General features: G+C 64.4%; 111 protein-coding genes and 1 pseudogene (2 of these 112 only partly in view). 51 read left to right on the top strand and 61 right to left on the bottom strand.

Annotated features, from left to right (window positions below):
• The 12 genes from FZI91_RS17545 to glf form a co-directional block, all read right to left on the bottom strand.
• Positions 1 to 623: the 5' end (the start) of an acyl-CoA carboxylase subunit beta gene (locus FZI91_RS17545; RefSeq protein ID WP_162526165.1), read on the bottom strand. The gene continues 928 nt to the left of window position 1, outside the view; 623 of the gene's 1,551 nt are visible here — the first part of the coding sequence; its start codon is at positions 621 to 623; its stop codon lies off the left edge, out of view.
• 5 nt (positions 624 to 628) lie between these two features.
• Complete coding sequence (gene pks13 / locus FZI91_RS17540) at positions 629 to 5,869, bottom strand: polyketide synthase Pks13 (protein ID WP_375234369.1); 5,241 nt, start codon at positions 5,867 to 5,869, stop codon at positions 629 to 631.
• Between the two features lie 218 nt (positions 5,870 to 6,087).
• Positions 6,088 to 7,992 (bottom strand): long-chain-fatty-acid--AMP ligase FadD32, encoded by a 1,905-nt coding sequence (gene fadD32 / locus FZI91_RS17535; protein WP_155940343.1) that lies wholly within the window; start codon positions 7,990 to 7,992, stop codon positions 6,088 to 6,090.
• Between the two features lie 374 nt (positions 7,993 to 8,366).
• Entirely contained in the window at positions 8,367 to 9,374 is a 1,008-nt protein-coding gene (locus FZI91_RS17530; RefSeq protein WP_155940342.1) for a cutinase family protein, read from the bottom strand.
• A gap of 235 nt (positions 9,375 to 9,609) precedes the next feature.
• Positions 9,610 to 10,590: an alpha/beta hydrolase family protein gene (locus FZI91_RS17525; RefSeq protein ID WP_155940341.1), complete on the bottom strand. Its 981-nt coding sequence runs from the start codon at positions 10,588 to 10,590 to the stop codon at positions 9,610 to 9,612.
• A 236-nt stretch (positions 10,591 to 10,826) separates the two neighbouring features.
• Entirely contained in the window at positions 10,827 to 11,816 is a 990-nt protein-coding gene (locus FZI91_RS17520) for an esterase family protein (protein WP_155940340.1), read from the bottom strand.
• Positions 11,817 to 11,972: 156 nt separating this feature from the next.
• Complete coding sequence (locus tag FZI91_RS17515) at positions 11,973 to 12,950, bottom strand: alpha/beta hydrolase family protein (protein WP_155940339.1); 978 nt, start codon at positions 12,948 to 12,950, stop codon at positions 11,973 to 11,975.
• Positions 12,951 to 13,152: 202 nt separating this feature from the next.
• The gene (gene zomB, locus FZI91_RS23750) at positions 13,153 to 15,174 is read right to left on the bottom strand and encodes a flagellar motor control protein ZomB (RefSeq protein WP_309224137.1); all 2,022 of its coding nucleotides are present in this window, start codon (positions 15,172 to 15,174) and stop codon (positions 13,153 to 13,155) included.
• Positions 15,152 to 16,099 carry a decaprenyl-phosphate phosphoribosyltransferase gene (locus FZI91_RS17505; protein WP_155940338.1) on the bottom strand — a complete coding sequence of 316 codons (948 nt, stop codon included), beginning with the start codon at positions 16,097 to 16,099 and terminating at the stop codon, positions 15,152 to 15,154. The genes zomB and FZI91_RS17505 overlap by 23 nt, the downstream gene beginning before the upstream one ends.
• Complete coding sequence (locus tag FZI91_RS17500) at positions 16,096 to 16,659, bottom strand: phosphatase PAP2 family protein (protein WP_155940495.1); 564 nt, start codon at positions 16,657 to 16,659, stop codon at positions 16,096 to 16,098. The genes FZI91_RS17505 and FZI91_RS17500 overlap by 4 nt, the downstream gene beginning before the upstream one ends.
• A gap of 23 nt (positions 16,660 to 16,682) precedes the next feature.
• Positions 16,683 to 18,626, bottom strand: a complete 1,944-nt coding sequence (locus FZI91_RS17495) for a glycosyltransferase (RefSeq protein ID WP_155940337.1) — start codon at positions 18,624 to 18,626, stop codon at positions 16,683 to 16,685.
• Complete coding sequence (glf, locus tag FZI91_RS17490) at positions 18,623 to 19,825, bottom strand: UDP-galactopyranose mutase (protein ID WP_309224138.1); 1,203 nt, start codon at positions 19,823 to 19,825, stop codon at positions 18,623 to 18,625. Before glf ends, FZI91_RS17495 begins: the two co-directional genes overlap by 4 nt.
• Positions 19,826 to 20,169: 344 nt before the next feature.
• Between glf and FZI91_RS17485 the strand changes: the two genes are divergently transcribed.
• Both FZI91_RS17485 and FZI91_RS17480 read left to right on the top strand, forming a co-directional pair.
• Positions 20,170 to 20,961 carry a hypothetical protein gene (locus FZI91_RS17485; protein WP_162526166.1) on the top strand — a complete coding sequence of 264 codons (792 nt, stop codon included), beginning with the start codon at positions 20,170 to 20,172 and terminating at the stop codon, positions 20,959 to 20,961.
• A 194-nt stretch (positions 20,962 to 21,155) separates the two neighbouring features.
• The gene (locus FZI91_RS17480) at positions 21,156 to 22,895 is read left to right on the top strand and encodes an N-acetylmuramoyl-L-alanine amidase (RefSeq protein ID WP_162526167.1); all 1,740 of its coding nucleotides are present in this window, start codon (positions 21,156 to 21,158) and stop codon (positions 22,893 to 22,895) included.
• Between the two features lie 158 nt (positions 22,896 to 23,053).
• Here the strand turns inward: FZI91_RS17480 and FZI91_RS17475 are convergent, their stop codons facing one another.
• From FZI91_RS17475 to FZI91_RS17460, 4 genes are read right to left on the bottom strand one after another with little or no spacing between them, the layout of a single operon-like run.
• A complete protein-coding gene (locus FZI91_RS17475) occupies positions 23,054 to 23,872 on the bottom strand; it encodes an HAD family hydrolase (RefSeq protein ID WP_162526168.1) in 819 nt (272 codons plus the stop codon).
• Positions 23,869 to 24,627, bottom strand: coding sequence for a 1-acyl-sn-glycerol-3-phosphate acyltransferase (locus FZI91_RS17470; protein ID WP_155940335.1), 759 nt, complete (start codon positions 24,625 to 24,627; stop codon positions 23,869 to 23,871). Before FZI91_RS17470 ends, FZI91_RS17475 begins: the two co-directional genes overlap by 4 nt.
• Before the next feature lies 1 nt (position 24,628).
• Positions 24,629 to 25,414: a 1-acyl-sn-glycerol-3-phosphate acyltransferase gene (locus tag FZI91_RS17465; RefSeq protein ID WP_162526169.1), complete on the bottom strand. Its 786-nt coding sequence runs from the start codon at positions 25,412 to 25,414 to the stop codon at positions 24,629 to 24,631.
• Between the two features lie 47 nt (positions 25,415 to 25,461).
• On the bottom strand, positions 25,462 to 26,235 hold the full coding sequence (locus FZI91_RS17460) for an SDR family oxidoreductase (protein ID WP_162526170.1): 774 nt from the start codon (positions 26,233 to 26,235) through the stop codon (positions 25,462 to 25,464).
• A 43-nt stretch (positions 26,236 to 26,278) separates the two neighbouring features.
• Here FZI91_RS17460 and FZI91_RS17455 point away from each other — a divergent pair, with 43 nt between their 5' ends.
• The 5 genes from FZI91_RS17455 to FZI91_RS17435 all read left to right on the top strand — a co-directional run bounded on the left by FZI91_RS17455 (position 26,279) and on the right by FZI91_RS17435 (position 30,093).
• A complete protein-coding gene (locus FZI91_RS17455; RefSeq protein WP_162526171.1) occupies positions 26,279 to 27,001 on the top strand; it encodes an aminoglycoside 3'-phosphotransferase in 723 nt (240 codons plus the stop codon).
• A 37-nt stretch (positions 27,002 to 27,038) separates the two neighbouring features.
• A complete protein-coding gene (locus FZI91_RS17450) occupies positions 27,039 to 27,602 on the top strand; it encodes a CHAP domain-containing protein (RefSeq protein ID WP_155940334.1) in 564 nt (187 codons plus the stop codon).
• A complete protein-coding gene (locus FZI91_RS17445; RefSeq protein WP_162526172.1) occupies positions 27,599 to 28,312 on the top strand; it encodes an AAA family ATPase in 714 nt (237 codons plus the stop codon). Before FZI91_RS17450 ends, FZI91_RS17445 begins: the two co-directional genes overlap by 4 nt.
• An 11-nt stretch (positions 28,313 to 28,323) precedes the next feature.
• Positions 28,324 to 28,653 (top strand): hypothetical protein, encoded by a 330-nt coding sequence (locus tag FZI91_RS17440; RefSeq protein WP_155940333.1) that lies wholly within the window; start codon positions 28,324 to 28,326, stop codon positions 28,651 to 28,653.
• A 105-nt stretch (positions 28,654 to 28,758) separates the two neighbouring features.
• The gene (locus FZI91_RS17435) at positions 28,759 to 30,093 is read left to right on the top strand and encodes a 2-polyprenyl-6-methoxyphenol hydroxylase-like oxidoreductase (protein WP_155940332.1); all 1,335 of its coding nucleotides are present in this window, start codon (positions 28,759 to 28,761) and stop codon (positions 30,091 to 30,093) included.
• Here FZI91_RS17435 and FZI91_RS17430 read toward each other — a convergent pair.
• Positions 30,074 to 30,523, bottom strand: coding sequence for a MarR family winged helix-turn-helix transcriptional regulator (locus FZI91_RS17430; RefSeq protein ID WP_162526173.1), 450 nt, complete (start codon positions 30,521 to 30,523; stop codon positions 30,074 to 30,076). The two genes, FZI91_RS17435 and FZI91_RS17430, sit on opposite strands and share 20 nt — an antisense overlap.
• Before the next feature lie 99 nt (positions 30,524 to 30,622).
• On the opposite strand from FZI91_RS17430, the gene FZI91_RS17425 reads away from it, so the two are divergent.
• Positions 30,623 to 32,176 carry an MBL fold metallo-hydrolase gene (locus FZI91_RS17425; RefSeq protein ID WP_155940330.1) on the top strand — a complete coding sequence of 518 codons (1,554 nt, stop codon included), beginning with the start codon at positions 30,623 to 30,625 and terminating at the stop codon, positions 32,174 to 32,176.
• Here FZI91_RS17425 and FZI91_RS17420 read toward each other — a convergent pair.
• From FZI91_RS17420 to FZI91_RS17405, 4 genes are read right to left on the bottom strand one after another with little or no spacing between them, the layout of a single operon-like run.
• A complete protein-coding gene (locus FZI91_RS17420; protein ID WP_155940329.1) occupies positions 32,173 to 32,631 on the bottom strand; it encodes a nitroreductase/quinone reductase family protein in 459 nt (152 codons plus the stop codon). The two genes, FZI91_RS17425 and FZI91_RS17420, sit on opposite strands and share 4 nt — an antisense overlap.
• A 47-nt stretch (positions 32,632 to 32,678) precedes the next feature.
• A complete protein-coding gene (locus FZI91_RS17415) occupies positions 32,679 to 33,488 on the bottom strand; it encodes a DUF5718 family protein (protein ID WP_155940487.1) in 810 nt (269 codons plus the stop codon).
• Between the two features lie 5 nt (positions 33,489 to 33,493).
• The gene (serS, locus tag FZI91_RS17410; RefSeq protein ID WP_162526174.1) at positions 33,494 to 34,750 is read right to left on the bottom strand and encodes a serine--tRNA ligase; all 1,257 of its coding nucleotides are present in this window, start codon (positions 34,748 to 34,750) and stop codon (positions 33,494 to 33,496) included.
• A gap of 51 nt (positions 34,751 to 34,801) precedes the next feature.
• On the bottom strand, positions 34,802 to 35,251 hold the full coding sequence (locus FZI91_RS17405) for an ankyrin repeat domain-containing protein (protein WP_155940486.1): 450 nt from the start codon (positions 35,249 to 35,251) through the stop codon (positions 34,802 to 34,804).
• An 85-nt stretch (positions 35,252 to 35,336) separates the two neighbouring features.
• On the opposite strand from FZI91_RS17405, the gene FZI91_RS17400 reads away from it, so the two are divergent.
• The 11 genes and pseudogenes from FZI91_RS17400 (at position 35,337) to FZI91_RS24050 (ending at position 44,974) form a co-directional block, all read left to right on the top strand.
• Positions 35,337 to 36,923, top strand: coding sequence for a septum formation family protein (locus FZI91_RS17400; RefSeq protein ID WP_155940327.1), 1,587 nt, complete (start codon positions 35,337 to 35,339; stop codon positions 36,921 to 36,923).
• A 28-nt stretch (positions 36,924 to 36,951) separates the two neighbouring features.
• Entirely contained in the window at positions 36,952 to 37,302 is a 351-nt protein-coding gene (locus tag FZI91_RS17395) for a metallopeptidase family protein (RefSeq protein WP_155940326.1), read from the top strand.
• A 145-nt stretch (positions 37,303 to 37,447) separates the two neighbouring features.
• On the top strand, positions 37,448 to 37,819 hold the full coding sequence (locus FZI91_RS17390; protein ID WP_155940325.1) for a PE family protein: 372 nt from the start codon (positions 37,448 to 37,450) through the stop codon (positions 37,817 to 37,819).
• A 3-nt stretch (positions 37,820 to 37,822) separates the two neighbouring features.
• Positions 37,823 to 38,860, top strand: a complete 1,038-nt coding sequence (locus FZI91_RS17385; protein WP_155940324.1) for a PPE domain-containing protein — start codon at positions 37,823 to 37,825, stop codon at positions 38,858 to 38,860.
• Positions 38,857 to 39,600, top strand: coding sequence for an ESX secretion-associated protein EspG (locus FZI91_RS17380; protein ID WP_162526175.1), 744 nt, complete (start codon positions 38,857 to 38,859; stop codon positions 39,598 to 39,600). The genes FZI91_RS17385 and FZI91_RS17380 overlap by 4 nt, the downstream gene beginning before the upstream one ends.
• Positions 39,601 to 39,720: 120 nt before the next feature.
• Positions 39,721 to 39,789 (top strand): annotated as a pseudogene (locus tag FZI91_RS24355) (TetR/AcrR family transcriptional regulator); the annotation flags it as partial.
• 29 nt (positions 39,790 to 39,818) lie between these two features.
• Positions 39,819 to 40,853: an alpha/beta hydrolase gene (locus FZI91_RS17370; RefSeq protein ID WP_155940322.1), complete on the top strand. Its 1,035-nt coding sequence runs from the start codon at positions 39,819 to 39,821 to the stop codon at positions 40,851 to 40,853.
• Positions 40,854 to 41,415: 562 nt separating this feature from the next.
• Positions 41,416 to 43,014 carry an amidophosphoribosyltransferase gene (locus FZI91_RS17365; RefSeq protein WP_155940321.1) on the top strand — a complete coding sequence of 533 codons (1,599 nt, stop codon included), beginning with the start codon at positions 41,416 to 41,418 and terminating at the stop codon, positions 43,012 to 43,014.
• Positions 43,015 to 43,018: 4 nt separating this feature from the next.
• Positions 43,019 to 43,675 carry an HAD family hydrolase gene (locus tag FZI91_RS17360; protein WP_155940320.1) on the top strand — a complete coding sequence of 219 codons (657 nt, stop codon included), beginning with the start codon at positions 43,019 to 43,021 and terminating at the stop codon, positions 43,673 to 43,675.
• The gene (locus tag FZI91_RS17355) at positions 43,672 to 44,592 is read left to right on the top strand and encodes an NAD(P)-dependent oxidoreductase (protein ID WP_155940319.1); all 921 of its coding nucleotides are present in this window, start codon (positions 43,672 to 43,674) and stop codon (positions 44,590 to 44,592) included. The genes FZI91_RS17360 and FZI91_RS17355 overlap by 4 nt, the downstream gene beginning before the upstream one ends.
• 154 nt (positions 44,593 to 44,746) lie before the next feature.
• On the top strand, positions 44,747 to 44,974 hold the full coding sequence (locus tag FZI91_RS24050; protein ID WP_166548261.1) for a hypothetical protein: 228 nt from the start codon (positions 44,747 to 44,749) through the stop codon (positions 44,972 to 44,974).
• Here FZI91_RS24050 and FZI91_RS17350 read toward each other — a convergent pair.
• Positions 44,971 to 45,657: a histidine phosphatase family protein gene (locus FZI91_RS17350; protein WP_155940318.1), complete on the bottom strand. Its 687-nt coding sequence runs from the start codon at positions 45,655 to 45,657 to the stop codon at positions 44,971 to 44,973. The genes FZI91_RS24050 and FZI91_RS17350 overlap by 4 nt on opposite strands.
• The gene (pheA, locus tag FZI91_RS17345) at positions 45,654 to 46,580 is read right to left on the bottom strand and encodes a prephenate dehydratase (protein WP_162526176.1); all 927 of its coding nucleotides are present in this window, start codon (positions 46,578 to 46,580) and stop codon (positions 45,654 to 45,656) included. The genes FZI91_RS17350 and pheA overlap by 4 nt, the downstream gene beginning before the upstream one ends.
• 133 nt (positions 46,581 to 46,713) lie before the next feature.
• On the opposite strand from pheA, the gene FZI91_RS17340 reads away from it, so the two are divergent.
• Entirely contained in the window at positions 46,714 to 47,499 is a 786-nt protein-coding gene (locus FZI91_RS17340; RefSeq protein ID WP_155940317.1) for a DUF2470 domain-containing protein, read from the top strand.
• On the opposite strand, the gene FZI91_RS17335 is transcribed toward FZI91_RS17340, so the two are convergent.
• The gene (locus FZI91_RS17335; RefSeq protein ID WP_162526177.1) at positions 47,496 to 48,185 is read right to left on the bottom strand and encodes an alpha/beta fold hydrolase; all 690 of its coding nucleotides are present in this window, start codon (positions 48,183 to 48,185) and stop codon (positions 47,496 to 47,498) included. The two genes, FZI91_RS17340 and FZI91_RS17335, sit on opposite strands and share 4 nt — an antisense overlap.
• 42 nt (positions 48,186 to 48,227) lie before the next feature.
• Here FZI91_RS17335 and FZI91_RS17330 point away from each other — a divergent pair, with 42 nt between their 5' ends.
• The 5 genes from FZI91_RS17330 to FZI91_RS17310 all read left to right on the top strand — a co-directional run bounded on the left by FZI91_RS17330 (position 48,228) and on the right by FZI91_RS17310 (position 52,606).
• Positions 48,228 to 48,980, top strand: a complete 753-nt coding sequence (locus tag FZI91_RS17330) for a CPBP family intramembrane glutamic endopeptidase (protein ID WP_155940316.1) — start codon at positions 48,228 to 48,230, stop codon at positions 48,978 to 48,980.
• Between the two features lie 323 nt (positions 48,981 to 49,303).
• Positions 49,304 to 50,245 (top strand): LCP family protein, encoded by a 942-nt coding sequence (locus tag FZI91_RS17325; RefSeq protein WP_155940315.1) that lies wholly within the window; start codon positions 49,304 to 49,306, stop codon positions 50,243 to 50,245.
• An 18-nt stretch (positions 50,246 to 50,263) separates the two neighbouring features.
• Positions 50,264 to 50,821, top strand: coding sequence for a ferritin (locus FZI91_RS17320; RefSeq protein WP_162526178.1), 558 nt, complete (start codon positions 50,264 to 50,266; stop codon positions 50,819 to 50,821).
• A 172-nt stretch (positions 50,822 to 50,993) separates the two neighbouring features.
• Positions 50,994 to 51,539 carry a ferritin gene (locus FZI91_RS17315; protein WP_155940314.1) on the top strand — a complete coding sequence of 182 codons (546 nt, stop codon included), beginning with the start codon at positions 50,994 to 50,996 and terminating at the stop codon, positions 51,537 to 51,539.
• Between the two features lie 176 nt (positions 51,540 to 51,715).
• Positions 51,716 to 52,606 (top strand): SAM-dependent methyltransferase, encoded by an 891-nt coding sequence (locus tag FZI91_RS17310; protein ID WP_155940313.1) that lies wholly within the window; start codon positions 51,716 to 51,718, stop codon positions 52,604 to 52,606.
• Here the strand turns inward: FZI91_RS17310 and FZI91_RS24350 are convergent.
• The 5 genes from FZI91_RS24350 to msrA form a co-directional block, all read right to left on the bottom strand.
• The gene (locus FZI91_RS24350; RefSeq protein ID WP_155940312.1) at positions 52,572 to 52,811 is read right to left on the bottom strand and encodes a diguanylate cyclase domain-containing protein; all 240 of its coding nucleotides are present in this window, start codon (positions 52,809 to 52,811) and stop codon (positions 52,572 to 52,574) included. The genes FZI91_RS17310 and FZI91_RS24350 overlap by 35 nt on opposite strands.
• Positions 52,812 to 52,845: 34 nt before the next feature.
• Positions 52,846 to 53,721: a glycerophosphodiester phosphodiesterase gene (locus tag FZI91_RS17300; RefSeq protein ID WP_162526179.1), complete on the bottom strand. Its 876-nt coding sequence runs from the start codon at positions 53,719 to 53,721 to the stop codon at positions 52,846 to 52,848.
• Positions 53,696 to 54,730 carry a DUF4328 domain-containing protein gene (locus FZI91_RS23850; protein WP_239001789.1) on the bottom strand — a complete coding sequence of 345 codons (1,035 nt, stop codon included), beginning with the start codon at positions 54,728 to 54,730 and terminating at the stop codon, positions 53,696 to 53,698. The genes FZI91_RS17300 and FZI91_RS23850 overlap by 26 nt, the downstream gene beginning before the upstream one ends.
• A gap of 210 nt (positions 54,731 to 54,940) precedes the next feature.
• Positions 54,941 to 55,267: a rhodanese-like domain-containing protein gene (locus FZI91_RS17290; protein ID WP_155940481.1), complete on the bottom strand. Its 327-nt coding sequence runs from the start codon at positions 55,265 to 55,267 to the stop codon at positions 54,941 to 54,943.
• Between the two features lie 244 nt (positions 55,268 to 55,511).
• Positions 55,512 to 56,246: a peptide-methionine (S)-S-oxide reductase MsrA gene (gene msrA, locus FZI91_RS17285; protein ID WP_162526202.1), complete on the bottom strand. Its 735-nt coding sequence runs from the start codon at positions 56,244 to 56,246 to the stop codon at positions 55,512 to 55,514.
• 190 nt (positions 56,247 to 56,436) lie between these two features.
• Here msrA and FZI91_RS17280 point away from each other — a divergent pair, with 190 nt between their 5' ends.
• The 5 genes from FZI91_RS17280 to FZI91_RS17255 all read left to right on the top strand — a co-directional run bounded on the left by FZI91_RS17280 (position 56,437) and on the right by FZI91_RS17255 (position 59,967).
• Positions 56,437 to 56,592 (top strand): hypothetical protein, encoded by a 156-nt coding sequence (locus FZI91_RS17280; protein ID WP_155940308.1) that lies wholly within the window; start codon positions 56,437 to 56,439, stop codon positions 56,590 to 56,592.
• Positions 56,593 to 56,785: 193 nt separating this feature from the next.
• Positions 56,786 to 57,409 (top strand): superoxide dismutase, encoded by a 624-nt coding sequence (locus FZI91_RS17275; protein WP_162526180.1) that lies wholly within the window; start codon positions 56,786 to 56,788, stop codon positions 57,407 to 57,409.
• Between the two features lie 208 nt (positions 57,410 to 57,617).
• A complete protein-coding gene (locus FZI91_RS17270; protein ID WP_155940306.1) occupies positions 57,618 to 58,151 on the top strand; it encodes a peptidase in 534 nt (177 codons plus the stop codon).
• A gap of 624 nt (positions 58,152 to 58,775) precedes the next feature.
• Complete coding sequence (locus FZI91_RS24345; protein WP_155940304.1) at positions 58,776 to 58,961, top strand: TMEM165/GDT1 family protein; 186 nt, start codon at positions 58,776 to 58,778, stop codon at positions 58,959 to 58,961.
• 607 nt (positions 58,962 to 59,568) lie between these two features.
• Positions 59,569 to 59,967 carry a transcriptional regulator gene (locus FZI91_RS17255; protein WP_155940303.1) on the top strand — a complete coding sequence of 133 codons (399 nt, stop codon included), beginning with the start codon at positions 59,569 to 59,571 and terminating at the stop codon, positions 59,965 to 59,967.
• Positions 59,968 to 60,072: 105 nt separating this feature from the next.
• Here the strand turns inward: FZI91_RS17255 and FZI91_RS17250 are convergent, their stop codons facing one another.
• From FZI91_RS17250 to FZI91_RS17240, 3 genes are all read right to left on the bottom strand, one after another.
• Positions 60,073 to 61,188: a hypothetical protein gene (locus tag FZI91_RS17250; RefSeq protein ID WP_162526181.1), complete on the bottom strand. Its 1,116-nt coding sequence runs from the start codon at positions 61,186 to 61,188 to the stop codon at positions 60,073 to 60,075.
• On the bottom strand, positions 61,185 to 61,676 hold the full coding sequence (locus tag FZI91_RS17245) for an ImmA/IrrE family metallo-endopeptidase (RefSeq protein WP_155940302.1): 492 nt from the start codon (positions 61,674 to 61,676) through the stop codon (positions 61,185 to 61,187). The genes FZI91_RS17250 and FZI91_RS17245 overlap by 4 nt, the downstream gene beginning before the upstream one ends.
• Before the next feature lie 63 nt (positions 61,677 to 61,739).
• Positions 61,740 to 63,146, bottom strand: coding sequence for a hypothetical protein (locus FZI91_RS17240; protein ID WP_162526203.1), 1,407 nt, complete (start codon positions 63,144 to 63,146; stop codon positions 61,740 to 61,742).
• Positions 63,147 to 63,461: 315 nt separating this feature from the next.
• Between FZI91_RS17240 and FZI91_RS17235 the strand changes: the two genes are divergently transcribed.
• The 4 genes from FZI91_RS17235 (at position 63,462) to FZI91_RS17220 (ending at position 66,149) form a co-directional block, all read left to right on the top strand.
• Complete coding sequence (locus tag FZI91_RS17235; RefSeq protein ID WP_155940300.1) at positions 63,462 to 64,118, top strand: DUF6474 family protein; 657 nt, start codon at positions 63,462 to 63,464, stop codon at positions 64,116 to 64,118.
• Between the two features lie 3 nt (positions 64,119 to 64,121).
• Positions 64,122 to 64,787 (top strand): YcnI family protein, encoded by a 666-nt coding sequence (locus FZI91_RS17230; protein WP_155940299.1) that lies wholly within the window; start codon positions 64,122 to 64,124, stop codon positions 64,785 to 64,787.
• Positions 64,787 to 65,344, top strand: a complete 558-nt coding sequence (locus FZI91_RS17225; RefSeq protein ID WP_155940298.1) for a copper resistance CopC family protein — start codon at positions 64,787 to 64,789, stop codon at positions 65,342 to 65,344. The genes FZI91_RS17230 and FZI91_RS17225 overlap by 1 nt, the downstream gene beginning before the upstream one ends.
• Positions 65,345 to 65,513: 169 nt before the next feature.
• The gene (locus FZI91_RS17220; protein ID WP_155940297.1) at positions 65,514 to 66,149 is read left to right on the top strand and encodes a hypothetical protein; all 636 of its coding nucleotides are present in this window, start codon (positions 65,514 to 65,516) and stop codon (positions 66,147 to 66,149) included.
• A gap of 774 nt (positions 66,150 to 66,923) precedes the next feature.
• Here FZI91_RS17220 and FZI91_RS17215 read toward each other — a convergent pair.
• The 3 genes from FZI91_RS17215 to FZI91_RS17205 all read right to left on the bottom strand — a co-directional run bounded on the left by FZI91_RS17215 (position 66,924) and on the right by FZI91_RS17205 (position 68,647).
• Complete coding sequence (locus FZI91_RS17215; protein WP_162526182.1) at positions 66,924 to 67,472, bottom strand: hypothetical protein; 549 nt, start codon at positions 67,470 to 67,472, stop codon at positions 66,924 to 66,926.
• A 234-nt stretch (positions 67,473 to 67,706) separates the two neighbouring features.
• Positions 67,707 to 68,108: a hypothetical protein gene (locus FZI91_RS17210; RefSeq protein ID WP_155940295.1), complete on the bottom strand. Its 402-nt coding sequence runs from the start codon at positions 68,106 to 68,108 to the stop codon at positions 67,707 to 67,709.
• A gap of 263 nt (positions 68,109 to 68,371) precedes the next feature.
• Positions 68,372 to 68,647 (bottom strand): hypothetical protein, encoded by a 276-nt coding sequence (locus FZI91_RS17205; protein ID WP_155940294.1) that lies wholly within the window; start codon positions 68,645 to 68,647, stop codon positions 68,372 to 68,374.
• 19 nt (positions 68,648 to 68,666) lie between these two features.
• Between FZI91_RS17205 and FZI91_RS17200 the strand changes: the two genes are divergently transcribed.
• The 4 genes from FZI91_RS17200 to FZI91_RS17185 are packed head-to-tail and all read left to right on the top strand — an operon-like array spanning position 68,667 to position 71,996.
• Positions 68,667 to 69,014: a TipAS antibiotic-recognition domain-containing protein gene (locus tag FZI91_RS17200; RefSeq protein WP_239001790.1), complete on the top strand. Its 348-nt coding sequence runs from the start codon at positions 68,667 to 68,669 to the stop codon at positions 69,012 to 69,014.
• 23 nt (positions 69,015 to 69,037) lie between these two features.
• Positions 69,038 to 69,526 carry a ribonuclease E activity regulator RraA gene (gene rraA, locus FZI91_RS17195; protein WP_155940292.1) on the top strand — a complete coding sequence of 163 codons (489 nt, stop codon included), beginning with the start codon at positions 69,038 to 69,040 and terminating at the stop codon, positions 69,524 to 69,526.
• Positions 69,526 to 70,713, top strand: a complete 1,188-nt coding sequence (locus tag FZI91_RS17190) for an amino acid deaminase/aldolase (RefSeq protein ID WP_155940291.1) — start codon at positions 69,526 to 69,528, stop codon at positions 70,711 to 70,713. Before rraA ends, FZI91_RS17190 begins: the two co-directional genes overlap by 1 nt.
• The gene (locus tag FZI91_RS17185; RefSeq protein WP_162526184.1) at positions 70,710 to 71,996 is read left to right on the top strand and encodes a D-arabinono-1,4-lactone oxidase; all 1,287 of its coding nucleotides are present in this window, start codon (positions 70,710 to 70,712) and stop codon (positions 71,994 to 71,996) included. Before FZI91_RS17190 ends, FZI91_RS17185 begins: the two co-directional genes overlap by 4 nt.
• Here FZI91_RS17185 and FZI91_RS17180 read toward each other — a convergent pair.
• The 11 genes from FZI91_RS17180 to FZI91_RS17130 form a co-directional block, all read right to left on the bottom strand.
• Positions 71,986 to 72,183, bottom strand: coding sequence for a hypothetical protein (locus FZI91_RS17180; RefSeq protein ID WP_155940289.1), 198 nt, complete (start codon positions 72,181 to 72,183; stop codon positions 71,986 to 71,988). The two genes, FZI91_RS17185 and FZI91_RS17180, sit on opposite strands and share 11 nt — an antisense overlap.
• Before the next feature lie 99 nt (positions 72,184 to 72,282).
• The gene (locus FZI91_RS17175) at positions 72,283 to 73,074 is read right to left on the bottom strand and encodes an enoyl-CoA hydratase/isomerase family protein (protein ID WP_162526185.1); all 792 of its coding nucleotides are present in this window, start codon (positions 73,072 to 73,074) and stop codon (positions 72,283 to 72,285) included.
• A complete protein-coding gene (locus tag FZI91_RS17170; RefSeq protein ID WP_155940288.1) occupies positions 73,075 to 74,565 on the bottom strand; it encodes an NAD(P)/FAD-dependent oxidoreductase in 1,491 nt (496 codons plus the stop codon).
• 86 nt (positions 74,566 to 74,651) lie between these two features.
• Entirely contained in the window at positions 74,652 to 76,589 is a 1,938-nt protein-coding gene (locus FZI91_RS17165; protein ID WP_162526186.1) for an NAD(P)/FAD-dependent oxidoreductase, read from the bottom strand.
• A gap of 4 nt (positions 76,590 to 76,593) precedes the next feature.
• Positions 76,594 to 77,829: a cytochrome P450 gene (locus FZI91_RS17160; RefSeq protein ID WP_155940287.1), complete on the bottom strand. Its 1,236-nt coding sequence runs from the start codon at positions 77,827 to 77,829 to the stop codon at positions 76,594 to 76,596.
• Positions 77,826 to 78,665, bottom strand: coding sequence for a mycofactocin-coupled SDR family oxidoreductase (locus tag FZI91_RS17155; protein WP_162526204.1), 840 nt, complete (start codon positions 78,663 to 78,665; stop codon positions 77,826 to 77,828). The genes FZI91_RS17160 and FZI91_RS17155 overlap by 4 nt, the downstream gene beginning before the upstream one ends.
• The gene (locus FZI91_RS17150) at positions 78,665 to 80,206 is read right to left on the bottom strand and encodes an NAD(P)/FAD-dependent oxidoreductase (RefSeq protein WP_155940285.1); all 1,542 of its coding nucleotides are present in this window, start codon (positions 80,204 to 80,206) and stop codon (positions 78,665 to 78,667) included. The genes FZI91_RS17155 and FZI91_RS17150 overlap by 1 nt, the downstream gene beginning before the upstream one ends.
• Positions 80,203 to 80,796, bottom strand: a complete 594-nt coding sequence (locus FZI91_RS17145) for a TetR/AcrR family transcriptional regulator (protein ID WP_162526187.1) — start codon at positions 80,794 to 80,796, stop codon at positions 80,203 to 80,205. The genes FZI91_RS17150 and FZI91_RS17145 overlap by 4 nt, the downstream gene beginning before the upstream one ends.
• 44 nt (positions 80,797 to 80,840) lie before the next feature.
• Positions 80,841 to 81,851 carry a PHP domain-containing protein gene (locus tag FZI91_RS17140; protein WP_155940284.1) on the bottom strand — a complete coding sequence of 337 codons (1,011 nt, stop codon included), beginning with the start codon at positions 81,849 to 81,851 and terminating at the stop codon, positions 80,841 to 80,843.
• Positions 81,852 to 81,861: 10 nt separating this feature from the next.
• Positions 81,862 to 83,196 (bottom strand): glycosyltransferase family 87 protein, encoded by a 1,335-nt coding sequence (locus tag FZI91_RS17135; RefSeq protein WP_155940283.1) that lies wholly within the window; start codon positions 83,194 to 83,196, stop codon positions 81,862 to 81,864.
• A 27-nt stretch (positions 83,197 to 83,223) separates the two neighbouring features.
• Positions 83,224 to 83,490, bottom strand: a complete 267-nt coding sequence (locus tag FZI91_RS17130; protein ID WP_155940282.1) for a helix-turn-helix transcriptional regulator — start codon at positions 83,488 to 83,490, stop codon at positions 83,224 to 83,226.
• A gap of 75 nt (positions 83,491 to 83,565) precedes the next feature.
• On the opposite strand from FZI91_RS17130, the gene map reads away from it, so the two are divergent.
• Positions 83,566 to 84,333, top strand: coding sequence for a type I methionyl aminopeptidase (map, locus tag FZI91_RS17125; protein ID WP_162526188.1), 768 nt, complete (start codon positions 83,566 to 83,568; stop codon positions 84,331 to 84,333).
• A gap of 19 nt (positions 84,334 to 84,352) precedes the next feature.
• On the opposite strand, the gene FZI91_RS17120 is transcribed toward map, so the two are convergent.
• The 4 genes from FZI91_RS17120 to gltB all read right to left on the bottom strand — a co-directional run bounded on the left by FZI91_RS17120 (position 84,353) and on the right by gltB (position 92,412).
• Positions 84,353 to 85,072 carry a hypothetical protein gene (locus tag FZI91_RS17120; protein ID WP_239001791.1) on the bottom strand — a complete coding sequence of 240 codons (720 nt, stop codon included), beginning with the start codon at positions 85,070 to 85,072 and terminating at the stop codon, positions 84,353 to 84,355.
• A gap of 656 nt (positions 85,073 to 85,728) precedes the next feature.
• Complete coding sequence (locus FZI91_RS17115; RefSeq protein ID WP_155940280.1) at positions 85,729 to 85,923, bottom strand: hypothetical protein; 195 nt, start codon at positions 85,921 to 85,923, stop codon at positions 85,729 to 85,731.
• Positions 85,924 to 86,348: 425 nt separating this feature from the next.
• Positions 86,349 to 87,815, bottom strand: a complete 1,467-nt coding sequence (locus FZI91_RS17105; protein ID WP_162526189.1) for a glutamate synthase subunit beta — start codon at positions 87,813 to 87,815, stop codon at positions 86,349 to 86,351.
• Positions 87,808 to 92,412 carry a glutamate synthase large subunit gene (gltB, locus tag FZI91_RS17100; protein ID WP_155940277.1) on the bottom strand — a complete coding sequence of 1,535 codons (4,605 nt, stop codon included), beginning with the start codon at positions 92,410 to 92,412 and terminating at the stop codon, positions 87,808 to 87,810. The genes FZI91_RS17105 and gltB overlap by 8 nt, the downstream gene beginning before the upstream one ends.
• Positions 92,413 to 92,859: 447 nt before the next feature.
• Between gltB and FZI91_RS17095 the strand changes: the two genes are divergently transcribed.
• From FZI91_RS17095 to phoA, 5 genes are all read left to right on the top strand, one after another.
• Complete coding sequence (locus FZI91_RS17095) at positions 92,860 to 93,696, top strand: SDR family NAD(P)-dependent oxidoreductase (protein ID WP_155940276.1); 837 nt, start codon at positions 92,860 to 92,862, stop codon at positions 93,694 to 93,696.
• Between the two features lie 9 nt (positions 93,697 to 93,705).
• On the top strand, positions 93,706 to 94,623 hold the full coding sequence (locus FZI91_RS17090; protein WP_155940275.1) for a metal-dependent hydrolase: 918 nt from the start codon (positions 93,706 to 93,708) through the stop codon (positions 94,621 to 94,623).
• 31 nt (positions 94,624 to 94,654) lie between these two features.
• On the top strand, positions 94,655 to 95,791 hold the full coding sequence (locus FZI91_RS17085) for a PDR/VanB family oxidoreductase (RefSeq protein WP_162526190.1): 1,137 nt from the start codon (positions 94,655 to 94,657) through the stop codon (positions 95,789 to 95,791).
• Between the two features lie 71 nt (positions 95,792 to 95,862).
• On the top strand, positions 95,863 to 96,237 hold the full coding sequence (locus FZI91_RS17080; protein WP_155940274.1) for a DUF4345 family protein: 375 nt from the start codon (positions 95,863 to 95,865) through the stop codon (positions 96,235 to 96,237).
• Positions 96,238 to 96,286: 49 nt separating this feature from the next.
• Complete coding sequence (phoA, locus tag FZI91_RS17075; RefSeq protein WP_155940273.1) at positions 96,287 to 97,846, top strand: alkaline phosphatase; 1,560 nt, start codon at positions 96,287 to 96,289, stop codon at positions 97,844 to 97,846.
• Here the strand turns inward: phoA and FZI91_RS17070 are convergent.
• From FZI91_RS17070 to FZI91_RS17055, 4 genes are all read right to left on the bottom strand, one after another.
• Entirely contained in the window at positions 97,843 to 98,445 is a 603-nt protein-coding gene (locus FZI91_RS17070; protein ID WP_162526191.1) for a TetR/AcrR family transcriptional regulator, read from the bottom strand. The two genes, phoA and FZI91_RS17070, sit on opposite strands and share 4 nt — an antisense overlap.
• An 8-nt stretch (positions 98,446 to 98,453) precedes the next feature.
• Positions 98,454 to 99,911, bottom strand: a complete 1,458-nt coding sequence (locus FZI91_RS17065) for an FAD-dependent monooxygenase (RefSeq protein WP_162526192.1) — start codon at positions 99,909 to 99,911, stop codon at positions 98,454 to 98,456.
• A 76-nt stretch (positions 99,912 to 99,987) separates the two neighbouring features.
• A complete protein-coding gene (locus FZI91_RS17060) occupies positions 99,988 to 100,791 on the bottom strand; it encodes an SDR family oxidoreductase (RefSeq protein ID WP_155940271.1) in 804 nt (267 codons plus the stop codon).
• A gap of 99 nt (positions 100,792 to 100,890) precedes the next feature.
• Positions 100,891 to 101,823 (bottom strand): TauD/TfdA family dioxygenase, encoded by a 933-nt coding sequence (locus FZI91_RS17055; RefSeq protein ID WP_155940270.1) that lies wholly within the window; start codon positions 101,821 to 101,823, stop codon positions 100,891 to 100,893.
• A gap of 70 nt (positions 101,824 to 101,893) precedes the next feature.
• Here FZI91_RS17055 and FZI91_RS17050 point away from each other — a divergent pair, with 70 nt between their 5' ends.
• Positions 101,894 to 102,454 (top strand): helix-turn-helix domain-containing protein, encoded by a 561-nt coding sequence (locus tag FZI91_RS17050; protein WP_155940269.1) that lies wholly within the window; start codon positions 101,894 to 101,896, stop codon positions 102,452 to 102,454.
• A gap of 7 nt (positions 102,455 to 102,461) precedes the next feature.
• On the opposite strand, the gene FZI91_RS17045 is transcribed toward FZI91_RS17050, so the two are convergent.
• Positions 102,462 to 103,346 carry a DUF1254 domain-containing protein gene (locus FZI91_RS17045; protein WP_239001804.1) on the bottom strand — a complete coding sequence of 295 codons (885 nt, stop codon included), beginning with the start codon at positions 103,344 to 103,346 and terminating at the stop codon, positions 102,462 to 102,464.
• Between the two features lie 231 nt (positions 103,347 to 103,577).
• On the bottom strand, positions 103,578 to 104,012 hold the full coding sequence (locus tag FZI91_RS17040; RefSeq protein WP_155940268.1) for a MarR family winged helix-turn-helix transcriptional regulator: 435 nt from the start codon (positions 104,010 to 104,012) through the stop codon (positions 103,578 to 103,580).
• A gap of 45 nt (positions 104,013 to 104,057) precedes the next feature.
• On the opposite strand from FZI91_RS17040, the gene FZI91_RS17035 reads away from it, so the two are divergent.
• The gene (locus tag FZI91_RS17035; RefSeq protein ID WP_155940267.1) at positions 104,058 to 104,726 is read left to right on the top strand and encodes a class I SAM-dependent methyltransferase; all 669 of its coding nucleotides are present in this window, start codon (positions 104,058 to 104,060) and stop codon (positions 104,724 to 104,726) included.
• Between the two features lie 63 nt (positions 104,727 to 104,789).
• Complete coding sequence (locus FZI91_RS17030) at positions 104,790 to 105,473, top strand: PadR family transcriptional regulator (protein ID WP_155940266.1); 684 nt, start codon at positions 104,790 to 104,792, stop codon at positions 105,471 to 105,473.
• Here FZI91_RS17030 and FZI91_RS17025 read toward each other — a convergent pair whose 3' ends face one another.
• Positions 105,474 to 107,180: a 3-ketosteroid-delta-1-dehydrogenase gene (locus tag FZI91_RS17025; protein ID WP_155940265.1), complete on the bottom strand. Its 1,707-nt coding sequence runs from the start codon at positions 107,178 to 107,180 to the stop codon at positions 105,474 to 105,476. It abuts the gene before it with no gap.
• A 171-nt stretch (positions 107,181 to 107,351) separates the two neighbouring features.
• Between FZI91_RS17025 and FZI91_RS17020 the strand changes: the two genes are divergently transcribed.
• Both FZI91_RS17020 and FZI91_RS17015 read left to right on the top strand, forming a co-directional pair.
• Positions 107,352 to 108,503, top strand: a complete 1,152-nt coding sequence (locus tag FZI91_RS17020) for a Rieske 2Fe-2S domain-containing protein (protein WP_155940264.1) — start codon at positions 107,352 to 107,354, stop codon at positions 108,501 to 108,503.
• Positions 108,500 to 108,757, top strand: a complete 258-nt coding sequence (locus FZI91_RS17015; protein WP_162526193.1) for a ferredoxin — start codon at positions 108,500 to 108,502, stop codon at positions 108,755 to 108,757. The genes FZI91_RS17020 and FZI91_RS17015 overlap by 4 nt, the downstream gene beginning before the upstream one ends.
• A 107-nt stretch (positions 108,758 to 108,864) precedes the next feature.
• Here the strand turns inward: FZI91_RS17015 and FZI91_RS17010 are convergent, their stop codons facing one another.
• The 4 genes from FZI91_RS17010 to FZI91_RS16995 form a co-directional block, all read right to left on the bottom strand.
• Positions 108,865 to 109,794 carry an alpha/beta hydrolase gene (locus FZI91_RS17010; RefSeq protein WP_162526194.1) on the bottom strand — a complete coding sequence of 310 codons (930 nt, stop codon included), beginning with the start codon at positions 109,792 to 109,794 and terminating at the stop codon, positions 108,865 to 108,867.
• Positions 109,791 to 110,636: an IclR family transcriptional regulator gene (locus FZI91_RS17005; RefSeq protein ID WP_155940470.1), complete on the bottom strand. Its 846-nt coding sequence runs from the start codon at positions 110,634 to 110,636 to the stop codon at positions 109,791 to 109,793. Before FZI91_RS17005 ends, FZI91_RS17010 begins: the two co-directional genes overlap by 4 nt.
• Positions 110,637 to 110,816: 180 nt before the next feature.
• On the bottom strand, positions 110,817 to 111,722 hold the full coding sequence (gene bphC, locus FZI91_RS17000) for a biphenyl-2,3-diol 1,2-dioxygenase (protein WP_155940263.1): 906 nt from the start codon (positions 111,720 to 111,722) through the stop codon (positions 110,817 to 110,819).
• A complete protein-coding gene (locus FZI91_RS16995) occupies positions 111,722 to 112,903 on the bottom strand; it encodes an acyl-CoA dehydrogenase family protein (RefSeq protein ID WP_155940262.1) in 1,182 nt (393 codons plus the stop codon). Before FZI91_RS16995 ends, bphC begins: the two co-directional genes overlap by 1 nt.
• 143 nt (positions 112,904 to 113,046) lie before the next feature.
• On the opposite strand from FZI91_RS16995, the gene FZI91_RS16990 reads away from it, so the two are divergent.
• Positions 113,047 to 114,648: an NAD(P)/FAD-dependent oxidoreductase gene (locus tag FZI91_RS16990; protein WP_162526206.1), complete on the top strand. Its 1,602-nt coding sequence runs from the start codon at positions 113,047 to 113,049 to the stop codon at positions 114,646 to 114,648.
• On the top strand, positions 114,645 to 115,343 hold the 5' portion of the coding sequence (locus FZI91_RS16985; RefSeq protein ID WP_155940261.1) for a mycofactocin-coupled SDR family oxidoreductase. It continues 96 nt past the right edge of the window; 699 of the gene's 795 nt are visible here — the first part of the coding sequence; its start codon is at positions 114,645 to 114,647; its stop codon lies beyond the right edge, outside the window. Before FZI91_RS16990 ends, FZI91_RS16985 begins: the two co-directional genes overlap by 4 nt.

Genomic DNA, 115,343 nt, shown 5'->3' with positions numbered 1-115,343 from the left:
AAGGTGACGTCCTCGCCGGTGACGTCCTTGATGACATCCGGGCCGGTGATGAACATGTAACCCCGGTCGCGCACCGCAACCACGAGGTCGGTCTGAATCGGCGAATACACCGCGCCGCCGGCACACTTACCGAAGATCAACGAGATCTCCGGGACCAGGCCGCGCAGCAGCTCATGGCGACGGCCCAGTTCGGCATACCAGGCCAGCGACGTCGCGGTGTCCTGGATGCGGGCGCCGGCCGAGTCGTTGATGCCAACCACCGGGCAGCCGTTGGTCGCGGCCCATTCCATGAGCTTGGCCACCTTGCGGCCGAACATTTCACCGACGCTGCCCTGATAGACCGTCTGGTCGTGGGAGAACACCGCCACGGGACGCCCGTCGATGCGGCCGAAACCGGTCACCACTCCGTCGGTGTACGGCGCATTGGGATCACCGGGCGTGCGCGCGAAGGCGTCGAGCTCCAGGAAGCTGCCCTTGTCCACCAGCGAATTGATTCGAGCGCGGGCACTCGGGATGCCCTTGGCGTCACGCTTGGCGATGGCCTTGGGATCACCCGGCTCCTGAGTGCGCGCCATCCGCTCGCGCAGGTCGGCCAGCTTCTCGGCGGTTGTGTGTGGGGGCACTATCCCTAACCTTCCTGGTTCTGGGCATTGATGGTGCGAAGCGCTTGACTCATATGTGCACCGACCTTAGCGATGATCGGTTCGTCGATGATCTGGATGTGCTCCCCACCGACGGGAACCACCTCAAGATCGGAGACGAACTCACCCCAGCCGCCATCGGGCTCGCGAGTGGCGTACGCCGGTTCGAAGGTGATGGCGTCATCGTGGTACCGATCGGCCATGTACAGCGTCATATGCCCGTCGAACGGCACCGGGTGGGAGGTGTCGATCGCCCGCTGATCCAGATAGGACGTGCGCTGGTGCTCGATGATCCCGCCCGGGATGGACACACCGCTGGCCTTGACGGCCTCCAACACGAACGTCACCTGACCGGCGTCGTCGAGCTCCTCAAGCTGCTCGTACGGGATCGCCGGGATCTCCACGTTGAACGTCTTCTGCGCGAAGGCCGCATATCTGTCCCAGCGCTTCCGGTTTTCCTCCGTGGTCTGCAGGATCGGCGTTCCGGGGCGTACCCCGTCAATGTTGCCGACCCAAGCGACCTCGGCCCCGGCCTCCTTCAGGCCCACCGCGCAGGCGTACGCCAGCACCGCGCCGAGTGACCACCCGGCGAGGATGAACGGGCCCTTATGTAGCTCCATGAGTTTCGGCACGTACTGCGCGGCCCGCTCCTCGATGGTGCCCTCGACACGCTCGAACCCGAACATCGGCGTGCCCTCGGGCAGCCGCTTGAGCAGCGGCTCGTAGACCACCGTCGATCCACCCGCCGGATGGAAGACAAAGACGGGGACGGTCGTAGCGCCTTCCGGTCGCGGCGCCAGAGTCCGCACGAAGCCGTCGATCTTGCCCGCCTCCAGGCGGCTGCGGACAACCTCACCCAGCGCCTCGATGGTCGGCGCGAGCTTGACTTCCTCGGCAGGAATCTCGCCGTCGGCACGCTGCGAAAGCCGTTCGGCGAGTTTGACTGCCGTCTCATCGTCGATCTTGGGCAGCGCGTTGAAGATGCTGCCGGGCGATTCTCCGGTGACAATGGCCCACGTCGCGAAGGCGACACGCTCGGCCGCATCACGCGGTGGCACATCGGCATTCAGGGCCTCGGCGATGGCCTCCTGGTTCAGCACTGCCGCGGCCTTGGCCAGCTCGCTCGTTTCCGCCGAAACAGCAGGCTCGGCAACGGGTTCCGCCTGCGGCTCCTCGGCCGGCGCAGCCTCGGCAGCACCAGCGTTCAGGGCCTGCTCAAGATCGGCCTTCGACAACATGCCGCCGGTCGGCCCCGCGTTCTTGAACTCGTCGGTCTGCTGGAAGTCGTGCAGCTCATGCACGGCGTCAGGGTTCTCCAACGCGTAGATGACCAGTCGCTCGACATCGAGCAGGTTCGCATCGCGAACGGCCTGCAGCTGAATGGGCGGCAGATCGAAGTCGAACTCGACGCGATTCTTGATGCGCACCGCCATCAGCGAGTCCAGACCCAGCTCGATGAGCGGCACCTCACGCGGCACGTCCTCGGGCTCGTAACCCATGGCCAGCGACACGATGGCGGCCAGACGCTCGATGATGGGCTCGCCGGACTCCTTGCTCCACTTCTTGAAGTCGGCGCCCGCACCCGCACCGGAGAGCAGGTTGTCGTGAATCTCTTCGGGCACTTCCTCTTCCGCGACGGCCACGGCGGCCTTCGGCGTTGCCGTGGCCACAGCGGAACCGTTGGTGGCGACACCCGCCGCGGTCGCGAACGGCAGCGCACCTGCCCCGGCGGAAGCCGCCCCTCGGCTGACCACGGAGTCATAGACGAGGGTGAACGATTCACCCATGCGGGCATGCACCTGCACGGTGGCCCCACCCGGATGCCGGGACAGCGTGGTCACCAGGGTCGAACCCTCGCCCGGGATCGCCCGCTGCTCGGAAGCGGTGAGCTGAGCATCCGGAAGAACCGCTACCGCAGCGGCTTTCACCAGATCGGCAAGAACATTAGATGCCGCCTCGGGATTGAATACCGTAGCAGCGGCCCCCGGCTGCCATTCCCACACGTGCTTGCCGTCGGGCAGCGACACATGCGTACCCGGGATCCGGGTGATGCCGTCGACACTGAAATGCGCCGAGAGCCAATGCTCCTTGCGCTTGAACTGGGTCGGCGGAATCGGCGCGTAATCGGAAGATTTGGTGGACCTGTCAAACAACGTCCGCGGGTCCAGGGCGTGGCCGTGCACATACAGCTGGGCCATGGTCTTGACCATGGACTCGACCTCGTCCTCCTTGCGGGCGAGGGTCGCGATCAGCTGTGCGTCATGGAGGCCGGAGGCAGCGGTCGTCAATCCAACCTGCATAAGCGCCACCGGGTTCGGGGCCAGCTCCAGGAAAGTGGTGTACCCGGCGTCGACAGCGTTGCGGGCGCCGTGGGTGAAGTAGACGCTGTGCCGCATCCCCTTCTTCCAGTACTCGACGTCGTGGAGCGGGTCGCCGCCAGGCCTGACGTAAGTCCCTTCGTGCACCGTCGAGAAGATTCCGACGGCCGGGCTCGTCGGCGCGATGCCCTGCAACTCTGCAGCGAACTCACCCAGCAGCGGATCCATCTGCGAGGTGTGGCCGGCGCCCTTGGTCTGCAGTTTGCGCGCAAACCGGCCCTCGGCCTCGCAGCGTTCGACAATGGCGTCGATCTGCGCCGGCGGGCCGCCGATGACAGTCTGGGACGGTGCCGCGTAGACGCACACCTCCAGGTCGGGGAAGTCCCCGAACACCGTCTTGAGCTCCTCGGCCGAGTACTCCACCAGCGCCATGAGGCGGATGTACTCGCCGAACAGCATGGCCTCGCCCTCACCCATCAGGTGGGCGCGCGAGCAGATGACCCGAGTGGCGTCCTGCAGCGACAATCCGCCGGCGAAGTATGCCGACGCCGGCTCACCCAGCGACTGGCCGATCACCGCGGCGGGCCGGGCACCGTGTGCCTTGAGCACCTCGCCAAGGCCAATCTGAATGGCGAAGATGACGATGTTGGACGTTTCGATGCCGTACTCGTGCGAGTCGTCGAGGATCAGCTCGACCACCGAATAGCCGCGCTCGTCCTGGACGTACGCGTCGACCTTGTTGATCCACTCCGCGAAGATCGGGTCTCTTAGGTAGAGGGCCTTGCCCATCTTGCGGTGCTGGGCGCCGAAGCCTGCCATGACCCACACCGGGCCGCTGGTGACCGGACCATCGGTGGAGTACACGTACGGCTTCTGCTTGCCGTCTGCGACGGCGCGCAGACCCTTGATGGCCTCGTCGAAATCGTGCGCCAACACAACGGCACGCGAGCGCCCGTGATTGCGTCGGGACAACGAGCGTCCGATGGACTCCAGCGAGTGCGACCGGCCTTCCTCGGACTCCATCCAGTCGGCCAGCGCCGCGGCGGTCGCCTTCTTGCGCGAGGACAGGAAACCCGAAACAAACAGCGGCACAGCGGGAGTCACCGGCTCTTCGCCCGACAACTGTGCAAGCGCCTCCTCGCGGAGACGCTTGGCCTCGTCGGTCAACCCGGGCAGCTCATAGGGCTCGTCGGAATACCCGCCCGTGAACTCGCCGTACTCATCAAATCGAGATGCCTCGTAGGTGTCGCCACCTTCGGGATCCGACTCTCCCACAGCATGTTTGCCGCTGGAATCTTCGTCGGTGTCGGCTTCTGCGCTCTCGCTGGGTTCTACCAAATCGATGGGCAGCACCTCGCGCACCACGATGTGGGCATTCGCGCCGCCGAAGCCGAAACCGGAGACTCCGGCGATGGCGTGACCGCTATAGCGTGGCCACTCCGAAATCTCGTCGACCACCTTGAGATGGACGGCGTCAAAGTCGATGTAGGGGTTGGGGCCGGTGTAGTTGATCGACGGCGGAACCTTGTTGTGCTGCAACGCAAGCACGATCTTCGACAGGCTTGCGGCGCCCGCCGCGGATTCCAGGTGGCCGAAGTTCGACTTGGCCGAGCCCAGTAGCGCCGGCTTCGCGGCGTCGCGGCCACGGCCGACCACCCGACCCAGGCCATCGGCCTCGATCGGGTCACCGAGGATGGTGCCGGTGCCGTGTGCCTCGATGACGTCTACGTCGCGGGGATTGATACCGGCGTCCTTGTAGGCCTTGCGCAGCACATCGGCCTGGGCGTCCGGGTTGGGCGCGAGCAGACCATTGGAGCGGCCATCATGGTTGACCGCGGACCCGGCGATGATCGCCATGATCGGATCGCCGTCTCGCCGCGCATCGGAGAGGCGCTTGAGCACCAGCATGCCGCCACCCTCGGAGCGGCTGTACCCATTGGCGTCCTGCGAGAAGGACTTGATGCGCCCGTCAGGCGCGAGGATGCCACCGACCTCATCGAAACCGATGGTCACGACGGGGGTAATGATGGCGTTGACACCACCGGCCACCACCACGTCGGCCTCACCTGACCGCAGCGCCTTGACACCCTGGTGCACCGCGACCAACGAGGAAGAACACGCGGTGTCGACCGTAACGCTCGGCCCACGGAAGTCGAAGAAGTACGAGACCCGGTTGGCGATAATCGAACTCGCGTTGCCGGTGATGGCGTAGGGGTGGGCGTTAGTGGGATCGGCCACCGTCAGGTACACGTAGTCGTTGTTGGTGCTGCCGACGTAGACGCCAACGCTGTCGCCCTTGAGGCTTGACGCCGGGATGCGCGCGTTCTCCAGTGCCTCCCATGTCAATTCGAGGGCCATCCGCTGCTGCGGATCGATATTGTCGGCCTCCATCTTGGACAGCGTGAAGAACTCGGCGTCGAATCCCTTGATGTCCTTGAGGTATCCGCCGCGGGTAGCGGCTTTCGCAACACGTTCGGCGATCCGGGGCTCACTGGTGAACTCTTCCCACCGCCCCTCGGGCAGGTCGGTGATGGCGTCACGCCCCTCCAGCAGCGCCTCCCATAGCTGCGCGGGGGAGTTGACGTCACCGGGCAAGCGGGTGGAAATGCCGATCACGGCGATATCCAATTCGCCTGCGGCAGCGTCGGAATTGCGGGTCCAATCCTCATCCGCAGCATCCGGCGCCTCGGGCTCGCCCTCGATGATGCGGGTGGCCAACGACTCGATGGTCGGGTGCTGAAAGGCCACGGTGGCGGTCAGCGTGACACCAACCAGGTCTTCGATATCCGCGGCCATCGCGACGGCGTCGCGCGAGGACAGACCCATCTCCACCATCGGTGCCGACTCGTCGATGCGGTCGGGGCTCACCCCGGTGGCGGTGGCGATCCAGTTGCGCAGCCACAGGCGCATCTCGGCGACCGTCAGGTCGACCTGCGATGATCCGCTTGCGGGAAGAGCATCAGAGCCGGTGCCGTCATCCGCCGCTTCGGTCGCCTCGGGGACCTTAAGCTCGGCCCCTGGTGTCGAATCCTCTTGCGTATCAGTCATGTTCGAGCCCTAACTCCGAAATATTGTCGGCGACCGCCGCCAGATGCGCCTTCGCATAAGCAGCTCATCGCCGGAGTTGCCTACTGCTTGTCGTCCGGGAATGCGGTCTGCTGGTAGCCGCCGCGCAGGCTGCCGTCGAGGTAGCTTGTCCGGGCGGCCCGGCGGGCTATCTTGCCGCTGGAGGTCCTGGCGATGGAGCCGGCCGGCACCAGCAGCACGTCGCGCACGGTGACGCCGTGGCGCACCGCGACGGCGGCACGCACGTCGTCGCCCACCGTCTGGTTGTCCGACTTGTGTCCGCCCACGCTGCGCTCGCCGATGACGACCAGCTGTTCCGAGGAATCCTCCTGGTCATACTTCAAACCGGCGTGCGGATTGTCGAAGACCTCCTGCGGCAACTGATTTGCCGGCACGGAGAACGCCGCAACGTAGCCCGGACGCAGTGCCTTGTTGGCCTCCTGCGCGGTGTACTCGACGTCCTGCGGATAGTGGTTACGTCCGTCCACGATGATCAGATCCTTGACGCGGCCGGTGATGTACAGCTCGCCGTCGACCCACACTCCCAGGTCACCGGTGTTCAGCCAGATGGCGTCATCCGGCACACCCTCGGCGTGCGATTCGTTGATCCGCGACTTGAGGGTGTTCTGGAACGCCTCGCGCGTCTCCTCCGGGCGACCCCAGTAACCGGAGCCAATGTTGTTGCCGTGTAACCAAATCTCACCGATCCGGTTGTCGGGCAACTCGGAGGCGGTCTCGCCTTCGACGATCACGGCCCACTCGTCGCGGGCCATCCGGCCGCTGGATACCTGGGTCACCGAGTTTTCCGTATCCGGCTCGACCTGCACAATGCGCCCGGCATTCAGCTCGGTGCGGTCAACATGCAGCACCCGCGCCGTATCGGTGTTCCAGATGGTCGAGGAGACGAACAGCGTGGCCTCAGCCATGCCATAGGACGGGTGAATCGCCCGGGGATCGAAGCCATACGGCTCGAAGGCGTCGCAGAACTTCTTGATCGAGGCCGTCGACACCGGCTCAGACCCGTTGATGATCGAGTACACATTCGACAGGTCCAGCGGCGGCTCGCCTTCCTTGGGCACACCACGCATCGCGCAATGCTCAAAGGCGAAGTTCGGCAAGGCCGAATAAGTTCCGGAGTGATCGTCCCCCTGGACCGCCATTTCCCGCAGCCAGCGGATGGGCCGGCGGATGAACGCCGCCGGGCTCATCACGGTCATGTGCCGACCGATCATCGAGGGCAGCATCGCCGTGATGAGACCCATGTCGTGGAAGAACGGCAGCCAGGTGGTCCCGCGTGAACCACCTTCACCTTCCTTTGACGACAACGCGTCGACCAGCTGCAACAGATTGGTGGCCAGCGACAAGTGGGTGATCTGCACACCGGCAGGGGCGCGGGTGGAGCCGGAGGTGTACTGCAGGTAGGCGATGGTGTCCGCGGCAGCCACGGGCTCCAGCCAGGTCTGCCCGACATCCTCGGGAATCGCATCGACGGCGATGACGCGGGGGCGTTCCTTCGGGGGACGGTTACGGAAGAACTTGCGCACGCCCTCGGCACACGCCGTGGTGGTAAGCACCGCGGCCGGCTGGCAGTCGTCGAGCACCGCGTGCAGGCGACCCGCATGACCGGCCTCGCTCGGGTCGAACAGCGGCACCGCGATGGCGCCGGCATAGATAGCACCGAAATGTGCAACCAGGTAGTCGAGGCTCTGCGGGGCGAGGATGGCAACCCGGTCTCCGGGCTTGGTCACCTGCTGCAGCCGGGCCGCCACCGCGCGGTTGCGCGCGCCAAACTCCGACCACGTGATGTCGAGATAGGCGCCGTCGCGCTCGGTGGAGAAGTCGAGGAACCGGTATGCCAATTCGTCGCCCTGCGTCTGCGCCCAGCCTTCGACGTGACGAACGATGCTCCCATCGTCGGGGAACTTGATATGGCCCGCCGTATCGATGAACGGGTTGACGAACGCCATGTGTGCTTCTTCTCCTATGACGGCGCGCCAGTGCGCGGGGGTCGCGGGCCTGAGCAGTTCGTGCACGCAGCGCATCACACCGGGACGAACGTCAAATCCTCGATGATGGTACCGAGAGGCAATCACGTACTACGGCAGCTCAGGCGGCCATTCGCGACGAGATTATCGGTCGGTGTCAATGAGCCAAAATCCCCTAGCCTCACGAACGGCTTTACAGTCTTATTTTTCTCTTAATCTTAGGTGAGCGTACCCCGCCTACCAAATGCCGCGGGCGGCTGTTGCCGAGATGACATCGACTCTTGTCAATCACTCTCGCCCGTACACACGATCTTCACGCCAGACGCTCATCCGTACTTGGTCTTCGCGCCAGACGCTCATCCGTGCTTGGGGTGGGGCGCCTTGTCGATGAGCGCCTCGGCCCAGTTAGTGGTCCATACCGTGGCCGGCTGACCCTCGATCTGCCAGAACTCCGGCGTGGCGTACAGCGCGTGCACGGGAGCAGCTGCACCACCGGACAAGACGTCCAGCGTCTTACCCAGGTTGGAGATGTTGAACGCATCCGGCGGTGCCGCGCAGATGAGATCGCCCGTTCCACAGATCTGGTTGGTGCGGTCGTTGAGCTCGCCGAATCCGCCGGGACGTGGACCGGTCATCTTCAGTCCGAATCCATCCAGGATGCCGAGGTCGCCGAGGGTCACCTCTGCACCCTGCCCGGGCGGGTTGGGTCCCGGCGACTGCCCGACGCCGTCCTGGCGACGGCCATCCGCGATCAGTGTCACGCCGAGCACCAGGTCCTGGTCGACAGGGCCTTCGCCGTTGCCGATCTGGCTGGCGATGTCGCCCGCAATCACGGCGCCCTGTGAGAAACCGGCGATGACGTAGCTGGTGAGCGGGCAGCGGTCGTTCATCTCGCTGAGCTGCTTGAGGGCCCGGTCGGTGCCCTCTTTACGGCTGTCGTTGTACGACATCTGGTTGTCATTGGCGAATGGATTGTGGAACTGGGCGGTGTAGGGCACCGTCCACGTCTCCAACCGCGCCTTGTCAAACTTCTCCGTGATCGGCCGCGAGACATTCAGCAGCAGCGAGCGCGGAAACTGGGTGGGGTTGAGCGGGTCATCGGTGGGCCAGGACTCCCAGGTGCCCGGAATGATCAGCGCCTGCACGTCGGGGCAGTCGGCGCTCTGATACGCCGGCCGAGGCTTCTGGCCGGGCTTTGTCAGCGGCGGCGTCGTCGTGGTCACCTGCCCCTGAGGCGGCGTCACGTCGTCGGGCCTGCGGACGATGATGACGACGATCGCGATCACCAGGATCACCACCACGGCGACGGCCAGCGCCGCGGCCAATCCGAGAATCCGGTGCCGTTTGTTCGAGGTCTTGGGCATGTGTCTCCTGGCCGTTCTAGACGTGCAATGTGCATACGGGCGGCGCTCGACCTATGTGGGCGCCGCTCGATCGCTTCCACGGTACCGGCAACCCGGAACGAACCGACGGAACTGATGCATCGCGCACCTGCGCAAATGATCGCTGCGGCGCGAACTTCGTTACTCGATTGTGCCCAGAACAGACAACGGCGGCGATCACCGGAGTGACCGCCGCCGTTGTTGACTGCTCTTATGCCTAGTGGCTACCGAGGTAGGCGACCATGTCGGACTTCATCGCCTTGAGCTGGTTGCCCCAGTAGGTCCAGTTGTGCAGACCGCCCGGAGGGAACTCCACGTGAGCGTTCTTGCCGCCAGCGGCGGTGTAGGCATCGACGTACTTCTTGTTGATACCGATGGCCATACCCTCGAGGAAGCCGCCGGTGAAGTTCTCGAAGCCGTTACGCGTGGAGTCAAGGTCGGTGGCGTCGCCGCTACCGCAGTAGATCCACAGCCGGGTGCCGTTGGCCACCGTCTTGTCGATGTTGAGGAACGGGTCGTTACGAACCCAGGCCGGATCGCCGTCCGGGCCCCACATGTCCTCAGCGCTGAAGCCACCGGCGTCGCCCATGGCCATACCAACCTGCCCCTTCATATCCGAGGGGTTCAGGAAGCCGGAGAGCGCACCTGCGTAGACGAACTGCGCGGGGTGGTAGTTGGCCAGCGTGATGGCGGACGCGCCACCCATGGACAGGCCCACGACCGCGTTACCGGTCTTGGACACGCCGTTGTTGGCGGCCAGGTAAGCGGGCAGCTCCTGGGTCAGGAAGGTCTCCCACTTGTAGGTGAAGACGCCGTCCTTGCCCTTGGCCGGCTGGTACCAGTCGGTGTACCAGCTGGACTGGCCGCCGACCGGCATGACCACAGAGATGCCGGACTGGTAGTAGTCCTCGAACGCCGTGGTCTCGATGTCCCAACCGTTGAAGTCATCGCGCGCACGCAGACCATCCAGCAGGTAAACGGCCTTGGCGCCGCCGCCCTGGAACTGAATCTTGATGTTGCGGGCCATCGATGCGGACGGCACCTGCAGGTCCACGACCGGAAGACCCGGACGCGAGAAGGCGCTCGCTACCGCTGAACCACCGGTAACACCGATAAGTCCAGGCAAAACTGCGGTGGCCGCGGCCACCGTGACAAGTCGGCGCACCGTGGCACCACGCATATTTGAAAAGAGCTTCATTACTTCAGTATCCCGTCTGCTTCAGCCGGCGTTACATTACATGTCAGGCCGATGGACATCCCTAAGGGTTCCCCGAGGTAGTCAACCACATCGGACTAAGAGCCGACAGCACCCTACTGCATTGTTGGCCCTCTGCAATAAGACCGATGTCCAGCGGTGACATTGCGCAAACCCGGGTACGACAAAGCGGTGGCCACCCGCCCTCGGACAGGTGGCCACCGCCTTGTCGTATATGCCTAGTGACTCTGCAGGTAGGCGACCATGTCGGGCTTCATCGCCTTCAGCTGCTGGCCCCAGTAGGTCCAGTTATGGATACCGCCCGGAGGGAACTCGATGTGAGCGTTCTTTCCACCTGCCGCGGTGTAGGCCTCAACGAACTTCTTGTTCGAACCGATGGCCATACCCTCAAGGAAACCGCCGGTAAAGTTCTCGAATCCGTTGCGACCGGAGTCGACATCCGTGGAGTCACCGGTACCGCAGTACAGCCACAGCCGAGTGCCGTTATCGATGATCTTCTGGATGTTCAGGAACGGGTCGTTGCGCTGCCAGGCCGGATCGCTGTCCGGGCCCCACATATCGGAGGCGCTGAAGCCGCCGGCGTCACCCATCGCGAGGCCGATCTGGAACTTCATGTCCGACGGGTTCAGGAAGCCCGAGAGCGCGCCCGCGTAGACGAAAAGCTGCGGGTGATAGATCGACAGGGTCAGCGCGGCCGAGGCGCCCATCGAGAGGCCCACGACGGCGTTACCGGTCGGCGAGACGCCCTTGTTGGCAGCCAGGTAGGCCGGCAGTTCCTGAGCGGTGAAGGTCTCCCACTTGTACGTCCAGACGCCGTCCTTACCCTTGGCCGGGTTGTACCAGTCTGTGTAAAAGCTGGACTGGCCGCCGACGGGCATGACCATGGAGATACCGGACTGGTAGTAGTCCTCGAACGCCGTGGTCTCGATGTCCCAACCGTTGAAGTCATCGCGTGCGCGCAGACCATCAAGCAGGTAGACGGCCTTGGAGCCGCCGGGCTGGAACTGGACCTTGATCTCGCGACCCATCGACGCCGACGGCACCTGTAGGTACTCGACCGGAAGCCCGGGACGCGAGAAGGCACCCGCGGCAGCCGAACCACCGGCAACGTCGACCAGGCCCGCCACACCCGGCAGCACGGCCGCGGCCGTCGCCACTACCGCCAGCCGCCTCGCGGTGGCGCCGCGCATCTTCGAAAAGAGCTTCATTTACTTCGTATTCCCATCTGTTTCAATCGATTTCCTACGCGCAGGCCAACGGATTTGACGGCTGCCTGCCGCACGCACGCGGTAGTCAACCACATCCGGAGACCCTGTCAGCACCATCTCTTTTGCGCCTGCGAGCCCTGCGAACGACGGGCGACCCTAGCCATTGAGCGTGGCAATCAGATCACCCTTTAATGCCTGCAGTTGCTGTCCCCAGTACGGCCAGGAGTGGTTGCCCGACGAGGGGAAGACGAACGTCGCGTTGCTGCCACCGGCCGCGGCATACGCCTGTTGGAATCTCTTGTTGCCGCTGACTGCCAGCGACTCCAAGCTGCTCGCGCTCAGCGAGACACCCGCATCGGCGTTTTCGTCGATGGGTGTCGAGCCACCCGGGGCGCAATAGATATAGAGGCGAGTCCCGTTCGCAACCAGTGCCTGGACCTGCACCGTGGGGTCATTGCGCTTCCACGCCGGATCCCAGGGCGGGCCCCACATGTTGTCGACGCTGTAACTGCCCGCATCAAGCATCGCGACCCGAATCGCGTTGGCCATGAAGATGGTCGACGGGTTCAGGAACCCCGAGAGCGAGCCCGCGAATCTGAACTGCGCCGGGTGATAGGCCGCCAGGATCAGCGCCGCACCGCCACTCATCGACAGTCCCACAACGCCGTTGCCGGTGGGCGATACCTGCTTGTTAGTGGCAAGGTACGCGGGCAGCTCCTGCGTCAGAAATGTTTCCCACTTGTACGTGTAGGGCTGCTTATTGAGGGCCGACGGCGAGTACCAGTCGGTGTAGAAGCTCGACTGCCCGCCGACGGGCATGATCATCGAGATTCCGGACTGGTAAAACCACTCGAACGCGGCGGTGTTGATGTCCCAGCCGTTGAAGTCGTCTTGGGCGCGCAGCCCGTCCAGCAGATAGAGGGCCTTGCTCATGCCCCCCGCCACGGCGGGTGCGGCGCCTTGGAACTCGACGCGGATATTGCGTCCCATCGAGTTCGAGTAGACGTCCAAGTACTCGACCGGGAGGCCCTCGCGCGAAAAGGCGTGCGCGGTGGCAGGAACAACTGCCGCAGGCAGGACGAAGGCCGCCACCAGGGCCGTCAGCACGCGGCGGGCTGTCACTCGCACGCTCATCGGGGGTCCATCCGTTTCATTCGGGGGGAAGTCACACCAGCCACTTCTGTCACGCATCGTTGCGTCTGAAGTGTCTGACACGGTCGTCTTCGTATCGCCGTGACGAGGCCGTGGCGTTACCTAATTGGGATCTGAATTGGGACCCCAAATACACACAGAGATCCGCAGGCCGTGCCCTTTTCGACACGCAAGGAGAGCGTGCTTAGGGGCCCGTTGCCGGAAGGCCAGTGTACTGAGGGGTATCCAATTTCGGTAACGGCAAACCGCATCGTTCCAGTTCAAAGCGTGGAACACGGTCGATGCGGTACGTGGTGAACTCGTACGCGTGCAGCAGATTCGAGGCAAACAGCCGTAATGAGAGCGGCTTACGCACCGAACTCAGCATCGCATCCGTCTCGGGGCATTTGAGTGCCTCCACCGCCTCGGCCACCCAGTCCTGGTCGACGTACCGCGGAATATAGGGATAACGCTTGAGCCAGGGCCCGTCGGCGATCATCCAATCCGGGAACAGGTTCTTGTCGTGGCCAATGCGCCCGTCGGTGATGCGCGCGGTGTGTGCCGCCAACGGATTGGCCAAGCCGATCTGGTCGACGATCCGCACATCCAGCCCCAGGTTCATGCCGAGCATGCCCAGGTTGGTGAACAGCACCGCATGCGGCCCGCGGTAGCCGGGCGGAATCGGGGGTGGCGGCGGGATGGCCGGCGCCACGTCCCATTGGTCGTAGTTTCCCGAGGGCAGCAGCAGCGCCCCGTCGGGGGTGTTTTCGATCGCCACCAACACGGCACGCATGCGCGGGTAATTCAGATAGTCCGCGGCGGTCAACGGATGCGCGACTCCCGTGGCCTGCGCATAAAAGCGCCGCTCGTCAACGATGCCGCTGTAGGTGACCTTGGTGCCGTCCCCACCCATTCCCGGAGAGTTAGCCACCCACACCGCCCAGCCGGCGATGCCGGCGAACAGGCCGACGGTGAGGCCGGTGAGTAAGCGGGCCTTCTTCGGGCTGAAGGTGGCACTGTCCGGCGCCGCCAGCGGAACCACCGCGATCGGGATCAGCAGACAGAACACCGGGGTCAACAGCACGCGCGCATGCATGAAGTCACCGCCCTGACGTATCCAGTACACGCCCTGGATGAATCCACTGGCGAGCATGAAAACGACAACAGCCGTGGGGTTTTGAACAAGACGGGCCAGCCAGCCGTAACCGGGCGCCGCCACCTGCCGCACCCACCACTGGCCACGACGAGCCTGGTAGGCGGCCACGCCGAGCGCAATGAGAAGTACCGTCGGGACCCAGATCAGATACGGCGAGTTCATGTTCTGCAGGTAGACGAAACCCTGCCCCCATTTGGATCCCGAGGCGTCCTTGGCGATCGCCGTGCTGGGCACGAGCAGTCCGTAGTAACCCATCCGGAAGATCTGATAGAGCACCGGCAGCGCGCCACCGGCCGCCACGATGTACACCCGACTGGTGAACCCGTGCGCGGCGATCAGCATCATCACCAGGAAGCCGCCACCGATGAGAGCGAGCTCCGGACGGATCAGCACGCTCAGCCCGGCCAGGAAGGCCAGACCTATCGTGAACCGTTTACTTAGAACGTCTTTCGAGACTTTCTGGTCACCATGGATGATCCGCGGAGCCACCGGTTGATGTGGGCCACCGCGTCGATCGAGCGTCACCGGCGTGCGCACCGCCTGCGCCCAGATCACCATCATGAGCCACAGCCCGCCCAGATAGGCCAGCACCAAACCGTTTTCGAGGCCGGAGGTGGCGAAATCGCGAGCCGGCGGAATGGCGATGTACACCAGCATGCCGGCCGGAACCATCACGGCCGCGCGCCCGGCCAGCAGCGGCGCGTACAACCGTGCGGTGCCGAGGATGGCCAACGCGACGCCCACCAGACTGAGTACCAGCGACAGGGTCAACGCCACGTACTCCAGACGCATGCCTCCCCCGGCCCAACCGCCCAGGTACGTCAGGTAGGTCCACAACGTAGAGGTGTTGGCCTCCACCCGCTCGCCCTTGTTGAACACCGGGCCGTTGCCCGCCAAGAGATTTCGAACCGTCCGCAGCACGATCAGGCCGTCATCGGCAATCCAGCGCCGCTGCCACGCACCCCATCCGAACAGCACCATCACGGTGAGGACACTGACCCACACCGTGAAGCGCGTCAGCCCGTTACTACCCGGGCCGGGTTCGGTTTTAGGAGAAGTAGAAGGCCGCACCGAGGGATCCGATCCATGCGACAAAGAGGAACTGCAGCACCCTATCTCCGAGGGCGACCTCCTCGGGCTCGCCCGCCTCGCCCCCGTCGACGTCGACTGCGTAGCGCAGGACGGCGATGGTGAACGGGATCATCGAGGCCACAAACCAGGACCCGGCACGGTGATCACGTTCGAAAGCCCACAGGCCGTAGCAGACCACCGTCGCGGTTGCCGATAATGTCCAGACGAAGCGCAGATAGCTGGAGGTATATCCCTCCAGGGACTTGCGGATCTTGGCACCGGTCTTCTCGACGATCTGCAGCTCGGCGTACCGCTTCCCGGCGGTCAGCATCAACGATGCGAAGGCCATGATCAGCAGGAACCATTGCGATAGATACACCCCGGCGGCCACACCACCGGCGACGGCACGGATGAGATACGCCGAGGACACAAGGCAGATGTCGATGACCGGTTGGTGTTTCAGGCCGAAGCAATAGGCCAGCTGGATCGCGATATAGACAGCCATCACGATCACCAAGTTCTGGCTGACCAAGCTGGCGATGCCCAGCGACCCGGCGGCCAGGACTACCGCAAGTGCGTATGCGGCAGGTATCGGCAGCACGCCTGCGGCGATGGGGCGGAAGCGCTTGGTGGGGTGCTGGCGGTCGGCCTCAACATCGCGGGCATCGTTGACCAAGTAGATCGACGAAGCCGCCATGCTGAAGACGACGAAAGCAACGGCCACCCGGAGGAACACACTGCGGTAGTCATGCGGTGCGATATCGCCGAGGGCCGCCAAGGGCGCCGCAAACACCAGGATGTTCTTCACCCACTGGCGCGGGCGGACTGCCTTCACGATCCCCGAGACGAGATTCTTAGGCGGGCCGGCGGTGGGTGCGGGTTCCGTGTCCGGTGCGCTTCGCGCAAGCGGCTCATCGCTACTCATCGCTGTTCCTCCTTGCGAGCCAGGCGAGTATCGGCCTGGCGAACGGCCGCACCGATGAGCGCGCCAAGCGCGGCGCCGGCGGCCACATCCGTGGGGTAGTGCACACCAAGAACCAGCCGCGACAGCGCCATCGGTGGAATCAGCAGGGCGGGCAAGGGCAATCCGGTCAGCGGCGCGAACAACACCGCCGCGGCGGCGGTCGACGTGGCGTGTGAGGAAGGAAAACTCAACCGGCTTGGCGTACCGACGTTCACCCGGACCGCCTCATGGCTGGGACGGCGACGACGCACCAGACGTTTGATGATCACCGAGGCGGCGTGGGCGCCGAAGGCACCCGCACCCGCAGCCAACCAGCTGCGTCGGCGCGGTTTATCGGACCAGTTCATGGCGGCGCCCAGTAGCCCCGCGGCCACCCAGCCGATGCTGTGCTCGCCGAAATGCGAGAGCCCGCGCGCGGTACTGAGCACACCCGGACGTCCCGCCAGCGCCGACTGCACGGCGACGAGAACCGCCGTCTCCCCCTGCGGCGCGGTGACCTCGCCCGGCAGCGAAGCGCCCAGAACGGGAGACTCGTCCGTGTAGGTCACGCGCTTACCCCGGGAATCGCCGCCTTGGTCGTGGTGTCGATCCCAAGGATGTTCTCCCACTGCTCTGTGCTCGTCAGCGTCGGCAGCGCGTTGCGGTAGGTCTTGCGCATCTTGTTGAAATTACGCATCAGCTGCAGGTGGCGACGCATCGACGCGCGCATCAGCCCGAACATCTTGGCTCGGTCACGCTGGCGATACACCACACCCCGTCCGTCAGCAGTGGTCACCGTGACGCCATCCATCCCGCACAGCAGGAACCAGCGGGCATCCTGGGTGGCCACATTGAGCTCCGGCGTCACGTGATGCCTCGGGTCTTCCTTCTTCAGCTGGTGAATGACACCACGAGAAAGACGGAATCCGATGGCGGGCAAGGAGACCGGTGGCTTGTGCACCTTGCGGCGACCCGACGGGGCAGGCAACGAGGTAGCTGTCGGGAGCACGACGGCGTCCGGGAATTCCTGGCGCATGTTGCGCACCTCAGGCAGGGCCGACTCGAGGATGGAGGCAATGTGCTCCGGTCCCGCAAGGAAGTCGTCGATCGCACGGTTCTGAATGGCGACCGTCGAATACTCCAGGCACATCAGGTGCTTGACGGTGGCCTTGACCATGCTGGCCAACATGCCGCGAATGTTGTTGTCCCAGTGCAGAGCTGCAACAACCAACCGGTTGCGCAGGTGGAAGTAGGCCTGCCAGTCGATGGCATCGTCCTTGTCGCTCCAGGCCATGTGCCAGATCGCGGTGCCCGGCATCGACGCGGTGCCATAACCGTGCTTGTTGGCGCGAATCCCATACTCGGCGTCATCCCACTTGATGAAGAGGGGTAGCGGCTGCCCCAGCTCCTCGGCGACAGCGCGGGGGATCATGCACATCCACCAGCCGTTGAAGTCGACATCGATGCGGCGGTGCAGCAGCTTGCTGCGATCCTCCTCGATATCGTCCAGTGCGAACTTGGCGAAGTCGTGGTCGTACTCGGCGAACGGCGCATTCGTCCACATGAAGTTGTCGCGATTGACTACCTCGCCCATCACGTGCAGGTGCGAGGGCTCCTGCAGGTTGAGCATCTGGCCGCCAACGAGCATGGGGGCCTTGGCGAAACGGTTGAGCGCCAACGCCCGCAGGATCGAGTCCGGCTCAATCCTGATGTCGTCGTCCATGTAGAGGATCTGCTCGCAGTCGGTGTTCTTGAGCGCCTCGTACATGACCCGGCTATATCCACCGGATCCGCCGAGGTTCGGCTGGTCGAATACCCGAAGCCTGTCCCCGAGAGGCCCCGCGGCAGCCGCCCACTCGGGGTGGTCCTTGGCCTTCTTGGTGCCCTGGTCGGGCACGATGACGGCGGTGATCACCTTGTCCACCATAGGATCCGAGGTCAGTGCCTTAAGCGCATTCACGCAGTCATTGGGGCGGTTGAACGTCGGGATACCAACAGTGATGCTGGCCCGGCCCGGGGCGGGGGACGGTGCGAACCATCCCGCAGTGTGCAGCGCGACCTCGGTATCGCTGGTGATGTCGAACCAGATCCAGCCGCCGTCCTCGAATGCGTCCAGGCCGATCTCGAACTCGATCACGGCGTTCTCGCCGCTGAACTGTGTGCCACCCACCGTGATTCGCGCACCGGTGGCCTTGGTGCGGTACACGTCAATACGCCCGGCGCCGCTGAGCTCTACATGCAGCACCACGTTCTCCAGCGTCGACCACCGGCGCCAGTAGCTCGCCGGGAACGCGTTGAAGTAGGTGGCGAAGGACACCTCGGACTCCGCGCCGATCTCCAGCGTGGTCCGGGTGGGCGCATGCGCGCGCCGGTCATTGGTCTCGGACTCGACGATGTACAGCTTGCGCACATCGAGCGGCTCGCCCGGCCTGGGCAGGATTACCCGGGACAGCAGGCTCACCGCATGTGATTCCGTCGAATCAATGGGGCCAAATGGGATGTCACTCAATTGTCGTCACCTCCGGACAGGGGGGCACCGTCGGCCAGGTGCGGCGCGAGCACGTTGTCATACATGCTCAGCGCACTGGCGATCGCCATGTGCATATCGAGATACTGATAGGTGCCCAGCCTGCCTCCGAACAGCACCTTCGCCGAAGCTGTTTCCTGCTTCGCTCGGGCGCGGTACGCGGCAAGGATGGACCGATCTGATTCGGTATTGATTGGGTAGTACGGCTCGTCATCCCCTTCGGCGAACCGAGAGAACTCCCGCATGATTACGGTCTTGTCGGTCGGGTAGGCACGCTCTGGGTGGAAGTGCCGGAACTCGTGGATCCGGGTGTACGGCACGTCGGCATCGTTGTAGTTCATCACCGGGGTGCCCTGGAAATCTCCGGTATCGAGCACCTCAACCTCAAAATCTAGTGTGCGCCAGCCCAATCGACCCTCGGCGTAGTCGAAGTAGCGATCCAGCGGCCCGGTGTAGATGACCGGCGCGTCAGGCGAGTCCGCGCGCAGGCCTTCCTGAACCGCGAACCAGTCGGTGTCCAGGCGCACCTCGATCCGCTCGTCGGCCGCCATGTTCTGCAGCCAGGCGGTGTACCCGTCGACGGGCAGGCCCTCGTAGGTGTCGTTGAAGTACCGGTTGTCGAAGGTGTAACGCACCGGCAGCCGGGTGATGTTTCCGGCGGGCAGCTGCTTAGGGTCGGTCTGCCACTGCTTGGCGGTGTACGCCTTGACGAATGCCTCGTACAACGGGCGCCCGATCAGCGAAATCGCCTTTTCTTCAAGGTTTGTCGCGTCCTCGGTGGCGACCTCGGCGGCCTGCTCGGCGATCAGCGCCCGCGCCTCGCCGGGAGTGAAGTAGCGGCCGAAGAACTGCGACACCAGGCCCAGCCCCAACGGGAACTGGTAGGACTGCCCGTTGTGCATCGCGAACACGCGGTGCTGGTATCCGGTGAACTCGGTGAACTGCCGCACGTAATCCCAGACCCTCTTATTAGAGGTGTGGAACAGATGCGCGCCGTACTTGTGCACCTCGATACCGGTCTGCGGTTCCGGCTCGGAGTAGGCATTACCTCCGATGTGGTGGCGGCGCTCGATGACGAGCACTCGCTTGTTCAGCTGAGTGGCCGCACGCTCGGCAATAGTGAGGCCGAAGAACCCGGATCCGACGACGATCAGGTCGAACTGCTGGTTTTCTCCGGTCACGTGCAGTCAGGGTACTTGACGTTGTACAGCTGCCCCGGACAGCGACATCCGTAGAGGTGAGCGCGGCGTTGCGCACGCAGACACGCCAGGTAGGGCGTACCTAACGTGACGCTCGCGGGACGCGGGGGGCTCGGGTTCGCAGGTACGGATCCGGTCGCAATTAGCTCACGATTTGATTTCGTCCCACTAGTAACACCAGCAACTCTGGTTACCATCGAAAGCGTCGGTTCCGGTGCCGATCCGCCGATCCGACACAGGGCTCGAAAGCCCCAAGCAGGAACAGTAAAACCGCAGAACACAGCACTGTTAATACGTAGATCGAACAAGACATTGAGGAGACTTCCGTGCCTAATAGTCGCCGCCGCCGGCTTTCGACAGCCTTGAGCTCGGTCGCCGCGCTGGCCGTTGCAAGTCCGTTTGCCATTGCCCTCGCGACCAACATGACCGAGGTAGCCGCGCCCGCGCCCTCACAGCAGGAGTTTGTGCAGGCCGCGATCGTGTCTGACCTGCCCGGTGAGCTCATGGGCGCCGTTCAACAGATGACGTCGCAGTTCGGTGTCCAGATCCCAGGAATGTCGGGTCTCAACATCCCCGGACTGGGTGGCGGCGGACTCGGCGGCGCCAACTCGGCGATCTCGCCAGGTGGCCTCACCACACCCGGTGGTCTGACCAGCCCGTCCACGCTGACCAACCCGGCCCTGACCAACCCCGGTCTGACCAGCCCGACCGGGTCCACCACGCCCAGCCTCACCGACCCAGGGCTGACCAACCCGGGCCTGACCAGCCCGGCGACCACCCCCGGACTGACACCCGCAACGGGCACCGGTCTGACGGGCGTGAACCCTGCGCTCACCGATCCGGCCGCAACAGGCGGCCTGACCTCCCCCGCCGGTGAAGTCCCGATCACGCCGAACCCGGCGCTGGGCACCGGCCTAACCAACCCGGCCTTGGCCGACCCCGCCCTGGCGGGACTCGGAGCCCCCGGCCTTGGCGGCGGCAGTGGACTCGGCGGTGGTGGCAGCATCATCAACGACGCCATGTCCGCGGTCAACCAGCTGGGTATCACTCAGGCGGTCGACCTCATCAAGGGCGCCATCCCGGCGGCCGCCGCGGCGGTTCCGCCTCCGGCCGGCTGACACACAAGCTAGGTAGCGAAACGACACCGCAGGGCACAGAGGCTCTGCGGTGTCGTTGCGTGTGACGAACGCGTCAAACGTCAAGATCGTCGATTGACGCGTGTCGAATCACCAGTCACATTTGTCTCATACGTAACATTCCTGGTGGTCGTGTCGCTCTGCGCGATGCGTCCGGTTGATCCAGGAGACAAGACGTGCCCGTACGCCTCAGCAAGATGCCCGCGAAGCGGCAGCTTGCGCTGGCCGTTGCCGCGACGCTGACGGTGATGACCGTCAGCGTGGTTGATCACGTCAAGACGGAACGGGCCGAAGAGACCGCCATCACCACGCAGTCACTGCACAATGCCGCGACTCACGACGTCTTGACCTCCGAGGTTGGCCTGCCCGGTCCGACCACGCCGGCCACGGTCCACGACATCCACCAGAACAACCCCTTCAGTCTCATCGCGGTGCGCGGTGAAGACCTGGCCTCCGTCGACGTCTCGGTACGTGCGCAACAGACCGATGGCAGCTGGGGACAGTGGTACGAACTCGACCCCGTTGAGTCCGGCGACCCGACCGCTGAACACAAGGGGATCCCGGCCGCGACAGAACCGGTGTTCGTTGGATCCACCCAATCGGCTCAGGTGGCGGTGCAGACCAAGTACGGCGCGAACGTCACGCCGAAGGCAGACGGTACCGCCGCGCCCAGCCTGGGTTACCGGCCCGCGAGCATCGAGCAGCCGTTGACCACCGGGCTCGACGCCATACTCATCAGCCCCAAACTGGCACCCTCCGACGGGGCACGGTTCGAGGAACGGTGGTCGGCACCGGTTGCCCTGCCACAGGCCGGGCCACGGATCATCACCCGTGCACAATGGGGCGCCAACGAATCAGACCGCTGCCCACCGGTTTTCAATAGGGACGTGCGCGCGGGCGTGGTTCACCACACCGCCGGAAGCAACAACTACTCGCCCTATGATTCGGCCGCCATCATCCGGGCGATTTACGCGTATCACACCAAAACTCTCAAGTGGTGCGACATCGCCTACAACGTGCTGGTGGACAAGTACGGCCAGATCTTCGAGGGACGCTTCGGTGGGATCACCAACAACGTGCAGGGCGCACACACGGGTGGATTCAACGAGCACAGTTGGGGTCTCGCGCTGATCGGTGACTTCACCCGCGACGAACCCTCCCCCGCAATGCTGCAAGCCGCCGGCCGGATGCTGGGCTGGCGCCTGAAGCTGGCCGGGGTGGATCCGCGCGGGCAAGTGGATCTGTCCTCCGAGGGCGGCCCCTTCACCACTGTCGCCGGAGGCAAGGTCGTCACGCTGCCAACGATTTTCACGCACCGCGACGTCGGAAACACCGAATGCCCGGGCGAGGCCGCCTACCGATTGATGCCCCGGTTGCGCGATATCGCCGCCGGCGCGGCCAACGGAGATCCACCCGATCTGGTGGATTCGATGCGCGGCGGCGCCATCTACGACACTTGGATGCGGCTCGGCAGCACCGAAAGTGGACTCGGTGCACCCACCTCCGTCGAACAACAGGCCGCCGGTGACGCCCGCTTCGCGACATTCCGCAACGGCGCGATGTACTTCTCCCCCGGCACCAGCACCCATCCCGTCGTCGGCGCGATCTACCACGCCTGGGCCGAAACAGATTTTGAACGCGGGCCTTTGGGACTTCCCGTGACCGACGAGCTGGGCGAGCCCAACATCATCGTGCAGAACTTCCAGAACGGCTCCCTGATCTACGACCGGGCCAGCGGCCGGGTTTCGAGTGTGATCAATGGGGAGACCCGCGAGATCCTCGGAGTGGCGCCAGTCGCACAAAACGCCCTGCCCGAACAGTTTTCGGCTCCCGCAGCACCCGCTGCGGCGCCGCCACCTCCCCCGGAGCCGCCCCCGCCGCCTCCCCCGGTGGAGCAGTTCGCCGCCGCCGGCTAGACCGGTATGGGTGACCGTCTGGGTCTCGCGCCGAGTGTGCGGTTTACGGTGACTTTCGGCCAATTTTCACCGAAATCCGCACCCTCGAGCTATGCGGCCCGGCTAGACCGGTGGCGAACCACTGCAACGATGCCACTGCGCGAGGTCACGTAAGCGACTCAGCCCCACCAGCGTTCAAGAACCTTGGCCACCCCGTCGTCGTTGTTGGTGGCGGTGACCTCGTCTGCCGCAGCGCGCGCCTCCGGGTGCGCGTTGCCCATCGCCACCCCGTGCCCCGCCCAGCGCAGCATGGCCACATCGTTGGGCATATCCCCGAAGGCGATGACAGCTTCCGGCTGCACCCCAATGTGATCGGCGACCACGGCGATACCGCTGGCCTTGCTGATTCCGGCGGGCATCACTTCGATGAGCCCGTTGTTGGTCGAGTAAGTGATCGCCGCGCCCGCCCGGGCCACCAATGGCTCCAGCACCGTGGCCATATCCGAACTGCGTGCCCCGGCCTTGCGTACCAAGAGCTTTACCGCCGGAAAGCTCAACAGGTCAGCCAGCGACACCTCCGTGTTATCCGGATTCAACCAGGCGTGCTCATATCCGGGCGAGCTCACGAACTGCGGCGTCGCGGCATCATGCGCACTGCGGCCGACCCGCTCGACGGCCAGCCCGACCCCGGGAATGGCCGACTGCGCCACCTCGGCAAGCACCGCCAATTCGTCGGGCCCCAGTGTCTCTGCCGAGATGATCCGGTCACCGTCGGCGTCGTACAGAACAGAACCGTTGGCGCACACCGAGATTGGCGCGAAACCCAGCGCATCGACGATCGGCGTAATCCAGCGGGGCGGTCGCCCGGTCGCGAGTACGAAGTGAGCACCTGAATCAACGGCGGCGGCAATGACGGCGCGGGTCCGCTCCGAGAGCACCTCGTCGGAATCGATCAACGTCCCGTCCACATCGGACGCGATGAGCGCGGGAGCCCTCACGAGCCATCCGTCTTCTTGCGGGCCTTCTGCCGCGCGCGTTCCTCAAGCTCCGCGGCATCGCGCACGGCGGCCTCCTCTAGGGTCGGGGCGCTGCCGCCCAGGCGTCGTGGCACCCAGTAGGCGCCCGGTTCTTGGGGATACTGCTGCTGCGCCCGCATCAACAGCTGTTCCATGGCGTCATACAGCTCAGCGGTGGTCTGCTCAAAGTCCGGCCCCGCGACCAGCGGGCGTCCGACCTCGACGGTGACCGGAATCTTGCTGCGCCCCAAATCCTTCAGATGGTCTTTGGTCCAGATCCGCTGCGTACCCCACACGATGAGCGGAACGATCGGCACCTCTGCCTCGTGCGCCATCCGGGCGGCTCCGCTCTTGAACTCTTTGAGCTCGAAGCTGCGGCTGATCGTCGCCTCGGGGTACACGGCGACAATCTCGCCATCCTTGAGGCTGGACACTGCGGCTTCGTATGCTCCGTGTCCGGCGCTGCGATCCACCGGGATCGCCTTAGTGTGCTTGATCATAAAGCTGACGATCCGCACGTCCTGCAACTCGGCCTTCACCATGAATCGCAGCCGCCGACCCGCACGCACCGTGGCAAGAGCCGCGGGGAGGAAGTCGACGTAGCTGGTGTGGTTGATCGCGAGCACCGCACCCCCGGCGGCAGGGATGTTCTCCAAGCCTCGATAGGAAACTTTGGTCCCCGTGGCGAAAACTGCTGCCTTGGCAATGATTTCGATGGTCCGATACACCGGCTCCATATCATTGCTCCTTGTTATGCGCCTGCTTCTCTGCCTCACGAGCGGCGCGTTGCGCTTTGCGTTCGGCGGTGTCCTGGGCGTCCCACCGCGCGGCCTCGGCCAGCGTCGGCGCGGACCCGCCCAGCCGATGAGGCACCCAGTACTCGCCGACCGGATGTTGGCCGTAATCGTCCTGCACCTCCAACAGGAGGTGCTGCATGCGTGCATGCAACAGCGCGGTGAGCTCCGAGACGGGCAAGGTCGGCTGGATGGGCGGGCCCACTGCGATGGAGATCGGAGTGTTGCTGCGCCCGAGATTCTTGGGATGCCCCTTAGTCCAGACGCGTTGTGCGCCCCAGACGATGTGCGGGACGATCGGTACACCGGCCTCAATGGCCATGCGCGCCGCGCCCGACTTGAATTCCTTGATCTCGAAGCTCCGGCTGATCGTCGCCTCCGGGTACACCCCGACCAACTCGCCGGCCTTGAGCTTGTCGACCGCCTCTGTATAGGACGCGGAACCGTCGACGCGGTCCACGGAAATATGCCGGCAGCCCCGCATGATGGGCCCAGTGATCTTGTTGTCGAAGGTTTCCTTCTTCGCCATGAACCGCACCTTGCGTCCCTTCTTCTGAAGGAACGCCGGCAATCCGGCGAAGGTGAAATCCATGTACCCGGTGTGGTTGATCGCCACCACCGCCCCGCCCTCGGTCGGCAGGTTCTCGATACCCGTAACGGTGAACTTCAGGCCCTGAACGGCCCAGACGGTACGGGCAAGCCCGATAACCGTTCCATAGACAGGCTCCACATGACGAGCCTAGCGCTGGCAGTGCACCCAGCGCACTCGATACCCGCCTAACGCTGCACGAGGCCGCCTCCATCGGCGACGATCACCTGACCGGTGATGAACGAACCCGCATCCGATAGCAGCAGCAATGCCGGGCCGATCATCTCGTCGGTTGAGGCCAGCCGTCCCATGAATGACTGACCTGCCATCGCGTCGATGACCTCCTTCGGGTTCTGCTGCAGCATGTACGTGTCGACGGTGCCGGGGGCCAGTGCATTCACCCGGATACCGCGACCGCTGTACTCGGCGGCCATCGATCGCGTGAACGACATCAGCGTTGCCTTCATCGCCGCGTACATCGACAGCATCGGCACGAACTGGAATGCCGCCACCGACACGACGTTAAGCACCGAGGCGTGCTCGCTCGCGGTCAGATGGGGCAACGCCGCCTGGACCAGGAACACCGGCCCGCGCACGTTGACGTCGAACGACTTGCCTAGCGCGTCGGGCGTGTAGCTGCCCATCGGCTGTGCCACCGGGTTCGCGGCCGCGTTGACCACGATGTCGACACCGCCGAACTCGTCGACGGTGCTCGCGACCAGGGTCTCGATATCGCCGAGGTCACCCATATGGCCGGGCACACCCAACGCTCGATACCCCTTGTCCCGCAGTTCCTTCGCCGCGGCGGTGCACGCGTCGGCCTTCCGGCTCGACACCACAATCGATGCCCCACAGGCACCGAGTGCCTCGGCTATCGCATACCCGATTCCCCGGGTACCGCCGGTGACGATGGCGGTACGTCCAGACAGGTCGTAGAGCGCTTGGAAGTCTTTGAGGTTCACGCCCGGCACGGTACCCCTCGTCCGTTGCGGGCAGACTGGAACGGTGACGATTCCGACCGAGCCGATGACCGTCCCTGACATCGTGTCGCAATTCGCTGCCGGCCGGCCAATACTCCCGGTGTGGGACAACGAAATTGGCGGTCATACCTTCCGGATTGGCGACGGGCCGGGCCGTGAGTTTGTGAAGGTATCGGCACCCCATCCGGCGATCGACCTGCGCGTTGAAGCAGAGAAGCTCACCTGGGCGGGCCGATACGCGACGGTTCCGGTGGTTCTGGGCGTGGACACCGACGGCCCGCTGCACTGGCTGCACACCTCCGGCATCCCCGGCGACAGCGCGGTAGCGCCCCGCTGGATCGACAACCCCGAGCCCGCGGTCCGGGCCATCGGCACGGGGCTACGTGCGTTGCACGACCGGCTATCCGTCGACGACTGCCCCTACAGCTGGTCGGTGACCGATCGACTGGCCCGCGTCGCCCACCCCGACGGGCTGACGCAACCTCCGCCCATCGATCACCTGGTGGTGTGCCACGGTGATGCCTGCGCACCCAACACCCTTCTCGACGAGGACGGGAACTGGTGCGGGCATGTGGACTTCGGCGATCTTGGGGTGGCCGATCGCTGGGCCGATCTTGCGGTCGCCAGCTGGTCGCTGGCGTGGAATTACGGCGATGGCTGGGACCGCGCCTTCTTCGAGGCTTATGGCGTCGCCGAAGATCCCGAGCGGATGGCCTACTACCGGCTGTTGTGGGACAAAGAAGACTAGAAGCCGCCCCGCGGCAAATTTCCGTAACCTGGATCGCATGCGTACTAGGACCCGCCGGGCCTTGCTTCTGGTAACACTTGCCGCGACCCTGGCGGTCGTCGCCGGCAGCGCCATCGGGATCTACCGTTCCCGCACCTCGGCACCGGCATTTCCCGTCGTCGACACCACCGCGATGTCCCCAGGGCGCGCGGCCGTGGTGCGCATCCTGGGACAGGAGTACACCGAGCAGGCGGGCATGGTGAAGTACTCGGAGGGCAACGACGAACCGTGGTGCGCCGACTTCACCAGTTGGGTGATGCGCGCGTCCGGCAAGCCGTTCGCCAACCCGAACTCCGGGCACTGGCGCATCCCCGGGGTGCTGACGTTGACCTCATACCTCAAAGATGAGGGGCGGTACGAGACCCGTGACTACTCGCCGCAGCCCGGCGACATGGTGCTGTATGACGAACCGAGTCCGAAGGGACAGCATGTAAACATCGTGCTGATCAACGACAACGGCATCCTCACCACCGTCGGTGGCGGCGAGGGCCGCGGAGTCGGTTTGTCCACGTACACGGCCGCCGACGATGCGGGCATCACCGGGTATGGGCGTTACGAGTGATCCTGCGTCAGATTGCCATCGATCGCGAAAAGCAGCCTGAAGCCTGGTATTTGAGTATTCCGGCGATAGCGCAACTGGCGGCGGAGCCCCTCCGCTTGACCACCGGCGTCACCGTGATCGTCGGAGAGAACGGGTCGGGTAAGTCCACCTTCCTGGAGGCACTGGCCTCCTCGTGGCGCTGGAAACTGCCTGCTGCCGTGCAACATTGGGGCGCACACAGCAGCGGGGAAGACACCGATCTGCACTGGGCGTTCACCCTCGACGCGGAGCATCCGCGACCGAGCGGCGGATGCTTCCTGCGTGCCGAGGCCATGCATCAGCTGTTCACGGCGGTCGACGGGCGCACACCGGAACAGATCTTCGACGGCAGGCTCAACGAGCGCTCGCACGGTGAATCGTTTCTGGCATTCCTGGCCGAGCGGGACATGGAACGCGGGCTGTTCATCCTGGACGAGCCCGAGGCGGCGCTGTCGTTCACCTCAAGCCTGCAGTTGATGGCGATGCTCGACGCCGTGGTCGCCGCCGGATCCCAGGTAATCATGGCCACCCACTCCCCGGTGCTGGCAGCATTCCCCGGCGCCACCATCCTGGAGTTCGGGGACGACGGTGTACAGCCGCGGGATTGGGATGAGCTGGACATGGTGGGGCATTGGCAACGCTTCCTGGCCGATCCGCAGGCATACCTACGCCACCTGTTTGCAGCCGAATGATGGAGCAAGACATGCGATGCGCGGTCATCGGCTCGGTGGCCGCGATCGGGTTCAGCCCCATCGCTGCCGCACTGACCGCGGTTGTGTACCGGTTTCCGGTGTTCATGACCGGTTACCTCAGCGGTCTCGGTGCGGTGTGGCCCGCGATGTTCAGTGCCGTCTTCTACCTGGTGCTGGGCGGGTTCGTGGTGATCGGCGGGCTGGGCTCCGCGGCGGGTATCGCAGCGGAGCGGCTGTGTCCCGAGCGCGCGGTGCCGTACACACTCGGCGCCGCCTTCATCATCGCCTTACTCGGCGCGCTCTCGCTTGCCCTGCTCGAATATGTGATCGGCGCCTGGTAAGGACCGTCTTAGGGAGTCGCAACCCAATCGAGATGCGAACTCCGGTCGGTCACACCCGATCCCTGAATACTCCCCGGGGGAGGTCGGGGCGGACGGGAGTCTCCAATGGAACGACGAGGTGTGCACGCCGTAGTACTCGGTGCCGGTATGGCCGGGCTGGCCGCGGCGCGAGTGGTGTCGGAGTTCTATGACGCCGTGACGGTCGTCGAGCGCGACGTGCTGCCTGACGGTCCGCAGCAGCGCCGCGGGGTGCCCCAGGGGAGGCATCTGCACGGGCTGCTACTCGGCGGCATGCAGGCATTGACACAACTGTTCCCAGGCCTGGACGGCGAGTTGCGCCAGGCCGGTGTCGCGGTCAGTGAGGAAGGCGACCTCTCCCGCGTCTCACTGTGGACTCGTGGGCATGAGATGAATCGGTCCGCTCGTTTCGCGCATTCCGACACGATGAAGTTCTGGTTCCCCAGCAGGATTCTCCTGGAATCGACTGTCCGCCAGCGTGTCAGCAGCATCAGCAATGTCTCGATTCTAGACGGGCACGACCTGGTAGATCTGCTCGTCGACACCACACACGGCGTGACCGGGGTGCGGATCGCAGCCCGTAACAACGGAATTGAGCAGGCACTGCATGCCGATCTGGTGATCGAGGCGACGGGGCAGGGCTCACGCCTTCCGCTGCTGCTGGAAAACCACGGGTACACGCGACCACGGCTCCAACAGATTCGGCGGCCCTTCAGCTATGCCAGCCAATGGTTGCGCCTGCCCCCGCATGCGCTGTACGAGAAGCTGGTCATGCGGCAGCCGGATCCAGGACGTTTGGTAGGTGGGGCTCTTCAGCAAGCCGAACACAACACCTGGGTCTTCTCAGTGACCAACGCGGACGGTGACAGCGCCCCTGCGGATCGCGACGGCATGCTCGCCTACGCGGGCGAGCTGTTTCCGGCGGCGACGGTGCAGGTGCTGAGGGACGCCGAGCCGCTCACCCCGGTTGCCCGGCACCGCCATTCCGGCCCGTCCTGGCATCGATACGACAAGATGCGCAAGTTCCCTGCGGGGCTCTTGGCCATAGGCGACGCCATCTGCAGTCTCAATCCCATCTTCGGCCAAGGCATGGCTGTCTCCGCGTGTGAGGCCATTGCGTTGCGCGACTGCCTCGCCGACGGCGGCCCCAATCTGGCCCGCCGATTCTTCCGGCGCACCACAACAGTGATTCAGCCCTTATGGGTTACCTACCTGCAGGTTGACTGGGCGGTCTTCGATAGACACGGGTGGCTGGCGGCTCCGCAACGGCTCTGGCGCTGGTGGTTCGACAGGATCTGCGCAGGAATGGCACGGGACATCACCATGGCCGAGGCCTTCCTACGTGTGCAACAGCTTGTCGACCCTCCGTCGCGCACCACCTGGCCGGCGTTGCGAAGTCTGTTTATCGTGCCGAGTGGCTAGCCTTCGCGGCCATCCGGCGGGTAAGGCCTTCAAGAATCGTGGCGGCCTCGGCAAGGGTGCGCTGCTCCTCGGAGGGCAGCGTGCTCAACCAGGGATCGAGAACCGCTTGCCGCTCCGCACGCATGGCGGCCAACGCCTCACGTCCGGCCGGAGTCAGCTTGATGCGCTGCGCGCGCTTGTCGTCGGGATCGACGCGGCGTTCGACATAGCCGGCGTCCTGCAGGCGCTGCAACTGCACAGTCATCGTGGGCTGGCTGCAGTGGTCGGCCTGCGCCAGCTCCGAGATCCGCGCATCCTCTATCTCACCGACCAGAGCGAGTAGCCGTGCTTGCCCGGTGGGCACCGGCAGCGCGGCATGGCTGGACACCCAGCGGTTGAGCCGCGCAATCACGGTCAGGACGTCGGCGCTGAGGCCGTCTGTGGAGGGCACCAGTCCATTATCCAGGGGATTTCTGTGCATAAGGATCGGACCAGCGCACCCCATCCGCACCTTTTTGCACCTAAATCGCTGCTCGATAGGCTGGGAGCCATGCGCGTCACCAGTGTCGGCCACGCCGGATTCTTCATCGAGACGGCCGCCGGAAGCATTCTCTGCGACCCGTGGGTCAACCCTGCGTACTTCGCCTCGTGGTTCCCGTTCCCCGATAACAGCACCCTGGACTGGGACCGGCTCGGGAACTGCGACTACCTCTACGTCTCGCATCTACACAAGGACCACTTCGATCCGAAGACCCTGACCGACCACGTCAACAAGGACGCGGTGGTGCTACTCCCCGATTACCCGGTGCCGGACCTGCGGCGCGAGCTCGAAGCACTGGGCTTCCACACGTTCGTGGAGACCGAGAATTCGGTGAAGCGTCGCGTCACGGGCCCCAAGGGTGATCTCGACATCATGATCATCGCGCTGCGGGCGCCCGCCGACGGACCCATCGGCGACTCCGGACTCGTGGTGTCGGACGGCACCACAACAGCTTTCAATATGAACGACGCGCGCCCCGTTGACTTGGATGTACTCGCCGAAGAGTTCGGGCACATTGACGTGCACATGCTGCAGTACTCGGGCGCCATCTGGTACCCGATGGTCTACGACATGCCCGCCCGCGCCAAGGAGGCGTTCGGCACCCAGAAGCGGCAGCGCGGAATGGACCGGTGCCGGCAATACATCGCGCAGGTGGGCGCCACCTGGGTGATCCCATCCGCGGGGCCGCCGTGTTTCCTGGATACGGAATTGCGCGACCTCAACGACGACCACGGCGATCCGGCGAACATCTTCCCGGACCAGCTGGTCTTCCTGGACCAGATGCGCCAGCACGGCCACGACAGGGGCCTGCTGATGATTCCCGGGACCGCCGCCGATTTCACTGCCTCCGAACTGAATTCGTTGATACACCCCGTGTCCGACGAGGAGGCCGAACACATCTTCGGCGCCGGCAAGGCCGCCTACATCGAGGAATACGCGCAGCGGATGGCTCCCGTGCTGGCCGCCGAAAAGGCCTCCTGGGCACCCGCCGAAGGCGAGCCGTTACTGGGGCCGCTGCGTGCCAAATTCGAGCCGATCATGGCGCAGACCGATCAGATCTGCGATGGCATCGGCTATCCCGTCGAGCTGCGCATGGGTGACGAGACGGTGGCGCTGGATTTTCCGAAACGCATTGTCCGTGAACCCATCCCCAATGAAAAGTTCCGCTATGGGTTCGGGATCGCACCCGAGCTGGTGCGCACCGTGCTGCGGGATGACGAACCCGACTGGGTGAACACTATTTTCTTGTCGACCCGGTTCAGGGCCTGGCGCGTCGGCGGCTACAACGAGTATCTGTACACATTCTTCAAGTGCCTCACCGACGAGCGCATCGCCTACGCCGACGGTTGGTTCGCCGAGGCCCACGACGACAGCGCGTCGATCACCATGGACGGCTGGGAGATCCAGCGACGCTGTCCGCACCTCAAGGCCGACCTGTCGAAATTCGGCGTGGTGGAAGGAAAGAACCTCACCTGCAACCTGCACGGGTGGGAGTGGAACCTGGAGAATGGCCGCTGCCTAACCTCCAAAGGCCACGAGCTGCGGTCAAAGAAACTCGACTAGACGGGCACGATCTCGAACATCGGGATCACCCTGTCGATGCGCGACTGATAGTCGCCGAAGAACGCGTACTTGGCCACCAACGCCGGGAACATCTGTGCGCGCTCATCCGAATCTAGCTCACGCACAACGGCTTCGTAGATATTCGGAACCACCTCAACCGTGACGGCGGGGTGGGCGCGCACATTGAAGATCCACGCCGGGGCGGTCTGCTGTCCCCCGTTGGATCCGGCGATGTACCGGCGGCCGTCGTGCTCGAAGAACCCCAGCGGTGTCAGCCGCTTGAGTCCCGACTTCGCGCCCGTGATCGTCAGGATGAGGACCCGCATCTCGTCATCGGGCATACCCGGCAGCTTGCCCCCGTTCTCACGGAGCAGCCTGATCATCCGGTTATTGTGCTTCTGTACACCGTCTTCAGAAAGTTCCCGGTAGGTATCCGAGGTCACGCCGTCGGTCATGCCTCGACGCTAGCCGGAACGCAGGCCCGACGCGTCGACCCTCCCACCTAGTGGACGCTATGAACCCGTTGGCGCAGCTCGGAGATCTCATCGGATTGGGTGCTGTAGACGCGGACCACCGCCTCATCGCCCGCCTGCAGGTAGGTGGACTCACCCAGCGGCGTGTACTTAGTGGCACCGATCCCGATCAGCACCTGCTCGGGATGGCCGGCGGCAACCATCAGCGCACCAACATCCTCCAACGGCGTATCCGGAGAACCTTTTTGGTTGTCCAGCCGCTCGGTGATCCAGTCCAGCAGCACCTCGCCGTAGTAGGAGTATCCGAGCAGCGGGCTGTCGACGCCGTATTCGTGCTCCTGCCCGTCCGCCGTGTGCAAATGGCAGTTCAGTCGCAGTGTGGCGGTTGGGCCGTCCGGGGTGAGATCGCTGACCTCGAAGAACTGTCGCGCAACACCTTTCGACGCCGGACCCCAGTTCTTCTTGTGGCTGATCTTGAGGGCATTCGGCCGGCGGATCGAGCAGTCGTTGAAGGCACCCAGTGCGAACGGTTCCAGCGAGGAAACGACATCGCCGCGCCAGTGCACCCGGCACGCCAACCCCACCTCGGGCTCGATCTGCAGGTTCAGCGGGGTATCGCTCTCTGGCAGCGCTGTCGCCTCCTGCGAGAGCGGGAACTGACCCAGGAAGCCCTCGTCACCCGGGACGTACCACGGAAAGATCCCCTTGGGAGCGACACCGTCAGAGATGACATTCACGAAATCCGCTGATTCCCCTGCCTGTTCGAGATGGCCGGCGAAATTCCCGGCAACCCCGAAACCGAACCAGGTGCGCAACTCGTCCAGCTCGACGTCGAACATCTTGTTCACTTGGGCTCCAACACTTCGGTTCCGACGAAGGGCACCAGTGCCGGGGGCACCCGAACGCTGCCGTCGGGCAGCTGGTGGTTCTCAAGGATCGCCACCAACCACCGGGTGGTGGCGAGGGTGCCGTTCAGCGTGGCGGCGGTCTGCGGCTTGCCGTTCTCGTCGCGGTACCGCACCGCCAGCCGCCGCGCCTGGAAGGTGGTGCAGTTGGAGGTGGAGGTCAGCTCGCGGTAGGCCTCCTGTGTCGGCACCCAGGCCTCACAGTCGAACTTGCGCGCCGCCGACGAGCCCAAATCGCCCGCGGCGACATCGATGATGCGGTACGGCACGTCGATGTGGGCCAGCATCTGCTGTTCCCAGCCCAGGATTTTCGCGTGCTCGGCCTCGGCATCCTCGGGCTTGCAGTAGACGAAGGCCTCCACCTTGTCGAACTGGTGCACCCGGATGATGCCGCGGGTGTCCTTGCCGTAGCTGCCGGCCTCGCGCCGGAAGCAGCTGGACCACCCGGCATAGCGCAGCGGCCCCTTGCCTAAGTCGAGGATCTCGCCGGAGTGATACCCCGCGATCGGCACCTCCGAGGTGCCCACCAGGTAAAGATCGTCCGCCTCGAGGTGATACACCTCGTCGGCGTGTGCGCCCAAAAACCCTGTGCCGCCCATGATTTCGGGCTTCACCAGCACCGGTGGAATCAACATGGTGAAGCCGTTGGCCACGGCGGTCTGCACGGCCAGCTGCAGCAGACCCAGCTGCAGCAGTGCTCCGTAGCCGGTGAGGAAGTAGAACCGCGCACCGGACACCTTGGCGCCACGCTCCATGTCGAACAGACCCAGCGATTCACCCAATTCCACATGGTCCCTGGGGTTTTCGATGGTCTTCGGCTCACCGACCAGCTCGCGGACCACAAAGTCCTGCTCGCCGCCGGCAGGAACGCCGTCGATCACCACATTGCTGATCGCCTTGTGCGCCTCTGTGAATGCCGCCTCTGCGACAACCTGCTCGGCCTCGGCCGCCTTGACCTGTGCCGCCAGTTCTGAGGCGACCGCCAGCAGCGCGGGACGCTCCTCGGGCGAGGCCTGGCCCACCTTCTTACTGGCGCCCTTCTGCTCCGCACGCAAGGTGTCGCCCGTCGACACCGCGGCCCGCCGTGCCGTATCGGCACCAAGGAGCACATCGACCAGGGCCGGATCTTCACCCCGCAGACGCTGCGAGGCACGCACCGCATCGGGGTTTTCGCGCAGGAATTTGAGGTCGATCACTCGCAGAACATTACGTGGAGGTTCGAAACGCCGACTAACCCGTCAGGCCCGTTAGGCGCCAAACAGCGACAGGTACTCGTCCTTGCCGAACATGCGCGCCGCGTCAACCGCCGATGGCGTCCCCGCAGCGGGATCCGCACCGGCCTTCAGCAGCAAGTCGACGATATCGTCGGCGCCCTTGAACACGGCCCCGGCGAGCGGAGTCTGCCCCTTGCCATTGGCGCGGTTGACGTCCGCGCCGCGCGATACCAACGACCGGACCGTCGAGGCGTTCCCGTGATACGCGGCCAGCATGACCAGCGTGTCACCGGCCTCGTTAGTCAGGTCCACCGACGCGCCGGCATCCAGGTACGCGGCCAGGGTGGACGCATTTCCCTCCCTTGCCATGGCGAACAGTTCATCGGCGAGCCCGGCGACCTGCTCGGCAACACGGGCCCGATGTTCGGCTTCCCCCGCGGAAGGGTCTCCGGCGTCGCCGCCCTCATCACGGTCAGGTTCCATCGATGTCACAGAGTTCAATCTAGCCGCGGATGTGGACTGCATCGCTGGGCTAACCCTCGCCGTCACCTGTAACAATGACTGCAGTATGAGTGACGAAGCAGAACCCACGCCGAACGTCGAACAGGAAGAGTCCGCCCCACAAAAATCGGGCAGCGGCGAATCCACCAACGACGCGCTGGGCACCGATACGTCCGGAGACTCCGCCGCCGAGTCTCCGGAGGCTGAGGTGCCGTCCACGGAGGCAGACGAGGCTTCCGTCAACACCGCTGACGCCCTGCACACGGAAGTCCTGGAATACCCCGACGTCGAGCAGGCCCCCGAAGGCACGGCCGACGCCGCGGAATCCGAGAAGCCGCACTGGTGGGACGGCTTGAAAGAGGGACTCAAGGAGCGCTCCACGCACCGCGCACTGTTGTTGGTCACCTTCGGCGGTCTGTTCATCGCAGGTCTCACCCAGGCACTGCCGGACGGCTGGACCTCGGCGGACCGATTGGTCAACAAGATCGACTCAAATCCGGTGCCGAGCACGGGCGCACCCAACAACAGCACGTTCAATTCGGCCAAGGCCGGTGAATGCCTGAACTGGCCCGCCTCCACCGCCGAAGTCAGCATCGTCGACTGTGCCAACGATCATCGCTTCGAGGTCGCCGAATCCATCGACCTGCGCACCTTCCCCGGCAAGGAGTACGGTCCCGATTCGCCACCTCCCACGGCAGGACGCATCCAGGAAATCAGCCAAGAGCAGTGCCAGGTCGCCATCAACCGCTACTTGGGAGATCGGTACGACCCCAACAGCCGGTTCACCATGGGCATGTTGTGGCCTGGAGATAAGGGCTGGATCGAGGCCGGTGAGCGGCGAGTGCTGTGCGGGCTTCAGCTGCCCGGCGCCGATAACCAGCAACAACTCTTCCGCGAGAAGGTGGCCGCGCAGGATCAGTCAAAGATCTGGCCCGTGGGCACGTGCCTGGGCATCGACGCCACCACAAACCTGCCCACCGAACTCCCGGTGGATTGCGATAAGGCCCACGCCATGGAGATCACCGGCACGGTGAGCCTGGCCGAGCATTTCCCGGGTTCGGTTCCGCTCGAGCCCGACCAGGACGGGTTCATCAAGGACAACTGCACCCGGTTGACCAATGACTACATGGGCAATCCCGACGGCTTCCGCGCCACCACGCTGACGCTGTCGTACAACACGATCACCCTCCCCAGCTGGACCGCCGGTAGCCGGCAGGTGAGCTGCAATATCGGCTCCACCCTGGGTAACGGCGCATGGTCCACCCTGGTCAACAGCGCCAAGAGCGGGCAATTGCTGATCAACGGACAGCCGCCGATACCGCCGCCGGACATCCCCGCAGACCGGCTGAACATGCCGCCCATTCCGCTCTCGACCACTCCTGCACCTGCACCGACGCAGCAACCCACGTACACACAGCAGCCGACGTACACCCAGCAGCCAACCCGCACGCAACAGCCAACGCAGCAGACGACACAGCAGCCGACACGGACCTCGCAGCCTCCGACGTCCTCTGCAGCGCCGAACCCCAGCAATCCGCCGGGGAACACGATCGTGACGACGCTGCCCCCCGGGGCGGGACCGCCTCCGCCAATGGACGGTCCGCCCATGGAAGGGGGCCCGCCGATGGAGGGTCCGGCACCCGGGCCCGCCTAGCTGTGCCTGCCCCGGAGGCTGACGCCTGATGCCTGTCCAGATGAGCGTGCAACGGTTCGAGGAGCTGGTATCGGACGCTCTCGACACTGTGCCGCCGAAGCTTGCAGCCGCCATCGACAACGTGGTGGTCCTGGTCCAAGGGCGTCATCCCGAGGATCCAGAGCTTCTCGGGCTGTATGAGGGCATCGCACTGACCGAGCGCGACAGTTTCTACGCCGGCGCCCTTCCGGACACCATCACGATCTATCGCGAGCCGTTGCTGGAGATGTGCTCCAGCGAACACGAAGTGGTCGATGAGGTGACGATCACCGTGATTCACGAGATCGCCCATCATTTTGGTATCGACGACGAGCGATTACACCAGCTGGGCTGGGGCTAAAGGGACCACTGAGGTTTGCTAGAAAAAAATCCAAAAATCTTGGACAATGATGGAACCGAATAGAGGGATCCGCCGTCCTTCTTTAGTGAAAGGGCAAATCTGCCCTTAGGACGACGCGAGACAAGTGGGGGAAAGGGGACTGAAGATGGCTGACGTACCGGCGCCCGCCCAGCGTGAGGAAATCCGTTGGGACTTGGCTAGCCAGCCAGGAAGTGTTCTGCAGGTTGATCCAGATGCCATGAAGCAAGCCGCCGTCGAGTACGACGCGATGGCGCAGCGGCTGCAGGATGCACTCGACAAGCAGCTAGAGACCGCGAAGTTCGGCTCGGCGGGCCGCGACGAAGTGTCGACCGCGGTAGCGAACGCCTCCGCGAAGACCAACGAGAACTTCGAGAAGGTCGCCAAGGACGGCATTGAGCAGTTCAAGCGCATCGCCGAGGCCTTCCGACGCAACTCGCAAGCATTCGTCGATATGGAGCGGACCAACGCCGCTCGCATCAATGGTGTGGGGGAATAGATCATGACCGGATTCACTGGCGTCAACTGGGTTGCACGCAAGGCGAAGAGGTTGGCCCTGGACCTGACCACGGGCGCTGGACCGACTCACGTCGTGGACAGTGCGCTGGCCTGGCAAGAGATCAGCACCGCGTTCGCCGAGGTGCACGAGAACAGCCTGCGCGTGGGCGAACTGCTCACCGAGGGGTACCGCGGGCCGCATGCCGAGGACGCGCTGACCAAGCTGACCCCCTTCACCGAGTGGGTGGAGAAGATGGCGGGTCTGACCCAGGAGGTCAGCGATACCTCGAACACGTACGCCGAGTCGTACGGCACCGCTGTCCTGGATATGCCGCACATCAGCGACCTGGCCCAGCTGGAGAAGGCCAAGGCTGAGGCACTGTCCGCAGGCGGACCGCTGTTCGGGCTCTCCGCGACCACCGAGGGTATGGAGCAGGACCTCGACCTACAGGCCGCGAAGGCCATGGAGACCTACGAGTCGGCCAGCGAGCCGGCCTCCAAGGTGGTCGAATTCCCGCCTGCACCCGAGGTCATCAAGTACCCGGAGGAGAAGTCGGGAGCCAACAGCGGCAACACCGGCGTCAGCGCAGCCGGAGTCGGCATGTCCGAGATGGGCCCGAGCCCACTGAGCCCGGACTCGGTTCCCGGCACACAGAGCGCCCGAGCGGCCGCCGTATCGCTGGCCGGCAACCCGACCTCTGCCAGCGGTACCGGCATGGGCATGGGTATGGGCGGCATGGGCGGCATGATGGCCGGCGGCGCGATGGCTGCAGGCGCCGCTGCCAGTAAGGGCGTCAAGGTCGGCAACGGCGGCAAGAAGGATGAAGACGAGGACGACGACAAGCTCACTGCCATCGGCGCCACCGGCGTCTTCATGGGTGATGAGAGCAAGCCCGTCGACCTGCCGGACATCCTGACCAACAAGTCGGGTAGCGACAAGGTCGCCGACTTCGAGAACGTCGACGCCTCAAAGCTGTTCGAACGTGGCGGCTCCAAGGGAGCGGTGGCCCCTCCGGTTCTCGGCGCGAGCGCTGACCTGTGACCGTCCGCCTGGACTTCGACGAACTGGAACTGACCCGCGAGATCACCGGCAATGACCTGTTGCCGGTGGTGTTGGCCGCCGGTCCGCGCCATGAGGACGAAGTCGAGCACCGGGATGCCCTGGAGGGTGCACGCACCAGACTCAAGGAACGCAATCTGCTGAAGGGCGAGGACCTTCACCCGACGCTGCGCGACATGTTGACCTCGGCCAGCAAGGCCACCGGTCAGGTCGCGGTGCGGCGCTGGGCCGGGTCGCAGATGCTGCGCCTGTGCCTGGTTGAGCATGGCGAGGCGTACGTGCTGCTGGTCAATGACGGCGAGGGCGTGGCCATGCGGTCGGTCACCGGTTCACTCGGTGCCGAGCTGTGGCGGTATCTGGGCGACGCCACTCCGCTGAAGTTCGGGTCCATCAACGCACCTGCCGAACAGCTTGCCTTGGCGCTCAATGCCGAGCCTGGCGATATGGCTCGTCGACTCATGGCACTCGGCGCCACCAAGGCCGACGCGGTCACTGTCGCGAAGGCGATGGCACGTCGCGGCGCGATGACCGAGATCACCGCAATCCGCCGAATCGACGGAGTGACCGATCGCGCACCCGGTGGAGTTGGGGTGTACGACACTGCCTTTGGCCGGATCATGTCGACACCGAGCACTTCCGGCGACGGTGCGCTGTGGGCGACGCTGACGCCGGCGACAGCGCAGCGGATGTCCCACGCGCTCAAGAGTCTCGGCATCGAATAGGTCCGGGCATCCGGCCGCGCCAGCCCAGAACAGCCCCCCTTGGGATATCGGCAGTATGCAAAACTGTCTGCAGTAGACATCCAGACCTCTGCGCCAAATGTCTCAACCGAGGAGGTGGCGGTGTCCGACCAGCGACAGCGGGTCCGCCGCGCCGAATCCCAGCAACGCACCCGCGAGGAACTTCTCGACTACGAGAAGCAGCCCGTGGAGGTGCTCGCATGAACGATCCTGCACCTATCTCTGAACCCGGTGGCACGGTAACCATCGATAGGCTGGGTAGCGGCTCGGCCTTGCAACGGTTTTCCCACTCCACGGCGCGGCTGATGCTCCGACGACCGCTGGAGGGCCTGGCACGAATCGCCGCGCGCCATCCCTCGCTGCGGACACGCGGTTTTCGGGCTGCCAACTTCCTGGAGCTAGCGGCCTTCCCCTTGCGGCCGAGCTTCGGCACCCGGCGGCGCGCGGTGACATTCCCCAGCTTCCGTGCGGAATGGTTATGGCACAAGAACCTTCCCGATCCCGAGAATCCTGGGCAGGGTGCGATTCTGTACTTCCACGGCGGGGCGTTCATTCTGGGTGGTCTACACAGCCATCGACGGATGACTGCACGCGTCGCCCGCGCGGCCGGAATGCGTCTTTTGGCGGTGGACTATCGGCAGCTGCCGCTGGCGCATGTCACCGAATCTGTGGCGGATGCCGTAGAGGCCTATCGGTACCTGCTCGACCAGGGGTTCGCAGCCGAAAGGATCGTGTTCGCCGGCGACTCCGCCGGTGGCGGTCTGGCCTTCAGTGCGGCGCTCGCCACCCGCGAGGCCGGCTTGCCGATGCCCGGTGGCATCGCCGCCATCTCACCGTGGGCAGACCTCGATTGTTCGGCCAAGAGGAGCCACCCGAACGAAGCACACGACGCCATGTTGTCCGGCGTTATCCTCGCGGTGCCGGGCGAAATGGGTATGGCCCCCGACGGCCAGTTGGATCCTGCTTGGTCGCCGGTGAATCACGACTTCAATGGGATGCCACCGACCTTCATTCAGGTCGGCTCGCTCGAAGTGCTGCTGGCAGATGTAGAGCAGTTGGCCCAGCGCTGCGCTGGGGCGAACGTCCCGTGCACGGTACAGATCTGGGATCACGCAGTACATGACTTCCAGATCGGCGCCGATTTTCTGCCGGATGCTCGCGCCGCCATCGACGACATGGCGCACTTCATCCGTCAGATCACCGAACTCGACAACTCCCAGCCAGGCACATCGTAAGCACCGACCAACCCCAGCACGGGGTTCAGGTCGAAGGCGCCGGGTTCGGCAGCAGATTCGACGAAGACACCGATATCTGCACGTCGACACCGATCACAGCGTGTGCCCTCTGCGACCGCCAGGGCCATGCCGAACTGGGCGAGCCAAGTATCTAGAGCAATCACGGGCTTTGGAATCTGGTTGCGCTTAAAGGAATTTCCGGTATCCACCCGATCAATGTTCCGACCGGCGACATCACCTCCATTCTCTTTGCGCTTTTCTTACGGTACGCACCCCAACACCTGCGAAGCAGTACGTTGTGCCCGATGCCTGTGCAGCAGAAGGGTTTTCATTAATTCTAGCGAGAATGGGCATCGGTGCCACGGCGGGTCAACTCGTCAGCAGGCAGGTCATCGAAAATCTTCGGCGCGCGCGTAACCCTCGCCTGTGTTGGACTTAGAAGACTGGGAGCGGCCATCGCCGTCGCGCTCCGAGGCGCGGGCCTGAGAGAGCAGCACCACCTGATTCGCGTTGCAACCACGCAAGATTCCAACAGTCAAGGCACTGGGAAGTCGGGGTTCAAATGGCTGGCATTTTGGCATTGGCAAGGGCAGACGGCGGCGGAATCGAACCATCGGAGAATGCGGGGCTGATAAGCCAGCTAGTCGCGCAGCTCAGCCATCGCGGACAGCGGGGGTTTTCACTGATCGCTCAACAAAACAGCGGAGCCCCATCCGGGTATCTGTCGGAGTTCCCCGCCGTCCGCGTGGACGAGGCAGCACTCGCGAAAGGCCTTGGGAACACACCGCTACGCGCACTCCTAGGCCACGTTCACCAGACATCGAACGACTTGGGCAACCAGCCGTTTGCCTCGGATCGATCAGTCACCGGAGTGCAGCCCGCGGCGCCGTTTACGCTGCACGTGGCAATGGATGGCGGGCTAGTAAACACTTCGGAACTGGCACAAGAACTCTCAGCGGCTGGGATGGAGATCTCGGCGGGATCGGACGTCGAGATCCTTACGCGGGTGGTGGAGCAGATCTGTCTGTCAAAGTATGTGAACCGCGGCCTTAGGCCCGACTATGTGGATGTTTTCCGGGAAGTCGACCTCAAAGTTGACGGCGCAGTGAGCGCGGTTCTCGTTGACGATGCCGGGATTGTCGTGGCGTACCGAAATTGGCAGGGCCTACGCCCCTTGGGCGTGCTCCAGCGTTCCGATGTGATCGCGGTGGCCTCTGAGATCGACAGTGCCATTGCCGAGACGGGTAGCCTCATCGAGCTGCAGCCGAGCCAGATCGCGATCATCGATTCGGCCTGCGAAGGCGAGATCAAGGTGGGGTGCGTCGGAAGGGCCGTGCACCGACCCAAGAAATGTGTCTTCGAAACCCTCTACCTAGGGCATCCGCGCACCCGTTTCCATGGCGAGACACATTGGGATACCCGCCGGAAGATAGGTTTCGAACTGGGAGCCCTGCTGGGCGAGACCACAACGGGGACAGGTGGCCTCGTTGTTGCGTCCATGCCAAAGACGGGTATTCCATACGCCGACGGGCTTTTTGAGTATCTGCAGGCGCACCCACACGGGAAAGCGGTCGTGCGGGAAGAGCTGGTAGAGATCGGGCTGCTCCAGCGCACTCTCATCGGCATCCCGGGTGAACGCAAAGCGCTGATCGAACGCAAGTACAGCCTGCGGGATATCGATGTCACCGGCCGCGACATCGTCGTGGTAGACGAGGCGTTGATCCGCGGGGACACCAGCCAGGCCGTGGCTCGACTGCTGTTCGACGCTGGCGCACACTCAGTGCACTGGGTGGTGGGATCGCCGCCATTCATTTCCCCGAGCTACTACGGATTGGGGGTCAACTCACTGGAAGAGCTGATTTTCTGGCAGATCTGGAGCTCCCTTGCCTTCAAACCAGAGCGGCCGTGGCTCGAATTGAACTCCAGGAACCCGCAATTGCTCAATTTCTTCGAGTCGCTCGTCGCCAAGGCCATCGGCGTCACGCGCGTTACATACCTACCCTTTCATCGATTGACGCGCGTTCTGCCTGGCGGCGAGTACGACTACGATTGCTCACCCTTTACGTTTCGTATGCCTACGCCGATAGGCCAAGTCCGCGCTGACGAGGAGTACCTACGGATCCTCGAACAGCACCTCGGGAAGGAAGAGATGGCAGGGTGATCGGATGCGTCTAACCGTCGTTTATGACTGGAACGGAACGCTATTGGATGATGCCGGCGCGTTCACGACGTCGATCAACGCCGTCCTCACTCATTTCAAGCTAGCTGAGATTGACGTGGATACATTGCGTGCGGTGTGCGAATTCCCGTTCAGCCGCCTCTACGAGAAACTGGGACTGCCGTCTGCGGCACAAGAAAACGACAACGAACTGTTCTTCGGCAGCTACCAACCGTTAGCCGCCGCGTCGCGGTTGCGTGTCGGCGCCGAGCGTGCGCTTGAGGCTTTCAAAGACGCCGCGGACGTGCTGATTCTCAGCAACCACATCGAGAGCCTCATCCGCGAGCACATCGCTCTGCTGGGGGTGGAGAGCAAGATCGCCCACATCTTGGCTTATGCCAGCCGGGAATCCCAGTACCAAGGATTCACAAAGGGCGAGATGCTGGATCGGTACATGCGTGAGCAGAACATCTCACCGCAGCGCACCGTGATCGTCGGCGACACTCCCGAGGAAGTCGGCATCGCCCGATCCCTGGGTCTCACCAGCGTTGCGATGACGGGTGGAATGGCATCCGAAACGCGGTTACGCGATGCGGGCGCCGATCACGTTGTGCGCGACCACAACGAGCTGCTCACTGTCCTCAAACGTGAGAACTTGCTATGACAACCGCGACGACGTTACGGATCGATGCCAAACCAGAGCTGTCCGGGCGCACGGTAGGACTAGTGGGTGCCGGCCGCATGGGCACAGGGATAGGGCGATGCCTACTGGGCCAAGGCGCCGAGTTGCGGGTCATGGCGAACAAGGATCGATCAGGCGTAAACGAACTGGTCGAACACGGGGCGTCAGAGAGCCACTCACTGTCCCAACTGGCCGACGGTTGTGCGGTGGTAGTGCTGTCCCTACCGTCAAGCGCCCAGGTCGAGGCCGTATGCCGCCAGGGAGGCCTGCTCGCTGGTCTTGCCCCGAAGACAATTGTCCTGGACACCACTACCGCGTGGCCGCACTCGACCATCGAACTCGCCGCGCAAGCAGCCGCCCTCGGCATCCGATTCGTCGACGCCCCCGTGACCAGATCCCCGGAACAAGCACGCCGGGGAGCTCTCAACAGCATGCTGGGCTGCGACGACAATTTCCAGGAGTTCATCGACGTCGTCGCGGCCTACAGCGCCACCATCATGCGCGTAGGTCCAACGGGATCCGCGCACAAAATGAAGATCGTCTACAACGCGATGACCATGGGCATCTCGGCGGTTGCATCGGAAGCATGCCAACTGGCCTCCAGCATGGATGTCGACCTCCGTGCGCTGCGCGGCATCGTTTCCATGGGTTCTACAAACAGCGGCATATTCCAGAAAATAACCGAGTACCTGCTAGAAGAAGACGCCGATGCGCTGTCTATCTCCCTAGAGAACGCAGCGAAAGATATCCGTCTGGCCGTCGACGCCGCAGCAGAGCGCGGAGTGAACCTTCGTTCCCTCTCTGCGGCGTCCGAGACGTTTCGGGAAGCGTGCGACGCCGGCTACGCCGATCAGACGCTGCCGAATTTGGCCACCCACTCACAGAAGAACGGCTCTTGATCCGGAACTGTGGTGAAGAACCGCAAGGCTCGTCGCTCGGATTCGCCGCACGGTGGAGAACCGCGCGGCGGCATGCCCGGCAAGAGTTCAGCTTCTTCCCGTAGTTCCCGCTCGCCTCCGACCACTTGTCGGTATCCGGTGCTACAACACCGGTATGAAGAAGTCACCGGACTGGCGGCACGCCATCAGCTGCGGTGTTGCATGCCGTGACTGCGCCCGCGACGTTGATCATTGCCACGGCACGTTGATCGTGCATTCCGCTCGCTACGCCGAGTGCACCGCCGCCGACTGCGATGGACCCTACCTACTACGGCACAGCCTCGTCGTCGATTGCATTGTTACGCAATGCAATTGCGAGAATGAGATAGCGCAAGCGAGCTAGCCCATCGGGTCGGGCGACTGCGCCAACTCCTCGGCGCTGGTCGCCACCTGATGCGGGAAGGGCGCTGCCGCATCTCCCCAGTGCACGCAGCTCCACCTGCCATCGGTAATCGGTGCCAACACAACCGCTTCCGCATTGCGCAGGTGACGGTTCACCGCAAAACCCGGATCCACCCCGGCAAGGGTCGCGCCCACCAAGCGAATCGCCGCCCCATGGCTCACTATCACCACATCCCCGGCCGACGCATCGTTCTCCAAGTGACGCAACCGCAGATCAGCGACCACCGGCAGGTACCTGTCGAAAACATCCTGGGCGGACTCGCCGCCGGGCATCCGGGCGTCGAGATCCCCGAAATGCCAACGCTCATAGGTGCGATCGAATATCTCAAATGCCTCCATGTCGGTGCGGTCCTCCAGCTCGCCGGCCTGCACCTCGTGCAATCCCTCGGCCGCAAGCGCCTGCACCCCAAGGTGTTCGGCGATACCGGCGGCAGTCTCCACGGCGCGCACCGCCACCGAATGGATAAGCACCGCCGGCGGATGTCCCCCGTACTGCTCCGCGAACAGTCGAGCCTGCTGCAACCCCAGATCGGTCAGCGGAGCGCCCGGCGGTTTGGTGTCGAGTCTGCGCTCAACGTTTCCGTAGGACTGCCCATGGCGGACCAGGACCAACCGCCCGCTCATCGCAGCTTTCCCTCCCGTGTCTCGGAGAGCCACCCGGACGCCTCGTCCAGCTCGGGTGGGTTGGCGCCTCCCGTCGCTGTCGTTCCTCTTGGCCACGATCCCAAATACCGCACGTCCTCACAACGACGATGCAGTCCCTTAAGTGCCTCACTGACGGCGATGTCGTCGATGTGGCCGACACAGTCGAGGAAGAATCGGTAGACACCCAGACCGGTGCGGGTGGGCCGGGATTCGATAAACGTCAGGTCAATATCCCGAATCGCGAATTCATTCAGAGCGCCAGCAAGCGCTCCCGGAACATTCCGCAGTGCCAAGACCATCGAGGTGCGATCCGAACCGGTCGCTGCCGGAGGCGGCCCCGGCTGCCCCACTAACACGAAGCGGGTGTGGGCGTTCGCCTCATCCACCACACCGTTGGCCAGGGCATCCAGCCCAAGACGCTGCGCGGCCCACGCGGTCGACACACCAGCATCGGCCCGCTGCGCCTTCACGTCCTCGGCCGCCGCCGCGTTTGAGTTGGCGGGAACCAGCTCGGCGTTTGGCAGGTGGGTCGCCAACCACTCCCGCACCTGCGCAGCGGCTATCGGGAAGGCGGCGACGGTTTTGACGGCGTCTGCCGTGATGCCGGGGCGCACCGCGATAGTGAAGGACACCGGCAACACCGTCTCGGCAAAAACCTGCAGCGGCTCACCCGCCGCCAGCGTGTCGAGGGTCGGTACTACCCGCCCTTCAAGCGAACTCTCGATTGGTACGCACGCATAGCGTGCCGCACCCTCTTGCACCTGCACCAATGCGTCGCGCGGACTGCCCGCGGGCACCGACTCCACATCCGCCGAGCCGGGGATCTGCCCCGTCGTTCGCAGCTTGGTCAGCGCGGCCTCGGAGAACGTGCCCTCCGGCCCCAGGTACGTGATGCGCTGCACACGTCAAACCTTAGGCGCTCGACTACCCGGCGAACCTCCGACACAGGTGTCAGCACAGGTGTCCCTTGCACTCTCCGCGGTCCGTTGTTAACTTAGGCTTACCTCAGTTCGCCGGGTTATCAGGAGGGTCACCATGACCGCAGCACCGCCCACCACTGCCGAGCGTGTTCGTTCGGCCTGCGCACGGGCCGCGAGCTCGACCCTCGCCATCGCCGGTGCCGACGTGGTCGGTACCGCGCTGCACCATCTATTCGACGACGGCACCTTCGCGGTCGCCGTGCCGTCGGAAAGCGCCACGGCGGCGACGGTGCTCGCCGCCGGTCGGTCCGGGATGCCGGCACTGCTGGAGCTCACCGATCAGGCACCGCTGCCGCTGCGCGAGCCGGTCCGATCGCTGGTCTGGGTGCGCGGCAACGTGGTGGCAGCTTCCGATCGGGAGGCCCGCGCCATCGTCGACGTCATCGCCAGCCGCACACCCAACCCGGCACTCCTGGACATCCGCACCGACATGCGGCTGCGCACGGAACCGGGCTCGGCACTGCTGTGCCTGACCGTCGAATCCGTCGTTGTCGCCGATTCCACCGGAGCCGAATCAGTGGACGTCTCTGCCTTGCTCGGAGCGCGTCCCGATCCCTTTTGCGCCCTTGAGGCCGGGTGGCTGTCGCATATCGATCAGGACCACCGAGATCTCGTCGAGCGATTGGCGCGGCGGCTTCCGCTGAACCTGCAACACGGCGAGGTGCGGCTGCTCGGCATCGACCGCTACGGCATCCAACTACGTGTGGAAGGCGCCGGCGGCGACCATGACGTGCGGCTGCCCTTCAACGAACCCGTCGATGACACCGCGGGCTTGAGCCAGGCACTGCGCATTCTGGCCGGCTGCCCGTTCCTCAACGGGCTGCGCGCCCGCAAAATCTAGCCCAGCAACAGCTCGCGGAGCACCGCGGCGAACATCGCCGGAGCCTTGCGATGGGCAAAATGGTCTTGTCCGGCAAGCTCTTTGACGCGCGCTCCGGCCACCCGCTGCGCCAGGTAACCCACCGGCTCGCGGAATTGCATCGGCGAATACGTCCCCTCCAGCAGCAGCATCGGGGTCGCCACCCGGGTGTACTCACCGAGCACTCCGACACATTCCTGCACCGCTTCTGATTCCCGAACGACGATCGTCGACCTCGTCCGCAGCGACTCGGCCGCCTCCCGATTCGCAGCCAACACTCGATCCGAGACCGGCAGCGGCGGCTCGTAGAGGACTACCGACGCCACATCCAGGCCGCGGCGCAGCGCCTCCAGCACGACGACGGCGCCGTAGGAATGGGCGAGTATCACCGCATCGGGCCCCACCTCGGCAGCGACCGCGATGACGTCGTCGGCCTCCCGCGCCAGGCTGTGCTCCGCCGCGTCGGTACTCGCACCATGACCACGCCGGTCCACGACGAAGCAGGTGAAGTCCCGTTCCAGCTCCATAGCCACACCGGACCACGTCGCACCGGAATCCATCGCGCCGTGCACCATCACCAACGGTGGCCCCTCGCCGGACACGGTCAGGCTCAACCGCACCCCGTCGGGCGAAGCTACATAGCGCGGAGTGCTCACCACATCGGACACTCTTCCACCAATACCAGCCGCGTACCCGTCACACTGAGCGCCATGGCCGAATCGGACATCTCGCCACGCGCGATCCGCGTCGAGATCGGGATCGTGCTCGCCATCTCCTTCGGGATGAGCGCCGTGAGCGCCCTTCTGCAGTTCGCCTCCGCCGCATTGGCGGGGCTGTCCAATCAGACCGTCGCGCTCAATCCGCGTCGCGCCGAGCTCAGCCTGATCGACCTCGGCCTGAACCTGGTGTCGATCACGCGGCTGGTGGCGTGGGGGGTGCTGGCCTTATACCTGTTGTGGCGCAGTGGATTCACGTTGTCATCGATCGGGCTGGGCCGCTGGCGCTGGCGAGCCGACGGGCTTGGCGCGCTCGGATTGGCGGCCCTCATCGGGCTTCCGGGGCTTGCGCTGTATGTCGGCGCACGCTGGATGGGCCTGAGCGTCCAGGTGATTCCGGCGTCGCTCGATGACACCTGGTGGCGAGTTCCGGTCTTAGTGCTGTCCGCATTCGCCAACGGCTGGGCCGAAGAAGTCGTGGTGGTCGCGTACCTACAGATGCGGCTGCGGCAGCTGGGATACGGAACGGCGACCGCCATCGCGTCCTCGGCAGTGCTGCGCGGTTGCTATCACCTGTACCAAGGCGTGTCTGCGGGTATCGGAAACCTGGTGATGGGTCTGGTCTTCGGATATGTCTGGCATCGCACCGGACGGCTATGGCCGCTGGTCGTTGCCCATGGCGTGATCGACACGGTGGCTTTCGTTGGGTTCGCGTTGCTCCGGGATCACCTGGGTTGGCTCCATTAGCCTGATCTCATGGGACTGCCGCGATGACCGGGTCTTCGCTGCCCACTGATCCCTTCCGTGGGCGTCGCCCGCAGCGGCGAGAGAACAGTCAGGTCATTCGCCGTCACCCGCAGCCGCCACCCCCGCCGCGGGACAATCCGGCACGCCGGCCGGGCCCTCCGCCGTCCCCGCGCCGCGGGCAGATGCCGCCACCCCGGCCATCCTCACGCGATCCTCGACCGCGCCGGACCGCGCCTCCGACCAAACCACCTCCCCCTGGGCCGCCGCGCCCGCGACGTAAACGGCGGTGGGGCACCTGGATACGACGAACATTTCTGTTTGCGATGACGCTCGTACTCGTGGGGTTCTGCGCCATCATCGGCACGACCTTCTGGCTGGACGGGCGGTTGCGCCATGTCGACGCCCTCACCGACTACCCGGAGCGGCCTGCGTCCAGCAGTGGCACCAACTGGCTTCTGGTCGGATCCGACAGCCGTCAGGCCCTCAGCCCAGAACAGGAGGCAGAGCTCGCTACCGGCGGAGATACCGGTGACGGCCGAACCGACACCATTTTGTTGGTACATATACCCCCGTTCTACGACGGCGGAGCGGCCACCATGGTGTCGCTCCCCCGAGATTCGTACGTCCCGATCCCCGGATACGGCAGCGACAAGATCAACGCCGCGTTCACGTTGGGCGGCCCGGCGTTGCTCACTCAAACCGTCGAACAGGCCACCGGCCTGCGCATCGATCACTACGCAGAGGTCGGGTTCGGCGGATTCGCCTCGGTTGTCGACGCGATCGGCGGCGTCTCGATGTGCCTTGATGAGCCCATCGAGGATCCACTGGCCGGGATCAACTTGCCGCCTGGATGTCAAATGCTCAACGGACCCAACGCACTTGGATACGTGCGCAGCCGAGCGACGCCGCGCGCCGACCTGGATCGCATGACGCATCAGCGGGCGTTTATGGCGGCGCTGTTTCACCGGATAAACAGTCCGGCGGTCTGGGCCAATCCGTTCCGCTGGTATCCGCTGGCCACCTCGACCGCCGATGCCATCACCATCGCGCAAGGCGATCACAGCTGGAACTTAACCCAATTGGGCTGGGCCCTCGCCGGTTCCGTACAGACCCTGACGATGCCCATCGGTTCGTTCTCCTCGAACTGGTCGGGCGACATCGTCACCTGGGACGAGGACGCCTCGGGACGCCTGTTCGAGGCCCTGCGCACCGGTCAGCAGATTCCTGCCGACCTGTTGCCCGACCCGACCACACCGACGCCTTGACGCACTAGGCTTTTCGCTGTGGCTACCACCGATCTCCACGCACGCGCGTCCTCGCCGTTCCTAGAACTCTTGCGTGACCAAATCCGCAACGAATTCACGGCTTCGCAGCAGTACATCGCGATCGCGGTCTACTACGACGATGCCGACCTGCCGCAGCTCGCCAAGCGCTTCTACGCGCAGTCGATCGAGGAACGCACTCACGCGATGATGATCATCCGCTACCTCATCGACAAGAACGTGGCTGTCACGATCCCGGGCGTCGATCCCGTCGTCAACGATTTCGCCGATGCGCGGGCGCCCATCGCCCTCGCGCTCGAGCAAGAGAAGCGCGTCACCGATCAGATCACCGCGCTGGCCCGCGCGGCCCGCTCGTCGGGTGACTACTACGGCGAGCAGTTCATGCAGTGGTTCCTCAAGGAGCAGGTGGAGGAGGTCGCCACCATGGACACCCTGCTGACGGTTGTCGATCGCGCCGATCGCGACCTGTTCGACCTAGAGAACTTCGTGCAGCGTGAACTCAATCGCCCCATTAACCAGGATCCGACCGCGCCCCCTGCCGCAGGAGGAGCGGCCTAGATTAATTTTGCGCACAGAGATTTCCAATTGTCGGTGTAAAGAAATTAACTTTGGCTAACTTAAGAATTTATCAATTGGCCCACGCAATATCCGCATGCAACTTAGGTGACGGTAACCTCATTAAGGTTGACCTTGGCTGACAATGCCCCTGACCTGGTCTATTGTCGAATTCATGACCGCGACCGACACCCCTAAGACGAAATTTAACGCGCTCCTCCACGACCAAATCGGCCACGAGTTCACCGCGTCTCAGCAATATATTGCAATTGGTGCGTATTTCGACGACGCCGACCTCCCACAGCTCGCCGCGCATTTCTACAAGCAGGCGGTCGAGGAACGCAATCACGCGATGATGATCGTTCGGTACCTGATCGATCGACAGGTCTCCGTCGAGATCCCCGCCGTTGGTGCGGTCACCAACGGATTCACCGCACCACGCGAGCCACTTGCCCTGGCCCTCGCTCAGGAGCAGACGGTCACCGATCAGGTCACCGAGCTTGCGCGCACCGCGCGGGATGAGGGCGACTACATCGGCGAGCAGTTCATGCAGTGGTTCCTCAAGGAGCAGGTGGAAGAGGTCGCCCTCATGGACACGCTGCTCACGGTCGCCGAGCGTGCCGGGGACAACTACTTCGACCTCGAGGAGTTCGTGGCCCGAGAGATCTCCGTCGCGTCCAGCGATCCCACCGCGCCGCCGGCGGCAGGTGGCTCGCTCTAAGCGATCAGAAACAGCCCACAGATCTCCCCCGGGCTCGGCTCTCGGTCGAGACGGGGGAGATCTTGTTATCAGGACAGCGAAACGCGCACGTTCGCGCAGCAACCTGTCCGATAATCTGGACCTGATGTTGATGAGTCGTCGCCAGATTGCTGTGCCACCGCAGGGGGTGAACCGAGTTGTTCCGCGGTAGACGAATTCAACTGACACTCACAGCGTCTCGCGCCATCGAGTCGCACCGAACAGTTCCCTGGTTCATCGACCCCCTCGCCGAACATTTGGTTCTTGCCTCGGGCGATCCCCACACGCGCGCATTACTCGAATCGGCCCACACCGGCTCTACGGACGATGCGGGCGCCTACGCATTGTTCATCGCACGGTGCCGAGCGTTGATGACCCGTCATTATGATGACTCCCTGGTCGCCGCGGCACATTCCGGCACCCGCCAGGTGGTGCTCTTGGCCGGCGGCCTAGACACCCGCGCATACCGGCTCGACTGGCCCGCGGACGTGACCGTCTTCGAGGTTGACTACCCCGAACTGCTGAGCTTCAAGCAAGCCGTTGTGGACGACATCGGTTCGGAGCCGCACGCCGATCGACGGCCGGTCGGCACATTCCTCAGCGGGCCGTGGCAGTCCGATCTGACGACGGCAGGATTTGACCCAGACCTTCCCACCGCCTGGCTCGCCGAAGCGCTCGTGTCACACCTGCCTGGCAGGAGCCATGACGCCCTCTTCGAGCGAGTCATCGAGATGTCGGCGCTGGGCAGCATCATTGCCACTGATACCGACGGGATCGCGCCTTCCGGCCACCCCTGGGCAGACGTCCGTGATGCACTGGCGCCCAACATGTTTCAGGCAGAAGAACTCTCTCACGCGCAAGCGAGCGACGACCGGACACCTTCCGGCGAGTGGTTGTCGGGGCACGGGTGGCTAACGCAGACGACCACCGGGCGTGAACTCGCGGATCACTATGGCCAGGCCTTGGACGACGAGATGACGCCCTACTCCTACGAGTTCGCCGAACGCAGATTCCTCACGGCCACGCTGCCGGTGACATACATGCCCTAGAGTCGGGCGCTTTTTGCGACGTACAGCGACGTATCCGCGGGCCGCCGAACGGATTCGAAGTCGAGGTCCGTGCAGCGATATCGCCCGCGCGGGTGGACGACACGAGATTCTGTGTCACCGCCTTCAGCGTTTCGTCTCCGGCCTCATGTCGGTGGGTGTCATTGAGTTCCTTGAGGCGATCAACCCAATGTGGCTGGTCTCGCAAAGACGAGGAGGGGTCGCGGAAAGTAGGGCCGCGGTTAGAGCGCCGTGCCGGTCAGCCCTCGCTGTAGCCATCCCTTGGTGCGGCCGGGATGGTTGGTGGCGATCCACGCGACGCCAATGCTCCGGCAGAACTCGACGTCCTCGTAATGGTCGACGGTCCAGCAGTATGTCGCGCGCCCCTGGGCGGCCGCCCTGTCCACCAGCTCCGGGTGCTCACGCAGTGTCGCGATGGACGGTCCTACGGCGGTAGCGCCCACTGTGGTGGCCGCGCTGCCGCCGAGGTACCGGGAGGTCTCTCCCAACAGCACGGTGGGCAACATCGGGGCGGCGCGGCGGATACGCCATACCGCGGCGGCTGAGAATGACATGACGACTGCACGCGACATGTCTGCAGACGCCGGCGCGGCGATACCGAACCTGTGTAGCAGGGCGAGCACCTTGTTCTCCACCAGCGACCCATAGCGCACCGGATGCTTGGTTTCGATAAACAGCTTCACCGGGCGGTTCCAGTCGAGGACTAGCGACACCAACTCTTCCAGCGTCAGCAGCCCCGTACCCGCTCCGGCCTCGGCACCGCCCGGATGCCAGCCGCCGAAATCCAACGCGCGCAGCTGACTCAACGTCATCTCGCTGACCAACCCGGTCCCGTTGGAGGTGCGGTCCACTCGGCGATCGTGCACGCAGACCAATTGTCCGTCCCGCGTCAGGCGGACATCGCACTCCACCCCGTCGGCGCCCTCCTCGAGTGCGAGTTCATAGGCGGCCAGGGTGTGCTCGGGTCGATCGGCCGAGGCACCTCGATGCGCTACGACGAATGGATGCTGGGGGTCAGCCCCATGCCCCCACCTCGCCTCGGCACCGTCAGCGCTTCGCGCGTGCTGCTCATCACCAGGCTCCGACGACTCGGTCACGCTCCAATGCTGCCGGTTCCTGCCCCACTGGTTCAACCGCAGCGCCGGAATTGTCTTCGCGTGTCGTCTGCACATCCGGTCGATCGGCTTCGAGCGGCACTGGCCGCTGCACCGATTCCACCGCCAACCAACGCACCGCGCGATGATGGCCTTCGGGCGCGACGAAGCCCCGGTACACCCGTCGAAGCGACCACGCCGCAACCGCCGCCATCGCGTAGTCGATGGCGGTGAACAATGCGTTGTCGGCGATTCCCTGCACCGTCCATGGATCGCGACTCACCCAGGTGATCAGAACCAGCAGCCAGGTGGCGCCCCACAGGATCGACCACCAGACAATGTTCCGGTACTGCCGATACCACCGGTTCTCGATCTTGGCCAACTCCAGGAGCAGCAGGGGGACGCCCAGGATGTTCACGAAGGGCAGCAGGCAGCCCACGCGAATCTCAGATCGGCCTCTCGGATCATCGAATCCCAGGTCACGGTATGTTTCGGCGCGCCGGGCGATCATCCATTCGGTGAGGAACCACGCGGTGGCCACCATCACCGCGAAGGCCAGCGCCACGTTGACCAGCACTAGCAGGTTCGATGCGCTGGCGACGAACCGCGGGATCAGCGCTCCCCTGTTGTAAGCCATCAACGCATATCGAAGGAAATGCGCACACGAAACGATTGCCAGGGTGATGATTGTGGCGAGCAGGAGCCCGTCGAGTACTCGGCTGGGGATATGACCCCCGGCTATCCCTTGGCGTGACGAGCTGGCGGGCTCGATGTGGTCGACCAGACCCCAGCGCGGGATGTATCCGTAGCGCGGCGTCGGGCCCAACGGACGTCGCCGGCGCACCGTCGTCGGGGGCGAGCCCGGGCGCACGGCAATCCATCGGTACCCGTTGGGGAGACGCGTGGGCCGCGCCGCGGGACGCGCCGCCGGAGTTGCCACAGCACCCTGCTGCGTCGGCGGGACCCAGTACTTTCCGCCTGGCGGTTGAGCGGCCGTAGGCGGCTGCGGCATCGGAGCAAGCGGACGCGGCGGCGCGGTCATTCCTGGCTCAAGGAGCGTGCCCCTACACCGCGGGCACCAGTATCGACGCTGCTCACGCACGTTCCACTGAGTACCGCAGCGGGAGCACACCTGGATCATTCGTCCAGCGTAACGGCCTGAGGGTGCAACCTGCAGCGAGTGGTGCATCGCGGCTTACCACCGAGGCAGGTCGCCAGAATCTCAGCTGCTAGTCGGCTTACCTGCCTGTACCCAGGCCAACATGCCACCAGAGACGTTGCTGACGTCGAAACCGTTGCGATTCAGGTAGGCGGCGGCACGCTGAGAACGGCCCCCCGCGTGGCAGATCACCCACAGCGGAGCATCTGAATCCAGTTCGTCCATCCGGGACGGCACATCGCCTAGCGGTATATGTTGCGCGCCGTCGATATGGCCGGCCGCCCACTCGTCGTCCTCGCGGACGTCAAGCAACTTGACACCAAGATCCAGCGCAGCCGAGATCTCTTCGATGCCGACCTGAGGAACCTCATCACCTGAAGGGAAGTTCATCATCCATTCCTGTCGCTCGATCGGTCCGACGGCAGCTGCCCCTGCAACTTCTCGCAGTGTGACCCACGCCACAGCAATGTCGGCTTATCCACAGTATCCACAGGTTGATCCACAAACCACAGGCTGCTTATTAGCATTTGCGCTGGCCAGGACTCCGTGTAGGCACCCAGCGGGGCTAGGGACGGGGAACCGTAGCACTGCCTGTGCATAGTTAGCGAATTCATAACCGTTGCCGTGGGATAGCTCACGCTTGTGCTGTACCACCGGGTGGCACATCCAGGCCTATGGGGCAGGTGACCGACGTCCCGCCGAGACCGCAGTACCCATTCGGGTTCTTCGCCAGGTACTGCTGGTGATACTCCTCGGCGTAGTAGAAGCGTCGGGACGCGTGTCCGATAGGCCCATCCAGCGGAGCTATCTCCGTGGTGACTTCTCCGTATCCAGCGCCCGCAAGGGCGGAACCGTAGCGCGCTGCACTCTCGACGGCCGCGACCGCCTGAGCCTCGCTCGTTGTGTAGATGACTGAGCGGTACTGCGTGCCGCGATCGTTGCCCTGCCGCATGCCCTGGGTGGGGTCGTGACTCTCCCAGAACTGCACCAACAGCTGTTCGTACGTGACCTCGCGAGGGTCGAAAACCGCCAATACGGCCTCGGTGTGCCCGGTCCTGCCCGAGCACACCTCTTCATAGGTGGGATTGGGGGTGTAGCCCCCGGCATATCCCACCGCGGTGGAATAGACACCCGGCACGTTCCAGAAGCCACGCTCGGCTCCCCAGAAGCATCCCTCCCCAAACACCGCTGTTTCCAGCCCCTCGGGGAAGGGCGGCACCATCGCGTGGCCGTTGACGAAGTGCGTGCCGGATATCCGAATGGGCGTGGTACGCCCGGGCAGCGCCGCGCCCTCTTCGACGATTGCCGACTTTCCCGGCACTAGCCCCGTTTCGAGCCGCCCCAAAATCTGATCGCGAACGTCATCTATCCAAGAAGCCATGTTCCCGATGGTACGCCTGCAGCCGACCCGAATTTGCTGGTCTAGCTGGGGTTTCCAGTAATATGCAGGGTGAATTTTCACGCATCGCGATTTGGAGTTATGATGACCGTCACACGCGAGATGCTGTGACTCATCTCACCGTGAATGTACTTGCACTGGATGGCAGGGAGGCGCGGCAATGTCGGCACGGTCGGCAGGACACGAGTCGATGTCTACTTCCGGTTGGCAGCTAACTCCCGGCTGCTACAACACCTCTTACCGTGTCGCCGCGTTCCGCGCACTTCTCATCGCTCTGGTGCTTGCGGCTGGCCTCGCGTTTCTCATCCTGATCTAGCTGGAACTGCCGGCGTCCCGTTTCACCGGCCCAACATCGGGTGCCCGATTGAGGATGCATGCGTCCTTGCGAGGCGTTGCGCAATAGAGCAGGGTTGAATCTGTAGGCCGGCATGCCGGTGCAACCGGATAGGCCGTGCCTTCTATTGAGTGGATCCGCACTCGCGGATACGAAGCAAGCGGAAAGGAATCTCGTGGCTGAGTACACACTGCCCGATTTGGACTACGACTACGGAGCGCTGGAGCCCCACATCTCGGGACAGATCAACGAGCTGCACCACAGTAAGCACCACGCGGCCTATGTGGCGGGCGTCAATTCCGCAGTCGCCAAGCTGGAAGAGGCCCGGGAGAAGGGCGACCACGCCGCGATCTTCCTCAACGAAAAGAACCTGGCCTTCCACCTCGGCGGCCACGTGAACCACTCGATCTGGTGGAAGAACCTGTCGCCCAACGGTGGCGACAAGCCCACCGGTGACCTGGCGGCCGCCATCGACGACCAGTTCGGTTCGTTCGACAAGTTCCAGGCGCAGTTCGCCGCCGCCGCCAACGGCCTGCAAGGTTCAGGCTGGGCAGTGCTCGGCTACGACAGCCTGGGCCAGAAGCTGCTGACCTTCCAGCTGTACGACCAGCAGGCCAACGTTCCACTGGGCATCATCCCGCTGCTCCAGGTGGACATGTGGGAGCACGCCTTCTACCTGCAGTACAAGAACGTCAAGGCGGACTACGTCAAGGCGTTCTGGAACGTGGTGAACTGGGCCGACGTACAGGACCGGTACACCGCCGCCACCACCAAGACCTCGGGTCTCATCTTCGGCTGATTCTCACTGGCTTGGCTTGGGCCCCGGATTTGTGACAATCCGGGGCCCAAGCGCTGCGCTGAGGTCCCCAGCTCGCGCGAATACCGTCGGGCCTTTTCGCGGCGTGTCCGCTAGCAATTGCGAGGCGACTCCGCGCATGGTAATTCTGAAGTGAGCAGCGTCGCGCAGTGTGGATGGTCATGTCAGAGTGATTGCGAGCGTGGCAGATATGACGGCTAGTTCGGATCGACCGGTCGAGATCGCGCCCTTCCACGCCGGCGGCTCGCTCCGCGGATTCGTGGTGTGCGGCCGCTGGCCCGATTCCACCAAGGAATGGATGCAGCTGCTCATCGTGACGGTGCGCATCGCCACGGTACCTGGATTGCTCTCCACCACAACGATTTTTGGGGCCCGAGAAGACCTGCCCGACGATCCGGTACCCGGCATGGTTGGCCTTGTCCTCGCAGAAGGCACCGTCCTCGGCGAATCAGCCATCACCCCTGGATATTTCGCAGACCACCAACCTCCGGCCCTACTGATGCTTCACCCCCCATCCGAGACCAACCCCTCGCTGCCTGAATGCCTCGGCGCGGCGTCGGGTTGCCTCCTCCTGCCTGGATTACCGCACCTGGGGCTAGAGCACCGCGCGGCCTGGGTAGAAGCCGAATCCGACGGCACGGTGACATCCGTGGTGAGCCGGGTGGGTATCGACCCCATCAGCGATCCAGACACCGCCGTATTGGCCATGTTACTTGCCGCATAACGGATTACAGCATTTCGCCTTCTCGATACTTAAGAATCTTCTCGGACACCCGAAACCTTCTCCCCCGCTGGCATTTTCCGTTTCTGGCGCTACGGTGGCGAAGTAATCGAAGGGGAGTAGCCCCCCAATCGCGCGGTCGACATACTGGCGCCACGCGCCCGGCCGGCGGACCGAAAACACTCGGTGAGCGAGACCCTCGGCAACTGCCCGGACACTAGCCCTGGGCGTTGCCGAAAGGTCTGAAGTCGATGCCCTCAACAATGTTGTCGGCCGCAGCAGTGAGTTTTGGCGTGGTGTTCCTTGCCGAGCTCGGCGACCGTTCCCAGCCGATGGCCAGGAGCTACGCGCTTCGCTATCAGTGGTGGAGGTGCTCGCCGGCATCACGGCGTCCTCGGTGGTGGTGCACAGCCTCTCCGTCGCCGTCGGACACTTCCTTGGGGCCATCCTCCCCGCACGCGCCCCATCGCTTTCTGCGCGGGTTTGGCGTTCCTTGCCTTCGCGATCTGGACGTGACGCGAGAACAACGCAAACGACGGCGGCGAACCAGCGACCGCCCGCACGACCCGTTTCGCCTTCCTGGCGATCATTTCCTCATTCATTCTGGCGGAGCTTGGAGACAAGACGATGCTGGCCACGGTCGCACTCGCCAGCGACCATCAGCGGAACGGCGTGTGGCTCGGCGCGAGGACGGGCACGGTGTGCGCTGACGCGGTCGCCATTGCCGTCGGCGCCCTCCTGCATCGCTCGCTTCCGTCGCATCTGCGCAGAACATCGCCGCGGCGCTCTTCGCGATCTTCGGGTTTTGGATGACCCTGGACGGCACCCTCGGGCCGCGGTGGGTGGCTGTGACCGCCATCGGGTCCACTATGGTTGCTGTGATCTTCCTCACAGTCCATCGGTGTCGATTTACCGCTGGTCAGAGGGGATGCCCTGCTGGCGGGCACACTTGCGGTCAATGTTCCAGTATTTGACCGTTACCCCAGCGCGGCGATTCGCTCCATAAACGCAAGCTGCCGTTATCGTCACCGTCATGACATCGTGCCAGGTCAGCGTGGCGTGCGCTGAGGAACTGCGGCGCCGGTGCGAGTAGCAACCCTGCAGGTTGTAGAGCCGGGTACCGATCTCGGTGGGTACAGGAAACGAATGCGAGCACCGCACACGGCTCATGCCGGGGCCTCCCGGCCGTCGCCGTGGGGATCCATCAATCATTTGCCTGGGAACGAAGATTCCCAGATGGTCGTGAATATTGGACGCTGCACAGATGTACCCGAGCTAGCAGGTTTGGATAACCGAACACCGCGTCCACCGTCGGCGAACTTGATGGTTGCGCTTGGCTACAAGCAAAACTAAGGTTACGATAGGCAGCAAATACGTCCCCCGAATTAGCAACATCATCTGTTTGTGGAGGTAAGGCTCGATGAGCACCACGTTCACCGCACGTTTGAATCGGTTGTTCGATACCGTGTACCCGCCCGGGCGCGGCCCACACACCTCTGCCGAGGTGATCGCGGCGCTGCGTTCCGAGGGCATCACGATGTCCGCGCCGTACCTGTCGCAGCTGCGATCGGGTAACCGCACCAACCCGTCTTCGGCCACCATGAAGGCACTCGCCAACTTCTTCCGGATCAAGTCGGCGTACTTCACCGATGACGAGTACTACGAGAAGCTCGATCAGGAGCTGACCTGGCTCGCCAACATGCGCGACGAAGGTGTTCGCCGGATCGCCGCCCGCACCGTGGGTCTGTCCCCGGAGGCACAGGATCGCATCACTCAGGCCGTCGACGAATACCGTCGCAAAGAGGGTCTCGACAGCTAGTTCTACCGCTTGTCTGGCCGGTCCACTCGGGGAAGGACCGGTCAGTTTGGCGTTCACCGTTAGTTCGAGCGGTGGTGCCGGGGGACGTGGTGACCAGTACACAACTTAAGAATGACGTTCGGCACGCACCAGCCTGCGGTACTCAGAGGCGATCGCGAGAATCCATTCGCGGTCGGAGTATCCGTCGGGCTGGTGTAGCCATTCTGGGCCCGGGAAATTCTCTTCCGGATCTCCTTCGGTGAGAACCCATCTCACCACCGCGTGGGCCTGAGCATCGGGCGGTACATCGAGGTTCACCGGCTCCACACCGAGATCGATATCGCCGTCGCCCTCCGATTCGGGGTCAAGCCCCTGAGCGTGCATGGCCTCCAAGAAGAGCGCATCGGAAATGTACGCCATCCGATCGGCAACCTGGAATGCCAACGGACCGCGCGGTCGTACCCCGATCGCGGCGTCGGGTTGACGCTCCCGGAGGTCTTTGAATAACGGTGCCAGCACGAACATCTCACGCCGAGCCACCAACCACGTCTCGAAGGTCGGAAGTAGCGACCCCACCGCCACCAGCGCCATCGCGCAACCGATGAGCGTGGCAGCGGTACCGATCGTCACATACTCCGAATTGGCGACCGCAACACCGGCCACCACCAGCACGGCCAGTACCAGCAGGCTGATTCCTACGGTGAAGAGGAACAGAGCGCGGCCCCGACGGGTGCGGTTGGAGTAGGCCATCCCGGCCCACAGCACCACTGATAGTGCCACCGCGATGTACAGCATCGGAATCAGCCAGGCGGTGCCGGAGGCGAAGCCACCCAGGTCGTGCTTGAGGAATTCGCGAGGTGTCAGCTCGGGCTGCCGTCCACGGAAGAAGAACACGGCAAGACTGGCGCCCGCGATGATGGCTGCGGCAAGGTACTGCCAGCGCGCCCACCTCTTGTTGGCGGCCGACGTTCGGCTTGCGGACATGCTGGTGATCATCACGCAGCTGCCGGCCGCACAGGCCGTCAGCGCGGCCTGGCTCGCCGCCACGGAAATGTTGGGCCAGCCCAGCGAGCTGTCCACCAGCATCGTCAGCGGCTCCCAGTTCAGCGCCGACACCAAGGCCAGGCTTCCCAGCGCGACGATCATTCCGGTGCTCACCGGGGATTGTTTGTGGACAAGTACCCACCCGATGCGCAGACCCGTCGCCATCCCCAGCAGCCCGGCAATAACCCAGGCGATCACCCAAAGGCCTCCCCGAGCCTCACCTGAACGATGGATGCACGATCAGATGGCAACCGGCCCAGCCGGTACAGCAGCAGCGCCGCGAAATCCTCAGCCTCCTGCTCAGCCTCCATGCCGTCCGCACCCATGCAACCGGTGCGCTGCGACAGCATGTACGCAATGAGGTCATCGCTTGCGAATTCCGCTTCGTCCCTTGCCATTTCGACAACGGATATACCCTCGTGCCGCAGCACCACATGGCCGAGTTCATGGGCGAGCGTCCTGTCCCAGGTGGGTAGGCCGCGTTGGATGATGAAGATGTCTTCGTTCTCGTACTGGCGCCATTGGCCGCACACCCCGGACGGTAGGTCCGCGGAGATGATCTCGATGGACCGGTCTCGATCGCGGCCAACGGCCTCGACGAGTGCGGTGAGTGTCACCTCGCCCTTGCGCGGAGCCAGGTCGAGAACGGCATTGACGGCATCCGTCACACGACGGCCTGCGCCCATGAGCCTCTCCCCTCGCGTGCCTTCCCGGACAGACCCCTAACGGGGTGCTGTATCGATTCTCCCCTATTCGAGGAAGCGGGCGGCAGCGGAGGCGCGAACCGTGTGCCCGGCCTTGGCCTGCCGATATCCGAGCGCGGCTCCGATGAAGGTCATCATCGCGATGCCGGCGGCACCCGGAATGGCCACCGCGGCGATCTCGGACGTCTTCGTCAGCCGGAGATAGTCGGTGTAGCCGGTGCGCGGCGCGATCGTTTCGGCCGCGACGTACTGCTGGATCGGCTTTGCGACGGCATCGGGCTGCCGGGCACCGCCCGCGGTGACGACGACGTCGCCGCCGCGACCGCCTTCGGCCTGTCGCACGGTGGTGACCGGCGGGGCCGGGGGCACTACCGGAGGCGGCGCGGCGATCACCGGCGGCGCAGGCGGTGTCGCGATAGCGACCGCCGGGGCCTTGGGCAACGTTGCGGACGGCGGAGACACCGGTCCGGTGTGGATGCCCGGGTTTCCTCCCGGGGTACGCGTTCCCGCCGCGCCACCCGAAGGGGCGTCAACGTTCGGGGTCCCACCGATGCCGGGAAGCCCGGGCAGGTTAATCACGTGCTCGTGGTCAACCCCGGACTCGTGGTCGTGAGTCGTTCCGCCATTGGGCGTGTGCGTTGTGCCGCCCCCGGCACTCGGCTTCTTCCAAATGACAATGGTGCGCCCGCCCATCTTGATGGTGACGCCAGGAACCTTGGGCTCCTCGGAGGACGTCGTCTCGTGCTCCGTGTGCGTGGATCCTGCCGCGGGTGCATCCGCAGTCGCGCCCGAGGCGGTCGGGGTGTGCGGTGATGTTGCGGTCTCGGTCTTGGGCGTCGTGGCGGTCACCGTCTTGGGCGGCAACACGCCGAGTGCACCCGGTGGGCCAGTATGCTCGCCGGTCTCGGCCGTTGTGCCACTTGGTTTTTCAGTCGATGTGGCGGTGGAGTTCGTAGTGGGACCGGTGTGGACGCCCGCGGGACCGCCGGAGTTCGGCAGATTCGCTCCGATCCCCGTACCGGTGGGCGTATGCGTGCTCGGACCGACGGTGCCCGGCGCGTCGTCGGACGATTTGACGCTGGAGCCCACCGAGCCTGGCTTCGGGACATTCGCGCCGGGACCCTTGTCCTTGTCGCCCTTGTCGCCGCCGCTGCCCTTCGAGTCGCTGGAGTGGCCGCCCGCGGCGCCCTCCGAACCGGACCCGCTGTGCAGGCTCTTGCCGAAGGACGGGGATGAAGGCGCGTTCCGGGTGCCGCCGCTGCCGGGGCCTCCGCCGCCCCCCACGCCGCCGCCGAGCAGGCCGCCCGTGATCTTGTGGATGACGCCGCCGAGACCGTTGTGGTCGTGATCGTTATCCGATCCACCACCCGGCTTAGCGTCCGCCGCCGGCGTGGTGATGGCAAAAACCCCGAATCCGCCCATCAGCGTTCCCGAGCTGAGCACGGTCACCACAGCTGCGCGCGCGGACGCACACTTCAGCCGCTGGCGTCGCCCAGTCGATTTTGCTCGATGTCGCCCCACGGCGACCAGGATGCCGGGAATTTGCTCACAGGTCAACTTTATGGCCCGGATGAGAGCTGTTTCACCCTATGTTTCCTATGTACCGCCCGAATGGTGGTCGCCAATGTTTCGCTGGGGTCGATCGGGAATCTTTGCAGTGCACGGTGCGACCCCTGGAATATGCGGCCCTATCCGCACGGGGCCGACGCGGATCGGCGCGCTAGGGTTAGCGCCACACTCGCAACGCGATGAACGGAGGCCGCTGGGATGGGTCTACTCACCAGCCGCAAGAGCCGCTCGACGAAACGGGCCGAGGCTCAGGCGCTGAAGGCGAAGGCCAAGCTCGAAGCAAGGCTGGCGGCGCGAAACGACCGTCGACGGATGCATATGCAAGCGCGCTCGGAGTCTGCCGCCCGGCGTGACACGCGCAAGACCGAGCTGGCGACGTTGAAGGCGCAGCGGCTGATCGCCCAGGATCAGCTCAAGGCCGTGCGCGAGGGCAAGCTGTTGTCCCCTACGCGGATCAAACGCACGTTGACGGTGGTACGGCTGCTGGCCCCCATTCTGCTGCCGCTGCTGTACAAGGGCGCCATCGCGATCCGCGGGGTGCTGGATCAGCGTCGGGCCGATCGTCTCGGCATTCCGCTTGCCGAACTCGGCCAGTACTCGGGATACGGCGCGGAGTTGTCGGCGCGCATCGCGGGTGCGGAGCAGTCGGTTCAGGCCGTGCTGGACAGAGCGCCCAAGGACGCGGAGAACAAGAAGTTCACGTCGGCCGTCCGTGCCCGGCTGGACGAGTTGGGTACCGCGGTGGGTGCCGCCGAGCACATGCCGCCCACCCGTCGTCGCGCGGCGCACGCTGCGATCGCCCGCGAACTGGACGGCATCGACGCTGACCTACTGGCACGACTCGGAGTGAGGTAATCGATGCGCGTATTTCCCCGGATACTCACGGCCACGGCTACGACGGCCGCCGCACTGTTGGCGCTTGCCATCCCGGCTGCCGCCCACGTGCGGGTGACCACGGATAACACCGCGCGTGGCGGCTACGCGACGCTGGAGTTCTCGGTTCCCAACGAGTCCGAGGCGAAGTCGCTGACCACCGAGCTGACAGTTCGGTTGCCCGACGTCGGCTCGGCCAGCACGGAGCTGCTGCCGGGCTGGACCAGCGCGGTCGATAGGGACACCGCAAAGGGCACCGTCCGGTCGGTGACGTGGAAGGCCGTGGCCGGTAACGGCATTGGGCCCGATCAGTTCGCGTTGTTCCGGGTGCGCGTCAAACTGCCCGACACCGACTCGGTGAGCTTCCCGGCGACACAGACCTACGCCGACGGCACGGTCGTTACGTGGGATCAGCTGGCGCAGCCCGGTGGGGACGAACCCAAACACCCGGCGCCCACGCTCGATCTGACGCAGGGAAAGGCCGACCACGATGGCCACTCGGCGCACGGGCCCCAGGTGTCGGCAATGCATGAGTCCGGAAACTCCGGAGCTCACCCTGACAAGACCGCACGCTGGTTCGGCGGGATCGGTCTGGTCCTCGGCGCCGTCGCGCTTGCGTTGACGCTGACGAATCGACGGAGGCAACAGTGATGAGAGTTCTGCATAAGTCGGCGTCGCTAGTCATCTCGGCGTTCATCGCGCTGGCGTTGAGCCTGGCTTTGCCGGGTATCGCGTCGGCGCACGCGGTCAAGGTGTCCTCAGATCCAGGCGAGAACGCGGTGTTGTCCGGGCCTCCTGCCCAGGTCAGTGCCACCTTCAATGAGCCGCTCCAGAAGCGTTTCGCGGCGATCACGATCATCGGCCCCGACGGCAAGACCGATCAGTGGCAGTCCGGCGACCCGGTGGTTTCTGGCGCGACGATTTCGGTGGGGATGAAGTCCACGGCCCCCGCCGGGAAGTACGCGGTGAACTTCCGGGTGATCTCCGAGGACGGTCATCCGGTCGACGGATCGTGGCCGTTCACCATCACCGCATCGGGAGCACCGGCCTCCGCGGCAGCCCCGACGGCGTCTCAGCAGCCGTCAGCAACAGCCGCGTCTACCCCGGCGAACACGACCGACGGCGAGATGCCCATGTGGCCGTTTGTCGTGGCTGTGGTGGTTTCGGTGGGTGCCGCGCTCATCTGGACACAGCGTCGCCAGTCGTGATTTACGAGCCCTCTGCGGGCCCACGACTGGCCTTTTCTCGCCGTGACGGCATGATGGACAACGGCGGGGCGGCAAGCCTTCGGGTATGAGCCGCCCATCGTGGCCGCGAGCGGTCACGGTTTCCCCCGAGGACGAACCAGACGACCAAAACTTGCGAAGGAGCAGGCGCATGGCGGACCAGGACAATTCGGCTAACGAGCCCAACCCGACACCGGAGAAGCCCGCCGCCGGCGAGGCACCCAAGCCCGCGCCCCCCTCGCGGCCAGCGAAGGCGGCCAAACGTCCGGCCGCCAAACGCGCACCCGCCAAGCGGGCCGGCTCGTCGGCACCTCCCAAGTCCGGTCCCACGGCCGAGCCGGGCCCGAAGCCGGCCCAGGCACCTGCGGTCGAGGCCCACAAGCCCACACCGCCGCCGGCGGCAACACCGGCTCCCACGCCTGCGCCGGCGGCCGAGTCGACTCCAGCTGCACCCAAGCCCCAAGCGACCCCTGCGGCCAAGCCCGTAGCGGCCCCGCAACCCCCGCCCGCGCCGAAGCCCGCCGCCGAAGCCCCTAAACCCGCGGCTCCCCCCGTGATACCTACGCCTGAGCCGGCGCAGCCTGATCTCGCGGCAGCGGCCAAGGAAGCTGCCGCGAAGGCGAAGTCGAATGTCGACACAGCCCCACCGCCGATTCCCGGCCCCGCACTCGAACGCGGCCGTCAAGCGCCGAACGTGAAGATCGCGCTTGGCGCCGCATTCACGATCCTGGTGCTGTTGCTGCTGCGACGCCGTCGTCATCGCGAGGATTCCGTCGAATCGGAGTAATCCCTACCGCGAAAAGGGCTTGACCCTCACGGCACGGGAGGCCGCACGGTGTCCTCATGAGTACGGCGTCCTTATGATTTCGTAGGGGTGAGATGTGTCCTGATGCACCTCAGAAAGGCGTTCATGTCCTGTGTAGTGCATATCTGAGGGGTATGTTCCAGACGGGTATGTATGGGGTCTTGGTGAACGTTCGACATCACCGTACTGGCTGGAAGCCAAGTGCCAGTTGCGCTCTCGCAGTGTTCGGTTAGGCATCGTATTCGAGCAAGGATGCTGCTTGCCGCGGCTCTGACGGTTGGTGTCGAGAAAGCTGGGTATGCGGCCCCGATCCAGATTTGTATCGAGGCTCAACGAGCGGTTCGGGAATGCTGGTCACTGGGTGCTTCCGCGGGATCTGCAGGTAGACAACACGCGTAGTTGAGGTCACGCGGATTTCTCCCGCCGTGCTTTCTGCCTCATCGTGGACCGGTTATCTGCAGGTCCGCTATGACAGCGGCGACGACTTCTATTCGCCCGCAGAATGTTCCCGCTATTGCGAACACAGCGCTATGTGGACCTTGTGTCGGTCTTCTCGATAACCGCGTTCGCGAACGCCGTTGGGCTGTGATCGTTTTCCGTCAAGTTGCGACCCGTTGAAGTGCGCGTCGACGGTAGCGCTCTGCTCTCTGAGCTATTGATCAACGTGCGCGAGCCACGAAATGGAAGAGTGCAACTGAGGAGGCGCGGATGCGCCGGGGTGAGACATGGCTGCCGCCCCGGCGAGAACGGGCTTGTTCAGAAAACGCCGTCGGGGTCGACTGTTGAGATCACAAAGCCGTGGGTCACTTCTGGGCCGGTGGTATCCCGTTCTGTTGACGCTTTAAGCAGGCATACCAGCTCAGATCGTTGTGGTACTCCACACACCAGGGACTGTTGATTGGAAAATGCCCAGAACACGATTTTGTGGCCTTCAGGCAGCAGGACTGGCGGTTGGCCGCCGGTGACATCGGGTGGAGTTGAGAGGTACCGGGCCGGCCCGTCTCCCGCGGCGTAATACCCCTGCACGGTCACACCGCGGGTGCCCGGTGGTGCCGTGCTCGGGCGCGGGGTGAAGCCCGCACAGCTCACGCTGGGTGCGACCTTGCCAATAACACTCTTTCTGCAGACAACACCGGTCGAAGTCGTGAACACGAAATCGGGTGTCTGCATGAGGTCTGTGGAATCGGCGGGCAGCGGACCGCTGTCATCAATCAGAGCGTCGATGTCCGAAACATACGGTGCCGCACCCGCGTCCGGCGGCACACTCAGCGGTGTCAACGAAGCAAAACCCACCGCACAGAACACGAGCAGGATTCTGACGCTACGCCCGCTAGATCTCAAGACAATCGCCATATTCTGAAATTCCTTCGGTTGCTTGCTGTTACGGCTGTTTCCTAGGCATCAAAGGGGATTGAAATGAAGGCCAGCTCAACTGTCCAAGGGTTGAGCGGTCCGGTATCCGGTGTAGCCCACACTTTCCAGATCGAAGTATTTCGGTATGCCGCCAACTGGCTCCGCGAAGGGGCATGAACCTTGTAGTCAAGCGTCGCAGTCGCCATACAAGGTGGCCAAGGAGCTGACTGTTTCACTCCAAACGTGGCAGGCGCCGTCGCAGTTTTCGATCAGCACCTGCAGGTCGTCGAACTGGCGGGCACCGAAGTAATCGGCCGCCCGGTTGATCGTGTCCGCGGTGTGCTGCGCTTCTGCCTTGATCTCCGGATCAGTCGTTTCTCGTGCGGCTTGCTCGATAATCGCAGCCCGGTTACGGAAGCGTTTGACCACGGCGGCGGTGTCATTGCCGCTATGATCATTCGCTGTAGCCTGGCCCATTCGATCTTTCGCAGCGATCACCGCATCACAGCGACCAGGATCTGCCGCTGCGGACACGGCCCCCACCTGCAGCAGTATCGCGGCAACAGCTGCCACCACGATCAAACGCACGCCACTCATCTTGCCCCCAGCCTGACTCACCAGTAAAATTTGCTGGAAGCAACTGTATCGGCAGCACCTGGAGTTTGTCCAGCAACTACCGTCGGTCGAAAATAACGAGCGGCGGCTACTGAGACCGAGGCGAATCGTCCAGCAAGATATAGCCGCTGGGAACCGCTAGTTGTGTTAAGTCATGACGTTGGTGACACGATGACCGTGCACGCTGGCGGTTGAGTGCGCAGCCACTGAGGGCTTTTTCAGGATCATGGTCCCGATCAAAAGCCGCTGCTATTGCCGTCCTGACGCAATACGAACCCGCGCTTGGTGGTGTCGATGCATGCAGTGAAATCTGCTCCCACACCGCACGTCGAGCCTTTGAAACTCAATTTGCTTCCCGCTACCAGGACGGGGCTATCGAATTCGGTGCAATAGACCTGGGCCGGACCCAATGCCTTGGACGGATCGTTCGGATCGACGGGGATACGCCAGAGACCGTCGCCCTTGTTTAGGTAGTCCCCGGTGTACACGTAGCCATCCAGATACGTGCCCAAGTCGAACGAATCTCCCTTGTTGGGCGAGTTTTTCTCGAAGCTATCGTTCAGCGATTTCTGGTGCGGCACCACCAAGGCGGACTGGATCCGGATCAAGACCGAGAGCGACCGGCTGCTTGCCGACCTCGCGGCGGCCAAACGCGAGGGGATCGAAGCCGGATCGCAGCGGGCCAACGCGCTGGCCGAGGCGCACCGCCTCGGAATCGAGACGTACTACGACTGCACAGCGGAGATGCAGGTGTGTCTTGCACAGATGTACGTCGCGGACGACCGGTTCCGGGCGTACCACGACGATGCCGAGCCTGGCCTGGCGCAGTGGCTGCACGATGTTGTGATTGCCTCGCACGACACTGCCGCCACGACGTAGCGCGCGCCGAATAAGCTCGGTGTATGAGCACCGGACCGATCACGCCCCGCCCGACCGCCGACCTGGGAGACGAGCTGGGGATCGACATGGCCAGTTGCGATCTTCAGCTCACCCAGTTCGGCGCGCGGTCGGTGTTCGCCGGAGTGATCACCACGGTGCGCTGCCATCACGACAACGCACTGCTGAAATCCATGCTGTCGGAGCCAAGTTCGGGTGGCGTGTTGGTGATCGACGGCGGTGCCTCGATGCACTGCGCCCTCGTCGGCGACATCATCGCCGGGATCGCCGTTGACAGTGGCTGGTCTGGCCTGGTCATCAACGGGGTGGTTCGCGATAGTGCCACCCTGGCAACCATGGATATTGGCATCAAGGCCCTTGGCACCAATCCCCGAAAGGGCACCAAAACCGGTGCCGGGGAACGCGATATCGTCGTGAGCTTCGGCGGCATCGACTTTATCCCGGGCGCGATCTGTTACGCCGACCATGACGGCGTCGTCGTGGTTCCTTCCTGATGTCGGTGCGACGGCTGGCGGAAGCACTGCCCGGGGCACCCGCGCCGCTGGCCGCCGTCGATATGGATGCGGCACGCGCCAACGCCGCGGCGTTGGTCGCCGCGGCCTCCGGGTTACCCATCCGGGTAGCGAGCAAGTCGATACGCAGCACCGCACTCATCCGGAAGTTCTTAGAGATACCTGGGTTTCACGGGGTACTGGCCTTCACGCCGGCCGAGGCCGTGCATCTGGCTGACGCCGGCGTCGATGACCTGCTGATCGCCTACCCCAGCGTCGACCGTGGCGCACTGGCGATGGCGGCCCGGCATCGCTCCGTCATTCGGCCCTTGATCGATTCGCCCGATCACGTGCGCTTACTGGCGTCCGTCGCAGAGGAAACCAACGCGCCCATCCCGGTCTGCCTCGATATCGACGCCGGGTGGCGACCGCTCAATGGCCCGGTGCACCTGGGACCGAAGCGCTCGCCGGTACGCACCCCAGAGCAGGCCGCGGCACTCACCGATCTCGTGTGCGCCACGCCCGGGCTACGGCTGGCGGCGGTGATGTCCTATGACGGGCAGATCGCCGGAGTCGGCGATATCGTCCCGGGAAATCCCTGGTACCAGTTGGCTGTTCGCGGCATGCAGGCGTCCTCGCTGCGCGAGCTCGGCGAGCGTCTCCCCAAGGTGCTGGACGCGGTGACCGCGCGGCTGCGTGCCGCCGGGGCGCCGCCGCTGGAGTTGGTGAACTCCGGCGGCACCGGCAGCCTGGCCCGTATCGCGGGACTGGGTTTCGCCACTGAACTGGCCGCCGGATCGGGCTTCTTCGCCCCGGCGCTCTTCGACAACTACCGCAGCCTGCATCTGGACCCAGCCGCCGCGTTCGCGCTGCCGGTAGTGCGCAAGCCGGCACCGGAGCTGGCCACGGTTCTCGGTGGCGGGTACATCGCCAGCGGGCCGACCGGGGCAAGCCGCGTTCCGGTCCCGTCGTGGCCGACGGGTTTGTCCTTCGAACTGTCCGAGGGTGCCGGGGAAGTGCAGACTCCGCTGCGCGGGGCCCGAGCACTGCAGATCGGCGATGTGGTGTGGTTCCGGCATGCGAAGGCCGGTGAGCTCTGCGAGCATTTCACCGAACTGCAGCTCGTCGAGGGCGGCCAGCACGCCGGATCGGTGCCCACCTACCGCGGCGAGGGAATGATGTTTCTGTGACCGCCTGGCAGAACTGGAGTGGTCAAACTTCTTGTACCCCAGCACTGGTCGCCCGTCCGCAGTCCGAGGAAGAGCTGGCGTTCGCCCTGAAACGGTCGGCCGGGCGATCGGTGCGGCCGATCGGCTCATCGCATTCCTTCACCGAGCTGTGCGTCACCGACGGTGTGCAGATTGACCTCTCGGCATTGCGTCAGCTGATCTCGGTGGATGGGCAGGACCGGGTACGGGTGCAGGCCGGCATCACCCTGCACGATCTCAATCGCAAGCTGTTGCGCCGGGGGCTGGCGCTGCCCAATCTCGGCGATATCGACACCCAGACGCTCGCGGGGGCGGCTGCCACCGGCACGCACGGCACGGGCCTGGGGTTCGGCAATATCTCGCAGACCATCGTGTCCATGCGAATCATGGCCGCCGACGGCACGATTCACGAGATCTCGGGCGGTGACGAGCTGCGCGCAGCGCGGATCTCGCTGGGTGCACTGGGTGTGGTCACCGAGCTCACCCTGCAGTGTGTGCCGTCCTTCCGGCTGCACCGCCGCCAGTCGGTGCGCGACCTGGATTCCGCGCTGGCCGACCTACCCGCATTACTCGCGGGCACCGATCACCTTGAGCTGTATCTGTTTCCACATACGCGGCGGGTGCTGCTGCTGCAGTCGAAGCGCACCGATGAGGATCCGTGGCCCAGCCACCCGGTGAAACACTGGGTGGAGCGCGACCTGGTGGAAAACGGCGCGCTCGGCGCCTTGATGTGGGCGGCCGGGCGCGTGCCGTCGGCGGCCCCCCGGATATCTAAATTTGTTGCGGCCCTGGCGGGTTCCAATGAGTCACAAGATGAGAGCGCCTCGGTGTTTGCGAGCCCTCGCAAGGTGAAGTTCACCGAGATGGAGTATTCGCTTCCGCTGGAAAATGCCGGCGAGGCCATCGAGACCGTGCTGACCGCCATCGAACAGAATCGTCATCGGGTGGCGTTCCCCCTGGAGGTGCGCTTCACGCAGGCCGACGATGCACTGCTGGCGCCGGCCTACGGGCGTGAAAGCGCGTATCTTGCTGTGCACCAAACGATTCACGGCCAGTGGGAGCCGTACTTCCGGGACCTCGAGCCCATCCTCGTCGGGCTAGAAGGTCGCCCGCATTGGGGTAAGCGGCACACACTGACTGCGGAGCAGCTAAGCGTGCGGTATCCGGAATGGCAGACGTTCCAGGACGTGCGCGCGCGGCTGGACCCCGAGGGCATGTTCAGCGGCACATACTTGAATCGACTGCTGGGACCGGTCAGGCCCTGAACCAGGGCGGCGGCGTCGGGACGAAATCGGGGTCGGTCACGATGGAGGTCGTCTCGGCGACTTCGACAGCCCAGACGAAATCGGAGCTCCAGCCCGTCAGGTGTGGCGGCGCAGCGGTGCCGAGGTCCGAATGTGGGAGCGCACGGGACACCTCGTCCAAGACGGAGCGAACGTTGTGTCTTCCCACGATGCGCTCCCTCCACAAGACAATGACGATTATTTGGCTACGCTCCGTACCAGATATAGATTAGGCAGGTCGGGTCAAAGATTCAACCCGTGACGAGCCCTAATCGTGGTGCGAGCGAGCACGCCAACGCGGGGCGCGACCTTCCCTGAATGCGCGCGGGCCCTCGACCGCATCCGCCGACCCCATGAGCTGCAGGTGATCGGTCGTCTCCCTCTCGGCGACGGCATCCGCCGACATTCCCCTCGTCTGCGCGTCCCACAGCAGCCGCTTGGTGAGCGCTGCCGATTGCGGCGCCACGTTCGTCGCGATATCGCGCGCCATCACCAACGCGGCGTCGAGGACTTGACTCGCGGGCAGGCACCGATTGGCCAGTCCGGTCTCCACGGCGCGCTGTGCCGAAAAGGGAGCTCCGGTCAGAAGTAGTTCTGCCGCCACGGCCGTTCCCACCAGGCGCGGTAACGTCCAGTGCGCCATGGCATCCGGCGCCACCCCGAATCGCACCTGAGGTATGGCGTAGCGCCCCTCTTCAGCGAGGATGCGTATGTCTGCATGCAGGGCGAGCGTCATCCCGATACCGATGGCGTGACCGTTCACCGCGGCGATCACCGGGGTGTTCAGTTCGAATGCGGTGGGCCGCACCGGAGAGGCCGAGAACTCTGGATTGCTCGGGGCGGCAAATGTTTCCGCGCCAGCAGAGATCTCTGCACCGCTGCAGAACGCCGGTGGGGTGCCGGTAAGCACGATGACGCGCACTGCGGGGTCGTCATCGAGCCGCCGGTACGCGGCACCGAGCTGGCGGCCCAGCTCGGTGGTGAAGGCATTGCGCGTCGTCGGTCCGTGCAGCGTTAGTACCGCTACTGCCTCTCGAATCTCCGTGCGGAGCTCGGTCACCTAGGTGTTGACAGCTTCCTTGTCCGCGGCGGCGACGACGGCCGTCTTCTTCTTGCCGAAGCGCATGCCCTCGGTGATCCGGCTGCGCCGCATCATCCCGACGTCGTACGCGTAGTTCTGCTTGAGCCGCCACGGGTGCTTGGAGCCCTGCTTCGGCAGCTCTTCCAGGGCGCGCAACACGTATCCGGGGGTGAATTCCATGAACGGCAACGGTTCCACCGTCGGGTCGTTGAGCTCGGGCACGGCCGTGGTGTAACCATGCTCGTCCATGTAGTTCAGCAGGCGGCACACATACTCGGACACCAGGTCGGCCTTGAGCGTCCAGGACGCATTGGTGTAGCCGATTGTGAAGCCCATGTTCGGGACGCCCGTCAGCATCGCGCCCTTGTACACCGTCAAGTCCCGTAGGTCGACCGGGGTGCCATCGATGGACGGGATGATGCCGCCGAAGATCTGCAGGTTCAAACCCGTTGCGGTGATGATGATATCGGCGTCGAGGTGCTTGCCAGACTTGAGCTTGATGCCTGTCTCGTCGAAGGTCTCGATGTGATCGGTGACGATCTCGGCTTTGCCCTTACGGATGGTCTTGTACAGGTCGCCGTTGGGTACCACACAGAGGCGCTCATCCCACGGGTTGTACTTGGGGCCGAAGTGCTTCTTGTAGTCGTAACCCTTAGGCAGCTGGAGTTTGGCCTGCGCCATGATGATTCGCCGCGCCGCCCGCGGGAATTTGCGGCTGGCCTGGTAACTGAAGATCAGCTGACCGATGTTGAGCCAGCGCGCGACCGGATAGGCCGCCTTGGTGGGCAACACCTTTCGTAGACCGTTGATGATCGGGTTCTCGTTGGGCAGCGACAAGATATACGTGGGTGAGCGCTGCAGCATGGTGATGTGTTCGGTGTCGTCGGCCATCGCCGGGACCAGGGTCACCGCGGTGGCACCACTGCCGATTACCACGACCTTCTTGCCCTTGTAGTTCAAGTCCTCGGGCCAATGCTGCGGGTGCACGATGGTGCCCTTGAAATCGTCGGCGCCGGGGAACTCCGGCGAGTAACCCTGGTCGTAGTTGTAGTAGCCGCTGCAGCAGAACAGGTAGTTGCAGGTGTACTCGACGGTCTTGCCGTCGTTCTCCACGGTGATGGTCCACTGTTGGTCCGCGCTGGACCATGCGGTTCCGACGACCTTGTGCCGGTATTTGATGTGGCCGTCGAGGCCCGCGTTGGCGGCGGTCTTGTGGACGTAGTCGAGGATCGACGGCCCGTCGGCCAGGGTGCGACTGTCGTTCCACGGAGAGAACCGGAAGCCCAGGGTGTACATGTCCGAATCGGAGCGGATGCCCGGGTACTTGAAAAGATTCCAGGTACCGCCCATGTCGTCGCGCATCTCCAGCACGGCGTAGGTCTTGGAGGGGCAGCGGTTCTGGACGTGCCAGGCGGCACTGATTCCCGAGAGGCCGGCGCCGACGATGAGCACGTCAAAGTGTTCGGACATGCCGCGATGCTACCGCTTACGGATCGGCGAGAAAAGTAAAGTTAGCCCTTGCGATCGCGCCGACAATATGCAAGCGCCGCCGCAGGTCAGGGCGCATTGACTGCGGTGAACACGTACTCCGACCAGTCCGGTCGCCGCACAGCGTGCCAATACTCGGGCAGTCTCCAGGGGCTGACGGTGTGGATCTCGCCGTCGTCATTCTTAAAGTAGGAATGCTCGATGGCCGGGTGCGACCACACCATCTTCTTGATCTGATCCTGCGTGCGACGGTGCCACTCGGCCGCGGGCTGCTCCGCCGGTTCCATCGACAGGGCGCTATCGCCGGCCAGCCGTTCCAGGCATTGCGCGATGTACCGCATCTGCAGTTCGGACTGGAAGATCAGGCTCCCACCGTGGGCCAGGTGGGTGCCCGGCCCGTAGATGATGAAGAAGTTGGGGAACCCCGGCACCGTGATGCCGCGATGCGCGTACGGCCGGTCACCCCACATGCTGCGCAGCTCCACACCGTCGCGGCCCACAATGCGCATCGGCCACAGCACCTCGGTGGCGCGGAATCCCGTGGCGTAGACGATCACGTCGATGGGGCGGACGGCGCCGTCCGCGGTGACGATTCCGTCTGGCTCGATTCGTTCGATGGGTGTGCGCACCAACTCGACGTTGTCGCGGCTCAGTGTTCGCAACCAGCTGCCGTTGTCTTGCAGCGTGCGTTTACCGGTGGCCGGGTAGTCGGGCAGTACCTGCGCCAGTAGCTGACCGTCTTCGCCGACCTGCCGGGTTATCCAGTCGGTGAACATCATTCGCGCGGCAGCATTGATCGCGCTGACCGCATAGTCCTGGTCGGGGTACTCGGGATCGACTTCGGCCGCATCGAGTCCCTTGTCGGCACCGGGCCACAGGAGCAGGAACCGGTACCAGCGGCCGTAGAACGGCAGATGTTTCATGGCCCACCGCACCCCGTCTTCGACCCGGTCGTGGTACATGGCGTTGGGGAACATCCATTGCGGGGTGCGCTGGAACACCGTGAGGTGCTCGACGGTCTCGGCGATGGCGGGGGCGATCTGGAATCCGCTGGCGCCCGCTCCGATCAGCGCGACCCGCTTGCCGGTGAGATCTACCGAGCCATCCCAGCGCGCGGAGTGGAACGCCGGCCCGGTGAAGGCGCCGGCCCCTTCGAAGGGCGGGATGTTTGGGCGGTTGAGCTGGCCCACCGCGCTGATGACGGCGCGGGCTCGAAGCTCTTGTATCTCCCCACTTTTGGCGCGAAGCCGTACTGTCCACCGGGCTTCGTTCTCATCCCAGGCGGCCGACTCAACCTCGGTCTCCCACAGTACGTGCTTGCCCAGCCGGTGCTTGTCGATCATCGACTGGAAGTAGTCGCGTAGTTCCGGCTGTTCGGCGAAGTAGTGGCTCCAGCCGTCACTCGGCTCAAAGCTGTAGCAGTAGAAGTGATTGGCGACGTCCACGCGGGCGCCGGGATATGCATTTTCCCACCATGTTCCGCCTGGTCCGGCGTTCTTCTCGATGATGGTGAAGGGGATGTCGGCCTGTGCAAGTCTGATGCCCGCCAGGATCCCTGATTCCCCGCAGCCGATGACAACGACGGGAAGCTCCGCTGTGTGGCTCGGTTCCAGCGGAGTGGCGCGGCGCGGATCGGCCCCCTCCAGATCGAGCTCTTCCAGCACCAGAGGCAGGTAACAGTCGGGCACCTCCTCGCAGGCAGCCCAATTCATCATTTCGCGAACCAGCTCGGCCGTCAGCGGCACCGGCTCTGGGCAGCCGCGGTCGCGGTACTCGATGATCGCGTCCAGTGCCAGTGCCCGCACTCGCGCCTTGTCCTCCTCGGACATGAAGCCCTGGACCTCGTTGAGGAAGGTGGCGGCCTGCTTGAACTCGTGGATGTATCGCGGGTCCCCCGTGATGTGAACCAGCGAAAGCAGCAGCGTAGGAACGCTGACGTCCTCAAGAGCGGCAGTGATCTCGGGCGTCGGGGTGGTGAACGGGATACCCGCGTAGCGGTTTCGCACCGGACTAGCCGACGTAACTCGCGGGCAGCGACACCACGCCGTTGATCCAGCCCGACCGGAACCGGGTGGGCTCCCCGGTCGGCATCAGATTTGGGAGCCTGTCGGCCATGGCTTCGAACATGATGCCGATCTCCAGCCGGGCGAGATTCGCGCCCAGGCAGTAGTGGATCCCATGGCCACCGAACGCCAGGTGCGGGTTCGGGTCACGCTCGATATTGAAGGTGAACGGGTCGTCGAACACCTCCTCATCGAAATTGGCGGAGGCGTAAAACATTCCGACGCGCTGCCCCTGCTGGATCTGCACTCCCCCGAGCTCGACGTCCTGCAGCGCGGTGCGCTGGAAGGCGATGATAGGGCTGGCCCAACGAATGATTTCGTCGGCGGTGGTCTGCGGGCGGCGTTGCCGATACAGCTCCCATTGCGCCGGATTGTCGGCGAAGGCAAGGACGCCGTGAGTAATGGCGTTGCGCGAGGTTTCGTTGCCCGCGACCATCAGCTGAATGACGAAGTAGGCGAATTCCAGCGGGGTCAGCGCACGGTCGTCGTAGGCGCCCTGAACCAGCCCGGTAAGGATGTCGTCCTGCGGATTCTTTTGGCGTTCTTCGGCCATCGCATACGCGTAGCCCAACATGGAGACCGTGGCGGTGGTGGCAGTGTCTTTGCCGATGGCCGGATCGTCGTAGGCGAACATCTGATTAGTCCAGTCCAGCACTTGCTGACGGTCGGCCTCCGGAATGCCCACGAGGTCGGCGATGGCGTGCATGGGTAACACCGAGGCGATATCGGAAACGAAATTACCGCTGGACTTTTCGGCGGCCAGCTCCACGATGCCCTTGGCGCGTTCGACGAGCCGTTCGTGTAATCCGTTGACGGCCTTGGGAGTAAACAGCGGGGACACGATGCGCCGCAGAATGCGATGCTTGGGTTCGTCCATGTCGATGAGTAGGTTCTCGCGCTGAATATCGAGCTGCTCGGCGGTGATGTCCTCGTTGTAGCGCACCACCGTGGTGTTTGCACTGTTGGAGAAAACCTCGCTGAGGCGCGAGACCTCTTTAACATCAGCGTGTTTGGTGACCGCCCAGTAGCCGTCATCATCGAATCCGGCCACTCCTCGCCGCTGGGCGTTCCACCAGATGGGCTCGGTCCTGCGCAGGTACGCGAACTCCTCGACGGGAATGCGCCGCTGAATGAGGTCCGGGTCGGTGAAGTCGAATCCGGGCGCGAAGGGACATGCGGTCATCGCTTGAGATACCCCTTGTCGACGGGAACCTGCGCGCCGGTCATCACGCCGGATGCGTCGCCGGCGAGCCAGGCGACTACCTCGGCTATCTCCGCGGGCTCGATCAACCGGTCGTTGTCATAGAGCGAAGGGCCGAAACTGGACAGGAAGGTGGGGTGCTGTTCGAGGATCGGAACCATCGTCCGGTCTTCCGCCAGCGCGGTGTTGGTGGCCCACGGATGCACCGAGTTTACTCGAATACCATACTCCCCCAACTCAATTGCGAGTGAGTTGGTGAGTCCGACAACACCGAACTTCGACGCGGAGTAGTGGCCGCAGCCCGGTACTGCCTTGATGCCGGCCGAGGAGCTGATAGTGATGATGGAGCCGCCATTACCGGCGTCGATCATGGCGGGAACGGCCGCCTTGATGGTGTTCCACACGCCGGTCAGGTTGACGTCGATGACATCGCGCCACTGTTCGGGTTCGAGTTCCCACACGCGGCACCAGTTGGCGATGCCCGCGTTGGCGACGACGACATCCAGCCGCCCAAACCGGTTGATCGCCTCTCCGATCACCTTCTGCTGGCCGGCTAGATCGCGTACGTCCACGCGCTCCGCGATGATCTCTCGTCCGAGTTCTCGCACAGCGGCGACCGTTTGGTCCAGGTCCTCCGTCGATCCCGACGGGTACTGGAGGTACGGCGAGGCCTTTTCGCACACATCGATGGCGACGATGTCGGCGCCGTCCTTGGCGAGTCGCAACGCGTACTCGCGCCCCTGACCGCGCGCGGCGCCGGTGATGTAGGCGACGCGCCCGGCGAGCGGCTTATCGGGCTGATTTGTCTGATTTTGGATCACGAGGACGCCTTTGCTTCGGTAGACACGGGACGGAAGGAGTAGTCGGAGATCGGGGAATGCCTTGAGAACCAGTTCATTTCACTCACCGTTTGCGGCCGGTAGTACCGGGCCTCACCCTTGGAGTTCACGAAGTAGGTGCTCAGCGGGGGTTGGCAGTCGGTGGCGTACAGCCGGATCGCCTTGCTCTGGCGCGCCATCCGGCGCACCCATGCGTCGAAGGCAGGTTGCGTCACTTCGGCGACACCCCGCCCAGCGGCGGCGATGATCCGGGCGGCATGGCGCGCATTGGCCTCCACCATGGCGTGCCAGCCCTGCCCCTGGTTGCCCTCGGGCCCCACCAGCACCCACCGGTTGGGCAGACCGGGCAGCGCCGAGCCGCCGTAGGTTCGCATCTCGTGGTCGCGGTAGTACTCACCGAGGTCGAATCCGCCCCGGCCCTGAACGGTTCCCGACCGATAGTGCTCCGGGTCGGTGTAGATCTCATACCCGGTGGCCAGCACCAAGAGATCTACATTGTGGTGCGCGCCGTCGGCAGTCTCGATGCCGGTCTCGGTGATCCGCACGATGGGTTCGGTGACCAGCCGCACCGTGCCCGCGTCCACTGCCTGCAGGAAGTCGTTGGACAGGATGGTGCGACGGGCCAGGATCCCGTAGCCGGGCATCAGGGCGTCGCGTAGTTTGGGATCTCGAACGGTGTCTCGCAACAGGTTCCGATACCAGCGTCGCGCCATCGCGTCATAACGCGGAATCAGTACGCGCAGCATCGATTCCGGAAGCAGTGGCAGGAGATGAAACAGCACGGCCTCCGCGACATCCATCGATGCAACCACCAGCGCGTTGACGAGTGTCAGGATGAACGGCGCGCCCAGGATCCGCTGCACACGCGGCGACAGATCCGGGTTGGGTTTAGGAATAATCCATGCCGGGGTGCGCTGGAAAGTGGTGACGGATGCCGCCGTTTCAGCGACCGCGGGCGCGATCTGAATGCCACTGGAGCCCGTCCCGATCACCGCCGCCCGCTTGCCTGCGTAGTCGTAGGAGTGATCCCACGCGTTGGGCCGCATGGTCCTGCCGCGGAAATCGTCGAGACCGGGGATGTCCGGGCCGGGTTTGGTGTCGATGTATCCGCCGACCGCGCTGATGACGTACCGAGCCCGGATGTCGGGTTTCCCGGCGATCGTGAGCTCCCAGTGGTCATCGTCTTCATTCCAGTGTTCCGCGGTAACGGCACTGTCACCCTGGAAGTGCTTGCGTATACCCAGGTCATCCACCACCGCAAGGTGGTAGCGCTGGATGTCGGCACCGTCGGCGAACAGCTTGTTCCACCGTCCGGTACGCGCAAAGCTCAACTGGTAGAACAGCACCGGGATATCGACGGCGAGGCCCGGATAGGTGTTGTCGCGCCAAGTGCCGCCGAAGTCGTCGGCTCGATCCAGGATGACGAAATCGTCGATGCCACGTTCCAGCAAGTAGTGGGCGGCGGCGATACCACCAGGGCCGGCGCCGATGATCGCGACCTGACAGTCGACGTCGCTCATGCCAGCCCGCGCAGGATGAACCGGGAGAAATAGTCCCGCACCACGTCCGGGTTCTTCAGATCGACGGAGATCGCGGGCAGCACCTCGATGCTCATCAGCGTCCGCATGATCCACTCTGCCGCCTCGGTGGCGTCGACGTCTTCCCCAATCTCCCCGCGTTCCCGGGCGGCTTCGACCTGGGGAACCCAGAATTCGACGGACCGGCGCATCAGGTCATCCCCGCACTCGTCCAGCACCAGTTCCAGCACGTTGGACACATGCAGCGTGGGGTCCAAACGATCCGACCAGGCCCGGTGATCGCTGATGCGCACCGCGGCCTCGCCGACCTGCTCGGCGAGCGTGGTCTTGGCGCTCACGGCCCCGGCGAACAGTTCGATGAACGCGCCCGCAATGAAGCCAACCGCGACGTCGATGGCTTCCTTCTTGCCGCCAAACCAGTTGTAGATGGTTCCACGGGAAACACCGGCCTGATCGGCGGCCGCCGACAGGCTGAATCGTTGGGTTCCGGAGCGGACCAGGGTCTGCGCAACGGCCGCGACGATCGGTTCGGGGACCTCACCGCGCGGGCCCGCCGTCTTCACCAGCTTCACGTTTGAACACTTTGCGCGAATGTGTTCAAAGTGTCAATAGGCGGCTAGCGGCCTTCCTGGGTCCGGGCCAGGAGCTGCTCGACCGGCCAGGTGTTGATCACCCGTTCCTCCGGAACGCCGGCCTCCAAGGCGCGTTCGCATCCGTACCCGGAGAACTCCAGCTGGCCCGGGGCGTGCGCGTCGGTATCGATGGAGAAGTCGCAGCCGATGTTCAATGCGAGGTCGAGCAGCCGGCGCGGCGGGTCCCGGCGTTCGGGCCGGGAGTTGATCTCGACAGCGGTTCCGGAGTCACGACAGGCCCGGAATACCTCTGCGGCATCGAATTTCGACTCCCCGCGGGTGCCTCGCTCCCCCTCCACCAGCCGTCCGGTGCAATGCCCGAGCACGTCGACGCGCGGGTTGGTGACTGCGGCAATCATGCGGCGCGTCATCGCGGCCGAATCCATCGCGAGCTTGGAATGCACGCTGGCGACGACGACATCGAGCTGGTCGAGGAGCTCGGGGTCTTGATCCAGCGCACCGTCGTCGAGGATATCAACCTCGATACCGGTGAGGATTCGCATGGGCGCCATCTGATCTCGCAGCTCGTCGATGACCTTCAGCTGGGCGCGCAGCCGCTCGGCAGAGAGGCCGTTGGCGACGCGCAGGCGAGGCGAATGATCCGTGAGCGCGCAGTATTCATGGCCGAGCGCCTTGGCGGTGCTCATCATCTCGGCGATCGGCACCGAGCCGTCAGACCAGTTGGAATGCAGGTGCAGGTCGCCCTTGAGCGCGGCCCGCATGCTGCCGCCGCCGGTGCTCTTCTTGGCGGCACGCAGCTGTTCGAGTGCGGCCGGGACCTTGCCTGCCCAGGCTTCGGCGGCGACGGTCGCCGTCTTGGGCCCCAGCCCGGTAAGACCTTTCCAAGTCTTGTTGATGCCGTGGCGTTCTCGCTCCTCGGGGCTCAGACCCGCGATGACGTCCGCGGCCTTGCGGTAGGCCATCACCCGGCGCGATTCCTCGCGGCCGAGCTCCTTGTGATAGGCGACTTCACGCAGGGCTGCGACGGGGTCCATGTTCAGGACTCTAGGCGCGTAGCGCGAGCTCCTCATCGCGATTTTCCGGGGGGTAGTCCTCGATCTCCGCCGACAGCATCGAAAGTTCGTCCAGTTCGTCCCGCGCCCGTGGCGTACTCAGCCGCAGCCACCCGGCGGCGCCGACCGTGAAGCACAAGAACACCAACGGGTACCACCCGCTCATCAGCTGGCCTACCCAAAACGGCCGCAGGTCCAGGAAGTTCCAGTACACCCCGCTGAAATAGGTGGTGCTGTGTCCGGGCCCCGGCCTATGCAGGGTCCACATGAAGGTCATCGCGAAGAGTCCCGCCGCGCGGTAGACCCAACCACGGTTCCATGGCGCGGGCGTCGTACACGCTTTCGCCAGGAGCCAGAAGAACGCGGGAGCGAACCACACCCAGTGCGCCGCCCAGCTGAACGGCGACACCGCGCAACCGGTGAGGCCCACCAGTACCAGTGCCAGCACTGGTTCTCCCCTGCGATGCGCCCAGACCGCGACAGCGAGCCCTGCGGCAAGCACCAAGAGGCTCAAGGCAATCCACATCCACTCCGGGCGCGCATGCGGGAAGAAGTACCGCGCCAGGAACCCGTTGATCGACTGATTCGCCAGGTGATCGATGCGGCTGATGTGCGCCGTGTCGCCCAGATGGCTCCAAAACCATGCGCTGTCGCGCGGGAACAGCGGCCAGGTGAGCGCGGCGGTCGCCGCGAATGTTCCCGCGGCGACACCCGAGGCACGCCACTGCCGGGTGAGTAGCAGATACGGCAGGAATATCAGCGGCGTGAGCTTGATGCCCATGGCGAGACCGAGCCCGATACCGCGCCACCGGGCCTGCGCCGGACTCAACAGATCGAGAAGCACCACCGCCATGAGCAGGATGTTGATCTGGCCCCACCAAAGGGTGGCCTGCACCGGCTCGACATCGATGGCTATCACCGCGAGCGCGGCACTCACCAAAGCCAGCCGGGTGCCCGCACGGACACCGACCAGACGCAGGATGCGCCACGCGGTAAGCGCCAGGGCCGCAAGGGAAAGGGTGAGCAGCGCCCATTTCGCGACGACGGACGAGGCCCCCGCGAGCGGCGCGAGAATCAGCGTCGCGAACGGCGGGTAGACGAACCACGCCTTGTTGAGGGCGGGAGCCTCGTACAACCTCTTGCCATCCCAGAGGCCGCGCACCGCGGCGCGATAGGTCTCAAGGTCATAGCCGTTCTCGGTCAGTCCGAAGAAGGACGTCTGGAACGGAACGAGGCGGTTGTGCACCACCATCGCGATGACCGCGACGACCAGCGTGCTCAGAACGACGGTACGTGGCAGCCGCTTGTCCCCACCCCAGCTGTGCATCCGGCCGATTTTACGGCCGCCGCGCCATTAGGACGCGGCGACGATCTTGGTCTCGTCCTGCCATGCATCCGCGACGTCGTTGAGGTCCAGACGCAGGGTTGCGGCCAGCTGGACGACGGCCCCAAACGCTGGTGTCGGGAGTCGTCCGGTTTCGATCTTGCGCAGTGTTTCCGGCGAGATTCCCGAAGCGTGGGCGACGTCATCGAGCGGCCGGTCACCGCGTGCGGCCCGCAGCAGTCCGCCCAGACGCTTACCCGCGGCGAGTTGTTCGGCGGTGAGCGGCTGACGAACCATGCTCACGACTTTAGTCTTGGTATTTAAATACCGGAAGCCCTAAGGTGGTATTTAAATACCGTCCTGGAGGTCGCCGTGATCGAGTTGAAGTCACCCGCAGAGATCGCGCATATGCGCGTGACCGGCCAGTTCGTCGGTTCGGTACTGACCGAGCTGTCGTCGCTGGCCGCGCCGGGCGTGAACCTGCTCGATCTGGAACTTCGGGCGCGCGACATGGTTGCCGAGCGGGGCGCGGTGTCCTGCTACTGGGACTACTCCCCCTCATTCGGGCGCGGACCGTTCCGCAACGTCATCTGCCTGTCGGTGAATGACGCCGTGCTGCATGGGCTTCCGCATGACTACGTGCTGGCCGATGGCGATCTGCTGAGCATGGATTTCGCGGTGAGCATCGACGGCTGGGTGGCCGACTCCGCGGTGAGCGTGATCGTCGGGACCCCTGATCCCGAAGATGTGCGGCTGATCGAGAGCACGCGGATCGCGCTAGACGCGGCGATCGCAGCCGCTCAGCCCGGTGGGCGGCTCGGCGATATCTCGGCGGCCGTCGCCGACGTGGCCGAGGGCGCCGGGTATCGCATCAACACCGATTTCGGTGGGCACGGCCTCGGGCGCACCATGCATGAGGATCCTCATGTTCCGAACAAGGGGCAGGCCGGACGCGGCATGAAGCTGGAGCCGGGTCTGACCCTGGCGCTTGAGCCGTGGTTTGGGCGCGGGACCCATCGACTCACCATGGATCCGGACGGGTGGACGCTGAGGATGGCCGACGGTTCCCGCGGCGCACATTCCGAACACACCATCGCCATCACCGAGAGCGGTCCGCAGGTTCTGACGGCGCGGGGCTAGGCGGGTTCAGCTACCAGGTTCAACGTTCGGGGAGATCTGCCAAGCCAACCACGTCATCTGCGATCCAGGTGCGCTGGCCCTGACCATTCAGGTAGTACAACGTCCCTTTCGTCATATCGACCCATGCCGCCTGCCCGTCGGGAATCGCAGCTTTAGGCACAACAACAGCCCGGGCGCCATTGCCGAGTTCGAGCGCGAATATTGCGGGCCCCTGGGTCTCCACGCGAGACCATCTGCCCGCACGATAGGCCCACACGCTTGGAGGTGCCCCCGCCGACGACTTCTCCGAACAATTCGCCTGTTGGTAGTTGGCGTAGAGAGTGCCGTCGGTACCCCACCAGGCCCGGGAAACTCGATACTCAACATCCTTAGAAGCGGCCGGATCCGCCGGACTGATCGCGGTCCTGGCACCGGTGGCTGTGTCGATCATGTCGACCTCACGATGTCCGCAATGAGCACCCGTCTTGCTGTCACTCGGGTCCTCGCCCCCCATGACGAAACTTGCGCCGTCCGGACTCATCGCGCCCCAAACATCATTTCGGCTACCAAAGGCGTAGTTTCCGAGCTTGAGTATCGATCCGTCGAGTCGTGAGAACCAAAGCGTTTGAGCGAGTTCCCAAGGCCTCGAAGGTCGATAGTTGACCGCGTCTAGAAATGCGTATATCCCATTCGCCGCGTCCAGATAGAAGGTGTACGGAGCAACGTTGTGTTGTGCGGGGTGGGGGGACAGCAGGGGCATTGATCCGATCGTTTTGATCTGAGGATCGATCGCACTTAGGTCCAGCGCGCGCACGAACGCGGACGTAGTGTCACGCTCGCTCTCCTGGTGATCATCTTCGCCTGCATCGAAGCCCCCGACCAAACTGTCACCTATCGGCATCACCGGCGAAGGAAATCCGAGACAAGGTCCGTTACAGGGGATTACACGCCTTTCCAGATTACGCGTGTCCACCACGGAGACGCCAGAATCTCCAAGCCAGTAGGCATAGCGGTGATTTGTGGTCAACCGAATCGGGTCGCCGATCTCAGCGGCGCCTCCGTGAAGTTCAGCCGCTATCGCCCCACCGCGTGCGACGCCAATCGACGTCTGGGTCTGGAACACAAAAGTCTTAGCCTCGACACCCTGTGGCGTCTTCGTCACCTGCGCGGGTTCGTCTGTGCCGCATCCAGCGGCTAAGGCCACTAGGACGACGGCTGCGATCGCACGTATCAACACCGCACGCCGACCAGCGACTTCAACCAGCGAGACACGATCAGTAGCCTTTGTGTCTTTCTTCGGGACGCTGCGGATACGGGCCAGGAGACGGCACCCCGAGTACTCGCCTAGCGAAATTGTAGTAATCATCCCGCGACTGCCAACCTGCCATCCCACCATTGATGATCTGTGTCATTCCCTCAAAGAAACTCCTGCACATGATCCGAGAGCGGCGTCGCCATGATGGGATCTTTGAGTAGATCCACGGGATACGTCGCGCACAGGTGCTCCGCGGTCGACGGCGCGGCGCAGGCGGTCTGAGTAGGTGCCCGATTCCCCAGCACGACGACGATGCATGCCAAGAGGACTGCCGGACGAAGTCGGTTCAACCCCATCTACTCCCCAGTCAGATTCGGCTACCGCATCCACCGGCCCTGGTTACAGGTCGATAACGATTACGGCGAACACCGCATGTCGGCCGTCCGACACGCGGACGACGGCCGTGAGCAACGCTCAGTGACTGAAGCGCAGGAGCTCTTCGCGAGTGATCAATCGCTCGCTCTTCGCGGGGAAACTATGACTCTTCATGGGATGTCGAATCAATGACCAGGCAATTCGGCCAACCCATGTCTTCGCAGCGGGTGTGTTGGGCACGAGAACATCTCCTGCATCGGCGAGCGTTTAGAACCAGGCAGTAGCATAACGCAAATTACTGCCGATCTCACGTGTCACACCGACATCAAGCAAACATGTCGGACAACGCGAAATGAATTCATCCGGAGCTATCGGTCGTGACCGCTCCGGCAACGCCGTCTACCGGCTACCGCTGCGGCGCGGCGGTCGGCTTGATCGGCGCGGGCAGCGCCGTCTCACCGACGAGATACGCATCCACGGCGGAGGCAGCCGACCGGCCCTCGGCAATCGCCCACACGATCAGCGACTGGCCGCGGCCCATATCCCCGGCTACGAACACGCCGTCAACGGATGTCGCATACGAACCGTCACGCGCCACATTGCCACGCTCGGTCAGATCAACACCGAGGGTCTCAAGCAGGCCCGGCTTCTCCGGCCCGACGAATCCCATTGCCAGGAAGACGATGTCGGCCTCTAGCTCGAAATCCGAGCCCTCGACCTTCTCGAACTTGCCGGCGTTGAAGACCACCTCGTGGGCACGCAGACCGGTGACCTTGCCGTCATCGCCGAGGAACCGCTCGGTGTTGACGGCGTAGATCCGCTCTCCGCCCTCTTCGTGCGCGGAGGCCACCCGGAACAGTGTCGGGTAGGTCGGCCACGGGTCACGCTCGCCGCGAGTCTCCGGCGGCTTCGGCATGATCTCGAACTGCTGAATGCTTGCCGCACCCTGCCGGTGGGCGGTGCCCAGACAGTCTGCTCCGGTGTCGCCGCCACCAATGATGATGACGCGCTTGCCCTTTGCCGTGATCGGCGGCTGACCATCCTCATCCACGACGTCGTCGCCCAACTGCACCTTGTTGGCCCATGGCAGGTATTCCATGGCCTGGTAGATGCCGTCAAGCTCGCGGCCCGGAACCGGCAGATCACGCCAGTCCGTCGCGCCGCCGGCCAGCACCACCGCGTCGAACTTCGAACGCAGCTCGTCGGCCGTGATATCCACGCCGACGTTCACGCCGGCCTCGAAAACCGTTCCCTCGGCCCGCATCTGGTCCAGACGCCGATCGATGTGACGCTTCTCCATCTTGAACTCGGGGATGCCGTAACGCAGCAGGCCACCAATGCGGTCGGCCCGCTCGTACACGGTCACATCGTGCCCGGCCCGGGTGAGCTGCTGTGCCGCGGCCAAGCCCGCCGGTCCGGAACCCACAACCGCGACCTTCTTGCCGGTCTTCACCTCGGACGCGATGGGCTTGACCCAGCCGTTGTCGAAGGCGTTGTCGATCAGGGAGACCTCGACCTGCTTGATGGTGACCGCGTCCTGGTTAATGCCCAGCACGCACGATGCCTCACACGGCGCGGGACAGAGCCGGCCCGTGAACTCGGGGAAGTTGTTGGTGGCGTGCAGGCGCTCGATACCCTCGCGCCACTGCCCGCGATACACCAGATCGTTCCACTCGGGGATCAAGTTGCCCAGCGGGCAGCCCTGGTGGCAGAACGGGATTCCGCAGTCCATGCAGCGCGACGCCTGCTGTTGAAGCCTCGAAGACTCGAAATCCTCGTAGACCTCTTTCCAGTCGAGCAGCCGCAATGGCACGGGCCGCCGCGTGGGCAGCTCGCGCGCGGTGTGGGTCAGAAAGCCGCTTGGGTCACCCACGAGCAGCCGCCATGATCGCCTCGTTCACATCGCCTCCGGTCAGCTCCGCATCGGCGATGGCCTCGAGCACGCGACGGTAGTCGCGAGGCATCACCTTGACGAAGGAATCGCACTGTTTGCTCCAGTCGGCCAGAATGCGTTGTCCGACGGCAGATTCCGTTGCCGCCACATGCTTTTCAATCAAGCTGCGCAGCACCTGCTGGTCATCGGGATCCAACGCCTCCAGGTCAACCATCTCGTCATTGAGGTTGTCCATCAATCGCTTGTCGGGGTCGTACATGTAAGCCATACCGCCCGACATGCCCGCCGCGAAGTTGCGGCCGGTTGGGCCCAGCACCACGACGGTGCCGCCGGTCATGTACTCGCACCCGTGGTCGCCCACGCCCTCGACGACGGCGGCGGCTCCGGAGTTACGCACGGCGAACCGCTCTCCCACCACTCCGCGCAGGAACGCCTCACCGCTGGTCGCGCCGAACAGGAGAACGTTGCCGCCGATGATGTTCTCCTCGGCCACAAAGTCTTTCGGCGCTTCACGGGATGGCCGCACCGCAATGCGTCCGCCCGACAGGCCCTTGCCCACGTAGTCGTTGGCGTCGCCGAACAGCCGCAGGGTAATGCCGCGCGGCACGAAGGCGCCGAAGCTGTTCCCGGCCGAGCCGGTGAACGTGATGTCGATCGTGTCGTCCGGAAGTCCTTCGCCGCCATAGGCCTTGGTCACCTCGTGACCAAGCATGGTGCCCACGGTGCGGTTGACATTGGTGATCAGCGTCTCGAACTTCACCGGGGTGCCGCGATCCAGCGCCTCGCGGCTCATCACGATGAGCTGCTGATCCAGCGCCTTCTCCAGACCGTGATCCTGTGAACCGCTGCAGTACAGGTCCTGGTTCATGAACGCCGAATCCGGCTCAGTGAGAACTGGAGTCAGGTCGATCTTGCTGGCCTTCCAGTGCGCTACCGCGCGCTCGATGTCTAGTGCACCGACCTGGCCGACCGCCTCGTTGACGGTGCGGAAGCCGAGCTCTGCCATGAGCTCTCGCACTTCCTCGGCGAGGAACAGGAAGAAGTTCTCCACGAACTCCGGCTTGCCGTTGAACCGCTCGCGCAGCACCGGGTTCTGGGTGGCCACGCCCACCGGGCAGGTGTCCAGGTGGCACACGCGCATCATGATGCAGCCCGACACCACCAACGGCGCGGTGGCGAAACCGAACTCCTCGCCGCCCAGCAGCATCGCGATCATCACGTCGCGGCCGGTCTTGAGCTGACCATCAACCTGGACCACAATGCGGTCGCGCAGACCGTTGAGTAGCAGCGTCTGCTGCGTCTCAGCCAGGCCCAGCTCCCACGGCGCACCCGCATGCTTCTGCGAGGTCAGCGGGGTGGCGCCGGTGCCACCGTCATGCCCGGAGATGAGCACCACGTCGGCGTGCGCCTTGGAGACGCCCGTGGCCACCGTGCCCACGCCGTTCTCCGACACCAGCTTCACGTGAATACGCGCCTGCGGATTGGAGTTCTTGAGGTCGTGGATCAGCTGTGCCAAATCCTCGATGGAGTAGATGTCGTGGTGCGGAGGAGGGGAGATGAGGCCCACGCCGGGCGTGGAGTGCCGCACCTCGGCCACCCACGGATACACCTTGTGCGCGGGCAGCTGGCCGCCCTCGCCGGGCTTGGCGCCCTGCGCCATCTTGATCTGGATATCGGTGCAGTTGCTCAGGTAATGCGAGGTCACACCGAACCGGCCGGAAGCCACCTGCTTGATGGCGCTGCGACGCCAGTCGCCGTTCTCGTCGGGGATGAACCGGCTTGGGTTCTCGCCGCCCTCACCGGAATTCGACCGGCCACCCAAGCGGTTCATGGCGATCGCCAGGGTCTCGTGCGCCTCGGCGGAGATCGAGCCGAAGCTCATCGCACCGGTGGAGAAACGCTTCACGATCTCGCTGGCGGGCTCCACCTCGTCGATGGAAATAGACGGGCGCCCTGTGTCATTGGAGGCCTTGAACTTCAGCAGGCCGCGCAGCGACGCCATCCGCTCACTCTGGTCATCAACCAGCTTCGTGTACTCCTTGAACACCGAGTACTGCCCGGAACGGGTGGCGTGCTGCAGCTTGAAGACGGTGTCGGGGTTGAACAGGTGGTACTCGCCCTCGCGGCGCCATTGATACTCCCCGCCAACTTCAAGCTCGCGGTGCGCCCACTCCTCGGGGCGGTCCAGGAACGCCAGATGATGGCGCGAGGCCACATCGGCGGCAATCTCATCCAGGCCGATACCGCCGGTGGGGCAGTACAGCCCACTGAAGTACTCGTCGAGCAGCTCCTGCGACAGGCCGATCGCCTGGAACAACTGCGCGCCGGTGTAGGAGGCCAGCGTGGAGATGCCCATCTTGGACATCACCTTGAGCACACCCTTGCCCGCGGCCTTGATGTAGTTGCGGATTGCCTTGTCGCGCTCCACCCCGGCGATGATGCCGCGGTCGATGAGGTCCTCGATGGACTCGAACGCCATGTACGGGTTGACGGCGGCGGCACCGAAGCCGACCAGCGCCGCCACATGGTGTACCTCGCGGGCGTCGCCGGCCTCAACCACCAGACCGGCCTTGGTGCGCGACTTCTCGCGGACCAGGTGATGGTGCACTGCGGAAACAGCCAAAAGCGAAGGGATGGGTGCCATCTGATCGTCCGACTCGCGGTCCGACAGGATGATCACCTGGGCACCGTCGGCGATAGCCGCGGACGCCTCGGCGCGCACCGATTCCAGTGCGGTACGCAATCCGGCACCGCCCTCGGCGACGGGGTACAGGCAGCGCACCACACGACTGGAGAAGCCATGAGCACGACCATTGACCTCATCGGTGGGATCAAGGTGGATGAGCTTGTCCAGCTCGTCGTTGTGCAGCACCGGCTGCGGCAGCAGGATCTGGTGGCACGATTCGGGAGTCGGGTTCAGCAGATCGCCCTCGGGGCCGATCACACCGCCCAGGCTGGTGACGACCTCTTCGCGGATCGCGTCGAGCGGGGGATTGGTGACCTGAGCAAACAGCTGCTGGAAATAGTCGAACAGCATCCGAGAACGGCTGGACAGCACGGCAATTGGCGTGTCGGTACCCATCGATCCGAGCGCCTCGGCACCGGTGCGTGCCATCGGCGCCACCAGGATGTTGAGCTCCTCGTAGGTGTAGCCGAAAGCCTGCTGGCGTAACACGATCCGGCTGTGCGGCATGTGCTGGTGCGGACGGTCGGGTAGCTGCTCCATCCGGACCAGCCCCTCGTCCAGCCACTTCTGGTACGGCTCCGCGGCAGCCAGCTCGGCCTTCACTTCGTCATCGGAGACGATGCGGCCCTGGGTGGTGTCCACCAGGAACATCCGACCGGGCTGCAGACGGGTGCGCTGCACCACGGTGGAGGGGTCCAGGTCAAGAACGCCGGACTCAGAGGCCATCACGACGAGGCCATCCTCGGTCACCCAGACACGGGACGGCCGTAGGCCGTTGCGGTCGAGCACCGCGCCGACGATGGTGCCGTCGGTAAAGCACACCGATGCCGGTCCGTCCCACGGCTCCATGAGCGAGGCGTGGTACTCGTAGAAGGCGCGGCGCTGCGGGTCCATGGACTCGTGCCGTTCCCACGCCTCGGGAATCATCATCAGCACCGCATGGTGCAAGGGGCGGCCACCCAGGTGCAGCAGCTCCAGTGCCTCGTCGAACCGCGCCGTGTCCGAGGCACCGCGCGTACAGATCGGGAAGATCTTGTCGAGCTGGGCTGGACCACCGAAGGCCTCGGTCGTGATGAGCGCCTCGCGGGCCCGCATCCAGTTCTCGTTGCCCGCAACAGTGTTGATCTCACCGTTGTGCGCTACCCGGCGATAGGGGTGTGCCAGCGGCCAGGACGGGAAGGTGTTGGTGGAGAAGCGCGAGTGCACGATGCCCAACGCACTCTCTACCCGCTCATCCTGCAGATCAAGATAGAACGCCCGCAGCTGCGGGGTGGTCAGCATGCCCTTATATACAAAGGTACGGCCGGAAAGGCTTGGGAAATAGACGGTTTCCTCGCCGAGGCTGCCCCGGCCGGAGCCCTGGTTGCCGAGCTCGTGCTCGATGCGCTTGCGCACGACATAAACGCGGCGCTCCAGATCCATACCCGATGCGCCGGCAATGAACAGCTGACGGAAGGTGGGCATGGCGTCGCGAGCGAGGGCACCCAGCGAAGAGTCATCGTGAGGAACCTCACGCCAACCCAGAACGGTCAAACCCTCTGCCTCAACGATCTTGTCGACGGCCACGCAGGCGGCGGCGGCGTCCTTGGATCCCTGCGGCAGGAAAGCGATACCGGAGGCGTAGCTGCCCTCGGCGGGCAGCTCGAAGCGCCCTTCTTCTGCGCAAACGGCCCGGAAGAACTTGTCCGGTATCTGCAGCATGATTCCGGCGCCGTCACCGCTATTGGGCTCGGCTCCCGCAGCACCGCGGTGTTCCAGGTTCAGCAGTGCGGTGATTGCCTTGTCCACAATGTCGCGGCTGCGCCGGCCGTGCATATCCACGACCATGGCGACACCGCACGCATCGTGCTCGTAGGCCGGGTTATAGAGCCCGGTCGCGGGGTGTGGCATGGCTACTCGTCTCGTCTCCAGGGCCTGTCCGGATGCATCGCGTGGATGCACCGTCAACGCCCTCCTCGAAGGTGCCGCGCAGACCGGCGCAGGGTGGTTGCCCGAACCCCGCGGCTGGCCCGTTGGCCCTTGTCTGTAGCGTCCTTCTCGGCCGTCTGCTGGGTCTGCTCACGGTGACGATGAGGCACCCACCGGACACCGTTGACCAGCGGATCTCGTGCCCCGACGCGACAAGTAATCAAAACGATATGTCAGGAACCCCATCCCACGCCAACTCGGGTGGTTAGATGGCGCGACACCCGGCGGAGTCACTGTCTCAATGTGTAGGTCAACGCGCGTTTCCTCAATAAACAGTATTGAGCGTCACGTCTTTTTGCGACCGGTTCCGGTGATTTACAATCTCCTCCGTCACGTAAGCGCCGTCGCGCGCAGGATGCAGGAGGATGCATGACGTCCGGTAACGCACAGCGCACCAGCCTGGTGGTGGTGACCGGCGCCGGGAGCGGCATCGGTCGTGAAACCGCGTTGGCCTTCGCGCACCGGGGCTCCCGAATCGTCGTCGCCGATATCAACCTGGACACCGCCAACGAGACCGTCGGGCTCATCGAGAAAATAGGCGGAACCGCTCACCCCTACGCGCTAGACGTCTCCGACGAGGCCTCCGTAACCGCGTTCGCAGACGACGTATGCGCCGCCCAGGGAGTGCCTGACGTCTTGATCAACAACGCCGGAATCGGCCAGGCCGGGCGATTCTTCGATACCCCATCCGCGGACTTCCAGCGGGTGCTGAACATCAACTTGGGCGGAGTCGTATACGGCTGCCGCGCATTTGGCCCGCGGATGGCCGCACGTAAGAGCGGTCATATTGTCAACATCTCCAGCGCCGCCGCATACACGCCGATCCCCGAAATGGGGGCGTACGCCACCAGTAAGGCTGCCGTGTTCATGTTCTCCGACGTGCTACGTGGCGAGCTCGCCAGCGACAAAGTGAAGGTGAGCACCATCTGCCCGGGCATCGTCAACACGAATATCATTCGCACCACGCAGTTTTCGGGCCTGTCCGCCGCGGACGAGGCGCAGCGGCAACAGCAGGGGGCGGGGCTGTACGCCAAACGGGGATATGGCCCGGAGAAGGTGGCCAAGCAGATCGTCAACGCCGTCACCAAGGGCAGGTCGATTGTCCCGGTTACCCCGGAAGCACACCTGCAGTACCACTTCAGTCGCCTGGCCCCGGCACTGAATCGGTTCTTCTGGGGCAACCTTGGCGACAAGCTCAACAAATAGGAGGACGCCATGTCGCGCAACACAACTGAAGCCACTGGCCTGCACGTAGTACCCACCGAGCCCGGTGAGGTCGTACTACGGCCCCGTAATGTCCAGTTCGACACCAGCCACACCCCGCTGCACTGGATTCCCAACGAGCCGATCGTGTCGCATTTCATCTCTGCCTTCAATCTCCTTCTGCCGGAAGGAGAACGGGCCTTCGTCGACACCTTCACCCGCGCACTGCCGTACGTGAAGGACGACAAGATCCGCGAGGCGATGATCGGCTTCATGGGCCAGGAGGCCGTGCACGCCGAGACCCATAACAAGGTGCTGGGCGACTTCATGGAGCGCAACGGCCTCAACGTTCGGCCCGCACTCGATCAGATCGAGTACGTCACGCACATGCTGGAGCGCACCAACGAGCTACGCAGCGAAAAGCTGCGCTACCGCGTGATGGTGGAAAAGCTGGCCCTCATCGCCGGTGTCGAACACTTCACGGCCGTGCTCGGTGACTGGGTGCTGAACCACCCGTTCGAGAAGTTCGACGCCGACCCGGAGATGGTGGACCTGTTCCGCTGGCATGGAGCCGAGGAAGTGGAGCACCGCAGCGTCGCCTACGACGTGGCCCAGTACTTCCAGATCCGCCGCGGACACATGATGCTGACGTTCGTTTTGGCCACCATGCTCCTGGTCGGCGTGATGCTGCGCTACACCAAGTTCCTGGTGCGCCAAGATCCGTCGCTGCCCAACTACGGGGTCTTCGGTGTGCTGCGGCAGATGAACAAGGCCATGAAGCGCGGCGCCTTCCTGAAGTGGCGTGAGCTGGGCAAGTCGGCCATGGAGTTCATGCGTCCGGGCTTCTCCCCGGATCAGGTGGGTAGCACGGCGCAGGCGGTGGCGTACTTGAGCACCTCGCCGGCTGCAAAGGCCGCGGTGGGGCACTGATGAGCCGCTTGGGCGAAGAACAGACCGCACGGTGAAGCCCTGGCGCCGCAAGGCGCAGCCCCTCCCCAAGCGGAACCGGCGGTCGTTGCCGCCGACGCTGTACGGCAATCTGCCGGTATCGCCGACGATCGCGCTGGGCACAGCGCTGTTCCCGCTCGCGGTTCGCGCGATCGGTGCCTTGCTGATCCTCAAAAAGCCGCCCGAGAACCACGTCGACCGGACGCTGAACCTCGTGGTGAAGGAGCGCTGGATCGAGGCCAAGGATCAGGATGTGGCGAGCCTGGTCCTGGCCGCGCCCGACGGACAGCGTCTCCCGCCCTGGCATCCAGGTGCACACCTCGATCTGCTGCTGCCCTCGGGACGGATGCGACAGTATTCACTGTGCGGTGACGTCTCCGATCCGTTCCACTACCGAATTGCCGTGCGTCGCATACCCGCTGGCGGCGGTGGCTCCATCGAGGTGCACGACGTATTGAACGTCGGATCGACAGTATCCATCTTGGGGCCGCGCAACGCGTTCCCGCTGGCGATGACCCAGCCCGGGCCTCGCAAACTGCACTTCGTGGCCGGCGGTATCGGCATCACCCCGATTCTGTCCATGATTGCCTTCGCCGAACAGCTAGGTAAGCCCTGGACCATGGTCTACACCGGCCGGAACCGCGATTCGCTCCCGTTCTTGAATGAGCTCAAGCGATTTGGTGATCGCGTGACGGTGCGAACCGACGATCAGTCGGGTCTGCCGACCGCCGACGACCTGCTGCACGGGGTAGGAGAGAACGACGCGGTGTACTGCTGCGGACCCGCCCCCATGCTCGCGGTGCTGCAGCGTCGGCTGCTGGAAATGCCGTCGGTGGAACTGCATTTCGAACGATTCGCGGCGGCCCCCGTGGTCGACGGTCATCCGTTCGAGGTACAGCTGGGCCCCGGCGGACCAGTGCTGCCGGTGCCCTCCGATCGCACGGCGTTGGACGTCATTCGGGAACGGCTGCCCCACGTCGCCTACTCGTGCCAGCAGGGATTCTGCGGCACCTGCAGGGTCAACGTGCTGGCCGGCACCGTCGAGCATCGCGATCAGATCCTCACCGAGTCGCAGCGCGAAGAGGGACAGCTCCTGACGTGCGTCTCCCGCGGTGAGGGCCGCGTGGTGCTGGACCTGCCCGCGTCGTAGATCTCCGTGCGATTTCGGCGCATGGCGAGGACGGCGCGCGGTCTCCACACCCAATCGCACACAATCAACCCATGATGCTGCGCCGGATATGTCTGTTCCTTGGCTGTTGGCTTACCGCCGTCGGGTTGGGCCAGATCGCGTGGGGTACCCGTGCCATTCCCGGCGGTGGCCCCTCCAACGCCGCCATTGACAGCCAGACGCGTGCGGCCGGCGTACTGGCCGCGGTGTGCGGAATGGTCCAGGTGTGGGCAGTCCGTAAGCCCCGCCCTCAAACTCTGCGGGGATTGTCGCTGCTCATGGCGGCACTTGCCGGTGCGCGACTGACCGCAATCCCCACCCACGGGAGGCTTACCGGAGCTATACCCGTCGCGATCGCGACAGAGGCGACCTCATCGGCGCTCCTGCTGGCCTATTCGGTAACCGCGGAGCGTCACTCCGGCGCGTAGGCCCGTATCGGTTCACCGGGCGTTCATCGGTTGCCTAGAAACTGTCGCAATGCGCATCTCCCACGCTGTCACGGCCCTCACGTCCGCCCTCGTCCTGGCCCTGGCCCCCTCGGCAACCGCCGCGCCCCCGTCTGATTCCCCCGAGGTGCCCGCCCGCGATATCGCCAAGACCGGTGGCGCCAACCGCACCCCCGGCGGTCGCGACGGCGACAAGACGGCGGATCTACGTGATTCGGTGCAGGGCCGCGACGCCAAGAACGTCATCCTGCTGATCGGCGACGGCATGGGCACCTCGGAGATCACCTCCGCGCGCAACTATCAGCATGGCGCCGCCGGCAAGCTTCCCGGCCTCGATGCGCTGCCGATCACCGGTGAATACACCACCTTCGCACTGACCAAGGACGGCCCAGACAAGGGCAAGCCGGACTACGTCACCGATTCGGCCGCCTCCGGCACCGGCTGGGCGACCGGCACCAAGTCCTACAACGGCGCCATCTCCGTCGACCTCGACGGCAAGCCGCTGGACACGATCCTGGAGATCGTGCAGAAGCAGGGCTTCGCGACCGGAAACGTCACCACCGCAGAGCTGCAGGACGCCACCCCGGCGGTGCTTGCTGCGCACGTCACCGATCGGGACTGCAAGGGCCCCAAGGAAACCCTGGAGAAGTGCGCGGGCAACGCCAAGGAGAACAACGGAAATGGCTCGATTTCCGAACAGCTGGTCGCCACCCGAGCCGATCTCAGCTTCGGCGGCGGCGGCAAGTACTTCGACGAGACCATCACCGCCGGCGAGCACAAGGGCAAGACCTCGCTGGAGGTCGCCAAGGCCTCCGGGTACCAATTGCCCACCACGGCAGACGATCTCAACAAGGTAGACAGCCTCGACAATCCGGTGCTGGGCGTGTTCGGGAAGGGCAATCTGCCGGTGCAGTGGGACAAAGCGCCCGCTGCCGTCCCCAACGGCGGCAAGCTGCCCGCAACTACCTGCCAGGCCAACCCCCAGCTGCCCAAGGATCAACCGCAGCTGTCCGCGATGACATCCAAAGCCATTGATCTGCTGGTGAACTCGAAGAAAGGGCGGGATAAGGGCTTCTTCCTACAGGTGGAGTCGGCGTCGATCGACAAGCAGGACCACGCGGCCAACATCTGCGGTCAGATAGGGGAAACCATCGCCCTGGACGAGGCCGTCGCCGCTGCCCTGGACTTCGCACGCAAGGACGGCAACACCCTGGTGATCGTCACCGCCGATCACGGACACTCCTCGCTCATCGTTCCCGAGGACTTTGACAACCCGACCGCGCTGTCTGTCGCGGTGAAGACGGCCGACGGCGCCACCATGCGGATCATGTATCCGACTGCGCCGGAAGGTGAATCGCAGACCCACACCGGGACCCAGGTGCGCATCGCCGCCTACGGTCCGGGTGCCGCAAACGTCTCCGGCCTTACCGATCAGACCGACAACTTCAACACCATCGTCGGGGCACTGCTCGGACCCAAGAGCCCGGACGCCGCGGGCGGGCCGTCCTGGTGGCTCGCCGGAGGTATCGCGGTAGTGGCCGCGATCCTCGGTGCGGGCGCCGCGTTCTTCCTGGGCCGACGCAAGGCCTAACGGCCCGGTACGGCGGCGAGCTGCGCGCGAATTGTCGCTCGTACCACCTGATCCTTCGACACGTCCGGACCCAGCCCGAGCGCATCGGCCGATAGCGTCAACTGCGTGAGTACCACGCCGTTGACGGTCGAGTAGAGGCTCGCGACGTCACGGTCCGTCGGTCGCAGCCCGGCGGATTCCAACAGGGTGCGTAGTACCGGAAATACGGCTCCGGTCGCTTCGGCAAGGGTCGGCCGTACGTCGTCCGAGCGCGTGCCTTCCAGGAACAGTTCCATCATCGCCAGGGTGCGCGCCCGATTGACCGTCATGGCCCGGTCGATGAGCTGAACCAGCCTGTCGAGGAGGTCGTCCATCGACAACGCGCCAACCGTCACGCCGGTCGCGGCATCGAGCTGACCCACCAACTGATTGGCACAGTGCGTGGCCACCCCACGTAGCAGCGCTTCACGCGTTCGGAAATACCGTGACGTTGTCCCCACGGGCTCGCCGGCCGCGGCATCCACCGCGCGATGCGTCAGTCCCTTCAGACCACGCTCGGCAAGCACCATGATCGCGGCGTCCGCGAGTGCCGATCGTCGTTCGGTATTGACCGGTGCCACGACCTCTCCTATGACCTCGATGCCGTCTGCGGGGCACCGAACCACTCGTGCAGAACGGACGGCAGCTCCCGTTGGACCTGCGCACCATCGGCGTCGGTCGCCCATCCAACGTAGCCGTCGGGTCGCACCAGAACGGCGGACGGGCCCTTCACCTTGGCGCCCACCGGGAACACGTTGGCACTGTCTGCCCAGGGCCTAGCCGCCTCGGCGAGGGCACCCCCGGTGCCGTCGAGCAGCACGAACTTTCCGTCCCGCATCAACTCGTAGAGTCTTGGCGCCGAACCAAGGTCGCGTACACGCGTGCCCACCAGTGGGTGGTCTCCGCGCCGGTGCGCGTATGCGATTCCGATACCCGTCCCGCGTCCCAGAAACCGATCTCGGATCGGCGGGATCGTCATCATCCCCCGCAGCAGCATCGGTTGAAGAACCTGCCGAATACGAGACCGGCTCAAGGTCAGCTTGGTCAGACCGTCGGTGAGCGCAAGTACCTGCGCCCCCACCGGATGCCGTTCGGCCTCATAGGTGTCCAGCAGGCCATCGGACGACTGCCCGCGCAGCACCGAGGTGAGCTTCCAGCCCAGGTTCATCGCATCCTGGATACCGGTGTTCATACCCTGCCCGCCGATGGGAGAGTGCACATGGGCGGCGTCTCCGGCCAGAAAGACCCGGCCCACACGATATTTCGCGGCTTGACGCCGCTCGGAGAGGAACCTCGACATCCACCGCGGATCACGGATGCCGTAGTCGGTGCCGCCCACGCGACGCGCAACCGATCGAATCTCGTCGAGTTCCAAAGGCTTGCCGATCGGAACGTCCTCGTGCTTCAGATCCCATGCGATAACCCGGAAGTAGCCGTCCTCGAACGGAAGGACGAGCACGAGCCCTTCCCTGCTGAATCGCGCGAACATCGGGGAGTCCTCGGGAGGGTCCAGGTGGACGTCGGCGAGCATGATGTGGGTTTCGTATTGGTCGCCGACGAAATCGATCCCCGCCAGCTCGCGGACCGCACTGTGCGCGCCGTCGCACCCGACGACATAACGGGCGGATTCGGTACTGCCATCGACAAATCGCATGCACACCGACTCGTCCTGATCCAGCCCCACCAGCTCCACCCCACGGACGATCTCGACGCCCAACTCCCTGGCCCGCTGCTCGAGAACTGCCTCGGTTCCGCTCTGGGCGACCATGGCGATCATCGGGAACGGCGAGTCCATCTTGGTGAGATCCATCGACACCCCGGGCAGCGGCGCAAGCCGGTCCATCGCATGTCCGCGCGCCAGCACCTGCTCGGCCAATCCACGGGCGTCCAACAGCTCCAGGGTTCTGGCGTGCACCGCGAACGCTCGGGTGATGTTCGGCGCGGTGGTTCGGCGTTCGAAGATCCGGCAACTCACCCCGCGTATCGCCAGCTCGCAGGCCAGCATGAGTCCGGTCGGCCCGGCTCCCACAATCCCTACATCGATCACCGCAGTCTCCTCACGCCATCCCTACGCTACAAATGTAGCGCTACGTTAGTAGCGAGCGCAAGGCCGTCCGTGATAGTCAGCGGTTCTTCATCGCCGGATGGGCGCGCGCGACGAACCGAGTGAGTAACCGTCGCGGTAGCAGGTGGTTGGCGGCAGCCCCGATCCGGTTGGCCATGCCCGGCACGATCACACTCTTGCCGGCAGCCAGCCCCTCGACCGCGGTCTGTGCGACGGCCTCCGCAGACACCCACATGACGCTGGGCATGGCGGCCTCGGCGTCTTCATCTGAAATGCCCGCCGCTGCACCAAATCCGGTCTTTACCGGGCCCGGACACAGCGTTGCGGCGCTCACCCCACTGCCGCGTAACTCCTCAATGAGGGCATGGGTGTACGACAACACGAAGGCCTTGGCCGCGCCGTACGAGGCCTGACCGGGAAGCGGTCCGAAACCGCCCACCGAACCAACGTTGAGCACCGCACCGCCGCCCCGCGCGACCATTCCCGGCACAAAACGCGAGCACAAGTCCACCACCGAAGAGACATCGACATCGATGAGATGCAGTTCGGCCACCGGATCCGACTCCGCCACAGGTCCGACCGTGCTCAGTCCGGCGTTGTTGACGAGGATGTCCACCTCTAACCCCAGCGCGGTGACCCGCTCGGGCAGCTGTGCCCGGTCAGCGGCCCGCGACAGGTCGGCGGACAGCACCCGCGCGCTCGGCCCGATCGAGTCGGCAAGAACCTGTAGCCGATCCGCGCGACGCGCGACGAGCACCAAAGGGTAACCGCGCCGGGAAAATTCGCGCGCCAACTGCTCGCCGATACCCGAGGATGCGCCGGTGATCAGCGCGGCGCCATCGCTGCGGAGTGGAGGAAGCATGCCCTCGAGCCTATCCCCGCAACGGGCCCGCCGAGTGTCGAGTTTCCGGCCGGTTCACCGGCACTTCGACCCGGAGACTCGACACTCGGCGCAGCGCCGTTACGCCGCGAGCCGCGTGGGGTTGTCGATCACGGAGTAGTCGCTGGCATCCCCGGCGATCACCCGGCTGCTTTCTCCGCTGACGCTGACCGGTACATCGCCGGCGAGCGTCACCCGGTGCATCCGCCGCCGCTGATCCCCGTAGTCGGAGATCGCATAGTGCTGAGTTGCCCGGTTGTCCCACATCACGACGTCGCCCAGCTCCCAATTCCAGCGAATGGTGTTCTCCAACCATGTGATCCGGTCCTGGAACATCCGGACCAGGGCCTGGGACTCGGCGGTGTTCACGTCCAGGATCCGCTTAACGAAGTTACCCAACAGCAACGCCTTCTCGCCGGTCTCGGGGTGCACCCGGACCACCGGGTGATGCGCCTCGAAATGAGTGGACCCGAATTCGCGTACATACTTCGATCCGTTGCCACCCTGGGCCAGTAGTTCGGCGATCTTGGCGGGATCGACTTGCGCGTAATCGAATTGGTTGTTGTGCATGGCCCATAGGTTGTCGGCCAGATCTTGCAAGGGCTTGGGCAGCTGCCGGTAGGCCGCGACCGTCGAGGTCCACGTGGTCGTTCCGCCGTACGGCGGAAGCTCAACCGCGCGCAGAATCGAGGCTTTCGGAATCCGGTCCACAAAGGTGACGTCGGTGTGCCACTGGTTCGCGCGACCTCCTTCCTCGGAGTCGAGCCGCATCACCCGCTCGCCGTCGAACTTCAGCGTCGGGTGCGGCGAGGTGGGTACGCCCATGCACCGTGCGAAGGCGAATTGCGCCTCGTCGTCGAGGTGGTGCTGGCCACGGAAGAAGAGCACCTTGTGCTCCAGTAGTGCCTCGTTGATGGCACCCGCAGTCTCGGCATCCACCTGGCCCAGACGCACCCCTTCGACACGGGCGCCGATGTTCTCGCCCGCCTTCACTACACGGAAATCGCTGCTCATGACATGAATCCCTTCTGCGTTCCTGTGTGTAGTCAATCGACTACACCCGGTCATCCGCTACTGTACACACATGACTACACCGGAGGCAACGGGCGCGAGGCCCGTCGGCAAGGACGAGGTGGTCGAGGCCGTACTGAGCGCGGCCTCCGCCCTCTTCGCCGAGAAGGGCCCCGCCGCGACGTCCATCCGGGAAGTGGCGACTCGGGCCGGCGTGAATCATGGGTTGGTCCACCGCCACTTCGGAAGCAAGCGTCAACTCCTTGCCGCCACCCTGCAGCACCTAGCAGACGCCGCGGCGGCCCTGCGTGAGGCTGGCGCGCCCATCGAAGAGCTGGAGGCCGCCCACGATCTCCAGCTGCGCGTCATGGTCCGCTCGACCCTGGACGGCTTCCCCATCGAAGAACTCCAGGAACGCAAACCCGGGATGACATGGCTGCTGGAGCAGGTACGTCCCGGTCACGCCGACGAGCGCGACGCCCGGCTGGCGGCGGCGCACGCGATAGCGCTACAGCTCGGGTGGAGGCTGATGGGGCCCAGCCTGCGCGCGGGTTTCGGTCTCGACGATATGTCCGATGCCGATATCCGGACCGAGGTCGCCGAGCAGATCGCGAAGTTCGTTACCCCGCACTGATTTCCGGTTAGGAAACGGGCTGGGCCTCAGGAAAGGACCAGCGGCCGTCGAGTACTTGCGGCTGTGCCCGGTAGAGCCGCACCATGTAATTCCAGCCCGGGGTGGTGGGCAGGCAATTCACGGCGGTATCCACGCATCCGCCGAACTGAATCGTCGTGCTACCGCCGCCACGCTGTGCGGTGATGTTGTTGATTGAGTACGCATTCCGCGGATTCGGAGTCAAGTATCCGTCCCTGTTGTAGACGGTTACTGACCAGAATCCGTCAACAGGCACCTCGCCGACCGTCAGCCGATAGATAGTGCCGCCGTCATTCTTGGCCGGGTTCACATTGAGATAGAGGGCATCCTGCTCCGGGTTGCCACCCCACGCGGATGCGGTTCCGATGAGATGACGGATGGGGTCTGTGGTGTCCTTCGTGCCGAACGTCCCCCTGGTATCGGGCAACGTCGCCGCCAACTCGAGCAGCGCGGCACGCACCTTCTTCTGACTTACGCTGTCCCACTTAGGAATGTCAAAACTACCGATCCGATCCTGTTGTGCGGTGACACCGTCCTGGAGCGCATGCACCGCGTTGAGGTCAGCCGGATCGTTCGGATTCACCAGCGTGCGCACGCCCGCCATCACGTAGCGGGTGCCCGCCTGCTCCTTAGTGATGGTGTGATTGCCCTTGCCGTAGAAGACGCCCGACACATAGTGGTCTTCGGTGATCAACTGAAGCGACATGAATCGCTTCCCCGAATCTGGCATGGCGACGGTGACCGGACCCGCATCCAGGTCGAAGACGCCCGCCGAATACAGCGTGTCCCGGTTCTGCCGAATCACCAGCTGATTGTCGACCGGCGAGAGCTCACGGATGTGATGGAGCTTGCCGAAGCCCCCGTCTTTCACCATGTTTCCGAAGTACAGGTCCGATTCGGCACGTGCGAAATTGTCCGGGGTGACGATCACCGCCCCGTCCGGTGTGCGCCGTTCCGGGGCCGACTCGGCGGGTGTGGTTCCAGGGTTTACCGACGGGGTGTGGGCGGAGCACCCGGCGAGCACCGCCGCCAGCGCCGCAGCGGCACCCATCACCAGTTTGTTCACAATCTTCAAACTACCCGGGGTGCCTGTCCGCTCCAGCTATCAGCAGGTCGAGGCGTCCTCTCCCGCAATATCGCGCAGGGTCGCAAAGAAGTCGCTGCGCTGTCGTTCTGAGATGCCGGACAGCAGCCGCTCTTCGGCCTCACGAGCCAGCGCGTCGGCCTGCTTGAGCAAGGCTGCTCCGGACCGACTCAACTGTGCCGGGCGCGCACGGCCGGAGGCCACGGTGTCCGGGCGGGCCACCAATCCCGCATCCTCCAGAGCCTGTAGCACGGTGTTCATCGACTGCGGGGTCACATCGGTCGCGCGAGCTAGATCGGCATTAGACCAGCCTGGGTTCACGGATAGCACACGCATGCAGATGTACTGAGGGAATGGCAGATTCAGCGGCGCCAGGGTCGCCGCGATCTCCGAACGCAAGGCCACCGACACGCGGTACATCAACGCGCCCAGCGGCTGCCATTCCTCATCACTCATATCAGTGATGTTGACATATGTAAGTCTGACTGATATCCAGAAAGCATGCCCCTCCAGGACCCTGAGATTTTCGATATCGCGTATCGCGGCGGGCTGATTCCCGGCCTTACTGCCCCGTGGAGCATCGGCGAACCCCAGCCTGATATCGCCACCCTCATCGACGCTGGGCTGATTCACGGTGACGTACTCGACGCGGGCTGCGGTGAGGCCGCGCTGTCGCTACATCTGTCCGCCCGCGGCTTCAGCACTGTGGGAATTGACCTATCACCGCACGCAATCGATCTTGCTCGCGCCGAGGCCAGTCGTCGCGGGCTTACCAACGCCACATTCGAATGCGCCGATATCACCGCACTCACCGGGTACGACGGACGCTTCGGCACCATTGTTGACAGTGAGCTGTTCCATTCCATGCCGGTGGAACTGCGCGACGCCTACCAGCGTTCCATCGTCCGCGCGGCGGCACCGGGCGCCACCTACATCGTTCTCGTCTTCGACCGCGCGGGCGGCCACGCACCTGCCGGGATCGCGCATCCGGTCACCGCGGACGAGCTACGCGACGTGGTGTCCCGCTTTTGGACTGTCGACGAGATCCGTCCTGCGCGTATGTATGCCAACTCGCTACCGCGGCTGGAGGATGTGGATATCGAGATACGTCCGGAGCCGGACGGCCGGATATCAATGCGTGCCTGGCTACTTACCGCGCATCTGGACTAAGGGCTTCCCGCTGAGCGGCCCGGGAGAACCCCCGGCTCCATCTCGCGTTGTTACGCTTGACCAATGGCAGAGACCAGTTCGCCCGACGAGCCGAATCTTGCTGCCACCAGCTGGACCATCCTCGGCATGCTTTCCTACAAGGAGGAAGTCTCCGGGTACGACATCAAGAAATGGGCAGACTGGAGTATTCGCTACTTCTACTGGAGCCCGTCCTTCAGCCAAATCTATTCGGAGTTACGCAAACTCGAAAAGCTCGGGTTGGCGACCTCTAGGCTGGATCTCAACAACGGCGCGCGCAGCCGTCGGCTCTATCAGGTCACTCAGAAGGGTCTCGACGCGCTGACCGAATGGGTGAACGAGACCCCGGCCGATCCACCGGTGCTCAAACACAGTGTGGTGCTACGCGTCATGAACGGTCACATGGCCGATCCCACACGACTCAAGGACATGCTCAATGAGCACGTCGCCTACGCGGAGGACATGCACCGGCAGGCTAGCTTCGATGCGGAAGGCTCGCTGGCCCAGCCCGGTTGGGCCTATTCGCATCTGGCCCTGAAATGGGCCGAGCGCTACTACGAGTCCGAACGCAATCTTGCCCTCGAGATGTTGAACGATCTCGATGAGGCGACCGCGGCGTTCGAGAACGCGGAGTCGGGGACCCCCAACCTCATCCCCGGCTTCTGGCGCAAGGTTCAGCAAGATGTTGATGCGGCGAAAGCCTCGACGCCACCGGATCCCGACAGGTAATCACCCCGCCGCTGCATCGTGCGCGGCAATAAAGCCGTACACCAACCCTTGCGCGATGGTCGCGCCCGCACCCGGGTAGGTAGCACCGAAGGCGTTCGCGGCCGTGTTGCCGATCGCGTACAGGCCCGCCATGACGCTCCCATCCTCACGCAACACGCGGGCGCGTTCGTCGGCACGCAAGCCACCGCAGGTACCCAAATCACTGAGCACCATCCGCACCGCGTAGAACGGGCCGTCGCGCAGCGGCCGCAGATTCGGATTCGGCGTCACCGTCGGATCACCGTAATAGCGGTCGTAGACGCTGCGGCCCCGCTGGAAGTCGATATCGTCACCGGCGACCGCGGATTCGTTGAATCGGCGCACCGTCGAGAGGAACTCGCCCTGCGGCACCCCTATCATCGGCGCCAGCGCTGCCAAATTATCTGCTCGATAAGCAATTCCGGCGTCATACCACTCAGCGGGGATGCGCATCCGCGGATAGAGCTGGCCGCCGAAGACGTAGCTGTTGCGGTACTGCTGGTCGAAAATGATCCACATCGATTCGACGGGATCGCCCACGCGCTCCCGCTCCAGCACCCGCTGCCCGAATGACATGTAGTCGGTGGCCTCGTTGATGAAGCGCTTACCGGTCTGGTCGACGATGAACGAACCCGGAAGCGACCGCTCCGCAAGCATCACCTTCGGATCGCCATCCGGCAGCGGAGCAACGGCCGGGAACCACCACGCCTGGCTCATGGAATCGATTGCCGCACCGCAGTCTTGGCCGATCCGCAGGGCGTCGCCGGTGTTGGTGTCGGCGCCGAGGCTCATGTTCTTGCCAAGAGCAGCCGACTGGAACTTGTGCCGCATCTCCATGTTGTGGTCAAAGCCGCCGGCCGCCAGCACGACGCCGCGGTTGGCTGCCACCGTGATTTCCCGGCCCTCATGGGCGACCACCGCGCCGGTGACGCGCCGCCCCTCGGTGGTCAACCGCACCAGCGAGGTATCGGTCCATATCGGGACGCCCGCGCGCAACACTCCAGCGAACAGCCCAGCGGCCAGCGCCTGTCCACCGGCCAGGTAACGCCGGCCTAAGACGGCGCCACCCAGACCCTGCGCGACTCGTTTCACGATGAGCGGCAACGCCTTACGAGGAAGTCGCGCCATCAAGTTCATCCACCGATAGTCTGCGCTGGTGACGGGCATCGGGACCGCGGGAGGTTCCATGACGCCGGGTTGCAGCCGCTTCCGGTAGGCGCCCAGCACGGACGCATCGAAGGGGCGGCATTCACATGTGCGTCCGCTCGGGCTGCCTCCGGGCTCCTCGGGGTGATAGTCCGCGTAGTCGCGACACCAGGTGAAGCGCATCGGCGTCACACGCGTCAACATGTCGACGGTCGCCGATTCGTACTCGAGGAACCCGTCGCTGCGCGCATCTGGGGCGCTACCGGCGACGACCGACCGCAGATAGGTACGCGCCCGCTCCAGGGTGTCACCCGTTCCGGCCGCCCGAAGTACCGGGCTGGCCGGAAGCCAGAGGGCTCCTCCGGAGCGGGCGGTGGACCCACCCACATAGTGCGATTTCTCGACGATCAGCACCGACAATCCGAGCTCGCTAGCGGCAAGAGCGGCAGCCATACCCGTTCCGGCGCCGATGACCAGCAGGTCGACTTCGGTGTCATCCGCGACAGTTCCGGCAGGGATCAGCCCTTGGGGTGCTGTCGCCATGTGTGCATACCTCCGTCGTATTCGCGTGGACCGCCCGACATTAGGTCGACAGACCGGAAAAACGGCCGCCGTTTCCCTCCCAGCGGGAGAACGAATAGTCAGGCAGTGGCCGATGTCCGGTGAGCGGACCAAGCCCTGCTGCGGGTAGGAATTCATTGTTAGAACGGGTCCATGACGACAGCCCAGTCAGATACCGATTCCGTCAAAATCCGGAGCATCGAGGCCGACGTGGCGCCGACCCGATTCGCCCGCGGCTGGCACTGCCTTGGTCTCATCAAGGACTTCGGGGATGGAAAACCGCACTCCATCAACGCCTTCGGCCAGAAACTTGTGGTCTTCCGAGGCGCCGAGGGAAAGATCAGCGTCCTGGACGCGTACTGCCGGCACATGGGCGGCGACCTGAGTCAGGGCGAAGTCAAGGGTGACGAGATAGCCTGCCCCTTCCATGATTGGCGCTGGGGCGGCGACGGGCGCTGCAAGAAGGTGCCCTACAGCCGTCGCACACCGAAGCTGGCCCGCACCGCCACCTGGACCACTCTGGAGCAGGACGGCATGCTGTTCATTTGGAATGACCCGCAAGGCAATCCGCCGCCCGAAGATGTCACGATTCCCCGCATCGAGGGCGCCACCAGCGGCGAGTGGACCGACTGGCATTGGTACACGACGGTGGTCAACACCAACTGCCGCGAGATCATCGACAACGTGGTCGACATGGCGCACTTCTTCTACGTGCACGGCGCGGTGCCCACGTACTTCAAGAATATCTTCGAGGGGTCCGTCGCCACGCAGTACATGAACACCGGAGAGCCGCGTGCCGATCTGCCCATCCCCGAGGGCGTGCAGATGACCGGACAAACCTCTGTCGCGGCGTACTACGGGCCGTCGTTCATGATCGACGACCTGACCTATCACTTCGTGGGGTACGACTCGAACTCAATCCTGATCAACTGCCACTATCCGATCGATGCGAATTCCTTTGTGCTGCAGTACGGGATCATCGTCAAGAAGTCCGCAGGCCTATCCGACGATGATGCCGTGGCTGCGGCAGTCACCCTAGGAGACTGGATCAAGGTCGGCTTCGAGCAGGACGTACAGATCTGGAAGAACAAGGCGCGCATCGACAATCCGCTGCTCTGCGAGGAGGACGGGCCGGTGTACCAACTACGCCGCTGGTACGAACAGTTCTATATCGACACCGATGACATCACTTCGGAGATGACCGATCGGTTCGAGTACGAGGTGGACACCACCCGACCCGGCGAGGTCTGGAAAACCCAGGTCGAAGAAAACCTCGCGGCGATGGCCGGAAGCGCGCCCTCGTGATTCGCGCCGACAACCGCCTAGCGGACTCGCCAATGGTGCCTGTCGGCTGCATGAGCTGTGGCGCTGAGGTCTTGGCACGCAAGGGCAGCTGGCAGCAGACCAGTGTGCAGTGGAACGCCGAGGCTGAGTCTCGGTGTCCACAGCGGCGCGACTGCACCGGCCTGTTCCTAGTCTGCTCGGAATTGCGCGGCTCGATACTGGATGCCGCCCGTAGCGGGCGGCTACCCGTCCTGGCCGAGGAGTACGGCGTCTAAAAGCCACGTCCCCTACACGCCCCGTCCAGATACGCATGCCGAACTGCCAAACGCGCATGAAGCTTCGGCGCCGCAGCGCAGCTCGGCATGCGGATTGCGATTGGTGATTACGATTCGGGCGCCAGCAGCTCGTCGACATCACGACATAGCCGCCCGATTGCCACGCCGGCCAAGTCCAGACTCGCCATCGTCAAGAACCCGTGAATAGCGTTGTCGTACCGCCGATAACGCACCTGAACCCCGGCTTCCTTGAGCGCACTCGCATAAGCCTCGCCCTCGGTGCATGGCGGGTCATATCGCGCCGTGACGACCACCGCGGGAGCCAGGTTAGCCAGGTCTGCGCGCAACGGCGCCGCGTACGGGTGGGTGCGTAGCGCGCTGTCGGGCAGGTACTGATCCCAGTACCACTGCATCGCGGCCCGGGTGTTGTAGTAGCCCTTCCCATACTCGCGATAGGAGTGAGTGTCGAAGTCTGCATCCAAGACCGGGTAGATCAAGATCTGGGCCGCTATCGAGGGTCCGCCCATATCCCGGGCCATCAACGCCGTGACGGCGGCCAGATTTCCGCCGGCGCTGTCGCCGCAGACGATCACGCGCTTGGGGTCGCCACCCAGCGAGCGCACATTGCGCACCGCCCAGCACGTCGCAAGGAACATATCCTCGGCGGCCGCCGGCCACCGATGCTCCGGGGCCCGCCGGTAGTCGACGGACACGATCACCGCGGGCATCTGGTTGGCAAGCAGGCGACACAGTCCGTCATGGGAGTCCATGTCGCAGAACACGAATCCACCACCATGAGCGAAGACGATCGTGGGTAACGGGCCCGGCGCTTGGGGGCGGTAGACCCGGATTGGTATCTCACCACCGGGGCCGGAGGCAGCCTCGTCGGTCACCGAACGCACCGGCACCGGATCTGCGGGGGGAACATATCGGGCACGAATGGCGGCGCGGGCCTTGGCTCCCGTCATCATTTCGACGCGCGGAAAGCCCTCATTGAGCGCCGGAAGCAGTGCCGCGATCTGCGAATCGAGTGTCACGCGTATTGCAGTGAGCGCGAAGGCACGTCACGACGAGCAGGCGAAGGGGCGCACCGCAGTGGCCGGATCGGCTGCAGGGCAGGGGCCACCCGGGAGGGTCCGTTCTCGACGTTGCGCCAGATACCCATGGCCGTCATCCGCACCGGCGCCACCAGGCGCTGATCGAATGTCATGCGCTGCATCGGTCCACTGACCGACACCGCGGCTACGGCGTCGCCGATGCTGCCAATCGGGGCCGCGACGCAGCCGATACCCGGCTGCAGCTCCTCGCGATCGAAGGCGACGCCGTGCCCACGAACCTTGTCCAGCTCCGGTCGCAGCTGTGCCGCCGAACCTATGGAGTAGCGCGTCTTGCGGGCCAGCGACTCGAACCCGTCGAGAGCCTCACCCTGATACGCCAAGATTGCCTTGCCCGAGGCCGTACAGTGCGCCGGCTGCCGACCACCGACGCGAGTGGCAACGGCGGCACCCATCCCGGCACCGATCTTCTCCAAATACACGACGTCCGACCCATCGAGGATCGAGAGGTGCACCACGAGCCCGGTGGCGCGATGCAGCTCATGCAGCATCGGCAGCGCGGCCGCGTGCAGCCGGTCTTGATGCACCGCGAGGGAGCCCAGCTCGACCAGGCGCGTACCCAGTTCGTAGTCGCGGCCATCGCGCCGGAGCCAGCGCAGCTGTACCAGCCGCTCCAACATGCGATGCACGGACGAGCGGGGCAGACCGGTCCGGCGTACGAGCTGCGCCAGCGTCAGCCGCCCGGGGCCGTCAAAGGCGTCCAGCAGCAGGGATACCCGGTCAATGACGGCGCTCGGGGTAGCCGAATCGGCGGTGATGGTCATGTCGCTCTCCCACGGCGTTGGGGTCTCGGTCACATATAACTATTAGTCATATGACTGTTTGTACCATGACTGTGTCGGCCGACACAACCCTGGCTAGGTCACAAACGCCAACAGACGCTTGGTGCACGCGCATCCTGCGATGTGCGTGCACCAAGCGTCTGTTTGGCGAAAATCGGAGGGCTACATGGCGGCCAGCGGCTCACTGCCTGACCAGTCGTGACCCCAGTAACTGTCCGCAGTGATTTCCTCTGCGGTGTAATAGCTTTCGTCGACCCGCATGCCCTCGGTGCCGAACTCGATATCCCAGCCGCCGGGTGCCCGCACGTAGAAGGACACCATCTTGTCGTTGGTGTGTCTGCCCAACGAGGAGGAGAGGGATGAGTCCGATTTGAGCACCCGATCCAGGGCCTGCCCCACGGCATCCAGGCTGTCCACCTCGACCATCACATGCACCAGACCCGGCGCACCACCATGCGGCGCAGGGCACAACGCGAGGCTGTGGTGGCGCTCATTGATGCCTAGGAATCGCACGCGCACCGGACCGAACTCCGGCGGTGCGGGGATGCGGAACGCTCCCCGCGGCCGGAAACCCAGCACCTCCGTATAGAAGGAGAATGCACCGTTCAGGTCGGTGACCGGCAGCACCACATGCCCCAGCCCCTGCGCGCCGGTGACGAACCGGGCACCGAACGGGGTCACCACCGGGCTGTGGTCCAACACCGGTCCGTGGAACACCTCGACGGTGGTGCCGACGGGATCGGTGAAGGTCACCACCTCTTCGACCCGGCGGGCGTCGGCCTCCTCCAGGGACAGCTGCTTGACGGCGGTGCCGGATCCTTCTACTGCCGCCACGACGTTGCGCAGCGCCTGGCCGTCGCGGACCTCCCAGCCGACCGTCACTACCTGGTCGCTCTCACCCGGCACCACGACGATGCGGGCAGCGCGTTCATCCATCCGCAGGTACAGCGCGTCCGGATCGGGACCGCTGCCCTCGGCGAAGCCCAGCACCCGCAAGGCGAAGTGTCGCCACCGGTCCATGTCCTGGGTCTGGACGGTGATGTACCCCAAGCTCTTCAGGTCCGTCATCAGATCATCGACCTCAACGGACCCTGCGGCTCGATACCCAGCGAGCTGAGTGCCGACGCGTGAAACACGGTGCTCGGCACGTGGATGGCGTGGGCCAGTCCGGTGTGCGCGTCACGCCAATACCGCTGCAGCGGTTTGTCCATCCGCATCGCATTCCCACCGGAGCGGGAGAAGATCTGGTCGACGGCCATCACGGCACGCCACGCGGCACGCACCTGGGTACGACGGCCGGCGGCACGGTCCGCGAACGACACGTCCCTGCCGGAATCGACCAAATCCCAGATCTTGTCGACGTTCGCGAGGATCTCCTGGCGGGCGGCGTTGATATCAGCGGCGGCCTCGCCGATCGCGAAGAGCACATACGGATCGTCCTTGACCGCGGTGCCCTGAGCCCCAACCCGCTCGCGCTGATAGTCCAAGTGCGCGGCCAGCGCACCCTCGGCAATACCGATCACCGCCGAGCTGATACCCAGCGGGAACATCGTCGACCACGGCATCCGGTAGAGGGTTTCGGCCATCCCGGCCTTGCGCTGCGCGGTGCCGTCAATCACCTCGTCACCGTCCATCACTCGGTACGACGGGACGAATGCGTCCTTGACGATGATGTCCTTGGAACCTGTGCCCCGCAGACCCACCACGTTCCAGGAGTCCTCGACAATCTGATAGTCCTTGCGCGGCAGGATCATGTGCAGCATCTTCGGCGGCATGATGGGCTTACCGTCGGCGTCACCGAGCATGGCGCCCAGGATGATCCAGTCGCAGTGATCGGTGCCGGAGCTGAACTGCCAGCGTCCGTTGAAGAGGTAGCCGCCGTCGACGGGCTTGGCCACACCCGTCGGCGCATACGGGGAGGCCATCCAGATGTCCTGGTCCTCGCTCCACATTTCCTCGGCGACCTTCGGATCGGCGAAGGCAACCTGCCATGGGTGCACGCCGACGACACCACAGATCCATCCCGAGGCCGGATCCAGTGCCGCCGTGGCCATCACGGTTTCGGCGAACTCGCGAGGATGAACCTCATAGCCACCGTGCTTCTTCGGCTGAAGCAGCCGGATGGGTCCGGCGGCCCTGAGCATCTTGGCGGACTCGTCGGGGAGCTGCCCCAGCTTCTCCGCCTCCCACGCCTGCTCACGTAGTTGGTCAGCGAGATCGTTGATGCGATCGATTACGCGTTCGGTCATGCGGTCGATATTGGACCCGCCAACACCCTCTCCTAGGGCGTTTTCCCGATCAGCGGTCCGTTGAATCCGATTGACCGTTCACCGGGAACGGGCCACCGGCAGGAAGCAATGCCGCCCTAGCGTGGCCAATCGTGAAAGCCCTCGTGAAGAACTTCGATGTGGTGGTGGTCGGCGCCGGCTTCGCCGGGCTGTACGCCCTGTACCGGCTGCGGTCGCAAGGGCTCTCGGCGATCGTGTTCGAGGCGGGCTCGGATGTGGGCGGCACCTGGTTCTTCAACCGCTACCCGGGCGCGCGCTGCGATGTCGAGAGCATCGACTACTCCTACTCGTTCTCCGATGAACTGCAACAGGATTGGGATTGGACGGAGAAGTACGCCACCCAAGAGGAGATCCTGCGCTACATCAACCACGTCGCCGACCGATTCGATCTGCGCCGCGACATCCACTGCAATACCCGGGTCGCCTCGGCGGTCCTCGACGAGGACAGCGCGCTCTGGACGGTACGCACGGAACAGGGCGACGAGGTCACCGCACGGTTCTGCGTGATGGCCACCGGCGCGCTATCGACCGCGAACATGCCCAACATCCCGGGGCTTGATGCGTTTGCCGGCGAGCTGTACCACACCGGACACTGGCCCTCCACCGGCGTCGATTTCACCGGCAAGCGGGTCGGTGTCATCGGAACCGGGTCCTCGGGCATCCAGTTGGTGCCGATCGCTGCGCAGACGGCCAAGGAGCTTTACGTTTTCCAGCGCACCGCGAATTACAGTGTGCCCGCCGGCAATACCGATATCACACCCGAGCGCCGCGCCGAGGCAAAGGCCAACTACGACGAGCGCAGACGGCAGTCCCGGGAGAGCGGTGGCGGCTCCCCACACCAGGTCTATCCCCAAAAGACCCTGGACATCTCCGCCGAAGAACGCCGGGCCGCGTTCGAGAACCGTTGGAATCTAGGCGGAGTGCTGTTCGGAAAGACCTTCCCGGACCAGACGACCGACATGAGGGCCAACGACGAGGCCCGGCTGTTCTTCGAGGAGAAGGTGCGCACCGTCATCGACGACCCCGCCGTCGCCGACGTTCTCATCCCGCAGGACCATCCCATCGGCACCAAGCGAATCTGCACCGACACCAACTACTTTCAAACGTACAACCGTGACAACGTGCACGTGGTGGACCTGCGTGCCGCGCCGATCGAATCGATCGACAGCCACGGCATCACCACCACCGAGCATCACTACGGCCTCGACATGCTCATCTTCGCGACCGGTTTCGACGCCATGACCGGCTCGCTGAACCGCATCGACATCCAGGGCCGTGCCGGCCAGCCACTCAAGGATGCGTGGCACGCGGGACCGCGCACCTATCTGGGCCTAGGCGTCGACGGGTTCCCCAACTTGTTCATCGTCACTGGCCCGGGCAGCCCGTCGGTGCTCGCCAACATGGTGCTGGGCGCCGAACAACACGTCGACTGGATCGGTGATCTGCTGAACCACATGACCGAGCACGGCTTCTCGACCGTCGAGGCCGAACCGCAGGCCGTCACCGATTGGGTGAGTGAGTGCAATCAGCGCGCGGCGTCCACCATGTTTCCGCAGGCTAACTCCTGGTATCTCGGCGCGAACATCCCCGGCAAGCCAAGGGTTTTCATGCCATTCATCGGCGGCTTCGGCGTGTACGGGGCCATCTGCTCCGAGGTGGCCGCCAGCGGATACAAGGGGTTCACTCTCACCGGGAGCAACGCATGACGCGACTGCATGGGCGGGTCGCCGTGGTCACCGGCGCCGGTAAGGGCATGGGCCGCACCCATTGCGAACGCCTGGCCGACGAGGGCGCCGACATCGTCGCCATCGACCTGCCCGGCACCTCCGAGCTGGCTGACACCGTCAAAGAGGTCGAATACCGTGGCCGGCGCTGCGTTCCGGGTTTCGCCGATGTGCGCGATCCCGAGGCGCTCACGCAAGCCGTGGACGTCGGTGTCCAGGTGCTGGGGCGGCTGGACGTAGTGGTCGCCAACGCCGGGATCTACGAGGGGCTCGCCCCGTCGTGGGAGCTCACCGAGGATGCTTGGCGTCGCGCACTGGACGTGAACCTGACCGGCGTTCTACACACCGTCAAGGCCGGGCTGCCCCATCTGACCAACGGCGGTTCCGTAGTCATCATCAGTTCCACCAATGGCCTCAAGGGCACAGCCAACACGACCCATTACACCGCCAGCAAGCATGCCGTCGTCGGTCTGGCCCGAACTGCCGCCAATGAGCTTGGACCGCTGGGTATCCGGGTAAACACCGTGCATCCCGGTGCGGTCAACACCGGGATGATTCTCAATCCCGAGGTCATCGCGCGGTTGCGGCCGGACCTGGAGAATCCCACCGAATCCGACGCGGCCGAGGCGCTCGCCGCCCGCACCTTGTTGCCTGTGCCGTGGGTGGAGGCGGTGGAC

The sequence above is a fragment of the Mycobacteroides sp. CBMA 271 genome (genome assembly GCF_009729205.1).
Taxonomy (GTDB): Bacteria; Actinomycetota; Actinomycetes; order Mycobacteriales; family Mycobacteriaceae; genus Mycobacterium.
Note: the sequence above shows the minus strand (reverse complement) of the source record. Positions and strands in the feature narration are given on the sequence as shown.

Coding starts and splice junctions, on each gene's coding strand:
- FZI91_RS17415 (WP_155940487.1), bottom strand. CDS start 33,488: ATGTTCGACGTCGAGCTGGACGAGTTGCGCACCTGGTTCGGTTTCGGG.
- FZI91_RS24345 (WP_155940304.1), top strand. CDS start 58,776: ATGCTGGCCACGGTCGCACTCGCCAGCGACCATCAGCGGAACGGCGTG.
- FZI91_RS17090 (WP_155940275.1), top strand. CDS start 93,706: ATGTCGCGCAACACAACTGAAGCCACTGGCCTGCACGTAGTACCCACC.
- FZI91_RS23850 (WP_239001789.1), bottom strand. CDS start 54,730: ATGCCGCAGCCGCCTACGGCCGCTCAACCGCCAGGCGGAAAGTACTGG.
- FZI91_RS17470 (WP_155940335.1), bottom strand. CDS start 24,627: ATGGAGCCGGTGTATCGGACCATCGAAATCATTGCCAAGGCAGCAGTT.
- FZI91_RS17060 (WP_155940271.1), bottom strand. CDS start 100,791: ATGCTTCCTCCACTCCGCAGCGATGGCGCCGCGCTGATCACCGGCGCA.
- FZI91_RS17315 (WP_155940314.1), top strand. CDS start 50,994: ATGACCGCGACCGACACCCCTAAGACGAAATTTAACGCGCTCCTCCAC.
- FZI91_RS17245 (WP_155940302.1), bottom strand. CDS start 61,676: ATGGGCGCAGGCCGTCGTGTGACGGATGCCGTCAATGCCGTTCTCGAC.
- phoA (WP_155940273.1), top strand. CDS start 96,287: ATGCGCATCTCCCACGCTGTCACGGCCCTCACGTCCGCCCTCGTCCTG.
- FZI91_RS24050 (WP_166548261.1), top strand. CDS start 44,747: ATGAAGAAGTCACCGGACTGGCGGCACGCCATCAGCTGCGGTGTTGCA.
- pks13 (WP_375234369.1), bottom strand. CDS start 5,869: ATGCGCCTGTGGCTGCGCAACTGGATCGCCACCGCCACCGGGGTGAGC.
- FZI91_RS17350 (WP_155940318.1), bottom strand. CDS start 45,657: ATGAGCGGGCGGTTGGTCCTGGTCCGCCATGGGCAGTCCTACGGAAAC.
- FZI91_RS17230 (WP_155940299.1), top strand. CDS start 64,122: ATGCGCGTATTTCCCCGGATACTCACGGCCACGGCTACGACGGCCGCC.
- FZI91_RS17515 (WP_155940339.1), bottom strand. CDS start 12,950: ATGAGCGTGCGAGTGACAGCCCGCCGCGTGCTGACGGCCCTGGTGGCG.
- FZI91_RS17095 (WP_155940276.1), top strand. CDS start 92,860: ATGACGTCCGGTAACGCACAGCGCACCAGCCTGGTGGTGGTGACCGGC.
- FZI91_RS17030 (WP_155940266.1), top strand. CDS start 104,790: ATGGCAGAGACCAGTTCGCCCGACGAGCCGAATCTTGCTGCCACCAGC.
- FZI91_RS17355 (WP_155940319.1), top strand. CDS start 43,672: ATGACAACCGCGACGACGTTACGGATCGATGCCAAACCAGAGCTGTCC.
- FZI91_RS17290 (WP_155940481.1), bottom strand. CDS start 55,267: ATGAACTTCCCTTCAGGTGATGAGGTTCCTCAGGTCGGCATCGAAGAG.
- FZI91_RS17235 (WP_155940300.1), top strand. CDS start 63,462: ATGGGTCTACTCACCAGCCGCAAGAGCCGCTCGACGAAACGGGCCGAG.
- FZI91_RS17280 (WP_155940308.1), top strand. CDS start 56,437: ATGTCGGCACGGTCGGCAGGACACGAGTCGATGTCTACTTCCGGTTGG.
- FZI91_RS17390 (WP_155940325.1), top strand. CDS start 37,448: ATGGCTGACGTACCGGCGCCCGCCCAGCGTGAGGAAATCCGTTGGGAC.
- FZI91_RS17330 (WP_155940316.1), top strand. CDS start 48,228: ATGGCCGAATCGGACATCTCGCCACGCGCGATCCGCGTCGAGATCGGG.
- FZI91_RS17005 (WP_155940470.1), bottom strand. CDS start 110,636: ATGACCATCACCGCCGATTCGGCTACCCCGAGCGCCGTCATTGACCGG.
- FZI91_RS17115 (WP_155940280.1), bottom strand. CDS start 85,923: ATGGGGTTGAACCGACTTCGTCCGGCAGTCCTCTTGGCATGCATCGTC.
- FZI91_RS17225 (WP_155940298.1), top strand. CDS start 64,787: ATGAGAGTTCTGCATAAGTCGGCGTCGCTAGTCATCTCGGCGTTCATC.
- FZI91_RS17135 (WP_155940283.1), bottom strand. CDS start 83,196: ATGCACAGCTGGGGTGGGGACAAGCGGCTGCCACGTACCGTCGTTCTG.
- FZI91_RS17340 (WP_155940317.1), top strand. CDS start 46,714: ATGACCGCAGCACCGCCCACCACTGCCGAGCGTGTTCGTTCGGCCTGC.
- FZI91_RS17120 (WP_239001791.1), bottom strand. CDS start 85,072: ATGCCCCTGCTGTCCCCCCACCCCGCACAACACAACGTTGCTCCGTAC.
- FZI91_RS17055 (WP_155940270.1), bottom strand. CDS start 101,823: ATGAGCAGCGATTTCCGTGTAGTGAAGGCGGGCGAGAACATCGGCGCC.
- FZI91_RS17365 (WP_155940321.1), top strand. CDS start 41,416: ATGGCTGGCATTTTGGCATTGGCAAGGGCAGACGGCGGCGGAATCGAA.
- FZI91_RS17325 (WP_155940315.1), top strand. CDS start 49,304: ATGACGCTCGTACTCGTGGGGTTCTGCGCCATCATCGGCACGACCTTC.
- bphC (WP_155940263.1), bottom strand. CDS start 111,722: ATGACGGACCTGAAGAGCTTGGGGTACATCACCGTCCAGACCCAGGAC.
- FZI91_RS17190 (WP_155940291.1), top strand. CDS start 69,526: ATGTCGGTGCGACGGCTGGCGGAAGCACTGCCCGGGGCACCCGCGCCG.
- FZI91_RS17360 (WP_155940320.1), top strand. CDS start 43,019: ATGCGTCTAACCGTCGTTTATGACTGGAACGGAACGCTATTGGATGAT.
- FZI91_RS17020 (WP_155940264.1), top strand. CDS start 107,352: ATGACGACAGCCCAGTCAGATACCGATTCCGTCAAAATCCGGAGCATC.
- FZI91_RS17040 (WP_155940268.1), bottom strand. CDS start 104,012: ATGAGTGATGAGGAATGGCAGCCGCTGGGCGCGTTGATGTACCGCGTG.
- FZI91_RS17400 (WP_155940327.1), top strand. CDS start 35,337: ATGAGTGACGAAGCAGAACCCACGCCGAACGTCGAACAGGAAGAGTCC.
- FZI91_RS17270 (WP_155940306.1), top strand. CDS start 57,618: ATGACGGCTAGTTCGGATCGACCGGTCGAGATCGCGCCCTTCCACGCC.
- FZI91_RS17425 (WP_155940330.1), top strand. CDS start 30,623: ATGCGCGTCACCAGTGTCGGCCACGCCGGATTCTTCATCGAGACGGCC.
- FZI91_RS17530 (WP_155940342.1), bottom strand. CDS start 9,374: ATGCCCAAGACCTCGAACAAACGGCACCGGATTCTCGGATTGGCCGCG.
- FZI91_RS17370 (WP_155940322.1), top strand. CDS start 39,819: ATGAACGATCCTGCACCTATCTCTGAACCCGGTGGCACGGTAACCATC.
- FZI91_RS17170 (WP_155940288.1), bottom strand. CDS start 74,565: ATGTCCGAACACTTTGACGTGCTCATCGTCGGCGCCGGCCTCTCGGGA.
- FZI91_RS17505 (WP_155940338.1), bottom strand. CDS start 16,099: ATGAGTAGCGATGAGCCGCTTGCGCGAAGCGCACCGGACACGGAACCC.
- FZI91_RS17525 (WP_155940341.1), bottom strand. CDS start 10,590: ATGAAGCTCTTTTCAAATATGCGTGGTGCCACGGTGCGCCGACTTGTC.
- FZI91_RS17130 (WP_155940282.1), bottom strand. CDS start 83,490: ATGGTTCGTCAGCCGCTCACCGCCGAACAACTCGCCGCGGGTAAGCGT.
- FZI91_RS17035 (WP_155940267.1), top strand. CDS start 104,058: ATGCCCCTCCAGGACCCTGAGATTTTCGATATCGCGTATCGCGGCGGG.
- FZI91_RS17420 (WP_155940329.1), bottom strand. CDS start 32,631: ATGACCGACGGCGTGACCTCGGATACCTACCGGGAACTTTCTGAAGAC.
- rraA (WP_155940292.1), top strand. CDS start 69,038: ATGAGCACCGGACCGATCACGCCCCGCCCGACCGCCGACCTGGGAGAC.
- FZI91_RS17255 (WP_155940303.1), top strand. CDS start 59,569: ATGAGCACCACGTTCACCGCACGTTTGAATCGGTTGTTCGATACCGTG.
- FZI91_RS17160 (WP_155940287.1), bottom strand. CDS start 77,829: ATGACCGCATGTCCCTTCGCGCCCGGATTCGACTTCACCGACCCGGAC.
- FZI91_RS17435 (WP_155940332.1), top strand. CDS start 28,759: ATGGAACGACGAGGTGTGCACGCCGTAGTACTCGGTGCCGGTATGGCC.
- FZI91_RS17045 (WP_239001804.1), bottom strand. CDS start 103,346: ATGGTGAAAGACGGGGGCTTCGGCAAGCTCCATCACATCCGTGAGCTC.
- FZI91_RS17080 (WP_155940274.1), top strand. CDS start 95,863: ATGATGCTGCGCCGGATATGTCTGTTCCTTGGCTGTTGGCTTACCGCC.
- FZI91_RS17050 (WP_155940269.1), top strand. CDS start 101,894: ATGACTACACCGGAGGCAACGGGCGCGAGGCCCGTCGGCAAGGACGAG.
- FZI91_RS17220 (WP_155940297.1), top strand. CDS start 65,514: ATGGCGGACCAGGACAATTCGGCTAACGAGCCCAACCCGACACCGGAG.
- FZI91_RS17140 (WP_155940284.1), bottom strand. CDS start 81,851: ATGGACCCCGTCGCAGCCCTGCGTGAAGTCGCCTATCACAAGGAGCTC.
- FZI91_RS17150 (WP_155940285.1), bottom strand. CDS start 80,206: ATGAGCGACGTCGACTGTCAGGTCGCGATCATCGGCGCCGGCCCTGGT.
- fadD32 (WP_155940343.1), bottom strand. CDS start 7,992: ATGGCGTTCGTCAACCCGTTCATCGATACGGCGGGCCATATCAAGTTC.
- FZI91_RS17520 (WP_155940340.1), bottom strand. CDS start 11,816: ATGAAGCTCTTTTCGAAGATGCGCGGCGCCACCGCGAGGCGGCTGGCG.
- FZI91_RS17385 (WP_155940324.1), top strand. CDS start 37,823: ATGACCGGATTCACTGGCGTCAACTGGGTTGCACGCAAGGCGAAGAGG.
- FZI91_RS17440 (WP_155940333.1), top strand. CDS start 28,324: ATGCGATGCGCGGTCATCGGCTCGGTGGCCGCGATCGGGTTCAGCCCC.
- FZI91_RS17450 (WP_155940334.1), top strand. CDS start 27,039: ATGCGTACTAGGACCCGCCGGGCCTTGCTTCTGGTAACACTTGCCGCG.
- FZI91_RS17395 (WP_155940326.1), top strand. CDS start 36,952: ATGCCTGTCCAGATGAGCGTGCAACGGTTCGAGGAGCTGGTATCGGAC.
- gltB (WP_155940277.1), bottom strand. CDS start 92,412: ATGCCACACCCCGCGACCGGGCTCTATAACCCGGCCTACGAGCACGAT.
- FZI91_RS17025 (WP_155940265.1), bottom strand. CDS start 107,180: ATGGCGACAGCACCCCAAGGGCTGATCCCTGCCGGAACTGTCGCGGAT.
- FZI91_RS17405 (WP_155940486.1), bottom strand. CDS start 35,251: ATGGAACCTGACCGTGATGAGGGCGGCGACGCCGGAGACCCTTCCGCG.
- FZI91_RS16995 (WP_155940262.1), bottom strand. CDS start 112,903: ATGACCGAACGCGTAATCGATCGCATCAACGATCTCGCTGACCAACTA.